The 106,682-nt window shown below is 39.9% G+C and carries 59 protein-coding genes, 1 tRNA gene and 1 pseudogene; 38 read left to right on the top strand and 23 right to left on the bottom strand.

What is annotated here, in order from left to right:
- The 7 genes from ACYQ28_RS03520 to ACYQ28_RS03490 form a co-directional block, all read left to right on the top strand.
- Positions 1 to 682, top strand: a 682-nt coding sequence (locus tag ACYQ28_RS03520; RefSeq protein ID WP_460164688.1) for an IS3 family transposase, incomplete at its 5' end; no start/stop codon positions are given.
- Between the two features lie 51 nt (positions 683 to 733).
- On the top strand, positions 734 to 1,135 hold the full coding sequence (locus ACYQ28_RS03515) for a hypothetical protein (RefSeq protein WP_460048125.1): 402 nt from the start codon (positions 734 to 736) through the stop codon (positions 1,133 to 1,135).
- Positions 1,136 to 1,472: 337 nt separating this feature from the next.
- A complete protein-coding gene (gene nhaA / locus ACYQ28_RS03510; protein WP_460048114.1) occupies positions 1,473 to 2,765 on the top strand; it encodes a Na+/H+ antiporter NhaA in 1,293 nt (430 codons plus the stop codon).
- 24 nt (positions 2,766 to 2,789) lie between these two features.
- Positions 2,790 to 3,641 (top strand): transglutaminase family protein, encoded by an 852-nt coding sequence (locus ACYQ28_RS03505; RefSeq protein WP_460048113.1) that lies wholly within the window; start codon positions 2,790 to 2,792, stop codon positions 3,639 to 3,641.
- A gap of 23 nt (positions 3,642 to 3,664) precedes the next feature.
- The gene (locus ACYQ28_RS03500) at positions 3,665 to 4,456 is read left to right on the top strand and encodes a transglutaminase-like domain-containing protein (protein WP_460048112.1); all 792 of its coding nucleotides are present in this window, start codon (positions 3,665 to 3,667) and stop codon (positions 4,454 to 4,456) included.
- Between the two features lie 438 nt (positions 4,457 to 4,894).
- Positions 4,895 to 5,365, top strand: coding sequence for a DUF3592 domain-containing protein (locus tag ACYQ28_RS03495; protein WP_460048111.1), 471 nt, complete (start codon positions 4,895 to 4,897; stop codon positions 5,363 to 5,365).
- A gap of 110 nt (positions 5,366 to 5,475) precedes the next feature.
- Entirely contained in the window at positions 5,476 to 6,219 is a 744-nt protein-coding gene (locus ACYQ28_RS03490; RefSeq protein ID WP_460048109.1) for a Crp/Fnr family transcriptional regulator, read from the top strand.
- A gap of 58 nt (positions 6,220 to 6,277) precedes the next feature.
- On the opposite strand, the gene ACYQ28_RS03485 is transcribed toward ACYQ28_RS03490, so the two are convergent.
- Entirely contained in the window at positions 6,278 to 6,472 is a 195-nt protein-coding gene (locus ACYQ28_RS03485) for a PRC-barrel domain-containing protein (RefSeq protein ID WP_460048108.1), read from the bottom strand.
- Entirely contained in the window at positions 6,439 to 6,606 is a 168-nt protein-coding gene (locus tag ACYQ28_RS03480; protein ID WP_460048106.1) for a hypothetical protein, read from the bottom strand. The genes ACYQ28_RS03485 and ACYQ28_RS03480 overlap by 34 nt, the downstream gene beginning before the upstream one ends.
- A 331-nt stretch (positions 6,607 to 6,937) precedes the next feature.
- Here ACYQ28_RS03480 and ACYQ28_RS03475 point away from each other — a divergent pair, with 331 nt between their 5' ends.
- The 6 genes from ACYQ28_RS03475 (at position 6,938) to ACYQ28_RS03450 (ending at position 16,904) form a co-directional block, all read left to right on the top strand.
- Positions 6,938 to 7,093, top strand: a complete 156-nt coding sequence (locus ACYQ28_RS03475) for a hypothetical protein (protein ID WP_460048104.1) — start codon at positions 6,938 to 6,940, stop codon at positions 7,091 to 7,093.
- 169 nt (positions 7,094 to 7,262) lie between these two features.
- Entirely contained in the window at positions 7,263 to 7,436 is a 174-nt protein-coding gene (locus tag ACYQ28_RS03470; protein ID WP_460048103.1) for a hypothetical protein, read from the top strand.
- A gap of 32 nt (positions 7,437 to 7,468) precedes the next feature.
- Positions 7,469 to 10,258 carry an aconitate hydratase AcnA gene (acnA, locus tag ACYQ28_RS03465; RefSeq protein ID WP_460048102.1) on the top strand — a complete coding sequence of 930 codons (2,790 nt, stop codon included), beginning with the start codon at positions 7,469 to 7,471 and terminating at the stop codon, positions 10,256 to 10,258.
- Positions 10,239 to 11,702 (top strand): class II fumarate hydratase, encoded by a 1,464-nt coding sequence (locus ACYQ28_RS03460; RefSeq protein WP_460048100.1) that lies wholly within the window; start codon positions 10,239 to 10,241, stop codon positions 11,700 to 11,702. The genes acnA and ACYQ28_RS03460 overlap by 20 nt, the downstream gene beginning before the upstream one ends.
- Positions 11,703 to 12,488: 786 nt before the next feature.
- Positions 12,489 to 14,285: a PepSY-associated TM helix domain-containing protein gene (locus ACYQ28_RS03455; protein ID WP_460048098.1), complete on the top strand. Its 1,797-nt coding sequence runs from the start codon at positions 12,489 to 12,491 to the stop codon at positions 14,283 to 14,285.
- Positions 14,286 to 14,660: 375 nt separating this feature from the next.
- Positions 14,661 to 16,904: a TonB-dependent siderophore receptor gene (locus ACYQ28_RS03450; RefSeq protein WP_460048096.1), complete on the top strand. Its 2,244-nt coding sequence runs from the start codon at positions 14,661 to 14,663 to the stop codon at positions 16,902 to 16,904.
- A 363-nt stretch (positions 16,905 to 17,267) separates the two neighbouring features.
- Here ACYQ28_RS03450 and ACYQ28_RS03445 read toward each other — a convergent pair whose 3' ends face one another.
- Positions 17,268 to 18,722 carry a diaminobutyrate--2-oxoglutarate transaminase family protein gene (locus ACYQ28_RS03445; RefSeq protein ID WP_460048095.1) on the bottom strand — a complete coding sequence of 485 codons (1,455 nt, stop codon included), beginning with the start codon at positions 18,720 to 18,722 and terminating at the stop codon, positions 17,268 to 17,270.
- 351 nt (positions 18,723 to 19,073) lie between these two features.
- On the opposite strand from ACYQ28_RS03445, the gene ACYQ28_RS03440 reads away from it, so the two are divergent.
- From ACYQ28_RS03440 to ACYQ28_RS03410, 7 genes are read left to right on the top strand one after another with little or no spacing between them, the layout of a single operon-like run.
- Entirely contained in the window at positions 19,074 to 20,108 is a 1,035-nt protein-coding gene (locus tag ACYQ28_RS03440) for a TauD/TfdA family dioxygenase (RefSeq protein ID WP_460048093.1), read from the top strand.
- Positions 20,109 to 20,168: 60 nt separating this feature from the next.
- Positions 20,169 to 25,031: a condensation domain-containing protein gene (locus ACYQ28_RS03435; protein ID WP_460048091.1), complete on the top strand. Its 4,863-nt coding sequence runs from the start codon at positions 20,169 to 20,171 to the stop codon at positions 25,029 to 25,031.
- 24 nt (positions 25,032 to 25,055) lie between these two features.
- Entirely contained in the window at positions 25,056 to 36,584 is an 11,529-nt protein-coding gene (locus tag ACYQ28_RS03430; RefSeq protein ID WP_460048089.1) for an amino acid adenylation domain-containing protein, read from the top strand.
- Between the two features lie 3 nt (positions 36,585 to 36,587).
- Entirely contained in the window at positions 36,588 to 46,040 is a 9,453-nt protein-coding gene (locus ACYQ28_RS03425; protein WP_460048088.1) for a non-ribosomal peptide synthetase, read from the top strand.
- 15 nt (positions 46,041 to 46,055) lie between these two features.
- Positions 46,056 to 49,298 carry an AMP-binding protein gene (locus tag ACYQ28_RS03420; RefSeq protein ID WP_460048087.1) on the top strand — a complete coding sequence of 1,081 codons (3,243 nt, stop codon included), beginning with the start codon at positions 46,056 to 46,058 and terminating at the stop codon, positions 49,296 to 49,298.
- Entirely contained in the window at positions 49,288 to 53,838 is a 4,551-nt protein-coding gene (locus ACYQ28_RS03415) for a non-ribosomal peptide synthetase (RefSeq protein WP_460048085.1), read from the top strand. Before ACYQ28_RS03420 ends, ACYQ28_RS03415 begins: the two co-directional genes overlap by 11 nt.
- A gap of 2 nt (positions 53,839 to 53,840) precedes the next feature.
- A complete protein-coding gene (locus tag ACYQ28_RS03410) occupies positions 53,841 to 55,610 on the top strand; it encodes a cyclic peptide export ABC transporter (RefSeq protein ID WP_460048084.1) in 1,770 nt (589 codons plus the stop codon).
- A gap of 819 nt (positions 55,611 to 56,429) precedes the next feature.
- On the opposite strand, the gene ACYQ28_RS03405 is transcribed toward ACYQ28_RS03410, so the two are convergent.
- Complete coding sequence (locus ACYQ28_RS03405) at positions 56,430 to 56,858, bottom strand: organic hydroperoxide resistance protein (protein WP_460048083.1); 429 nt, start codon at positions 56,856 to 56,858, stop codon at positions 56,430 to 56,432.
- 119 nt (positions 56,859 to 56,977) lie between these two features.
- Here ACYQ28_RS03405 and ACYQ28_RS03400 point away from each other — a divergent pair, with 119 nt between their 5' ends.
- Entirely contained in the window at positions 56,978 to 57,802 is an 825-nt protein-coding gene (locus ACYQ28_RS03400; protein ID WP_460048082.1) for an AraC family transcriptional regulator, read from the top strand.
- Positions 57,803 to 57,811: 9 nt separating this feature from the next.
- Here the strand turns inward: ACYQ28_RS03400 and ACYQ28_RS03395 are convergent, their stop codons facing one another.
- Together ACYQ28_RS03395 and ACYQ28_RS03390 are read right to left on the bottom strand one after the other, a co-directional pair.
- Entirely contained in the window at positions 57,812 to 59,008 is a 1,197-nt protein-coding gene (locus tag ACYQ28_RS03395; RefSeq protein WP_460048081.1) for a DUF1624 domain-containing protein, read from the bottom strand.
- Between the two features lie 155 nt (positions 59,009 to 59,163).
- Positions 59,164 to 61,164 (bottom strand): TonB-dependent receptor, encoded by a 2,001-nt coding sequence (locus tag ACYQ28_RS03390; RefSeq protein WP_460048080.1) that lies wholly within the window; start codon positions 61,162 to 61,164, stop codon positions 59,164 to 59,166.
- Between the two features lie 343 nt (positions 61,165 to 61,507).
- On the opposite strand from ACYQ28_RS03390, the gene ACYQ28_RS03385 reads away from it, so the two are divergent.
- From ACYQ28_RS03385 to ACYQ28_RS03370, 4 genes are all read left to right on the top strand, one after another.
- On the top strand, positions 61,508 to 62,467 hold the full coding sequence (locus ACYQ28_RS03385) for a GlxA family transcriptional regulator (RefSeq protein ID WP_460048079.1): 960 nt from the start codon (positions 61,508 to 61,510) through the stop codon (positions 62,465 to 62,467).
- A 267-nt stretch (positions 62,468 to 62,734) separates the two neighbouring features.
- The gene (locus ACYQ28_RS03380) at positions 62,735 to 63,451 is read left to right on the top strand and encodes a DJ-1/PfpI family protein (RefSeq protein WP_460048077.1); all 717 of its coding nucleotides are present in this window, start codon (positions 62,735 to 62,737) and stop codon (positions 63,449 to 63,451) included.
- Between the two features lie 479 nt (positions 63,452 to 63,930).
- Positions 63,931 to 65,406, top strand: a complete 1,476-nt coding sequence (locus tag ACYQ28_RS03375; RefSeq protein WP_460048076.1) for a NarK family nitrate/nitrite MFS transporter — start codon at positions 63,931 to 63,933, stop codon at positions 65,404 to 65,406.
- Positions 65,407 to 65,450: 44 nt separating this feature from the next.
- Positions 65,451 to 67,205: a protein kinase domain-containing protein gene (locus ACYQ28_RS03370; protein WP_460048075.1), complete on the top strand. Its 1,755-nt coding sequence runs from the start codon at positions 65,451 to 65,453 to the stop codon at positions 67,203 to 67,205.
- 224 nt (positions 67,206 to 67,429) lie between these two features.
- Here ACYQ28_RS03370 and ACYQ28_RS03365 read toward each other — a convergent pair whose 3' ends face one another.
- Together ACYQ28_RS03365 and ACYQ28_RS03360 are read right to left on the bottom strand one after the other, a co-directional pair.
- Positions 67,430 to 68,176 (bottom strand): DUF1963 domain-containing protein, encoded by a 747-nt coding sequence (locus ACYQ28_RS03365; RefSeq protein WP_460048074.1) that lies wholly within the window; start codon positions 68,174 to 68,176, stop codon positions 67,430 to 67,432.
- A gap of 832 nt (positions 68,177 to 69,008) precedes the next feature.
- Positions 69,009 to 70,367, bottom strand: coding sequence for a hypothetical protein (locus ACYQ28_RS03360; protein WP_460048073.1), 1,359 nt, complete (start codon positions 70,365 to 70,367; stop codon positions 69,009 to 69,011).
- 702 nt (positions 70,368 to 71,069) lie between these two features.
- Between ACYQ28_RS03360 and ACYQ28_RS03355 the strand changes: the two genes are divergently transcribed.
- The 3 genes from ACYQ28_RS03355 (at position 71,070) to ACYQ28_RS03345 (ending at position 73,219) form a co-directional block, all read left to right on the top strand.
- Positions 71,070 to 71,396 carry a hypothetical protein gene (locus ACYQ28_RS03355; protein WP_460048072.1) on the top strand — a complete coding sequence of 109 codons (327 nt, stop codon included), beginning with the start codon at positions 71,070 to 71,072 and terminating at the stop codon, positions 71,394 to 71,396.
- A gap of 154 nt (positions 71,397 to 71,550) precedes the next feature.
- Positions 71,551 to 72,312, top strand: a complete 762-nt coding sequence (locus ACYQ28_RS03350; RefSeq protein ID WP_460048070.1) for a glycosyltransferase family 2 protein — start codon at positions 71,551 to 71,553, stop codon at positions 72,310 to 72,312.
- Positions 72,313 to 72,376: 64 nt separating this feature from the next.
- Positions 72,377 to 73,219: a DUF547 domain-containing protein gene (locus tag ACYQ28_RS03345; RefSeq protein WP_460048069.1), complete on the top strand. Its 843-nt coding sequence runs from the start codon at positions 72,377 to 72,379 to the stop codon at positions 73,217 to 73,219.
- A 54-nt stretch (positions 73,220 to 73,273) separates the two neighbouring features.
- Here the strand turns inward: ACYQ28_RS03345 and ACYQ28_RS03340 are convergent, their stop codons facing one another.
- Positions 73,274 to 74,116, bottom strand: coding sequence for a CheR family methyltransferase (locus ACYQ28_RS03340; protein ID WP_460048124.1), 843 nt, complete (start codon positions 74,114 to 74,116; stop codon positions 73,274 to 73,276).
- On the opposite strand from ACYQ28_RS03340, the pseudogene ACYQ28_RS03335 reads away from it, so the two are divergent.
- A pseudogene (locus tag ACYQ28_RS03335) lies at positions 74,055 to 74,234 on the top strand (hypothetical protein); the annotation flags it as partial. The gene ACYQ28_RS03340 and the pseudogene ACYQ28_RS03335 overlap by 62 nt on opposite strands.
- A gap of 187 nt (positions 74,235 to 74,421) precedes the next feature.
- Here the strand turns inward: ACYQ28_RS03335 and ACYQ28_RS03330 are convergent.
- A complete protein-coding gene (locus ACYQ28_RS03330; RefSeq protein ID WP_460048068.1) occupies positions 74,422 to 75,381 on the bottom strand; it encodes a chemotaxis protein CheV in 960 nt (319 codons plus the stop codon).
- Positions 75,382 to 75,568: 187 nt separating this feature from the next.
- Between ACYQ28_RS03330 and flgA the strand changes: the two genes are divergently transcribed.
- The 6 genes from flgA (at position 75,569) to ACYQ28_RS03300 (ending at position 81,479) form a co-directional block, all read left to right on the top strand.
- The gene (gene flgA, locus ACYQ28_RS03325; RefSeq protein WP_460048066.1) at positions 75,569 to 76,345 is read left to right on the top strand and encodes a flagellar basal body P-ring formation chaperone FlgA; all 777 of its coding nucleotides are present in this window, start codon (positions 75,569 to 75,571) and stop codon (positions 76,343 to 76,345) included.
- A gap of 454 nt (positions 76,346 to 76,799) precedes the next feature.
- Complete coding sequence (gene flgM / locus ACYQ28_RS03320) at positions 76,800 to 77,132, top strand: flagellar biosynthesis anti-sigma factor FlgM (RefSeq protein ID WP_460048064.1); 333 nt, start codon at positions 76,800 to 76,802, stop codon at positions 77,130 to 77,132.
- A 605-nt stretch (positions 77,133 to 77,737) separates the two neighbouring features.
- On the top strand, positions 77,738 to 78,277 hold the full coding sequence (locus ACYQ28_RS03315; RefSeq protein WP_460048063.1) for a flagella synthesis protein FlgN: 540 nt from the start codon (positions 77,738 to 77,740) through the stop codon (positions 78,275 to 78,277).
- A gap of 48 nt (positions 78,278 to 78,325) precedes the next feature.
- A tRNA-Arg gene (locus tag ACYQ28_RS03310) sits at positions 78,326 to 78,401 on the top strand.
- 31 nt (positions 78,402 to 78,432) lie between these two features.
- Positions 78,433 to 79,161 carry a 16S rRNA (uracil(1498)-N(3))-methyltransferase gene (locus ACYQ28_RS03305; protein ID WP_460048061.1) on the top strand — a complete coding sequence of 243 codons (729 nt, stop codon included), beginning with the start codon at positions 78,433 to 78,435 and terminating at the stop codon, positions 79,159 to 79,161.
- Between the two features lie 65 nt (positions 79,162 to 79,226).
- Entirely contained in the window at positions 79,227 to 81,479 is a 2,253-nt protein-coding gene (locus tag ACYQ28_RS03300; RefSeq protein WP_460048060.1) for a methyl-accepting chemotaxis protein, read from the top strand.
- Between the two features lie 106 nt (positions 81,480 to 81,585).
- Here ACYQ28_RS03300 and hppD read toward each other — a convergent pair whose 3' ends face one another.
- Together hppD and ACYQ28_RS03290 are read right to left on the bottom strand one after the other, a co-directional pair.
- Positions 81,586 to 82,611 (bottom strand): 4-hydroxyphenylpyruvate dioxygenase, encoded by a 1,026-nt coding sequence (gene hppD / locus ACYQ28_RS03295; protein WP_460048059.1) that lies wholly within the window; start codon positions 82,609 to 82,611, stop codon positions 81,586 to 81,588.
- 512 nt (positions 82,612 to 83,123) lie between these two features.
- Positions 83,124 to 83,693 carry a GNAT family N-acetyltransferase gene (locus ACYQ28_RS03290; RefSeq protein WP_460048057.1) on the bottom strand — a complete coding sequence of 190 codons (570 nt, stop codon included), beginning with the start codon at positions 83,691 to 83,693 and terminating at the stop codon, positions 83,124 to 83,126.
- 155 nt (positions 83,694 to 83,848) lie between these two features.
- Between ACYQ28_RS03290 and ACYQ28_RS03285 the strand changes: the two genes are divergently transcribed.
- A complete protein-coding gene (locus ACYQ28_RS03285; RefSeq protein ID WP_460048056.1) occupies positions 83,849 to 84,331 on the top strand; it encodes an FKBP-type peptidyl-prolyl cis-trans isomerase in 483 nt (160 codons plus the stop codon).
- A 159-nt stretch (positions 84,332 to 84,490) separates the two neighbouring features.
- On the opposite strand, the gene ACYQ28_RS03280 is transcribed toward ACYQ28_RS03285, so the two are convergent.
- The 4 genes from ACYQ28_RS03280 to aceE form a co-directional block, all read right to left on the bottom strand.
- Positions 84,491 to 85,753 carry a hypothetical protein gene (locus ACYQ28_RS03280; protein ID WP_460048055.1) on the bottom strand — a complete coding sequence of 421 codons (1,263 nt, stop codon included), beginning with the start codon at positions 85,751 to 85,753 and terminating at the stop codon, positions 84,491 to 84,493.
- 251 nt (positions 85,754 to 86,004) lie between these two features.
- A complete protein-coding gene (locus ACYQ28_RS03275; RefSeq protein ID WP_460048054.1) occupies positions 86,005 to 86,454 on the bottom strand; it encodes a DUF3291 domain-containing protein in 450 nt (149 codons plus the stop codon).
- A gap of 758 nt (positions 86,455 to 87,212) precedes the next feature.
- A complete protein-coding gene (gene aceF, locus ACYQ28_RS03270) occupies positions 87,213 to 89,162 on the bottom strand; it encodes a dihydrolipoyllysine-residue acetyltransferase (protein WP_460048053.1) in 1,950 nt (649 codons plus the stop codon).
- Between the two features lie 78 nt (positions 89,163 to 89,240).
- Complete coding sequence (gene aceE, locus ACYQ28_RS03265; protein ID WP_460048052.1) at positions 89,241 to 91,892, bottom strand: pyruvate dehydrogenase (acetyl-transferring), homodimeric type; 2,652 nt, start codon at positions 91,890 to 91,892, stop codon at positions 89,241 to 89,243.
- An 854-nt stretch (positions 91,893 to 92,746) separates the two neighbouring features.
- Here aceE and ACYQ28_RS03260 point away from each other — a divergent pair.
- A complete protein-coding gene (locus ACYQ28_RS03260; protein ID WP_460048050.1) occupies positions 92,747 to 93,472 on the top strand; it encodes a HupE/UreJ family protein in 726 nt (241 codons plus the stop codon).
- 57 nt (positions 93,473 to 93,529) lie between these two features.
- Positions 93,530 to 94,108, top strand: a complete 579-nt coding sequence (locus ACYQ28_RS03255) for a hypothetical protein (RefSeq protein WP_460048048.1) — start codon at positions 93,530 to 93,532, stop codon at positions 94,106 to 94,108.
- Between the two features lie 124 nt (positions 94,109 to 94,232).
- Here the strand turns inward: ACYQ28_RS03255 and ACYQ28_RS03250 are convergent, their stop codons facing one another.
- The 7 genes from ACYQ28_RS03250 to ACYQ28_RS03220 form a co-directional block, all read right to left on the bottom strand.
- Positions 94,233 to 96,740 carry a tetratricopeptide repeat protein gene (locus tag ACYQ28_RS03250; RefSeq protein ID WP_460048122.1) on the bottom strand — a complete coding sequence of 836 codons (2,508 nt, stop codon included), beginning with the start codon at positions 96,738 to 96,740 and terminating at the stop codon, positions 94,233 to 94,235.
- Between the two features lie 92 nt (positions 96,741 to 96,832).
- The gene (locus tag ACYQ28_RS03245) at positions 96,833 to 97,246 is read right to left on the bottom strand and encodes a hypothetical protein (RefSeq protein WP_460048047.1); all 414 of its coding nucleotides are present in this window, start codon (positions 97,244 to 97,246) and stop codon (positions 96,833 to 96,835) included.
- A 292-nt stretch (positions 97,247 to 97,538) separates the two neighbouring features.
- Positions 97,539 to 100,463 carry an insulinase family protein gene (locus ACYQ28_RS03240; protein WP_460048046.1) on the bottom strand — a complete coding sequence of 975 codons (2,925 nt, stop codon included), beginning with the start codon at positions 100,461 to 100,463 and terminating at the stop codon, positions 97,539 to 97,541.
- A 115-nt stretch (positions 100,464 to 100,578) separates the two neighbouring features.
- Entirely contained in the window at positions 100,579 to 101,649 is a 1,071-nt protein-coding gene (locus ACYQ28_RS03235; RefSeq protein ID WP_460048045.1) for an AI-2E family transporter, read from the bottom strand.
- A gap of 177 nt (positions 101,650 to 101,826) precedes the next feature.
- Complete coding sequence (locus tag ACYQ28_RS03230) at positions 101,827 to 102,081, bottom strand: sulfurtransferase TusA family protein (RefSeq protein WP_460048043.1); 255 nt, start codon at positions 102,079 to 102,081, stop codon at positions 101,827 to 101,829.
- Between the two features lie 230 nt (positions 102,082 to 102,311).
- Positions 102,312 to 105,554: an efflux RND transporter permease subunit gene (locus ACYQ28_RS03225; protein ID WP_460048042.1), complete on the bottom strand. Its 3,243-nt coding sequence runs from the start codon at positions 105,552 to 105,554 to the stop codon at positions 102,312 to 102,314.
- A gap of 13 nt (positions 105,555 to 105,567) precedes the next feature.
- Positions 105,568 to 106,682 (bottom strand): efflux RND transporter periplasmic adaptor subunit (locus ACYQ28_RS03220; protein ID WP_460048041.1); only part of this gene is annotated, 1,115 nt, incomplete at its 5' end.

The raw sequence follows: 106,682 nt of genomic DNA, 5'->3' as shown, positions 1-106,682 counted from the left end.
GTCTCGTGGTAGCGCCGGTGCTCGTACGATTTGCGGCGTACTCAATCAATCGGGAGAATCCATCGGGCTTTTTAAAGTAAGGCGATTGATGTCCGAACAAAATCTTAGCAGTAAACAGCCGGGGCCTAAGAGGTTTAAAGTCGCAAATAAACCATCAAACGTTGCAGACAATACATTGAACCGAGAGTTTACCATTGAACGTCCGAATCACGTCTGGTGCGGCGATGTGACTTATCTCTGGAGCGGTACACAATGGCTGTATTTAGCGTTGGTTATTGATTTATTTTCTAGACGTATCGTTGGCTGGGCAATGTCAGACAGTCCAGATACGACACTCACAAACAAAGCATTAACAACCGCGTACTACTCACGAGGCAAACCGAAACACGTTCTCTTTCATTCGGATCAGGGCTGCCATTACACCAGTTATCAATACCAGCAATCATTAACTGATTTTAAAATGATCCAAAGCTTAAGTCGGCGAGGAAATTGTTGGGACAACGCCCCAATGGAGCGAGTTTTTCGAACATTAAAAACAGAATGGATACCGGAAGTTGGCTACGAATCAGTAAACCAAGCAACAACTGATGTATTTGCATTTATACGATACTACAATTTTATACGCGGACACAGCTACAACAACTACGCAACACCAGCTGAAGTTGAGAAAGCATTTAAATGATAAAAACCTCCTACAGGGTGGTATGAAAATAATTGACCACTACAACTTCTTATCTCAGCGGTAGAGGTAGAACCACCAGAGTTAAACCAAGGTCGCCGAATACTTAGCAAAGATATAAAATATGAAAACAATGAAGTACTTAAAGTAATAACCGACCCTCAAATTAGTTATGAAGTAAGAAGAATTGCTGTTGAGGTATTCACGAAAATAGGGGCCGAAGGTTTTGCGCGAATAGACATCAAGTCAAACAAATCTGGAAAATGTTTTTTTATGGAAATTAATTTAGTCCCTGGAATGACCATGGGAACCAGTTATTTTCCAGAAGCATTTAGAATCGATCAAGGTCATGATTATGATCAGACAATCGTTAATTTAATAGATTATTGTCTTTTTAAAACCATGCAAAAACAACCACTTATTGAACAAGTAGCTATGGAATTTTCTAGTAATTAAACCTGAATTTCAATGAGCATCATCAAGACTAAAAAACGTAGCATCACTATTTACAGTTAAAAATGTTACAGTTGAAAATGCGCTTAGTGAAAAATTTAAAGGCAACTCTGGTTATTTAGGGGAGAGCTCGTCAGGGTTCATAAAATAATGCCTCCGTTTTTAAAAAATGTCACGTATAAATATCTATACACAATGAACTCTATCTAAGTAAAAGTGAAATCTCGTACATTTAACTAACCTCATAAAGTGAAACCTCATCATAAAGAAATTAGCCGATCTTTTACTCTCAAATAATAGAGGTCGACCCTCTCAGTTGCCAGCAGTCCCCATTGATTGGTTGACACAACCTGTCAGGCGATTTATTAAAATAGAAGCCGCCGCGGGTTTATTACTCTTATTCTTTACCGTTCTAACGTTAATTGTGGCCAATTCACCATTTGGCGATTTTTTTAAAGATATTTGGAAAATTTCATTTGGTTTGACCATCAACGGCTATTCATTTGAACGAACTTTACATGATTGGATAAATGATGCCTTAATGACATTATTTTTCTTCTTAATTGCACTTGAATTAAAACGAGAGATTGTACTGGGAGACTTTAGTCAGCCACGCTTGGCGATGTTATCTATATCAGCGGCGACCGGTGGAATGATAGTACCGGCACTTATTTACCTGTTTTTTCAACATGGGGAATTAGGTCAACACGGGTGGGGGACTGTGATGGCAACTGATACCGCGTTTGTTATTGGCGGGCTCGCATTACTAGAACGGCGCATACCACGCACATTGCGTGTATTTATGCTCTCTCTCGCTGTGGTTGATGATATCGGCGCGATTATGGTTGTCGCTATTGGCTACGGTAAGCAATTAAGCTTCTCTTATATTGGATTATCGCTTATTGGTTTTGTTGTTATCCGATTAATGGCTTTAGCCGGAATTCGTAATTTAGGGCTTTTTTTTGGTGTTGGTATCATTATTTGGTTGTTTGTGGATGCATCTGGTATTCACGCTACTGCAACAGGTGTTATTCTCGGATTGATGACACCGACGACTAAGTGGGTAAGTGAAGAACGCCTTCGTAAAATTATTGATTGTGTTGTGATGCCACCGTCTAAAGAATATTTGAGTGATAACATTCACAATCGACAGCTATTAAAAACTGCTGAGGCAGCTGCGCGGGAAGCGTTGTCTCCCGTTGAGCGCTTGGAAATTATGCTTCATCCTTGGGTAAGTTTTGTTATTATGCCATTATTTGCGCTCGCCAATGCAGGTATTGATCTTGTCAATATGAAATTTTCAAGCTCAATTTCTATGGCGGTTTTTTTGGGATTTTTTATAGGCAAACCACTTGGAATATCTCTGTTTAGTTGGTTAGCTGTTCGTTTAAAAATTGCGAGTCTACCTAATGATTTAAATTGGTCTTTGGTTTTCTCCGCAAGTATTCTTGCCGGCATTGGTTTTACTATGGCGATATTCATTGCCAATATGGCGTTCACCACCGAATTAATTGCCTCAGCCAAGCTGGGCATACTCTTGGCTTCACTTGCATCAGGAATATTGGGAATAAGTTTGTTGTTTTTTCTTACCCGTAAAAACAATACGCTAAACCATAACGAAGTACGAAATTAATAATAGTAAACAAAGAGAATTAATTTGAAGCGACTTAAGATCACTCATAAAACAAGATATGATTTCACCGATCATGTAGAGCTATTACCGCATACCTTTCGTTTACGACCACGAGAGGGGCATGATTTACGAATTGAGTCCTCCAAGTTGACTATCTTTCCTTCTGCTGTTGTGCGTTGGTATCGAGATGTAGAAAGCAATTCAGTGGCTACTGCGTCATTTACAGATAAATCAAACTTTTTAACCATTGAAAGTGAAATAATAATACAAAAATACGATTTAAATCCTTTAGACTTTTTAGTTTCCGTGCATGCAGTTAATTACCCATTCACTTATCGATATGAAGATACTATTTCTTTATCACCTTATTTAACAAATCCAGACAAATTAAATCGGATTTTCACTGATTGGGTGGATGAGAATTGGAAAAACTATGAAAAAATTCAAACATTTTCGTTACTTGAACGTATAAATCGACGTATTTTTAAAACCCTAGTCTATGTAAGACGAGAAGAAGAGGGCGTTCAAAGTGCGGAGTATACCGTTGCCAGCAATTCGGGCTCTTGTCGGGATTTTGCCAGTCTTTTTATGGCTGCTGCACAACGACTGGGTTTTGCCGCACGGTTTGTTAGCGGTTATATCTATTCAGACGGTATATCGAAAGAAAATCAATCTACCCATGCATGGGCAGAAGTCTTTATTCCCGGTGCCGGTTGGAAAGGGTTCGACCCCACCTACGGAACCGTAGCTGGAGTTCACCATATCGCTACCGCGGTCGCCAGACGGCCAGAATCCGTGCCACCCATTTCTGGAAGCTTCTATGGAAGTAGTGGCGCGTCTATGAATGTGGAAGTTTTGGTGACTGAGATCAGTTAATCATTATTAAAAGGAATAATTTAATGTGGTTACGCACAAGTTGTAAATTAAGGTTCGATATTAAAACTCCCACACCGTTTATTTTGATGCTACGACCCAGAAGTGGAGACCAGCAATGGGTTGCCTCTGAGGCTTACATTCTTAGCCCACCTGTATCTGCTTTTGAATTTACAGACGATTTTGGAAACCTCTGCCAAAGGTTAGTCGCACCACCGGGCGATTTCATGGTATCGACCACCGCAATTATTAAAACCTCTGATACAGTGGACATCGGTCACGGAGGTGAATTTATTAATGTAGAGAATCTTCCTAACAGCGTGCTCAAGTATCTTCTTCCTAGCCGGTATTGTGAATCTGATTTTTTTAACGAGATGGCGACAGAAATTGTGTTAAATCACTCTCCAGGCTACGATCAGGTCGCAGCAATTGAGAGATGGCTGCGAGAGAACATCCGTTTCGAACCAGGTAGCAGTTCGTTTCCATCATCTGCCATTGAAGTAAATAAGGTTCGCGTCGGAGTATGTCGAGATCTATCGCATCTTGGTATCGCATTGTGCCGCAGTTTGTGCATTCCAACACGTATGGTTGTGGGTTATTTTCACACATTAAACCCTATGGAATTGCATGCATGGTTCGAAGCCTATGTCTCGGGACGTTGGTATACATTCGACGCAACACAAGATACTAAAAAAGGGGGTTATGTAGCAATTGGATACGGTCGTGACGCGGCTGATGTTGCAATCTACAACCAATTTGGGCCTTCTGTTTTTCCGTATGAAGAAACCGTAAGTGTTACTTTATCAAATATTACATAAATAGTACCTAGAGTTGTGTAATGCTATTAAACTCTAAGAATAAAACGCACATCGAAATGACTACAGAATAAAGCTCATTTAAAAATTTCTTCTAATCAAAAAATTACTTCTAAATAGGCCAATTTCTTCGAGTGGCCAAATGTAGAAGAATAGAAGGTTGTTGTGCAATGATTTCATCGTACCGCGCCTTCTTTCTGCCTTCAAACTGTCGCAAGTGGCGTTTCGCCTAATTATTAAAAATATCTTAACTCGATCAATACGATTTTTATCCATAAATATTTTTGAATGACTTAACTGATGAGTGATAAAATATATCACGCAATTATGCCACTTATCTGGTCATAGTTACTGTTTCTGGTCATAGTTACTGTTTCCGGTCATAGTTACTATTAAAATTTGCTTTGCGTCTGTAAAATATTGTTATAAACAGAAGTATTCATGGAAAAAGAAATCATTCATATAATCCCAGGCGCCTTTGTGTTGGTAATGGGGCTGTTTAATTTGTATCGGGCTTTAGTTAAGCGCAAATGGCCAGAAACAATAGGTAAGATTCAAAAAAACGAAATTAGACAGATAACTATTGCTATCTATCCAATAATAAAGATTGGCATGTTAAATAGCTATAATACAAACCCTGGTTCAAGTAAAAAACAAAAATTAATCCTCAATTATGTTTATGTTGTTGATGGAGGCAAATACACCGGCAATCAGCTTTATTCCGCGCCGATTATAGAAACTAGGCGAAGATTGGTAGGCTTATATGTTGGTGATAAAGTCAAAGTTTTCTACAACCCCAAAAATCCAGCCAAATCTTTTTTAGCTCATTCATTTGCGTGGCCTAGTCTTGTTGTAATCTTTATTGGCTTAGCGCTAATAGCGGGTGGTGTGTACATGCAGCTCAATCAATAACAATCAATTGCACGTTACTCAACAAAAATATGTAATCGAAAACACTCCAATTATGCTGGTATTTTTCGTCGTTAACTCAGTACGATAAGTTTATAAGGAATCGTTCAATTATGAGTCACTACAAAGAATTTCATGATCCAAGCCAAAATTTATTAATTGCGAGCCTTCCCCACACGGTTCGGCAACGCCTATTAGTAAACCTTGAGCTGATCGAACTACCTCTTGGACATGTATTGTATGAGTCCGGCGATACTCTTCGTCACGCATACTTCCCTACAGACTCTATAGTATCGTTATTATATGTAATGGAGAACGGTGATTCCGCAGAGATAGCTGTGGTTGGGAACGAAGGCATGGTGGGTACAGCGCTATTTTTAGGCGGGGAAAGCACGCCAAGTAGAGCGGTAACACAGAGCTACGGTTTCGCTTATCGGTTACCTAGGCAAAAATTTATTGAGGAATTTAGTCTCCACAAAGAGTTGCTGGTTTTACTTTTGCGGTACACACAAGCGGTTATTACTCAAATGGCTCAAACGGCTGTTTGCAACCGTCATCACTCAATAGATCAACAATTGTGCCGCTGGCTACTTTTGTCACTCGACAGAATGAGTGGCAAAAATTTGTTTATGACACAGGAATTAATTGCCAATATGCTAGGTGTACGACGTGAAGGTGTTACAGAGGCCGCCGGGAAACTTCAGAAATTGGGAGTGATCGAGTATCACAGAGGCCATATAACAGTGCTTGATCGATCAAAACTGGAGAACTTGTCATGTGAATGCTATGCGGTTGTAAAAAAGGAAACTGATCGGCTATTTCCTTTATTAAAAAAGAGTTCAATTAATAATTGTTGAATATTATTAAATTTCTTATCGTCAAAATAGGGTATTTGAACCTAATATAGCCTCAAATTCAGCAATATTGAGTTGTCAGAACTTCTTTTCCTATATTCAGCAGAAAATGTTTTCTTTCTACGTCGAATTTAAGAGCATTTACTAGTTTAGGCATGAGCTTTCTGTTTATGCTTAAAAATAAATCAGAGGAAAGTATCACGTAACTAATATATCCACGTGTTACGCTAAATACAATATCTTTAATATTCCCCATAATTTTATTTTTTTAACAATTTTATAACCAAGCATGTTGCTTACATTCACTAAAAGAGTGTCTGAATCAACCTGTACGCCAGCACTAGTATTAATATTTAATTTACTACTGCTAGTACCATTTTCTTGAATCATAAAGTACTCCGCTTTTGTTTTTAAAATTTATAGAAAACTCTTATTAGCCTAAAGTTTATATAGTCACAGGGAGGCATTGCCGACCTCAAGACCAGCAAGCGCTTGATATTATGAATAAATTGGAATCGCATCTTTCAATTTCTTTCCTCCAATTAAATCATGGATGAGTTAATCAGAGGTTCCTATAGATATTTTTTGTTTCATAGCCATCTTAAAAATAAATAAATGTCGGGTATGTTCGGTAACGTACGGACATTGCACTAAAAGAATAGCATTATGTTCGTAACGAGAAACCACAGTCTGTGGACTCGAAAATAGAAAGTGAGAAGAAATGAAAACGTCACAAGAAAATAAAGAACACCAAAACAAGCCTGAAAAACCAGCTCAAACATCACAACCAAAACCTGAGCAACAAAAACAATTTGCGCAGAAGCCAGACCAATCTAATCAAAAAAACGACCCAAAAGATTCAATTAAAAAGAACTAACTCGACTCTCTTGAAATTGATTTTTGAATTTCTCTGTATCCGTTCTGTTTTTTTGAGCGGATACAATTTCCGCCTCTAAAGGATTTATAGCAAACTTTTAATGAAATAAAGGATTTAAAGGCTCAAATATAATTTCTAACATTAGTAATATAATTAAAGAGTAAATAAAATGAATAAACAAAGTACAATTTCAAATAAACCAACACCAGCTGAGATTCAAATAACATTGATTGATTCAGGCAAGGTGCTGGCACTCAGCCGTCATACCGGTTTATCTTGGCACATCGAAAATAAGTCTACCAATTTAGGTTGCAAGCTCCCCGCTACGAGCATCGTTCAATAGCGTATGGCATCCACAGACTGGTCTTGTTTATTATGATTAACATAATTCCTACTACGAAAAAGCAATGGCGTGAACGCTATCTCACTCATCTGGGTGAAAGCGGCTGTAGAAACATGTATTGGTCTTTAAAGCAATTGGCACAAGATTTTGACTTTACGTTAGGTGATCAACCTTTAGTTATAAGACTGTTTTTAGAAAATATCATGCGCAACATTGAAAACAATGTAGATGAAGAAAATACCGCATATTTACAGGTCTTAATTAAGGCGTTGATCTCAGGTATTAATACCGCCGAATTCGAGTTTCAATTTTACCCTAGCCGCGTACTCATGCAAGACTACACTGGCGTACCCGCCATTGCTGACTTGGCAGCTATGCGCGATGCCGTATTTGCGAGTGGCGGCGATGCTGAAAAAATCAATCCTATGTGTCCCGTCGATCTTGTCATTGATCACTCCGTTATTGTAGATCAAACAGGCCATTCAAATGCATTGCAGTACAACCGCCAACGTGAAATGGAACGAAATAAAGAACGCTATCAGTTTTTAAAATGGGCTCAGGGTTCATTTGAAAATCTTACAGTGGTTCCTCCAGGAAAAGGTATTTGCCATCAGGTTAATCTCGAATATTTTGCCCAAGTGATACGTAAAAAAGAGGACGTGCTATTTCCAGATACGCTGGTGGGCACTGATAGTCATACCACCATGATCAATGGGCTCGGGGTGCTCGGCTGGGGCGTGGGCGGCATTGAAGCCGAAGCGGTTATGTTAGGGCAGCCTTTAAGTTTGAATGCGCCTCGTGTTGTGGGCGTTAGATTAGACGGTGAGTTGCCCTGTGGCGTTACCGCAACGGATCTCGTTCTAAGTATCACGGAGATTTTAAGAAATCATGGTGTGGTAGGAAAATATGTTGAATTTCATGGAGCTGGTGTCAGTAATCTTAGCGTCGCTGACCGTGCCACAATTGCCAACATGTCGCCTGAATACGGAGCAACCTGCGCATTATTTCCAATTGATGCAAGAGTTATCGAGTATTTAACCTTAACGAATAGACCGGCCTCATTAGTTGAGCGAGTCTACGATTACGCTGTTGCACAAGAACTATTTTACAGTTCTGATCATGAATCCCAAGCGCCCATTTATGGGGAAAGCTTAGTCATCAACTTAAATGACATTGTTCCGTGTATCGCAGGTCCCAAGCGTCCACAAGATCGCTTACCACTTGCCGCAATTAAGCAAAAAACCCTCGACGAATGTGCACTGGCAGGTCACGCTGGCGTTAGTGAATCAAGTGATGCTCAGTCGTCGCTGATGGATGGTGACTTGGTGATTGCTGCCATTACTTCCTGCACGAATACATCCAACCCCAGCGTCATGCTGCTTGCCGGCTTGCTTGCCAAAGCAGCTGTTAAAAAAGGTTTGTTGGTTAAGCCCCATGTTAAAACGTCACTTGCACCCGGCTCCCAAGTAGTTGCTCGTTATCTGAACCGTTCTGGATTGCAAACCTACCTAGATCAGCTGGGTTTTCAGCGAATTGGCTTTGGCTGTACAACCTGTATTGGCAATTCAGGCCCCTTAAACAATAATCTTGAATCCGTGATTGAAATGGGCAATTTACACGTCAGTGCTGTGCTTTCTGGCAATCGTAACTTTGAGGGAAGAATTCACCCCTCCGTCCGACTCAACTGGCTGGCCTCACCACCGTTGGTCGTAGCTTTTGCTTTAGTAGGGCATACGCGGATCAATTTTGATAAAGAGCCTTTAGGCTTTGATCAAGAAAATAACCCGGTTTTTTTAAGTGATATCTGGCCAGATAATTCGCAGCTCGAACACGCGATGCTGCAGGTCAGCCAAGAACTCTATGCGCTGTCTTATAAAGATATTTTGCAAGGCGATGAGTATTGGAATGACTTAGATGTCACAAGCAGTAAGTGTTTTCCCTGGAATCCAGAATCGACCTATATTCGTAAGCCTCCCTTCTTTCAGCAGCATGAAAAACCCAATCCAATTATTGCGGCAAGAATTTTAGCGATAGTGGGCGACTCCATTACCACAGATCATATCTCACCAGCAGGAAGAATTAGCCTGGATAGTCCTGCAGGAGAATATTTGCTAAAGCGCCATGTTAAACCGGACCAATTTAACAGTTATGGTGCACGTCGAGGTAATCATGAAATTATGGTACGCGGTACCTTTGCTAACAAGCGACTGAAAAATGCCATAGTGACGCCAATGGAAGGGGGGTTTACTCGCATATATGAAGACGCCGAGAATACACAAAATACAAGCCAATCAATCAACATTGAAGAAGCTGGGCCCGTGACTATTTTCGCGGCTAGCCAGTATTACACAGAGAAGAATATTCCTTTGGTCATTTTTGCAGGCAAAGAATATGGTACCGGCTCAAGCCGTGACTGGGCCGCGAAAGGATGCTTGTTGTTGAATGTTAAAGCCGTTATTGCAGAAAGTTTTGAACGTATTCATCGTAGCAACTTAGTTGGAATGGGTATTATGCCATTGCAACTATTACCAGAAACAACCATCGATGATTTGTCGTTAAACGGTGACGAGAGCATCTCCATTCTAAGGCCAACCGATACTATCAAAAATAATCAACTGCTACCCAAACAAAGGATGCTTCTGGAAATAACAAGTAGTCAACAGACATCCAGCAGTCACAAACCTCTATTGACGCGCACTATCTCGGTAGTTCTTAGAATCGACAATTATCAAGAACTCGATTATTTTTTTGCCGGTGGTGTTCTGCCGTATGTTGCTCAACAATTCATAAATAACCAACACAATGACCGATATCACGACTAAACAATCAAAACAAAGTTCGGTAAATAAGCGGTCCGAAATCCAGCAGGACACAGGTGCCGATGGTTTGTCTGCAATCCAAACAAATGAGTTATGGGGCAAACAAACTCAACTGTCGCTAAAATATTTTGATATCGGAAACCATACTTTTAATTCGGACTTTATTAACGCCCTAGTTTCCATCAAACGTGCCTGCGCAACCATTAATTACCAATTAAAACTGATAAACGTTAAACGGTTTAAAGCCATTGTTCATGCTTGTGATGAGATTCTAAACGGTAAGCACCGTGATCAATTTCCATTACGGATATGGCAAACAGGATCGGGCACGCAAACTAATATGAATGTCAACGAGGTCATTGCATCGTTGGCGAATACCTTTTTGCGCCAAAACAATCCAAGTGACAAATCAATAGATGCTGAAGAATTACACCCGAATGATCACGTTAATATGTCACAGTCGTCCAATGACGTATTTCCCAGCGCCATGCATATCGTTGTAGCACAGCAGACAATAAAAATACTGCTGCCCGCTATCGAGTTAATGGAGCGCGAATTATCCCATAAACAAACAGAATTTAAGAGCATCTATACGGTCGGGCGTACTCATTTGATGGATGCGCTACCAATTAATGCGGGCGCTCTGTTGTCGGGCTATGGCAATCAAATAACAGCAGCAAAAATTGCAATTAAAGACAGTTTGAGTGCGGTTTATCAGTTAGCTCAGGGAGGTACGGCAGTGGGCTCAGGTGCTAACGCACCGGAGTTATTCGGCCAAAAGGTGGTTGCACTGTTGGCAGAGCAATACCAGTTACCATTTGTTCAGCACCCAAACTTATACGCGGCAGTTTCTGGAGCAGATGCGTTACTATTTTACAGCAGTTCACTCAAACAGTTGGCCGCGACCTTATTTAAAATCGCCAACGATTTTCGACTGCTCGGTAGTGGGCCTCGTTGTGGACTAAATGAATGGCATTTACCGGCAAATGAACCTGGCAGCTCTATTATGCCAGGCAAGGTAAATCCAACCCAATGTGAAGCATTAAGCATGGTATGTTTACAGGTATTTGGCAATGATCTGACGGTTTCTCTTGCTGCTTCAAACGGTCAGTTGCAAATGAATACCTATCGCCCAGTAATTATTCATAATGTTTTAGAAAGCATCGATTTGCTGGCCGATGCAATAACTTCTTTTTCAGAAAACGCTATACGAGGTTTAAAAATTAATCGTACTCAAGTTGATATCAATATGCGTAACAACTTGTCCGTTATTACTCTGCTAGCACCTAAAATTGGCTATGATGTGGCGACAAAGATCGCTCAGCAAGCAGACATATGCAATAAAACTTTAGCAGAATCTGCAGAATCTCTGCATCTTTTTAGTCAGGAAGAATTTAAACGCTTGATAAACGAACAACTGGAAATCCAATTAATAGAACATGAATAATCTCAGATCGAACAGGTCGCAACGGATTTACAGGATCCTCCTAAGCTAAGATATTACTCACGGAGCAAAATTTCTTTATCGTTTTTCAATCATCGAACGTCGGATGCCTTACTTATCTCCGATATGATCTCAACAATTGATTAAGCAGAACAGGGAGGTCTTCTGACAACTGAGCTTGTTCTATCCAGCCCTTTATCGCAGTACTTGAGCAAACATCTTTTGCTTCAAATGGTAAAGCTTAATTTCTGGGAAGGGGCAGGTTAATAATCTAAATTGATTAAGTACAACCTCATTGATTAAGTACAACCTCATTGATTAAGTACAACCTCTAATGCCTATAATTGGGAACCCATACTGAAGAAAGAAATTGAACGGATGATTTCCTCGTAGGGCAAGTCTAACAACACGCCAACAACACTTCTAAATCCGTTTATAACCTCGTGTGTTACCGCAGTCACTTACTTCACAAAGCACATAATCTGTGTCCATCCATATCATCGTTAATTCCAATCAGCATAGATATTTAGACAATTGCAAGAAAGTTTGGTTGTAATTATAAATAATTATCATTAGTATTAAAAATACATTTCTGCTAAATAATGATATATCGCCCTTAACTAACAGGCCGTTTATTAGCTCAGACTGTAGAAGCCAAAAATATCACTATCAATTTTTTAACAAATGCCAATATTTATAATTCTTAAAACAGGTGGCATCACATTATGTCGCACGAAATAATGCTTAGTTTGAGCTTCCTGTAGTTTTATATGGAAGATCAACCTTGTGATGTGTATTCATATTTTTGTTCAGTGTGGTTTTGATGTGATATCAAACAAAAAACTATTTGCAGTTCACTCATGGGTTGGGCTTATTGTTGGGCCAATTTTATTCTTTATCTGTATTTCGGGTACTGTTTCGACAATTAGTTATGAATTAGATTGGTTGCTTGACCCTGAAATTCGAGTCCCAACCTCAGAAAATACAACCCCAGTAACCGCCGATGTTCTCTATCATTCATTGCAAGAGGCTTATCCCGGCTCTTTAGTGCCTGTGTTAAGTTTGTCTCCAGCTCTTCCCTATGTGCCAGCTGTAGCCTTGATGGAAGATTATGAGAGAGGGGCATTTATTGTTTATTTAAACCCTTACAGTGGCAAGATCATTGCCGAGAGAAATCGTTTAAATATAAAAAATTTCTTTCGTATTCTGCACAAACAATTTTTTATTATAAAAACAAAAATGACCCCCAACGGGGTGTTTTTTGTGGGTATTTTTGGCTTATTTTTACTTGTTTCTTTAGTCGCTGGTTTTTTATTGTTGAAAAATCGCCTAAAAAACATGTCTCGAATTCGTTCATCCAAGGGCTCACGAATATTTTGGATTGATTTACACAGATCTTTAGGGCTTTGGTTTTTGGCGTTTACATTGCTGTTTGCCGTGACCGGTGTTTGGTACTTAATAGAAAAAATTTCCGGTGAATCAGATGTAGTATTACATCAAGAAGCCAATTTAAATTATCTTGGCCAAGAGAATTATTTGCCCGAATTACGCGTTGATGAATATCTCTCTGTAGCGAGAGAGGCCATTCCTTCATTAGAAATTGCTTACTTATTTTTACCCAGAAAACCCGGCGAGTTGGTACACATTTACGGTCAGGCAGGGCCTTTATTGGTTCGAGATGCTGCAAATTATGTGGCAATTGACCCGGTTACCTTAAAGGTATACGAACATTATGTAGCCTCTGATTTATCTGCTTATGATCGTTGGGTACATACCGCTGATGTTTTACACTTTGGCACATTTGGTGGCGTTTTCACTCGTTTTATCTGGTTTTTTGCAGGTCTCGTTTTATCGTTTTCTATTTTAGCCGGATGGTATTTGTGGTTACTCAGGGTAAAAGCCGTTGGCTCAAAAGCAGTTAAATCAACTTGGTACTCTGTTGTAACCACCACGACCTGCGTGTTTTTAGTATTACTCAGCACTACGTTTTCTGTTTTAGGCTTCTTTAAAATGGAAGGAGCACCAATTCAACCTATTGTTCAGGCGGTTGATTTTACCGAGCTTGGGCCATTTAACGGCATGTTCTATCAACGTGGCTTGGCTTCTGAAGCGACTGATCCTGATCGGTCAGAAACCTTAGCGTCTGGGTATTTGATCAATCTAGGCGTAGAGTTTACGCGGCCAGTTAATTTAGATTCTCTAGAATTAATCATCAATGATCGGTCTTGGTTATTCTCTTCCGGTTGGAATATTTTTGAAACGAAAATTTTTATCGAGAAAGCCAATCTAAATCAACCGATAGAAGCAACCCTGGTCGCTAAAAATGCACAAGGCCAGATATTTAAGACAGAGATTTTATTAAATTCACCACACACCACATACACACCAGCGCAACAACATTACATCCAACAAAACCAACCTCACAGCGCTGTTGCGGTTAGAGTTTTTCTTGTTTTGTTTTCGGTAATTATGTTGCCAACGCTTTTAGGCTGGATGTTATTCAGTAACAAACTAGCGAAGAAAGCCAGCAGGGCAGTACCAACAAAACTGGCAGGCAATCAAATAGTTATGCAACCACTTAAATAACAGGAAGTTTCCATTAAAAGCGAAGAACGTTTCTGCTTTTTGTATTCTTACCTAAAGCTTTTAACTCAAGTGGTAGGGTTGTAACCTTAAACATTAATGGCGTGCGCTATGCATTTAGTGTGCGTTCTGGCAATTCAATAACTCCACTCACGAGCAGCAGTCTCACACACCGACGTATCTGATTTTTATCAAATTACCTTAAAGTAGAATAGTTAGATTTGTTATATCACTCAATTGCGATTGATAATTATTGTTATTTGTAGTAATTTCTCGTTCTAGTTCAAGGCTAGGGGCCATCTTTAGGCATTGCAATGGCTATTTGTTTTGTAAAAACAATGGGTAACGTAAAAATTATTATATATCTTGGGTCAATGTATGAATATTAAGAAATCGCAACGTTGTGGGTTGTGCGTGGCTATTTTATCGGTCAACTCTATTTCTATTGCTCAATCAAATACACAAATCGAAGAAGTGTCTGTAACGGGCCATAAGCGAGAGTACCAAACCGAAGAGGTTTCCGGTTCTATCGGTTTTAATGTATCTCCACTAGATGTGCCAATTTCGATTGACGTAATCAACCAAGATATCTTAAAAGACCAGCAGGTTAATAACGTTGATGATGCATTGCGTAATGTATCTGGCGTAACTAAATTTAAAACCGGTAATGGTGGTGAAGAACAATTCGCAATTCACGGCTTTAGTGCGTCGCAGTCGATATATAAAGATGGTGCACGCATTAATAATGCGCAAAACTCTACCAATATACCTTCTACCGAAACTGCAAATATTGAAAAGGTCGAGGTCTTAAAAGGGCCTAGCGCTATTTTATACGGCCAGGGTGAACCTGGCGGCACTATTAATTACGTTACAAAAAAACCTGAGTTTGAATCTTTTCATGAAGTCGAACTATTAACCGGAAGCGATTCATTTTCAAAAATTGAATTTGATAGCACCGGTGCTATTGGTAACTCAGACCAGTTTGCTTATCGTGTTGTTGGCTCTTACGAAGATTCAGACAGCTTCCGAGATTTTGTAGAGCGCGAACGATTTCTGTTAAATCCGTCAATTTCGTACCTTAACAATACCGGCGGAATATTAACGGCATCCGTTGAATATATTGACGACGACTTCACTACCGATCGTTCACAAATTTTAAGCGGCGACTTTATTAACGGTTACGATTACGATTCCAGTGTATTAGACACAGAACAGTTTTATGGTATTGAAGGATATAATAATCGCAGTAACGCAGAGTCAACTCGTGTATCGTTAACTTACAATCAGCCAATTAATGATTTTTACAGTATTGATCTTTTAGCATCCTATACAAAAAACGAAAAAACAAATTTCGATTCCACGCCGCTTTTTGCAACGCCAGCAACCATTGGTTTATTGGCCCAAATAGGATTTCCCGCCCCGGTTAACCTAGGGCAAGTATTGTTGCCAGATGGTACGGTTTTAATTCAACCGCGTTTTGGTGAAGGCGAAGGTGAAACAACTTATCTGCAAGCAAACAATTTATTTGAATTTTCAAGTGGATCGCTAGCGCATAAATTATTGCTTGGTATTTCTTACGAAGAATTAGAAACCGACTCATTTACCACAACCGGTTTAAATATCGCCACTTATAACATCTTCAGCAATCAACGGTCGTTCGTACCATTGGCTGCGGGAATTCCAACCGATGAGGTATTTTTAAATCCAGTTGGTACCGATATAAAAATCAAATCGGAAGAAATTTCTCTTAATGTACAAGACTTAATTGAAATTAATGAACAATTCACAGTTCTACTTGGTGGTCGATTTGTCGATTACGAAAGCAATACTAATCTTGGCGGCGATGAGGCATTCGACGATACAGATTTTACCGGTCGTTTAGGTGTGATCTATAAACCTGCCGAAAATATTTCGTTATACGCAAGTTACGCGCAAGGTTACCTACCAGCAACAGGTAGCTTAGACCTTAATGGTAACCAAATCGACTCCGAAACAAACTCTCAATTTGAAATTGGCCTAAAAGCTAATGTATTGGATGAGCGTTTATTGTTCACGGTAGCTTTATACGACGCAGAACGTAAAGATGTCGCAAGCTTTGACGCGGCGGCCACACAACAATCTAACTTTAATGTTTTTGATACGATTGGTCGGGTTGAGTCTAGAGGTTTGGACCTACAAATTATCGGTAAAATTACCGATGCTTGGCGTATTGTTGCCGGTTACGCGTATATAGACAGCGAAATAGATACAGTAACTACATCCATTTTTGGTGGCGTGTTGGATCTCGATGGCAGAGAGCAAGTCGGTATTCCAGAAAATAGCGCTAACCTTTGGAGCGTTTACGAGTTTACCAATGGCTTTGGTATTGGTGGCGGTCTTTTTTATCAAGATGATACCTTCGCCAGTGCCGAAAATAATACCGAATTTGACGGTTTTACGCAGGTTGATGCCGTTGCCTACTACAAGCACAATTTATGGAAGTTTCAATTTAATGCCATTAACCTTACTGACGAAGAATATCAGTTAGCCCAAGGTGGCGTAGTGGAAGATCTTTTTGCATCTATTCGTGTTGGCACTTCTGTACCCAGGAGTTTTGTTTTCTCAGTGTCAAAAGAGTTTTAAGGCAACAGGCTCCAAGTTAAACTTAGATAACACAAGGATGTGTCGCCAGTTTCAAGAATGGTAAGTAATCGAAATTGTGAAGAAATTGGAAATCCCATTTTCAATTTCTTCCCTCTGACTAAATCATGGATGAACTAATCAGAGGCTCCTTAAATAATACTAATAAATTTGCCTTTACCGGAAAATATCCAACATATCAAAATCAACCCAACTAATAGTTATTTAATAAGTGGCACTTAGGTTAAAAAGCATCAATTTGATTAAAAAAAATTAACTTCCAAAACAAGCGAATTCTAAAAAAAAACCGGCTTTTGCCGGTTTTTTTAGCACAAATAACTCATCCGTTAATTAGCAATCTAATTGTTATGGCTCATGAATGGTTTGTGCAACTTCGGCAACACAAGCCAGAAATATGTTAATTACAACGCTCATTTCCTGCTGTGTGATGTTCAGCGGTGGTAAAAATCTTACCGTGGCACCGGCTCGACCACCTAACTCTAAAATAAGGCCATGATGTAAACAAAGTTGTTGTATTTTTCGTGCAATATTTCCGTCTGCCATTTTTGGTTTTTGTGGGCTGTTGTTTGCCGATACAATTTCAACACCGATCATTAAACCTCGTCCGCGAACATCGCCTAAAAATTCGTAGTCTTGTTGTAAACGTTTAAGTGCCGATAAAAGTTGATCGCCACGTTTACGCACATTTTCTAAAATATTCTCACTGCGAATAAGCTGTAATGTTTTAGCACCGGCCACCATGGCTAATTGGTTACCACGAAAAGTACCTGTATGCGCTCCGGGAAGCCATTTATCCAGTTTTTCATGATATGCAATTAATGCCATAGGAAGACCACCACCAATCGCTTTAGACATGACCAAAATATCCGGCTGAATATTGGCAAATTCGAAAGCAAACATATTTCCGCTTCTGCCAACACCGCATTGAATTTCATCAAAAATTAACGGAACATCAAAGCGATCACATAAATCTCTTAACCCTTGTAGCCATTTTAGCGGAGCAGGAATAACACCGCCTTCGCCTTGAATGGCTTCAACAACAATTGCAGCAGGCAAGGGCGTACCCGAATGAGAATCTAATAGCTGATGTTCTAATAAATTTAAATTAGCGTAAATACTTGCCTCTCCAGTTAATCCAAAGGGGCAACGATACTCATAGGGATACGGCATAAACTGGACATTGGCCATTAAATCAGGAACCGGAGACTTAGTTCCTCGATTACCCATAAGTGACAAGGTGCCGTTGGTCATTCCGTGATAAGCGCCCGAAAAAGACCAAATACCGCTGCGTTTTGTTGCCGTTTTAGCAAGTTTAATTGCAGCTTCTACCGCATCGGTTCCGGCTGGACCGCAAAATTGTAACTTAGCGCAACATGCAAATTCCTTCGGTAAAATACTGAATACTTCCTTTACAAACTCTCGCTTTGCTGGCGATGTTAGATCAAGTGTTTGCCAGGGCCCGCCGGATACTAAATAGTCGTTTACTGCACGAACAACCTCAGGGTGATTGTGTCCCAACGCAAATGTGCCCGCACCGGCCAAGCAATCTATAAATAATTGCCCCTGTGTATCTTCAACGAAAATTCCCTGAGCTTTTTTTATCGCGATCGGAATATTTCTAGGATAACTGCGCGCATTTGATTCTGTTTGGTTTTGCTCTGATAAAAAAACATTGTCAGCAATCTTAAATTCTTCTTGCTGTAAAAATCTCGTTAAAGAATCAGACAAAACCGAAATAACGTTGTGTCGATCATTTTTTGCTTGTTTATTTTCATACTCGATAATTGTTTCTTGAGTCATTTCGATATCCCATATAGGTCGAGCACATTTAAATTAATAGCGTAAGAGAGTCGAGAGGTTAGCCAGTCTGTATATCCGCCGGCATTAATCTCGGCAAAGTAATAAGCGCGTAAGTTTTTATGTGTGTTAATTAACCCAAACTTTCTTAGAAAAAATAATTTCCAAGTATGCGTTAATTTATGTTGAAGAATGATGCATCAATACTTTAAACTTATCAATAACAAGAGTACGAATCATTATCATTTATATTTGTGAAGTGACCCACATTGCTGAGTTTTTCTAAGAAAAACAACAATATCTGCTTAAGTGATCGCTTTATTACTATTCTCCAAAATAGATCTGGCACAGACTATGAGCGCATTACCATACATCATTACACCCAGTACGATTGCAGGTGTAATTGATAAAAATTACTCGAATACTCAACATCTAAATCAGCAAATCGCGCAACTAAAATCGGTAATAGAACGTAGTTTTGATCACCATGGTGCTGTATTACTGCGAGGATTCTCAGTTGATAACGAAGAACAATTTTCTTCAATAATACGTATATTTGATTTTAATTTATTGAACTACGATTTTGGTTCAACGCCCAGAAGTGTGATAAAAAAAGGCGTCTATACATCTACAGAATATCCGTCTCATCAAGTTATTCCGCAGCATTGTGAGCAAGCATACTGTTTACAATGGCCGAAAAAACTATGGTTCTACAGTCATCTTGTTGCCGAAAACAACGGTGAAACGCCTATAGCTGACTGTCAAAAAATCTACGATTCAATTCCTGCCCAAATTAAAAATATTTTCGAAAAGAAAGGATTATTGTACGTAAGAAACTATGGCAACGGTTTGGATTTACCTTGGCAGCAAGCCTTTGGGACTGACTATCAAGAAGAAGTTTCTGCGTACTGCGACAAAAATAATATTGGGTTTCAATGGAAAGATGACGATGAATTACGTACTTGGCAAAAATGTCAGGTAAGTATTCAACATCCTAAAAATCACCGGTGGACATGGTTCAACCAAGCGCATCTGTTCCATATTTCTAATCTATCTGATTCAGTAAAAGAAACTTTATTGTCCGTAGTGGATAAAGAAGATTTACCCAGAAACGTATATTTCGGCGATGGCTCCGAAATCCCAGATCAAATACTCGATGAAATTCGTGCAGTAATAGAAGAACACACGGTAAGTTTCCCGTGGCAAGAAAGTGACGTAATGCTGATCGACAATCTACGTGTGAGCCATGGTAGAAATGTTTTTTCTGGCAATCGCAAAGTGTTTGTTGCAATGACGGAACCGTTCGGCGCAGTTAATTTAAAAGCAAGCTCTGTAATGCCTAAATTAAACGAGCTACAGCCGGGCCAATTTCCCAGCTCGTTATTCTAAGTTCTCTCGTAAAAATTTAACGCTATTGTTTAGACAACACTTACATTACATACAACGCTTATGACTTTACGCAAATTTCCACTTACCGAAAATCAAATGTCTTTGTGGCTTGCACAATTGTCAGACCCTAACAGTGTTGCCTACAACATGGTGCACGCTCTGGAATTGGATATTTCTTTGTACAAAGAAACGTTACAGAACAATCATGAGTCATTAATAACATGCTTTAACACGGCCTTTTTAGCAGTATTGTTAGAAAATCCGGTATTACGCTGTATTTATTGGCAAAACAGCAACACTGTAGAGCAAGTGGTTCAAAACCCCGATAATTTTGAAACTCCTTTTTATTCGTTGGAGCTCGTATCGCTCGAAACGGAATGTGTTTGGCCACATTTACAACAACAAGCAGATCACATTTTTAATTTAGAAGAAGAATTACCTTGTAAAGGAATCCTATACCACAGTAAAAACGATAACGACAGGGTGGCATTACAAATTATTCTCCACCATATTGCCGGTGACTTTTTCTCCTGCGAATTGGTTTTTAATCAATTATTAATGCATTTAGACAAGCTATGTTCGATATTTAATGACTCAACGGCCTATCATAATTATTTGGAAGAACTTTTAAATCACTCCGATGACGCTTTCAAAAAATCTTTTTTTCATTATCAAAATGACGAATCCAATTACCTTTCTAGCGAAAGCAGTAAAATTGACCGCGGTTTCTGGCGCGACTACTTAAATAATAGCGTGCCTTTAGAGCTACCACTCAATTTTATTCGCCCAAGTGTGCAAACATTTTTAGGCGATGAAATACAGACTCAATTTACAAAAGAAGAAATTATCGGAATCAAGCGTGTAGCTAAAGCATTACACACAACACCCTACATTTTTTTATTCGGTCTGTTTCAATGGTTGCTCAACCAATATAGCTGTCAACAGAACTTTCGTATTGCAACACCTGTAACTGCTAGAACTCAAAAAAATTATCGAAAATCCATTGGTTATTTTGTTAGTCCAATTGTCTTAAATTGCCATGTCGATAAATCGGCTTTGCTGATCGATTTTGTGGCCGATGTCCAGAACAATCTTAGCAAAACGTTAGAGCATCAACGTTATCCTTTAAGACGAATCATTAAAGACTGTATTGAAACCGGTGTAGTAGAGCAAACTTCAGATCGAACACCATTGTTCCAACACATGTTTACCTATTCAAGAATTCAACGTCACTCCCACAGAAATAAGGTTAAAAAACACCTTCTTTCACAACAGCGGGGTAGCGCCCATGAATTAAACCTTATGGTGGTAGAAGATCGATACGTAATCGAGCCACTATTGGAAATGCGCTGGCGTTTTAACGAAGCGCTCTATCACAGTAAATTCGTAAAAGAACTTTCAGATCAATATCGTTGTTTTATTAACACACTTATTGCGTTACCAGAGCAATCACTGTTACGTACTCGACTTGCAGATATTACGGTTCCGGAAAAATTTTTATCGATTATTAAAGCGTCTGAAATTTCGTTCAAAGGTGCACATGCGTTAAACGATTGGTTAACGATATGCTTAAACAGTCGTAACAACCTTGCAATTAAGACCGCTAACCAAGTATTTTCATACCAAGAGTTATTTTTTAATGCGCACGCCTATGCGCAAAAAATCAGCAAATTCGCTAACAAACCAACCATTGTTGGTATTTGTTTAGAACGCTCACCTGAAGCAATTTTCGCTATGCTCGGCGCATGGCTACAGGGTGTACCATACCTATGTTTTGATCGGTCACTACCCAAACAACGCCTTGAATTACTGATAAACCAAGTTAAACCCGATGTTTTATGGATTGATCAAGCTGTATCAGAACTACCAAAAATTCAGGGCGTTGACATACTTCATGTTAACGAGCTTGAAGACATATCAAATCCAGACATTAGCTTTGAACAACTGGTTACTAGTGCACAGGCTCAAGACGATTTCGCTGCCTATAAGATATTTACTTCGGGCACAACTGGCCTACCAAAGCTTATTTCCGTGTTACAGAGCAACCTATCGAATTACGTAAACAGTATCGCTCACGCCAATTTATTACCCGAAGGTAACAACAGCACACTATTATCACTAACCTCATTTGCCACCGATCTTGGTCACACGGCTTTATTCGGCGCTTTATTAACCGGTAGAACCTATGTATTGCTTAATGACGAACAATGCAAAGATCCTAATTTTCTACAGGATTATCTGTCAATAAATCCGGTTGATGCCCTAAAAATTACACCGTCGTTTTTTTCCGCGTTGAGTGACGGCGTGCCCAACATTACACCCAAACAACGCTTAATTTTTGGTGGTGAAAAGCTCACAGCTAATATCGTAAATACAGTTCTCGCAAACGAAAGCGATTCAAGCCCGCATGTGTTTAACCATTACGGTCCCAGCGAAAGCACCGTAGGTATTGTATGTGGCGAAATAACAAAAAATACTCGCTTAGATGAAATTCCTTTGGGTAGGGCGCTCAAAACCAGTAGTCTTGCCATCGTTGATGCTGAGTTAAATGCGGTACCCAAAGGCGTAGTAGGTGAGCTTTTAATTGCAGGTGCTACGCTGAGTTTAGGTTACGACGATAAAACACTCAATAAAGGCAGATTTATTGAGCACCCCTTAATCGGTCGTTGTTATCGCAGCGGCGATGTGGTCAAAATTGATCACAACGACAATTTAATATTTATAGGACGAATTGATCGCCAAATAAAAATTCGTGGTCACAGAATTGAGCTCGACGAAATTGACGCAGTCCTATTGAAATGGGATGAGATTAAGCACGTTACTTCAGCGCCCAGAGAAGGCATAAATACGACCATTGATACGTATATCAGTTTTAAAAATGCTGTCTCTTTAACCCAATTAAAAGATAAATTGCAGCGTATTGAGCGTTTCGTATCAAACGCTCTGCCCGAATACATGCTTCCCGGTTATTGGCGAATTGTCAGTGAGATTCCTCGTACTGCCAGTGGTAAATTGGATATTAACGCGGTTAAAACATTGTCATTTGTGGAAATTCCCTTTGGTCAGTGTTCTGATGATCCCAATAGCACCATAAAGTCAGATCTACACTCAGATGTTATCCCATCTAACGACCTAGTAGTAAAACACGCTGCAACAAAAAAAGAAGACACTGGTAAAAATGTATATACTCCCGATAAAAAAATTCATGAAAAAGCCGTACGCAACGTTGTTGATAAACTTCACGATATTTGGTGTGAAGTGTTACAAAAAGAATCTATAAAATATAACCAAGACTTTTTCTCGCTTGGTGGTGACTCTATTTTAAGCTTGCAGATCATCGCTAAAGCCCGTAAAAAACACCTTAAAATAACACCTAAACAATTTTTCACCGGAAAATCCATTTCAGGCATTGCAGAATTAATTACCCCTAAAACCGATATTGAAGAAGTGTATGCCACTAAAGCTACTGAGTTAAATAACGCAAAAGAACCGAAAGTCAATCAAAAACAATATCCTTTAACGGCAATCCAGTCGTGGTTCTTTCATCAATTTCCGATGGGTGAAAACTTCTGGAATCAAAGTATTTTGATCTGTGATTTACCCGTAATTAACTATGATCGTTTACGAGAATTTGTACGGTTAACGCTCGCAAAACATCCTCAACTTAGAGCGCGATTTACCTGCGAAAACAACCGTTGGTTTCAATTTTATGCACCCGTTGAAGAGTCACTTATTACTGCATCGGTACAAACATTATCAACAAAACATTGGCAAGACTCTTCTAATCAGCAATATCAAGGTTTTTTGACGGGATTTCAGGCCACAATGGATCTTACCTACGGCCCGTTGTTTAAACTGCTGCAAGTAACAGACGGCAGTGAGCAATCTAAAATTCTGTTGACTGCGCATCACCTTGTTATTGATGGCGTTTCTTGGCGAATTCTCTTAGAAGAATTTGACGAATTTTTCTTTACGGATAAATCTACATCACACATAAACGACGTGGTAGATAATACATTTAATGATTGGCTAACCGAAGTTCAAACACGGTCTACCATGCTGCAAAAACTTCCAAATCACTGGAACCCGGTTTTACACACGCTAACCAGTACACAAACGGTAATTAGATCGTTAGTTGGCGATGCTCGGGATTATCAGCAAGTATTTAGTGAAGATTTTCTACTTTCTACAAAACTTCCTGAGCGGTTAACGGTAAAACATTATTTGTTAGCCAGTATCAGTAAAGCTTTAACGCTCTGGTTTGATGACAACCCAGAATTAAAAAAATCATTCACATTCAATAATTGCACCGTTATTGAATGTGAAAATCATGGACGAGAATCAACACACAACGATATAGATTTAAGTTCTACCGTTGGTTGGTTTACCTGCCGATATCCCGTGCTGGTACCGGTTAACACAACCGATTCTAATCGGCTTATCGAGCAAGCAAAATTAAACTTACCTTCAAATAACGATGCTATTGATTATGGAATTTGGCGCTATTTCCAAGCTAATAGTACACAGTCGAATCACACACCGTTAAATCATCAAGAACCTTTTATGGTAGTTAACTACCTGGGCAAATTTATATCGCAGCCGGCTGGCCGAAATTACCAAATTATTGATCCGCTTAGTAACACATTAGAAGGTGCCGCGTTACACAACAGTCGCGCTAACACTTCGTTACGCGCACAACAACTGGATCTTAATTTGGTCTCGCGAGAAGACGGTTTACAGGTTCATTGGAGCTACAATCCAGCAATTTTTAGCGAAGTACAAATTATCGCGTTATCTCAATTATTTAAAGGTTCGTTAAATGAATTCAAGCAGTTTATTGAAAACAACCTAGACGACCAACCCCAAGCGGCTGATTTTCATCTAACCGACGACGAGTTTTCTAGTTTACTAGAAGACCTTTAAAAATCATCTAACTTAATTAATCTCATGACAGAAGCTAAAGACTCAAATAGCAAAGCTAAAAATATAGAATCAATATACCCCTTGTCGCCAATGCAAGAAGGGTTGCTGTTTCATAGCTTAATGAACCCAGGTACAGGTATCTACTTGCTACAGTACCGTCATGTTATGGAGATGGATAATCTTAATATTGAGGCTTTTATTCAAGCATGGGATTTCGTGTTCCAAAAACATGAACTGCTGCGCACGTCGTTTGTTTGGAAAAATCAAAAACAACCGCTACAAGTTGTTTATAAGACAATTAATTCTCCCGTTGAAATTTTAGACTGGCAACATCTTAATGAAACCAACCAGCGTGAAGCTCTGGATGACCTCTTAAAATCTGAACGTGAGACGGGCTTTGAATTTACAAAAGCCCCGTTGATGCGCGTAAAGCTGATTAAACTAAGCAGTAATAAATATCAATTTTTACGCAGTTATCATCATATTTTAATGGATGCTTGGTGCTTTTCATTAATTATGATGGATTTTTTATCAGCTTATCGAGACATTATTTCTGGCCGGGTTAATACACCAACAATTCATAAACCCGTACTTTACTCAAAATTTATTCAATGGTTGCAACGACAAGATAAGGACAAAGGCCTAACTTTTTGGCGCGATCGCCTTGCAGGTTTTGATCAGCCAACGTTTGTGCCCTTATTAACTTCCAACGCAAACGATAAAAGCAATGCAGTAGAAGATTTGGTGACGATCTTAGATGAACGCACCACCGATACTCTTAATCGAGCAGCTTCTAGCGCGCAGGTTACGCTCAATACCTTAATTCAAGGGGCTTGGTCGTTATTATTGAGTCGCTATTCACAAACCTCCAATATAGTGTTTGGAGTAACAGTAGCAGGGCGCCCGGCAAGTCTTCCAGACATGTCGGATGTCGTTGGCTTATTTATCAATACTATTCCACTAAGAGTGAATGTAAACTCAAATAGCGAATTAACATCATGGTTAAAAAATCTATTCGAGGATAATTTATTAATTCGTGAATACGAACAGATTCCCCTAGCAGACATTCAAAAAATCAGTGAAATTGACTCCGCAAGAGGTCTGTTTGATACCTTATTTGTTTTTGAAAACGCGCCTTTTGATGCCGGTTTAAAACAGGAGAATCTCGAATTTTTGGTTAGCGAGGCAACCAATCGCACCCACACAAATTATCCTTATACCGTTGTCGTTATTCCCGGTAAAACCGTACATTTACAACTGAGCATTCACAGTGAACGCGTCGATAAAGACATTGCTCAACGAATGCTTCAGCAATTTTCTCGTCTTGTGTGTTCTATTGCGAAACACATTTGCAGCGAGGATATAATTACTCTGGGCGAAATTCCGTTGTTAAATGCGCAAGAAATTTATGCATTAACACAAGGGTTAAACGCACATTCTGCCGATTTAATCGACAAAAAGTCTTTAGAATACGGTTATTTACAACGCGTCCAAGAACAGGTTTTAAGCAAGAGCAAAGAAACACTGCTGATTCACAACGGCAATTCGTACAGCTACGAGTATATCGACAAGCAATCCAGTAAAATCGCACACTCCATACTCGCGGCGAACTTACCGCCGGAAAGTGTTATTGCGGTACTGGGCAAGCGCAGCGCAGACTATTTAAGCACAATATTAGGAATACTAAAGGCAGGCTGTGCTTTTTTACCGCTCGATCCCGCGCATCCTAAACAGCGTCATTGCGATATATTAACCGAGGCGCAACCTGCTGCATTAATTTTGTTGGATGAGAACCGGTCATTTACAACAGCCGATTTTTCGTCATCGACTGTTACATTTAGCCAATGGCACTTCTCACATTTGCAGCAACGTAATCTGAACTCTTCGGAGCCTTTAATACTGCCGAGCCTAAAAGGCAATAATTTAGCCTATGTTATTTATACCTCGGGATCTACCGGTAAACCCAAAGGCGTTTTAATTGAGCATAAAGGTATGCTCAATAATATGCTGGGGAAATTGCCCGAATTACAACTAGATTCATCAGACGTTATCGCTCAAACAGCGTCCCAAGCCTTTGATATTTCGGTGTGGCAATTACTCATGGCACCCATTCTCGGTGCTAAGATTTGTATTGTTGATGACGAAGATGTACGCAATCCATCGGCGTTAACCGCAATTGTTGAAAAGCAAAAAATAACCATTTTAGAAATTGTACCGGCGTTAATCCAATCGTTACTCGATCAACCGAGTAACGCGTTACAATCCTTGTGCTGGGTAATGTCAACCGGCGAAGCGCTATCGCCGGAACTTGCAAAAAAATGGCTGCGTAAATACCCACAAATTCCTCTCATGAATGCTTATGGGCCTGCGGAATGCTCTGACGACGTTGCGTTTTATCCCCTTAAAACCATTAGTGATGCAGAATTTAATCCGTTACCCATCGGTCGGGCTACCGCAAATTTAGAGCTTTATGTTTTAGACAGTCATTTACAACCGGTACCAGTCGGTGCGGTGGGAGAAATTTATGTGGCCGGTATTGGTGTTGGCCGAGGTTATCACCGTCGCGCCGACTTGACCGAACAAAGTTTTTTGTTAAATCCCTTTAAAAATTCCAGCACTTATATTTATCGCACGGGTGATTTAGGTTCGTATAACGGTCAGGGAGTAATCAGTTATCACGGTCGTATCGATGGGCAGGTAAAAATTCGTGGATTTCGAATTGAAGTTGGTGAAATAGAAAACTGTATTGAGTCGCTACCAGACTGTGAACGAGCATTGGTTATTGTTGAAGGTTGTAACGATACCAAACGCTTGGTTGCCTATGTACAACATAAAAGCGCCAATGCCTCAAATCTTAAACAGTGGACGAGCGAAAAACTACCCAGCTATATGGTGCCAAGCACGTTTATTGTTCTCGATAAAATGCCATTGAACGCCAATGGTAAAATTGATAAAAAAGCTCTGCCAAAGCCCGATAATATAACGCATGAAATTATCGCTCCGAATACAGAACAAGAGCAGCTTCTCCACCAAATTTGGTGCGACGTACTTGGAATAACTCAATTTGGCGTCACCGACAATTTTTTTGAATTGGGCGGTCATTCGCTTTTAGCAACGCAAATTACCGCACGCGCTTGTAAACAGTTGCAACGCGATGTTGATCTAAAATGCATTTTCCAAAACCCAACCATACGCGGCTTCCTTGACGCGCTAGACAGTGATAACACCGGTACCGTAGATTATAAAACGTCAATTCAACCCATAAAAAATCGAACACAACTTCCGTTATCGTTTAACCAGCAACGATTGTGGTTTTTGTATCAACTCGATAAAAGCAACGCGTCGCTGGCATCCTACAATATGCCTTCTGCCATTAAATTAACGGGACACTTAGATACAAACCTATTGTTAAAAGCCGTTCGATTTATTGTTGACCGTCATGAAGTTCTCAGACTTAATTTCGCGGAAGATGATCAAGGTCATGCCTACGCTTTTGATGCAAAACATAACGTAACCGATATTCACCCTATAGAAACAACGAACAACACTGTATTAAATGAACTAAAACACTTTGCCAATACTCCGTTTAACCTAGAGCACGATGCTTTATTTGCGGTTAAGCTATATTCAATTTCAGAAGATGAATCCGTTTTGGCGGTGGTACTTCACCACATTATTGCCGATGGTTGGTCGGTACGAATTTTATTAAATGAGTTGTCTCAAGCCTACCGCGCCTTAATTGAGAACCGTGACATTAATTTAAATACCGTCATTAAACCTCTTAGCATTCAATACAGTGATTATGCACAGTGGGCCAACTCAACGTTTACCGACGATGTATTAGCGCAACAAATTCAATATTGGCAGGGAGAAATCGGCGGTGAACAACCCTTATTAAATTTACCTCTAGATAAACCACGGCCCAATAAACAAAGTTATCGTGGTCAACGTGTGCATTTTGATTTTCATAAGATAGGTGAAAAATCTTTAAGCACACTATGCTCGGACCTAAATAGTAAAGGCGCCAACGTTACCATTTTTAATCTGTTGCTATCAGCCTACCAGTGGTTATTACACGGCTTAACTGGGCAATCGGATATTCGTATTGGTATTCCCGTTGCAGAACGTCAACATTGGCAAACTCAAGATTTAATTGGCTTTTTTATTAATACGCAGGTCATTAAAAGCGAGCTAAACGATATTACCGATATTCGCAATTGGTTGCTAACAACCAACCAAAAACTTAACCAAGCTCGGCAACATCAAGATGTACCCTTTGAAAAGTTAGTTGATGCCATTAATCCAGAACGGCAACAAAGCTTCTCGCCTATATTTCAAGCCATGCTTAATGTTATGCATGGCAATGCTCTGCAAGAGTTTTCGCTACCAGGATTAGCGGTTGAAGCGGTTGATCTTTTACCAGAAACCGCGATGTTTGATATTACCCTAGATGTGCATGTACTCGAAAACTCAATGAAGGGTTCTATTGAATATGCTAGTGATCTGTTTAATCGATCAACGATAGAACAATTTATAAATGCATTTGAAAAAATATTGCATGATTTTATCCGCGATATCGACCAACCACTTTCAAGCGTCAGTTTAACCGAATTTGATGAGACCAAAGTAATTTCTTCGACCACACTCAATATCGATTTTAACCGAACATGGTTACATAGATTTAACGAACAGTTACACGCCCATGGTGATCAAACCCTGTTAATAGATTGCCAAGAACATTCTACTCATCACTACACCTACAACGAACTAAATCAACGAGCGGAATTTCTTTGCCAGGGAATTCTAGCCACACATTCCGGTGAGAATCCGCTACAAGGTTGTGTTGTTGCGCTGTTGAGTGAGCGTAACGTCGATTTTTTTGTACAGGTATTAACTTGTTTTAAATTGGGTGCAGCTTACTTACCCTTAGATCCAAAACATCCAAGTTCACGACATCTACAAATTATTAAGTCAGGTCAGTTACGTCATATACTCATACAGACTGATGAACAACACGATGCATTGTTGAACGCCTTATCGAAGGATTCGACGGTAAACGTATCTGATATTACACTCCTGCAACAACCGAAGTTGTCGATTGCGCAAGCTGGTACCAGCGATTTTTACGAATCTGTTAATTATTATAAGAATTCGGACGATTTAGCCTATGTAATTTTCACCTCGGGCTCTACCGGAGAACCCAAGGGGGCTTGTGTTACAGAAGCGGGCATGTTGAACAACATACTGTCTAAGGCTCCAGAACTCAATTTAGATGAAAGCAGCGTAATTGCTCAAACAGCTTCGCAATCGTTTGATATTTCTGTGTGGCAGCTATTAACGTCGGCAATAATTGGGGCAAAGGTTTGCATATTGGGCGATGGTGTCAGTCAAAACCCCGACCGATTTATACCCGAAATCGACAATAATCGTATATCGATTGTGGAATGGGTACCCAGTCTTATTCACGCTGTTTTAACCACAGTTGAGTCAACAACAGATTCTGCTTTTAAAGAAATTATTCGCCAAAATATTCGTTATTGTTTACCCACAGGTGAAGCGCTTTCTTTACATTTAGCTCAGCAATGGTTTAAACATTTCAGTAAAATACCGTTAATAAATGCCTACGGCCCCGCTGAATGCGCAGACGATGTGGCCACGGCAAAAATTACACCTAATACATTAACTCAATACCAACAACTCGGCCTTATGCCCATTGGCCGCGCCACCGCCAACAATCAGGTACATATTTTAGATACGTTCTTAAACCCGGTACCCAATGGCGTGATTGGTGAAATTTGTGTTTCGGGTATTGGTGTAGGTAAGGGCTATTTAAATAATAAAGAACTTACTCAAAAGAGCTTTGTTGATAATCCTTGGCCAATCGATACCTGCCTAAACCAAAGTAAATTGTATTTAACGGGTGACCTTGGCCGTATGAACGCCTTTGGAGAAATAGAATATGTAGGCCGAAAAGATTTTCAAATTAAACTCAGAGGTTATCGTATAGAGCTCGGTGAAATTGAATATCAATTAGAGCTACTCGATAAGGTAACTCAAGCCGCTGCCTGTGTTAAATCGTCAGAGGTAGGTGAAACTAATCACCAGCAACTTATTGCCTATGTTGTGTGCGATTCGATTAATTTAAGTGATTACGCAAACAACGGCGATTTATCGCTCGACAAAGATTCAAATGCGCTTTACGGCACGGTTATCGACGAGTTAACGTTTCAATGGCGCGACCATTTATTGCAATCTCTACCGGAATATATGGTACCCAACCAGTTTATTGTGTTGGCTGATTTACCGCACAATGCCAACGGCAAGGTCGATCGTAAACAATTACCAGAACCCAATTGGAAAACATCCGACAATTTGGTTCCAGCCAATAACCACATTGAAGCAACGCTTTTAAGTGCTTGGCAGCAACTTTTAAATCGCCAAGACTTTGGTATCACCGATAACTTTTTTGCGTTGGGTGGCGATTCTATTCAGTGTTTGCAATTAACGGCAAAACTAAAAGAATTGGGATTAAAAATTACACCCTCACAGGTATTCGAACACCAAACCATTTGTCGTTTAGCAAAACATGTTGAGATTATTAAAGAGGCTCAAAATAATTACGAACCCATACACGGCTCTGTAAAAATAAGTCCTATTCAATACGATTTTATTCAGCAGAAACAGCCTAACAGTCATCATTGGAACATGGCTGTTGCCCTTGAATTTACCGATAATTTTTCGATACCCGATATGCAAGATGCTTTGCACGATCTGGCAATCTATCACGATATGTTACGGGTTGTTTACGACGATAAATCTCAGCGGCAATTTGTGCGCACGGTAGAAGATTACGCAAACACTAGCGTCTTAGAAGTCTTTGCTATCGAGCCAAACACAAACGGCATTTCGGTAGATCAAGCCATCAATCATATTCTCGACCAACAACACGCCTCGTTAAACTTGTGCGAGGGCAGGGTGTTTAAATGTATTTACCTACAAACACCGGATGCATTTAATAATCAACTGATTTTTATTGCCCACCATTGGTTAGTAGATGCGATTTCCTGGCGTATTTTAATTGAAGATTTTTATCAAATTTACAGCGCACGATTGCAAGCACGCAGCAATAATACGCAATACACAATCGAGCAAACGCTTCCGGCAAAATCGGCGAGCTACCAAGAATGGGTAAACGTACTTTCTAGTAAGTCTTCTAATCTTGACTATTGGCAGAACCTTAAAAAACGCTCAGCAAACATAGGAATATCCGATAATTTCGCCGATCTTTTACCAGTACAAGTACACAACACTCAATTAAGCACAGAACAGCTTCGTAAAATGCTTACATTTACTGAGCAAAATGAGGTGGTTTATGAGTTGGACAAAAACACAACCCAGTTGCTATTGGAAAAAGGTTTAAGCGCCTACGGGTTACAAGTACAAGATATTTTGTTAACAGCACTGGCGTTAACCTTAAATAAAGACCAGCAATTGTGGATAGAATTAGAATCCCATGGTCGGCAAGACCTGTGTACCGAGCACGGCGATATTCTGGATATCAGCCGTACCGTCGGTTGGTTTACCCGCGTGTTTCCGGTAGTAATTACTCTGGGCGAGAATATCAGCACAGAAAAACATCATCTCGATCAGCTTATAAAGTCTACGAAAGAAAACCTAAGAACCGCTAATAACCAAAGCTTAGATTATTCTTTAGGATATTTACACGGACAACTTACTGATTTTCCGCGTCCCAAAGTCACGTTTAATTACTACGGCAATCTTGATTTGGATAGCAATGCAAATGCGGCAAACCAAGAACACGTAAAACCAAATGTAACCGCAACAACGGGTAAATTATTTGACGACCAAAACTACGCAAGCTCGTGGTTAGAATTAAACGGTGAAGTTAAAAATAGTATTTTGCAACTACGCTGGCGTTACAGCCAAGCCTTGTTGTCCGATAGGGATATTGAGAACGCATTATGTGTCTTTGATCGCAATTTACGTGCAATTATCGAGCATTGTTGTCACGCACTGCCTACAAAAACTCCGTCTGATTTTCCGTTGCTGCGTGCCACTCAAGCAGATTTAGATGAGCTTTCAAAAAAAGTTACGTGGCAAGATATTCAAGATATCTACCCGTTATCGTCCGTACAATCGGGTATTTATTTACACACGTTACTAGAGAAACGTGCCGCCGTTTATGTTGATCAAGTATGTGTCGATATTCAAGGTAATCTTAATCTCGATTTATTCCAACAAAGTTGGGATCTCGTGTTTAATCGTCACGATATATTACGTAGCGCCTTTATTCAGTTGCACGATGGTAAACCCGTGCATCTGGTCTATAACTCGGTTGCCTTAAATATTAAGGTCATTGATTTAGAAAATCATACAGAAGCAAGTGCGAATCACTATTTGAATACACTTAAAAATAACGACATTAATACCCAGTTCGACTTGTCAAGCGCTCCGGTAATGCGTTTACGTTTGGTTAAAACCGCTGCGCGTAGTTACAAATTAATTTGGACACATCATCACGTACAGTTAGATGGTTGGTGCGCGATGCAACTGATTACCGAAGTACTGAATACTTATCGCTGTTTATTGCAATCAAACGATAACAGTGGTTATGTTCAATTATTAAATCAACCGGCGACAAGTTTTAAAGAATACATTCGCTGGATAGACTCACGACGAAATACAGATGATCACTATTGGCGGGAGCAATTGGGAGCTATCTCTCGCTCAACGAGTTTGCCTTTAACCACTAAAAAAATAACGGTACAAGAATCTCAACCATCGGCTGATGAATTAAAACATTCAAAAAATACAGACGACTCTGCCTTTGCCTGTCATGAAACGGTGTTAACTAAACACTGGGTAAACACCATAGAGGCCTTTGCGGCGGAAAATCATCTAACCTTAAATACTCTCTATCAAAGTGCTTGGGCCTTGCTATTGGCATATTTTGATCGCCAAGAAAGTTTAAACACAGACGACGATACTCCGTGGCAGGTGGTTTTAGGTTTAACCACAGCCGGTCGACCGGCAGAACTTAGCCAAGTTGATACAATTATTGGTATGTTTATTAATACCTTACCAATGGTCTTGCAATGGCAAAGTAACGAGACCGTAGGCCAATGGTTGACATATATTCAAGATCAAAATGTGCGGCTGCGAGAGCATGAACACTCATCTTTGGCCGACATTCAAAAACTGTCTGCCGTAGCCCATGGTCAGCCGTTGTTTGAAAATTTAATGGTGTTTGAGAATTTTCCAACGTCAGCATTTAATGCTAACGACATAAATTTATCACTAGAAGTTGAAAGCAGTCGCGAATTTACGCACTATCCAATTACCTTCACGGTAGCCCCCGGCAACGCCGAAAACACCAAATTACATTGGTTATACAAAACGGATATCTACAATACTTTGGGCGTACAAAAACTCAGCGACCTGTATGTGCATCTATTACAGCAAATCGTAAGCTCGGCGCAAAAACCTCTGACTGATATAAATTTTGTTACCGATGAAGACCTCAATATATGGCAAGATTACAACAATACCTACAACCCATGGTTAGAAAAAAATCCTGCGAATAAACCGACATTGAATTTTGTCGATTTTTTTGAGGCCATGGTCTTGGCTCAACCTAGCAACATTGCCATTATCGACAATACATCAAATGCCGAGATAACAACTTACCGAACACTGTCACTGCGTTCGGCAAAATTGGCTAAATTAATTAGTGACAAAATAGGCCCGGCCGATACACAAAAAATAGTTGCCGTTTGTTTACCGCGCGAATCCGGGTTAATTTGTGCGCTATTAGCGGTGTTAAAATCCGGGCATGTTTATCTACCCATTGATCCCGATCAGCCTTTGGCAAGAAGAGCGTTAATTCTTGAATCTGCACAAGCAGACATCATAATAACCAACGAATTTTTTGCACCGTCGTTTGAAGATCAATTTGCTGAAAATATATTCTTATACGATGAAGCCTTAATAGATGCAGAAAAAATACCTACTATTAATGATTCATCAATCGTAACAGCTTGTGCACACAATACCAAAAAACCGTTAGCCTACATTCTTTATACGTCTGGCTCTACGGGTAAACCCAAAGGCGTTAGTATTAGCCATTTAGCGCTGTGTAATTTCTTGTTGGATATGGGCAAGCGCTTTAACGTTAGCAATACGACCAAATCCCTTGCAATCACCACCTTGGGTTTTGATATATCGGGCTTAGAAATATGGCTGCCACTTATGCACGGTGGTGAAGTGGTACTGGCCGATGATGCTCAACGTAAACAACCAGTTGATATTATTGCTTTAATTAAAGCTCATCAATGTAATTTAATACAAGCCACACCGGCAACTTGGTCTGCGTTATTAGCAACCGGTGAACTCTCTAATTTAGCACCGTTTACCTTGCTCTGTGGTGGCGAAGCGTTAATACCCGAATTGGGTAAAAAACTTACCCGTGCATTGCCTGCGAACAGTTCTATTTATAACGTGTACGGACCAACGGAAACGACCATCTGGTCTACGTCACAACTTTTATCTGAAAAATGGCAATACACCGGGCCAAGCGGCACAACCATTATCGGCGAGCCCATCGCTAACACACAGTGCTATCTGCTTGATGAACACTTAAAGCCCGTACCCGTGGGTTGCGTGGGTAATTTATACATTGCCGGTGATGGCGTGGGTGAAGGTTATTATTTGCGTGATGAATTAACACGCAACGCATTTGTACCTAACAATACCCAAAATTTATCGCGGCATCGCTCGAATATTATGTATAAAACCGGTGATCTTGCACGTTTGATTTCCAGCAACAATTGCACCAGCGGATACGTTCTAGACTTTATGGGCCGAGGTGATTTTCAAGTAAAAATACGAGGGCACCGCATAGAATTGGGTGAAATCGAAAACGTATTATTGATGAATGACGATGTTGAACAGGTCGCTGTAGTAGTGCAGGGTTACCAACCCTCAGAACGCTTGGTCGCTTTCTTTACCACGTTAAGTAACAATTCCCGCGGCCCGCAAGATCATAAAGATGATACGTCACTAATACGCCAATTAAGCGAATTATCAAAAACTCATTTGCCACACTATATGCAGCCAAGCGTATTTACGCGTTTAGATAAGATGCCATTAAATGCTAACGGCAAAATTGACCGCAAGGCACTACCCAAGGCCGAAATAAAACCTACATTTTTAGCTTCTAACGTTATTGCACCCAAAACAAATACCGAGTTTATTCTGTATGACTTGTGGCGAGATCTACTCTTCGCAGACATGAACGAGTTATCGATACCTGAATTTGGCACTACGGATAACTTTTTTCAGCTAGGCGGTCACTCATTAATTGCCATGCAATTACAAGCAAAAGTAAATCACACCTTCGGCGTTAAAATTGACCTTGCCGATTTATTTGAAGAACCAACCATTCAGCATCTTGCTTGTACGGTAGAAATCCTACAAACAAAACAAGCGGGTGATTTGGATATTATGGACCAATTACTTTCGGAGCTTGAATAAATCATGACTCAAAAAAGCTCACCTCAAACAAATGTATCGAATAATTTTTCAATGCAAAACACCACAGATTGGCAAAAGAAATGTTTGTTAGCACAACGCCTGCAATCGTTACCTAATGAAAAGCAACAAGTATTTCGCGCAAAACTGGCAGAGCAGGGCATTAATTCTTGGCAGCTACCAATTGTTGGTAATTCCGCCAACACACAGCTTAACATTCCCTTAAGTGCTGCACAGTCGAGCTTGTGGTTTATACAAACACTTGCCGACGAAGACGGTTCACAATTCTTAAGAACCTCATACAATTTAAATTCTAATTTATTGATTAAAGGTGATTTAAATCTTGAGATTTTTAAACGTGCTTTAGAATTGTTTTTTATTGAAAATGAAATTTTCTACACAATTTACCAGAGAGATACCGAAACCGGTAAGCCTATTCAAACACTGTTACCCAATCCCGAATCAGTTTTCAACGAGGTTTGGCACTTTCAACGCATTGATTATACCTATAAAGAAAATCAACAATATGTAAACGATATCATCAACAAACAGAAATTAATCCCTTTTGAATTATCATCCAAAGCGCCAATTGCGTTTTTTCTAAACCAATTTAATTGCTCGACCTGGATGTTCTCAATTACCGTGCATCACATTGCTTTTGACGCTTGGTCTGAAGGAATTATGATAGGGCGCTTGTGTGAAATTTACGATCAACTTTTGCAGATGCCTGCTAATACACCCGAACAAAATACTCAGGTTTTAGCCAAGAACATACCCGAGAATACAAATACGGAATTACCCACTTACAAAGATTACGCAATTTGGCAAGAACAGTGGTTGGCCGGAAGTGATGCGCAACTTCAGTTAGACTACTGGCAAAAACACCTACAAAACTGCCAATTATCCTTACCTTTACCTCGAGATTTTGCGCCATCGAATGATCTTAGCGATTCCGATATTTTTGAAGTCGACGTAACCCTATCAAAACAGTTTTTCGAGAAACTCAAGCGTATTGCTCAGCAACACAACGCCACACCCTACCATTGGTTGTTAACTGCGTTTAAATGGTTGTTATGCAAATACACCAACAGCTACGATATTAACGTGGGCACCTCGGTGGCTTTACGTGATAGGCCAGAACTGCAAAACCTTGTGGGCATGTTTGTTAACACACTGGTATTGCGTGATCAATTTACTCACGACAGTGCATTTTTAACATCCCTTAATAGCGTTAAAAACACTGTTAAAAACGCATACGATTACAAAGAATATCCGTTTTATCGTTTACTCGATGCACTCAATATCGATCGTGCTTCTACTTACCACCCATTGTTTCAAGTACTGTTTGTCTACGTTGATTTGCCGTCTTCAGAATTACCGTCTATTCATGGCGCATCACTAACACCCATACTCAGCAAAACCCAAGAAGCGCGTTTTGAATTAACGTTGCGCGTAGAAGAACTTATTAACGGAGACGTAAAATTACGTTTAGAATTTGATCCCAAACTCTATCGCGAATCGACTGTTACGCAAATGCTTGTTGATTATGAAGCGCTATTACTTCAACTCAACAATGATATAGACCTGAATTTACAGAACTGGCTACCACCGTCCGTTATTAACCAATACAAGTCATCAAACACAAGATTTAACAACGTAAAAGCAATTAGCAACAATTCTGAAATTGCCAATAACGGTATTTCATCGGCATTTAATGCTTATCATCATTGGGTTCACCAAACACCCAGCGCACCTGCATTAATTTGGCAAGATGAAGCGGAGCAAACAATATTCACTTACGCAGAGTTCGATCAACAAGCGAATTTATTGGCCGGTGTGTTACAGCAACAAGGTATTAACCAAAACGACTGCATAGCATTCGTTAGTGATCGTACTTATTGGCAAATTATTGCCGTTATTGCAGCGTGGAAGTTAGGTGCAAGTTACGTTGCGCTCGATGCCCAGTGGCCCAATCGTAGAATTAACGAGCTTTTAGCCATTATTAAACCAAAATGCGTCTTGCACAACTGTAATACAGACTGCCATTATTTTAACGATGATAATACGGGTTACGTTGCCGACATTTCTATTGCCTTAGAAAACGATATACTCGCCATTGAAAAGTTATCAAAACAGTTCAACAGTAACGCTTCAGCTAATATTTTAACATTTCCCGAAAATTCATCGGTTGCCTATTATATTTTTACCTCCGGTTCAACTGGTAAGCCTAAAGCTGTCGCCATTAGTCACAGGGCATTGTCAACCTATACTAGCGCCATTAACAACGCGTTAAATTTGCCCAATAGCAGTCAATTAACCAGTGTCTCTTCTTTAGCAACCGACCTCGGTCATACCGCCGTATTTGGTGCATTACTTAATGGGCATTGTTTGCGGTGGTTTGCCACGGATCTTATCAACGACCCAATGCTGTTGGCCAAGAAGTTACAACAAAACCCGGTAGACGTTATTAAATTAACACCATCGCACGTTAAAGCGTTTACACCGGTTCTTGATTTAATGTCGCCAAGCTACTACTGGGTATGCGGTGGTGAGTCATTATCGGCAGACACCGCCGAAACGCTGTTAAAAATAAACCCACAATGCCAATTAATTAACCATTATGGCCCCACAGAAACAACCGTTGGCGCTTTGATTAATTTTGTAACACTCAACGATATTGCTCGCTATCGATCCCAAGGCTGCATTGATATTGGTAAACCACTCAAGGGATATCGGGCGTTGATTTTAAACGAGTATAATCAGCTCACCGTACCGGGCAGTATTGGCGAATTGGCAATTGCCGGTGACGCCTTGGCAGATGGATATCACGATGACGCTACAGCAACCGATCACAGTTTTATCGAAGTTGACATTTTGGGTGAGCACCTTCGCGTGTATAAAACCTCTGATCAAGTACGCATAAATAAGCTGGGTAACATTGAATATATTGGCCGCAACGATAATCAGGTGAAAATACGCGGTAATCGTGTAGAACTGAATGAAATCGAACAGAAGCTAGAAGCTTTTGAAGGAATATCAAACGCCGTAGCATTATTCATCGGTAACGTTGATTATCAACCAGTCAATCGCTTGGTTGCGTTTATCACCGGGGAAATCTCTCAAAAACAAAATACTGAAAAATACATCGAACAGATTGCACAATCGTTAGAGCAACAACTACCAAATTATGCGGTGCCTGACACATTACGAATTTTAGAGCAATTTCCGCTCTTAGCTAGCGGTAAAATTGATCGTAAAAAACTTATCAACGATTATCTTGAATCTTCTCAAAAATTAAACAATGTTCAGCAAGACATTCTCGATAACAACAGCAAACAAAACACTATTGTGACTGCTGTTGTGGCTACTGAAGACCAACAGCAACTTTTATCGATTTGGCGTAAAGTTCTGCAACGTGACGATCTAACTATTCACGATGATTTTTTCCGCGTTGGCGGTGATTCTATTTTAAGCCTACAGGTTATTGCTCTGGCGAGAAAATCGGGAATAAAGCTAACGCCGAAAGAATTTTTTAAGAAAAAATCGATTTCAAAACTGCTGTCCAGTAATTCAATCAATGATGTTAATGGCAAGGATTTAACGGTAAGTGAAGGTGTTTCCAATAAGAACAGTTTTGCTAAAATTGATTCTGAAAAAACAGCTACTGACATAAGTATTGTCGAAAAAGATTTAAATTCATTTCCGTTATCACTCTCACAAGAGAGAATCGCCTGGTTAGAAGATTTTAACGGCGGTGACAACAGCTATCACCTTAATGTGGCTTTATGCTTTGCACAAAAAATTAATCAGCAAGCAATTGAGCGCACACTTAAACACCTTATCTTTGAGCACGAATCCTTTCGCATGGGATTTAAACAATCGGCCGGACAATATCGCGCCTTCGCTATTGATGGTTTTACCGCAGTCAATCATTTTTCGATCGAAATATTGCCCTCAACAAACTCGGCAAAAGTCTGGACTGAACACAGTTTTTGTCTTGACCAACCACCCTTATTAAGAGCGGCAATTATTGAACAACAAGACGAGTCAATTTTGTTGCTCAAGCTTCATCACATTATTACCGACGGTTGGTCTATGCGTTTGTTTACCGAACAAGCCATTGCGCTTTACACACATTACTGTGAAGATAAGAATACACAAAACAATGAATGGATTAGCGAATTATCAGCAGACAATGTAAAAGCAGCTCGTGTTCAGTATTCCGACTACGCAATCTGGCAAAGGCAGCAATCGTTTAGTGACGACATCCATTTTTGGCAATCTTTTTTAGCAACAACGCCTTCTTATTTAAATTTACCCAATGACACATCGGTAACCGGCACACCCAATCTTAGTGATGCAAGACATCATAGTGGTTTATTTACCGCGCAACTTTCTAACGATTTGTGTCGCCAGCTCGATGAGTATTTATTGACTCAAACTCAAGGCTTAACGGCGTCTAATTTATTGTTATCGAGTTTTGCGCTTGCCCTGTATCGTGTTTGTCAGCAGTCTCAATTTCGAATTGGTCTACCTGTAAGTGGTCGGGTTCATCCTGATTTAAACGATATTATTGGATTGTTTATCAACACATTGGTAATTCCTTTTGATTTAAAACCCGAACAATCGGCAAGCAAATTTATTACCACTAGTCAAGAAAATGTTCAGGCAGCATTAAATCATCAAAACGTACCTTTTGAGTGTTTGGTAAAAGAATTAGAACAACACAGAGACACCACTAAAACACCGTTATTTAACGTGTTGTTTAACTTTCAGCACAGTAATTTTAATAAAACTGAGTCCATAGATAATGAATCGGTAACCATTGATCGCAATCTTTTCGGGCAGTCTATTGCTAAATTTGAATTAACATTAGATGTGACTGAAACTCGTGAGCCACAACAAAGAACCTATCAGCTTGAATGGGAATATAAAGTAGAGTGTTTTAGCGAAGCGACTATCAAAAATCTACAGGATTATTTTAGTCTATCGTTACAGTGGTTGTTGAATGAATCAAAAGAGTCTTTACACGCAACAGCTAAAAAATTAGCAGAATTTGATGACATCACCGAAAACAATCAACAACTTCTAAACGCTGCCAATACAACGCACGGTGAAGTATCTATAAATGCTGTTCGAGACATTATCACTCAAGGTATTAAGCAAAAACATAAAACGGCAATTATTGATCAGTTTGGTAGTCTTAGCTACCAAGATTTATTACTAGGTGCTTGGTCATTATCGGCCGAAATAAATTCCCGGCTCGAACAATCCGATATTCAGCCAGAAAACAACGCGGTTATTATTTGTTTAGAATGTGACCGCAATCTACCCATCAGCTTATTGGCTTGTTGGTTGGCAGGAAAAGCCTATGTTCCAATAGACCCTAACCACCCTAAAGATAGAAATCAATTAATTATTGAATCTTGTCGCGCCTCTGTTTGTATAGTAGGCAATACAAACAACATGGCTGATTTCAGCGGGCTAACAGTTAATGTCGATAAGGTTCTTAAAAACACCGTTACTACACCTGAAGAACTCGACTACCTAACGCAGCAAGCGCTTCCCGGTCAAAATCCGCTCGCCTACAGTTTGTATACATCGGGATCAACGGGTAAACCCAAAGGCGTACTGATTGAGTTTGATCCGCTTAATAATTTCTTGCAGGCAATGCAGAATATTTTCCAGCTAAATGATACCGATGTGTGTTTGGCATCTACCACCATTACTTTCGATATTGCCGGTTTAGAACTGTGGTTACCCTTGGTACATGGTGCAACGGTGGTGCTTGCCAGCGAAGCGCAGCGTGTCTCCGAATTAAGTGACTTAATCGCTAAATACGGCGTTAATTTAGTACAGGCTACACCATCCGGTTGGAAGTTATTACTTGAGCAAATAACGGCGGCAAAAAATCCAACATTCTTATCTCAGGTTACCGCAATTTGCGGTGGCGAAGCCTTAAGTGAATCGCTTGCTCGGCGTATTCAAAATCACACTAAAACTGTGTTTAACGTTTATGGACCAACGGAAACCACAATTTGGTCTACCTGTTATCAAGTGTCCAATCATTTTTCGCATTACAGTGGCAATGTTGCCATAGGCAAACCCATTTTAAATACTCAGTGCTTGGTTTTAGATTCAAACCATAATCAGGTGCCGGTAGGTGCGGTGGGTGAACTCTTTATTGGTGGTCACGGGTTAGCAAAAGGATATGCAGGACAAGAACAGCTAACACGCGAGAAATTCGTTCACTTAGAAAAATACAAACACCTAGCCACTCGGTTTTATCAAACCGGCGATCGTGTTCGATACAACAATAACGGTGATTTACAGTTTGTTAGTCGCACCGATTTGCAAATTAAATTACGTGGTTATCGTATAGAACTGGGCGAAATTGAAAACGCGCTGGAGTCTATTTCAGGTATACAACAAGCAGCTGTGATACTGAAAGACACCGATGAACATGCCTATTTAGCGGCCTTTATACAACTAGCAGAAGATACACAACGCACAGATTTCGCGAAAAAAGATCTAATCGTTGCACAACTGAAAGCGCTAATTCCAACTTATATGGTACCTCAATGTTTTACCGTGCTGGAGAATCTACCTTTAAATACCAACGGTAAAATTGATCGGTTAGCCCTTGCTGGAATAGACATTAATGACACCATTGAAGAAACGCCGCAAAATATCAACGCCGACTGCTCACAAACACAAAGAATAGTTTTGAATACCTGGAAAGAATTACTGTTTCCAAACTATACCGATGTTGAATTAAGAAACACCGATAACTTTTTTGAGTTGGGCGGTCATTCATTATTGGCATCACAAGCACTTGCCAGAATTAACGCCCATTTTAATTTTGAAAACCCAATTAATTTAAGGCAATTTTTTGATAATGCCACCATAGGCCAATTATCAGAATTGTGTGATGCTAAATTAACTACAGCAGAATTGACAAACACATCTACCTCTGGTTTAGCCAAAATACAAGCGTCTTTCGCTAAACGTGCGCCAGTATCAACTCAACAGTATCGCTTATGGTTGGCCGAGCAGTTTACGCCCGCTGCATACAATATGAGCTTAGCGGTTAAGCTGAAAGGTGCCGTTAACCTTGAAGCCGTTAATCTTGCCATTAAATCTATTTTTGATCGTCATGAAAGTTTAAGAACACGCTTTGAACTTATCGGCGAGCATTTAGAGCAAGTAATTGATGACACAGCGGCACTACCGTTTACCACACAAAAAATAACTGGTTGTACAGATACAGACGTTGAAAATTTACGTAATGAACTGCTAAAACAAAGATTTGATTTGCAAACACAACTGCCATTCAATGTGTATTTAATTGAATCTTCACCAAGTCAATATTATTTAATTTTTATTATTCACCATATTATTACCGATGAGTGGTCGATGAATAACCTGGTGGCGGAATTTACCAAAATCTACAGCAGCCACACGAAAAACTCTAATCAGGAACCGCTTGTACTGCCGAATTTAACGATACAATATAAAGACTATAGCATTTGGCAACACAAACAGTTCACAAAAAGCTACGGCGAACAATTAGATGAATTTTGGCTACAGCAACTCGAAAATTATAAAAACTTTCAATGGCCACAAAATTCATCAGGTCAGGTGAGAAAAAATGGGTTGGCAAAACGCCTTAACGTGCTGCTATCCCAAGAGCAAACGGCGGTCATTAAATCTTTTGCTAGAGCTCAAAATACCAGTGAGTTTATAGTGCTGTCTGCAATATTTAGAGTATGGTTAGCAAGGCTCGTTAGCGCAAATGATGTAGTCATAGGAACAGATTTCGCCAACAGACCTTCGCCAGATCTAGAACCTTTGGTCGGTTTTTTCATTAACTTATTACCTTTGCGATTATCGGTTGATGAACACTCCACATTCGCAGAAATAGTATCGCATGAAAAAGAACATTTCCTTGAAGTAAACGAATTTCAGCAGCAACCCTATGAAAAAGTCATTGAGCACTACCGAGCGAATAACAGCAGCGACAGAAGTGCGTTAATAAAATTCTTATTGGTAATGCAAAACACGCCAGCGGCAGATATTCATTTGCCAGATTTATCAGTATCGGTTTTGCCAAACAGCAATCAAACAGCTCGTTTTGATTTATCAGTATTTATTAATCTCGATAAACAATGCGAACTTCAATGGGTTTATGACTGCTCAATATTCGACGACATTACCATTAACCATTACGCCACACAGTTGAGTGAGATTTTGAATACCTTAACCTGTAATCCCAATCAAAAAATTGCGTCACTGAGTGACCTAAATCCTACAAAAATTGAGCGTGTCGATTCTAAGAAAAATAAATTAAGTAAATTAAAATCTCTAAAATCGAAAAAAGACAACTCGGCAATAGATAGCAATTTTATTACAAAACAGTGCGATACTCATGAAAAAAGCCTTGTCGACGACAAAAACCGGGTAACGTTTGGGCGCTGGGTACGTTCATCCAGTGGTAGTGATGGTTTACCTTACGTCTTTCTTTGTAATAATTCAGACATTAATTCAACCGCTTGGGTAAAGGAATACATTGACACTATTCATGAAAAATTGCTGAGTCATGGCGCGGTATTATTTAGAAATTTTGGTTTACATACGCCGGCAGATTTCGAGCAATTTGTAGAGTCTATGCATCCTCAATTATTTGGTAAATATGGCGATTTACCTAAGAAAGAGGGCGGCAGGAATATTTATCGTTCGACGCCATACCCTGATGATCGAATGATTTTATTCCATAACGAAAGTTCACACATGAGCCGCTGGCCGCGTAAACAATGGTTTTTCTCAGAAATTGTCGCCACCGAAGGTGGTGCCACACCCATAGTTGATTGCCGTCTTGTGTATCAACAATTACCTGAGAATATCAAATATAAACTGCTCAATAACGGCTTACTGTATGCACGCACCTTTTTACCCGGCGTAGACGTAAGCTGGCAGGACTTCTTTAAAACCGATTCAAAACAACAGGTAGAAACCATTTGTGAGACATCAAAAATTCAGTGGCAATGGTTGCAGAACAATAAAGGCTTACAAATAAGTCAACGTTCCCCCGGAATTATTAAACATCCAATAACTCAAGAATTTAGTTTTTTCAATCAAGTTCAATTACACCATCCCGCGTGTTTAGAGCCTGAGGTACGACAAGATCTTGTGGCTTTAGTCGACCAAGACCAACTACCGAGAAATGTCTATTACGGTGATGGTTCGGTTATTTCTGACGAAGAAATGGCGGTAATTGGCGAATTATACGAAGTCAACGCAATTCGACCGTCGTGGCAGGCTGGAGACGTTCTAATGGTTGACAATATGCTAATTGCCCATGCCAGAGACCCTTTTAAAGGACCTCGCAAAATCGCGGTAGCTATGGCCGATATGTATGAACAATCCGACGTTTGGTCACCGCCGACAGTTGGTCTTTAACTAGGAATTTTTGCTATGATTTTTTCTTTGAATACCATTCAAAAACAACTGACTTTGAGCAGTGACAGCCGAATTGTTACTGTTGTAATTAATGGCCTTGTAGACGTTGATCTTTTAAAACAAGCACTCGAAAAGATCATTAAATTTAATGACATTCTGCGAGCACAGTTAGTTGACGATGTTGATTTAACATTACCAGTGGTTGAATACTTAGCAGAATCCAACGTAGTGCTCAAAGATTATTGTGAAAGCGATGAGTTATTGCCTAAACATTGGTATCTGCAAAAGCGCTCTGAAGACCAACATTCTTTAATGTTTAAAGTGTTAAATATTTTATTCGACGAAACCAGTGAATCTCTTTTTTGCCATCAACTACAGGTAATTTACAACAGCTTAGTTAGTGACGATTTAAGCAAAAATCATGATGAAAACGATTTTTTTGAATATTTATTGCGTGAATCTACCATTCAGTATTCGGAGTTCACACAATGGCTTAATGATTTAGAAAACGATGAAGATAATTTTGAAGCGAAACAATATTGGGCAAAATATGCAGACGCTGCGCCGATAAGTTTATCTCATCTCGAAACATTAGATGAAACATTAAACAGCATAAAAAGTTGTCACCAGTACTCTGCAACGGTGACACTGCCCGATGGAATAAATCTTACCAATGATAAACTCACCGTTGTTTGTAAGCTTTTATGGTCGAAACTGCTTTGTGACCATAGCGGCAACGATAGCATTACTATGGTTGAATATTACGATGCTCGCCATGAATATGACGAGATGTCTACTTCTATGGGTTGCTTTGCTAGATTAGCGCCTTTTCATTTTGTATTAACTGCCGAACAATCTTTTCAAGATTATATCGATAAAGCATTGCACGAGTATGAATTAAGTTCCGAATATATTGAAGCACTGCCAAACAGCTGCTTACAATTTGCCAATGTTGCCTACGAATTTAAAAATTCTTGTAATATTATTGCTGATAGTAATTCAAGTGAAAATGCTCAATCTAAAAAAAATACATCAAGAATTAGTTTTAAACCTACGCCGTCAACTTTGGAACTACCCGAGCAGATTGCGCTTAAATTAACCGTGTCAGCGTCGGTTTCTGGCGAGTTGTCAATTACTGTTACCATTAATAACAGAATTAACGAATTAGCTGCGACGCTGTTGGCGGATCAATTTAAATCAATCTTGCAGCAATACTTATTTACCTCTAAAGATAAACAATTTAGCTTAAATAATGTCAATTACATGTCTGCTCTTGACCAGTCATTGAATGATATTTGGATTAACCGACAAACTTCGTACAAAGGCGACGTTTTAGAGGCAATATTATCAGCGGCAATAAGTAACAGTAATCACATCGCTATTATCGAAGGTCACAAGCAGTGGACTTACGGTGAGGTTGTTCATCAAGCACACACTCTTGCAAACCAGCTAAACAACACGACTTTAAATGCTAATTCGCAACAATCAGCACCGGTTGCCATTTTATTAGGCCAAAAAGCAGAAACCTTAATTTGCCAACTCGCCAGCTGGATGGCAAATCGCGCTTTTATTGTGGTAGATATCAAACAGCCAGAAAGTAATATTTTATCTATTTTACAAGAAACGAACGCGAGCATTATTGCTAATTCTTTTGCGGATATAGAATATTTACGATTAAAAGCGCAGGAGCAGGGCATCGGTGATTTTAATCATCAGATGATCAGCTATGAAAATCTGAATTTTGCGAGTGATTCCAGTTCTGTACGAGATGACTACGATTTTCATCGACCTACAAACAATATTCCCGCTTATATTTTGTATACATCAGGAACGACGGGTAAACCCAAAGGCGTTATCATCGGTCGTCAGCAGATTTCTAATTACGCCTTCGCCATTGTTGAGCAGTTAGGTTTTAAACAAGGTGTTCATTGTGCGGTAGCATCATCGTTGAGTACTGATCTCGCGTATACCTGTATTTTTTCGGCGTGGTTACAGGCCGGTTGCGTAAATTTAATACCCGATCAAACACGCACCAATGCAATTGCTTTCTCGAATTATATTGAATCGTTTAAGCATCAGGGTAATGCAATAGAATTTCTCAAAATCGTGCCGGGGCATTTTCAGGCATTAATAGGCGATACCAACACAATACCTAAATACCTACCCAGCAGCGGTTTAATCTTTGGTGGCGAAAAAGCCAGTGCAACGCTAATTGATGCTATTCACCAGTGTGATGCTGCGATTTCTATTTACAACCATTATGGTCCAACAGAAACCACTGTTGGCGTAGCCATTGGCCGTTACAACAAAGATAACCCGCAATTTTTATTGCAACAGCCGTTATCGGGCAACACACTTGTACTCGTAAACAACAACCTAGAACCCGTTTCAACCGGCTCAATCGGTGAGTTGGCTATTTCTGGTCAACAAGTGGCCTTGGGTTATTGGAATTTGCCGTCTGAAACTGCTCGACGCTTTAAATCGTTAATGATTAATGGCAAAGACGACTTAGTTTATCTAACGGGTGATATTGCGCGCTTTACAATTAATGGTCAGCTAGAAATTCTAGCTCGTAAAGATCAACAGGTGAAGGTACGAGGTTTTCGCGTTGAGTTGGATGCGATCTGTTCCGTCATTGAAGCACAACAACACGTAAAAAAAGCGCTGGTTAAAATTGATGACCAATCGAGCCAAGTTTTAATTGCCTACGTACAAACAACTTCGAGCACGGTTGATCTTCAACTGCTTGAACAAAGTCTAAAACAGTCACTGGCATCGGTATTACCGGATTATATGTGTCCTAGTCAGTATCGTTTTATTACCGGTATTCCATTATTGGCGTCGGGAAAGATAGATTTAACCAAGATTGATACCTGTGTCATTCAGACTAATAACACGGAATTTGTAGAACCTCAAAGCGCGCTAGAAACACTCGTCTGTGAAATTTGGCAAGACAAATTAACCCGTAAACCAATTGGCATTAATGATGATTTTTTTGCTTTGGGTGGACATTCGTTAATTGCGATTAAAATCGCAGCGACTTTAAGCCAACAAGTCAACATTGCATTACCGCCAGGCATTGTGTTTGAAAATCCAACGCCTTCTGATTTATCGCAATTTTTACTGGCTAATAGTGACAACAAAGCCAAACTAGAAGCAATTGCTAAGGCGCGTTTGAAGCTACGAAATATGTCTGACGAAGAAAAAGCTGTATTACTTGCGCAACGTCACTCACAGGAGCCCGCCGGTGCAGTTTGATGATGAATTACTACTTTCATTGCTGCTAGACGATAAGCTGCTAGACGATAATAGCAATGAAGTAATCGACGCTTGCGAGCGGACAAAAGCTCATGGGGCGACACCTGCCGTTGGTACGCAGATTAATAAGCACGCAACAACCGGCGTGTTTCCGTTGTCTTCCAGTCAGCAGCGTATTTGGTTGACGCAAACCATCGAAAATGATGCCAGTTACCATATCCCTAGGCATTTTATCTTGGATAAAAGCGTTGACCTGCGAGCAATAGATCCAGCACTTCAATGTTTAATTGCTCATCATCCGTCGTTACGTACGCGTTTTTATTTAAATGAAAATACCGCGAATCCCGAACAGGAAGTTCTGGCATTTGACCAAATCAGTTTTAAATTAGAAACTGATCACACTAACGCTGAAGCGCTAACCGATTTTTGCTCACAGTGGTTTAACACGCTGTTTACGCTGAATAAACCGCCGTTGATACGCGCTTGTTTGCTCAAAGTTACCTCACAAGATAATAATCTTAGCGATTGTCATAAAGTACAACCACATACTCAGCAGCATTTATTAATTTGTATTCATCATATTGTTTCTGATGCACGTTCTAGCGAAATACTCAGCGATGATTTTTTGCATAATTATTGGCATTTTGCCGCGCAACTAAAAAATGGCGTTACGGTTGACGATTTAACCGCGCCCAAACAACCCCCTATCGATTTGCAATACAGCGATTATGCTTTGTGGCAAAATGACTGGTTTAACTCTGAACAATATCAGAACCAAAAAGATTATTGGCAAAGTAAATTTAAAGGTATGGTCGGGTCAGGTCATGATTTATCGAATATTGATTCGCAAGTATTGATTAAAGATCGCTCGTCTACACTAATTCAAAAAAGTGATGCCATTAAACGTGAATTTTTTCTGGAATCTTCACTGAAAAATGCCGTCGAGCAAAAAGCTAGGCGATTGAAGATTTCGGAAAATTCATTACTGCTTGCGGCTTATCATCGGTTATTATTTCGCGTCAGTGGTAATCGTCTAACCAGTGTAGGATACGCTCTAACCAATCGTGAATCCGATCAACTCAACGAAATAGTAGGTTGTTTTATCAACACGCAGGTATCTTTTGCTGAATTTACAGATTCTCACGAAAATCTGGATCTGTTCATTGGCGATATACATCAGCAACAAATAGGGGCGTTAAACAACGCCAGTTTTCCCTACGAGCACTTACTTGCCTTGTTTAATAATGTTACCGCTCAACAGGTTGGATCGCTATTTAATGCTTTTTTCAATTTTAAACAGGCTGATAAAAATACCAAAGGTGTTGGCAACTTGGGTTTTAACGATCAAATAATAGCGGGTTTATCCGCTAAATTTGATGTAAGCCTTGAGATTACTCGTAATCAAGAGACATTTTATGGTGTTTTTGAATGTGCCGCTAAACATTATAAACCAGAGACCGTCGAATATTTAACAGCCCTGTACCAAGAATGTGTAATGGAGCTTTGTAATGTTAATCATGCTTCTAGCTCAAGTTACGCTACAAAAAATAAAGCACTCTTGTCATCTAATCAGCATTGCTTTTTTGAAGAATATTTAAATAACGGCTTATCTAAATCAAAAAACAATAAACAATCGCTCTTTACTTATTACAACGACAACAACGAGTGTGAAGTTTATTTTGATCAATTATTTTTATGCGCACGCAAACTAGCGGACAAACTTAATGAGCTTATCGACGTTGATACTCGGTTGCAAAAACAACCTTTAATAGCAATCAGTTTACCGCGCTCAATAAGTTTGCTGGTTTCATACCTTGCGGTTCGTTTTATTGGTGCGGGTTATGTTGCTATTGATCCAGATTTACCCGAAGAAAGAATTACATACATATTGAATCAATCAAAACCCATCGTATTTCTAACCGATGTTCACACCAATCTATCCGACAAGGTATTTTCACCAGAAAATTCTGCAACTATAAGCGACGACGATACCGCGAACACGTCTGCTTTTAAGCAGTTAATTTGTTACGATCCAACGGTTTATATCAGTAGTTTATTAACCCATAAACTACCCATAAACGATGCGCCATTACAGCGATCTCTTGATCGCAAGATTGGTTTTTCTACGCTTAACAATAATATCGCGTACATTCTTTTTACGTCGGGCTCTACGGGAAAACCCAAGGGCGTTCAGATTGGTAATCGAGCATTAGATAATTTTTTAGCCGCTTTTCAAGATATTCTTAAACTCAATAAAACTCATAGCTTCCTTGCTTTAACCACCATCTCTTTTGATATTTCAGGTCTAGAAATATGGTTGCCGCTGTGTACCGGCGCGAATTTGGTGTTGGCTAAAAAAGAGCATCAGCGCGATCCAGAAGCGCTTTTTGAGCTGATTTTGCAAAAGAATATTACTCATTTACAGGCAACGCCTACAACCTGGGCAATGTTGATGACGCTTGAGGTTGAATTTCCACCCGGTTTTGTAGGTATCTGTGGAGGCGAAGCGTTATCGGACAGTCTTGCGGCCAAAATTTGCGCTCGCGGCATACAATTACTGCACGTGTATGGGCCGACCGAAACAACCATATGGTCCACGGCCAAGTGGATTAACCGCGCTGATAAAACCGATCTCGGTGAATACAGTTTCGGAGCAAACAATATTAATAATTATCGCGATAACCACTGCGACGGTAATAGCACCGGAAATACTACCTTAGGTAGACCCATTGCCAATACCGACATTTATATTTTGGATGAACACAACCGATTACTTGATAAAACCCGAGTAGGGGAGTTGTGTATCGGCGGTGCTGGCTTAGCCGAAGGTTATTACAACCGCGACGATCTTACCCAAGCAAGTTTTATACATTGGAAAGATGTAAATGGTTATAGTCGTCGAATTTATAAAACCGGCGATTTAGCCAGAATTAATGCCTGCGATGAATTGGAGTTTTTTGGACGTAAAGATAACCAAGTTAAAATTCGCGGTCATAGAATTGAGCTTGGCGAAATTGAAAGCGAAATGTCATCGTATGAATATATTAAGCATTCGTGCGCTTTGGTAATTGATGAGCAGATCATAGTTTGTGCGGTATTAAATAACGGTGAATCGAATATGTCATCACCAGATCAGGTGGTCGACCAAGACTCAATTAAAGCAGTATTGGCTCAACATCTACCGTATTACATGGTGCCAAATCAGATTATGTTCTATAACGAATTTCCGCTTAATTCGAGCGGTAAAACCGATAGAAATGCCTTAACGCTGATGGTTAAACAATCCTTACAAGAGAATCAATTTAACAGAAACACCCACTCTAAAGCCAATGACCAGAGCCTTAACCAAACCCAACAATGGGTAGTAGAGACGCTGTCTCAGGTGTTGAACAAGACAGTCTCTTTACAAGACGATTTTTTTGCCAACGGTGGTAATTCGTTATTAGCGGTACAGTCAACAATTGCATTAAATAAACGCCTAAACCAAAACCAACAAACAGAATTATGCTTGCCTATGACGGCGTTATTTGAATATCCCACGGCCAAAGAACTCGCAGACTTTATCGATCACAAAAGTGACCAACAATTAAGACATGTTATCCAACGACGCTTATTAAACGTTGTAGACAAGCCAGTGACTAAGTTGGTGTGCTTTCATCCAGCCGGAGGCGGGGTAGAGGCTTATGCAAATCTGGCGTCTTTTTTGAGCAATGCATCAATTCAAGTTTATGGAATTGAAAGTAGACAAAAAATAGCTTTAAACAATCACACAAAAAATCAAATCTCAACAGACACATTATTAGATCAGTACTGTGAGCAGGTTTTAGCCTCGGTTAACGATAATGACCCAATAAACCTACTTGGCTGGTGCTTAGGCGGTCATTTAGCCTTAGCCGTAGCCGATCGCTTAGTTGCTCATCACAAGCGCGTGGTCGCTTGGGTTGGCGTTATTGATTACGACGCGGCCAATCTCATCAATTTAGAAGGTGCAGAAGATAATCATCAACATAACACCGATTATTTACAATCAAGCACAGAGCTTTGGAAGGACTTTTTAGATTTTAAGAATTTTTACAACGTCGCCATCCCTGAAACCGATATAAGAAGAATAAAAGACGAATACGAAGAGTATCTCAAGACTGAACGCATCGATAATAAAACATCACTTTACCAACAAGGTTTAGGGTTTTTACTTAAAAAATCCAAACAATTAGGTTTGTTAGATAAGATTGTCGCGTTGGTATTAGATGATAATCAATCTCTACCCAATGAAGAATTATTAGAGTTGCTAGAATTAAGATTTATGACCGAAAAAAGCATAAATATGACCGCCAAGCGGCTTGTTGTTAAGCCTAAAAATCATTGTGTTGATGTATGGCTTTGTGAGAATCGTGTTCGTAACAATGAACAAATTATTTCAGACTGGCAGAATTTCAGTAATAAAGTGGATTTGAACGTAAAACGTATCGAAGATGATCACTTTGGCATTGTTAGCAATGATAAGTTTAAACAGCAATTATTAAAATCATTGGGTTTTTAACCGTGCAGCTACTAAAAAATTTAATGTATGAATCAAAACGCGAGCTAATATTTGCCTTGATTATGAGTGCAATTAGCGCGGCCATAGGTATTTTACTCATTAATTATCTAAACCAACAAATTGAAGGACAGAACCTAATCAGCGGTAATCTTAAACCTAATATCGTATGGTATTTTCTGTGCTTATGGTTGTTGCTAATTGTAAGCGGGGCAGTGGCGCAAGTTAAGCTCATGCGATTTGGTCAAGATATTGTTTATAAATTGCGCGTTAATGTGTTTAGTCGAATGCTCAACACTGAATTTATTATTAAAGAAAAGGCGGGGGCACACCGCTTGCACGCCGTTCTTGCTAAAGACATTCAAACTATCGCGCAGGCATTTAATCGCGCACCCATGGCTTTTTATAACGCTTTTTTAATAGCTGCATCTATTGCGTATCTGGGTTATTTGTCTTTGATTTTTTTGGCATTAACGCTGGTTGTAGTAGCGCTCGGATTAGTCGTTGACCGTTTTATTACCAAAAAAATGGTGAAATATTTAAAACAAGTTCGAGATTATGAAGATGATTTGTTTGCTTGTTATAACGAAGTTATTTACGGCGCAAAAGAGCTTGAGCTAGATGCCCTTAGAAAACAGTCTTTATTGGATGTTGATTTAAAATCTGCGGCGAACAATTGCAAAAGTGCGCAAAAAAAGTCGGATCTATTTTGGTCGTTAAATCTAAATTGGACGGTTGCTTTGGTTTTTTTACTGTTGGGTGCCGTGGTGTTATTCGGTGGTATTGTCTATCAAACGCTTGGTTTAAACCTGAGTTTAGCTACGGTAAGCAGCTTTGTAGTAACCATACTCTTTATGCGTTCACCGTTAACAGGACTTGTTGAAATGATTCCGGCGATTACCAACGGAGTTATTGCTGCGCGTAAAATCAATCAGCTTGAACTCGCACCAACATCGGTAGAAAACAAGGTCGTTAATGGTGTGAAATCATCTATTATTGATCAATCTTATACCGTAAAACTGCCGTTTAAGAGTATTACCTTCAGTGAAATTACCTTCAATTATGGCGTATTCAACAATACAGTAAACAGTAACCATTTAAACGATCGCAATTTAAACCATCATCACACGAACAATCACCATTTAAACAATGACTATCAATTTCAGCTAGGGCCAATTGACTTATCTCTGCACCAGGGTGGCTGCTATTTTATTGTCGGCGGTAATGGCAGCGGTAAATCTACTTTCTCAAAAATCATCACCGGAATATATCCCACAAACTCTGGTTCTGTCGCAATTGACGGTAATTTTATTTCGGCAGAATTATTGAAAGAGATGTTTATTACCGTGTACGCAGATTTCTACTTGTTTAAAAAAATTAAAGATTACGAACGTAAAAAACCCGCCATTGATTACTGGTTGCAAGAATTAAAGCTGGATCACAAGGTATCTGTTGTTGATGGACGCTTTAGCACGACTGACTTGTCTACCGGACAGAAAAAACGATTAGCGTTATTACACGTGTGCGTATCAGACCGACCATTAGTCTTACTGGACGAATGGGCCGCCGACCAAGACCCAGAGTTTAAACACCATTTTTACACAGAAATTTTGCCTCAGTTACAAGCTCAAGGGAAAACCATCATCGCAATTACCCATGATGACCATTACTTTTATTGTGCCGATCAAGTAATTACATTACATAACGGCATTATCGAAAGCGCCACAAGCAATGTTAAAAGGGCTTTGATAAATTCTGTGCAAACGGAAACCTGAAATAAATTTTCATGACTAGATACCATTGATTTACTCGTCGATAACGTAATCAACGGACTGATAACTAACCGGGAATGGTTGTTGATCTCCGAATCTTCACAGGCTCAAGGATGAGCCCAATCAAGACAAAGCTTTCCAGTAACGCCAAAACTACAGATCTGGCGATGGAGAAAACGAAAAATCTCTAATAATAAAGGAACGCTAAGTCAGCAGAGGAACACGTCAGAAGAACACTAAACGGGCCGAATTAAGCGCAATAAACGTAAGGGTACTGAACAGTTTGGTAAAAAGGCACCAAAGGGTCAATCGGTCACATTATTAGTTCATATACTGTTTAGTATTCGACATAGTAATTTTAGCGAGATATAACGGTTTTACACGGTGTTTTGTTCTTCTTTCTACAAAACCTTGATCAATCTAGATTTCAGTAATCCCATTGCTTGGTAAACCTACTGTTTTTAGCAATCCCAGAGTTAATCAAAAGCTCCTGTTGAAGTTAGACAACCGGAGTTTCTGGCTCCGGTTATCTTGTCTATGCTGATTCAACTTGCAGTAAATCCAGTAAGTCACAACTCAATTGGTCTGTATGCTTATTGAATTAGCTGTCGGCTTCGTGAGTTGCTCACCAACGTAAGCAACTCATTTGGTGTGAATTCGGTTGATACCAGCTCAGCTAGTATCAGATCAAAACCGCAGAGGCATTGATCAAATCATCTGGCTTGTTTTCCGACAAAATTCATCATCCCAACTAATAACGCGCTGGTATTTATATTTAGCCGGGCTCAAGCCTAACCAGTAATTAGCCAGCCTTGCTGTGCATTAGTCTTCAATAATTAATTGCACGTCGATGTTGTTTTGCGTTGCGTTTGAATACGGGCAAACTACATGTGCTTTATCAACCAACTCTTTAGCGATATCTTTTTCAAGACCATTAAGTTGAATAAATAACGTAACTTGCAGGCCAAAACCGGTTTCATTCGGACCGATAGCTACCTCGGCGGTTACCGATGAATCTGTTGATAATTTGATCTTTTGTTGCTGGGCAACATAGTTCAGTGCACTTAAAAAGCAGGCCGCGTAACCACCGGCGAACATCTGCTCGGGGTTAGTACCAGGACCACCGGAACCACCCAAGGCTTGTGGTGTTGAAAGCTTAACCGACAGTGCTTTATCTTCTGATACCGAGGCGCCCTCTCTTCCGCCGGTTGACGTAACTTTTGTGCTGTACAAAATCTTTTCTAATTTCACAATAATCTCCGAATTTTTTCATGTTTGTGGGTGAGTCATTGTTTGACGGTAGAGATTATATTGGTCAATTCAATACTTTTTGCTACTGTTAATATCATATTCATTGCAGATCGTATTTTATGGTTGATCGATTAGCGGCGCTGTTCGAACATTTTCATGTAAAAGCCCACACATTTCAGACTGGCCATATTTGTGGCAGTAATGTCGTTAATCCGCAAAGCGGGTGTGGGCAACTGCATTTAATAAGAACGGGCAAGGTAGTTGTTTGGCATGGTAAGAAAAAAGCCTATACCGTCACCCAACCCAGTCTTTTGTTTTATCCGCGGCCATTAGTACGACATTTCGTTGTTGAAAACGATCAACAAGCACTGTTGTTATGTGCCCATGTTGCTTTTGTGGGTAACGAAGCCAATCCCATCGCGAACGCGCTACCCGAAAGCCTGTGTTTGCCGCTAAGCTCACTTGTACATTGTGAAAAAATCTTAACTATCTTATTTGAAGAAGCTGAAGCGGCCTATTGCGGCAGGCAAGTTGTATTAGATCGTCTTTTTGAGGTGTTGTTAGTGCAATTACTCAGAGGGCTTATGGAAAGTGGTAGAACCCAGGTCGGAATGCTCGCCGGACTTGCCGACTTCAATTTGAGAAAAGCTTTAGTCGCGATGCATGACAATCCTCAAGAAGACTGGACTGTAGAACGCCTTGCAACAAAAGCCGGTATGTCACGCAGTGTTTTTTCAAATTTATTTCGCGAAACGCTCGGCACCACGCCCATGAAATATCTTCAAAATTGGCGAATTGGTCTGGTGCAAAAATGGCTCAAAAACGGACAATCAATTAAATTAATTGCTGAAGAAGCCGGTTATCAGAGTGAATCTGCCTTATCGCGAGCATTTAAGGCCCAGGTTGGCTTATCTCCACGAGAGTGGTTGGCACGAGAAACCTAATAAGTAAATTTACAAATATTTCGTCCAACTATTTTTATGCATTTTTTTATACTGCGAAAACCTTTTCGTAGGAAAGTATAAAATCACCATTAAACCGAGCGCTATGATCCAAACCCAGGTTATATTACTGACGCTAATATAATCACCGTAATTTGGCTCCATAAATAGTCCAACCAATTTATACATTAATAATAAAACGTATAAATGCAGCAAATAAAAAAACATAGGTGCCGATCCAAAATTCACCAAAACTGCCTGCAGTTTGGTGCCCAAATTCGACATCCACAATTTGCATTCAAAAAGTCTTAATACTAAGAAAGTTCCCGTTAACGTTAGTAATAAAAAATTCAGTGAAGGAGGATATTTGGTTAGATTAACCATTGCCTTTAAGCTTTCTAAAGCGGTTTCACCTGTGTGCCACACATAATCTTCGCCGTAGAGGTTAAAACCTCTAAGAATGAGAAACGAAAGCAATGTTAAACCGGCCATGGCTAACAAGTATTTTTGGCGAGATTGCGGTTTGGTATTTTTGCCGTACAAAGCTCCACAGCCGTATCCAATAAAGATTAAACCAATCCATGGTAATGACGGATAACTTACTTTTATGTTAATAAATCCGTCTTTAAGTAGATATCCTCGATCATGCAAAATAGTCCATATCGAATAAAGCGACTGGTTTTCGTTAAAACTAATAAACGATAAAGCATTGTGCGTACAAACGATTATCAAACCAATAACAAGTACAGGCACCCTACCCAACGGATGCATAACGGCCAGCGCAATCATCGATAAACCTATTGCCCAGATAACCTGCAAATAGATTGTGTGATAGCCGCCAAACCAAGAAAAGGTCACCAAGGTAATTTCAAGTACGATTAAAAATAGACCTCGCGTAAATAAAAATTTCTGCAAAGGGCGCGTTGTGTTACCAGAATTCTGATACAACCAAGCCGACAAACCCGTTAAAAATACAAATGTGGGCGCGCAAAAATGTGCAGCGATACGACTCCAAAACAATCCGTCACCCGTTTCCTGAATATTCATAGGATCAGTAACTTGTTGGTGGAGGAAAAAACGTTCACGCACATGATCGACAAGCATGATGAGCATGACTAGGCCACGTAGCGCATCAATACTGTTAATACGACTTTTAAGGGATGTCGCTAATTCAGAGTGTTGGTACTTAAGATCTGTTGCAGAATTCATTTAAGGTTCGTTACGCTATCAAGACCGTGCCATTACCGACTAGGGCTCAATAATTAGAAATCAATGGGTTTAATAAAATTAAAGGAAACTCTAATGAACCTAGAGTTTCCTGCGATTAACTCATGGATCAGTTAATCACAGGCTCCAAAAGTTTGTTATAGCTCGAATTTGATCGAAATATTCGCGTTTACACCGTTGCCGGGAGAATGAATGGTATCAACGCCGCTATTACCTAAATCAAACACATACTCTATGTCTTCATCGGTAAGATTATTGAGCTGCAATTTAATATTAGCGTAATTAAGTTGATAATCTGCGCTTATATTTAACGTTTCATAACCACCGAATTTACCACCAATATTGGCTTCGTTCACGTAATAATCACCTTGAGCGTCAACATGAATGCGAGTTATTAGTTTGGAATTCACTTGGTAATTAACACCGATTGATGCCGTATATTCAGGAATACTTCTAAGTTCATTACCGGTGAAATTTGTGTCGGAATCTGAACTTTTAAGAATTTCGGTATCGATAAACGCAATATTACTCCAATAATTTAGCGTTTGTGTAAGCTCGCCATTAAACGACACATCAATGCCCTGCCGTTTAGTTTCGCCAACGTTTTGCGCTATACCATCTACCAACACAAATTCATCGGTAGCTTTTTGCTGCCAGTAGGAAATACGAGTTTGTAAATAGGTGCTTAAATTCCATTGAAAACCCAATTCGGCACCATCGTTGTAAGAAACGTCTCTGGCATTACGATCGCCAGAGGTAAACGCAGCAGAACCAAACGGATGCTGAAAACTTCGACCAAGATTAGCGAAAACATCCACATCGTCAGTAATCGCGTAGATCACATTAAATTTGGGCTGAATAATGGTACCAAACTTATAAATATCGCTTTGCGCTGCGGTATTTTTATTAGTAAAGTCGCCGTCAAGTCGATCGGCTCTAAGCGCCAGATTCCAACGCAGCGTATCACCAATATCTTGTTGAATTTTTATAAAACCGCCGTAATTTTCAAATGTATAATCAAAATTACGAAGAACATTTGCGGTATCGCGAGTTCGTGTTTGTCCAACAGTACCAAAACGTTGTTCGATAATATCTTGTTGCTCGTAATCAGCGCCCCAAGTTAATAACCATTGCGGCGTTAAAAACCATTCAAATTCGGACCGAAACCCAAATTGATCTTGATCGTCAAAACGATTTTGCAAGCTACTGCTCTCACTAAATCGCACCCAACGCTCACGCTCAAAGTGTTGATAATAGGTTTTTAGGTTGTAATTAAACGTATCGGATATTGCAGAACTAAAATGAAAACTAAGATGTTCGGTGTCTTTTTCACCACCATCTTGATTGGCGTAGGGTTCTGATCGCGTAGGATTACTCTCGGCAACGGATTGCGATAAGTAACCGGGAGCATCGGCGTCATAACTACTTTTACGAGCAATTATTTTAAACTCACTGTTGGACAACAACTGCCAAGCCCATTGGCCGGTAAGGGAATATTTTTCAAGATTGGTGTGGTCCCGATAGCCGTCAGATTCCCGGTACCCTAAAGAGTAACTTTGTTTCAACAACCCAGAATCGAAACCAAAATAACCGCTTAATTCTTTTGCGTCGTAGCTGCCGCCAGAAATTTCGATTTCTTTTGCAGCATCATTGCGAGTGTTTATTTCGTAGTTACCGGCAATATTGTACAAGCCATAACTTGCATCACTAGTGCCTTTAAACACCTGTAACGAATCTATCGCCAGTGGAAAAAGTTGATCGAGCTCGCCGTAACCGTTGTGCAAATTACTGGGAATACCATCAATGATCAGTTTTGCATGGGGCGTGCTGCCATCACCGGCAAATCCACGAATGGCCACATCGGTATTAATAATGCCTTGGTTGTATCTCGCCAAATACGCACCCGGAACCTTGTTAAATAATTCTAAGGTGTCATTAACGTGTTCATAGTTAAGCTCGTCCTTGCCAATAATATCCACAGAACCTGCCAAGCCAGTATTTAGTGATTGTGTTGCTTGACCAACCACTACCACCGTTTCTAATGCTGGTTTTTCATTTGATATTTGGGTTTGTGCATTGATACTGGTCGAACTCAATATAAGCGCATAAGCAATAACGCTTTTAGAAGAATAAGTCACTGCAAAAATCCCTAGATCAAGTTAAGCATACAAAGATGAGAATGATATACATTTCGGTAATTTTTTGGAAGTGACACTTTGCCGCACCTAACTATTAACCAAGCTCTTCACCATCAACCAAAATCCTTGCGAGTGACCCAGTTTTTGTATTGAACAATCAAGCTAAGTTTGTCCGTTTTTGCAGCTATTACGTCTTTGAAGACAGAAACGACACTTGCTAGACTTTAGGAAATACTGATTCGGCCCACCATGATTTGATCGATAGCTCCCCTGGTGGGATTGGAACTAAAAAAATAAAAAGCCAAGAATAAAGAGCTAGAAAATAAAAAAGGCATAAATTGATATGCAGACAATAAATATTGGCATCATAATTTTTCCTTGTGCGCAATCTTTGGATATCACAGGCCCCCACGAGGTTTTTTCGTCTGCACAAATTTTTCAGGCAAAGGGCCAGTCATCGCTGCAATACCGCGTTTTTCTCATTGCCAAAGATCTAAATCCCGTAAAAATGTCTTCGGGGCTAACCCTTGTCCCCGACTACACGTTTGCAAACTGTCCAAGTTCATTGGACACATTAATTGTGCCGGGCTCTGAAACGGTTCACGAGGCGTTGGCTGATCTTGATATTTTAAATTTTATAAAATCTAAACATAAAAATGTACGAAGATTAGTGTCGATTTGTACGGGCGCTTTTTTTCTGGCGAAGCTTGGATTATTGGACGGCAAAAATGTAACTACACACTGGGCGTATTGCTCAGAGATGAAATCTACTTTCCCACAATTATGTATTGATCCAGACTCGCTATACATTAAACAAGATCATATCTATACCTCCGCCGGTGTCACTTCAGGCATGGATCTTTCTCTGGCGTTGGTCGAAGAAGACTCTGGGAAAAACATCGCCATGAGCGTGGCAAGAAAGCTTGTTATTTTTTACAAAAGGCCCGGCGGACAAAAACAATTCAGTGAATTCATCTTATCGCAATCACACAGTAATTTTTGCGAATTAATAGATTGGATTTTAGATAATTTATCTACCGACATTTCCGTTGAAACATTGGCGCAGCACGAAAACATGAGCGCCAGAAACTTTTCTCGAAAATTTAAGCAAGAATTCAATAAAACACCGGCAAAATTTATTGAAAACTTACGCCTGCAACAGGCCAGAGTATTATTAGAAAACGAAGCTTTGGCGTTAAAGTCAATTGCAAGAGCGTGTGGATTTAAAAGCGAAGAAAAAATGCGTCGCGCATTTCAAAGAGAACTGAATATCACACCCAATGATTATCGCACACATTTTTAGCCCATAATTAAAAGCAAAAAATCAATAACATATAAATTACACAGCCCAAATATTAGCGTAAATGTTTGGACAGTCTCTTACTGTTTTAAAAACACTAGACACATTTTTTGAAAGAGTCAGTAATCCATTATTCACGATTAAATCAGGCATTAATAATAAATCTGTAAAAAGCGTCAATCGGCTTTAATAAACCAAATTTCGCCAACATTCTTAATTTGAATCTTCACGTAAAGCACTAATCATTAAATCACACAGGATACAATATTCATGCAATTATCAGAAATCGCTGGCCTCAGACCCGACAAACTCGATAGAAAAGTGGTTAAACCTGCCATTACCAAAACTGTGGGCGTATTAATTTTTCCCGGTTTTGAATTATTAGATGTCTATGGCCCCATGGACATGTGGTCCAATATCAACCTAGTTCCAGCCCAGCTCTGGGGAGATGACAAAAATATTGTTGGCGTTGAATTAATTACTGTTGCGGCAAAAAATGAGCAAATACCTGCGCACGGCGGCATTAAAACTGTTGCTGATTACAGCTACGAGACTGCTCCCCATATTGATTATCTGATAGTACCTGGCGGTTGGGGCGCAGTGCCTTTGGTGGAAGATCAAGCTACCTTAGATTGGATACGCGCGCAGGCACAAAGCGCCGAGATTGTTATGTCTGTTTGTAACGGAGCATCATTACTGGCCGCAGCCGGTGTTTTAGATGGCTTACAGGCCACTACCAATAAACTGCTTTGGCGCGAAGCTACAGCTCCCGGACCCAAGGTAGATTGGGTTAAAAAAGCACGCTGGATTGATTTGGGTAAGATTATTACCTCATCTGGCATTGCTGCCGGTTTAGATATGACTCATGCGGTAATTTCGCGGCTTTATGGCGAAGACGTAGGAACATGGCTAGAGCTGTGGACTGAATATAAACCCAATCAAGATTGCAAATGGGACCCTTACGCAGAAAAGGCGGGCATATTGTAGCAGGCCAAACTGAATTCTCTTGCAACCACAATAGTATGAATAACTAACTCTATCTCTACGACTAGGGGTCTTCATCAGAGTTATTCCTCGATTGACCCTGAATCTGCCCCAGCAAGAGCAGTATTCAGCGACACAGGGAGGTGTCATGGATTTCATCAGACGCACCATAATAGATCGTAAAATTTGATAAATTTAAATTTTTTGCGGTACATCTGTCTAAATAACGCATCAAAATAAATCATTTAGATGAAAAATTTAAAAATAAATCGATGGAAAAATTATTTTACTAGTTATTATTTGGCGCCAATAATTATCACTAAACTTATAAACGCCCACTTTAAGGTCATAATAACAGCATAAACTTAACTCCATTTTGGTGCAAAATATATTAAATCATTAAATATCAATAAGTTATAAAAATAGGCTCAATTTTTGATTGTACAATATCAATTGTAATTCAAAATTATTGGGTAGCTAACATGAGCCAATCATCAGGACTGAATCTCTTTTCCTTCTCCGGGAAGATGAAAATTCTCCACCTCAGCTGGATCGCTTTCTTCATTACCTTTGCAGTTTGGTTTAACTTTGCTCCGTTGCTTCAAGCCGTTAAAGCATCTTTAGGTTTAACAACAGAAGAAGTTAAAACCTTATTGATATTAAACGTAGCATTTACGATTCCGGCGCGAATTGTGATTGGTATGCTCACTGATAAATACGGCCCACGTATCACCTACACCGCACTGCTTGTGGTCTGTTCTATTCCCTGCTTTATGTTCGCCGTTGCCGACAACTTTGTACAAGCAGCAATTGCTCGTTTTGCCTTAGGTTTAATCGGCGCAGGTTTCGTTATCGGCATTCGCTTAGTGTCTGAATGGTTCCCACACAACGAATTAGGTACCGCAGAAGGCATTTACGGCGGCTGGGGTAACTTTGGCTCGGCGGCGGCGGCATTCACATTACCAACCGTTGCGGTAATGTTCGGCGGCGATGACGGCTGGCGTTACGCGATGGGCATTACCGGTTTCATCAGTTTATTTTATGCCTTTATTTTCTGGGCAAATATTTCTGATACACCTAAAGGCTCAACTTATTTCCGCCCTAAAAACTTAGGCGCTATGGAAGTCACGTCAAAAGGCGACTTTTTCTTTTTAATTATCATGAAGCTACCCATGTACTTTGCGCTAGCGGTACTTACTTGGAAGCTTTCGCCAACGGGCGTAAAACTCTTGTCTCAAAATGTGGTTACTGCCATTTATGTTGGCCTTGCCATTTTGTATGTGTATGAATTAATTCAGGTATGGAAAGTTAACGGCCATATCTTCAAAGAACCCGTACCAGAAATTCATCGCTACAGCTTCAAGCAGGTTGCTGTATTGAATATCTTATACTTTGCTACCTTTGGCTCTGAATTAGCCGTAGTTTCTATGTTGCCGCTGTTCTTCTCAGAAACCTTCGAGCTAGACCCTGTAAAAGCGGGCTTGGTTGCCTCGGCGTATGCCTTCATGAACTTAATGTCGCGCCCAGGTGGTGGTTGGTTATCCGATAAATTTGGCCGCAAACCAACGCTTTTAATTCTTACCGCCGGTTTAGCCGTTGGTTACTTCTTGATGGGTAGCGTTGATAGCACCTGGCCACTTTGGTTAGCGGTTGTTGCAGCAATGACCTGTTCTTTCTTTGTACAGTCTGGCGAAGGCGCTGTGTTTGCGGTGGTTCCTTTAATTAAACGCAGACTTACTGGCCAAATTGCCGGTATGACTGGCGCTTACGGCAACGTGGGTGCTGTTATTTACTTAACCGTGTTAACCCTTGTAGATTACAGCCAATTTTTCTACGTAATTGCTGCTACAGCGGTATTAGGTTTTGTTGCCTTATTGTTCCTAGACGAACCTAAAGGACAAATTACCGAAGTTGCAGAAGACGGTAGCATCACCATGATTGATGTTGCTAAAAGTTAATTCGGCATGGCCAGCACCTTTATGGGTGCTGGCAATAATTCTTTATGGCACTGTTCTCAGAATCACTTCAACTAAAACAACTCAAAGTTGAATACGCAGGCGTTACCAAAGCCGGTATTAAACCCCACAACCAAGATGCTTTTGCGGCATTTACACCCAGTTATAACGATCAAACTGTAAAAGGTACCGTGCTTTGCATTGCCGACGGCGTAAGCGCCAGTAAACGCGCTAGAGAGGCCGCAAACGTTAGCGTTAACGGATTTATTAACGATTATTACAGCACCCCACCTTCTTGGTCGGTTAAAAAAAGTGCCGCTCAAGTATTACTTTCGTTAAATGCTTGGCTCAATCATCAAGGACGTAACTGTTCCCCCGATGAAAGCAGTTTAGTTACAACCTTCAGCTCAATTATTCTAAAATCAACCACTGCGTATATTTTTCACATTGGTGACAGCCGTGTGTATCGCATCCGCAACCAAGAAATTGAGCAACTAACGCGCGACCATACGCATCGATATCAGAGCCGAAAGCATGTTCTTTACCGAGCAATGGGCATGGACCCCATGCTTGAGGTGGATTATTTAACGACCGATATTAAAGCAAATGATTATTTTTTGTTGACCACTGACGGTGTAAGTGGATTTTTAGACGATCAACAAATTCTAAATTTAATAAATACTCAGCATCTATCGCTGAATGCTTGTGTAGCCAACATTATTGCGCAGGCTTTAGAACAAGGCAGCGACGATAATTGCACCTGCTTATTGGTGAAGGTGAACGAAGTTCCCACCGAAACCCAAGAAGAACTGCAAAAAAAGCTGTCGGCTCTGGTAATTCCACCCGCCATGCACAAGGGCAATAAAATTGATCAATATTACATTGAAGAGATTTTGCATTCCGGCAGCAGAAGTCATGTTTATTGGGCACGGGATTTAGAAACTAAGCGACAGGTTGTGCTAAAAGCACCGTCACAGAATTTTACTGAAGATACTCTTTATCTTCAGGGATTTATGTTGGAGCGATGGATTGGCCAAAAGGTTAACCACTCTTCTGTGATGAAAATTCATAATCCGTCGCAAGAGAGTCGATTTTTATATCACGTTTGCGAGGCAATTCACGGCATCACATTACGCCAATGGATGCGAGAAAATCCCAATCCAAGTTTAGCGAAAATACGTCCAATTATTATTGAATTAGTGGAAAGTATTCGCGCCCTGCAACGGTTGAACATTATTCATCGCGATCTAAAACCCGAAAACATCATGATTGATGAGAATTATAAAGTTAAATTAATTGATTTTGGAGCGGCAAAAGTCGATAGCATTTCCGAATTAAATCAAGATATAGCCGAAGACGTTCCCGTCGGCACCGTGGGTTATGTTGCACCCGAATCATTACTGCATAACGTTAGCAACCATCAATCGGATATTTTTTCGCTGGGCGTAATTATCTATGAGTTATTAACCGGAAAATTACCTTACCAAGGCAACGAATATCAGCTAAAAGCTCGCACACGATATTCAGACTGGGAGTACATTCCATTAATTAAATGGATTCCCGATTCACCCAAATGGTTAGATTTAACCTTGCAAAAGGCATGTAATGCCAATCCAGCCAATCGCTACTGTGCAATGTCGGAAATAATTCGTGACCTTAAAAACCCCAATCAAGAATTTATCGTCCAACACCAACAACAACCATTACTGGAGAGAAATCCAATACTTTTCTGGCAAATATGCAGCGCTCTTTTTGCGATACTTGCGCTTGCAGAATGGGTTTGGATTACACAAAACACCTAGTAGTACATGCATATAAAGAAAGAATACGCTGATTAAACTCGACCCACAAATACGGTAAAAACTAATCCGCCTAGAAAATGTAAATGTGTTACGCCAACGAAAAACAGCTTGGGTGTTTCCAAGCTGTTTTTAGCAAAAACTCGAACGACATTAATACCAAGCAGACATTAATGTCGAACAAAATTAATATCGACTACACTCAATAACAATCGTAAACCGCAAGTTTAAACAACCACAATCTCAGACTTGTGTTTATCGCATTGAATTACGTGCATACATTGGCCACCCGGTAATTCAATATTCAAGTTATCTTGCGGCGCAATTTGAATCACAAGCTTCATTGCGCTGCCACACTGGCTGCATTTTGGATACTTAATACCCTGCACCCAATTTGGCCACCCCATTAACTTGTCTTGAACCTTTGGAAAACCTTTTTCGGTTAGCAACGCTGCCTGATCGACTTTTAAGTCGCAACCTAAACTCTTTAATTTGGCGGTATTTGGATAATCAACGCTCTCTTCCCAGCCGTCAATAGGCTTTTCCGGAGTAGAAAAGGTTTTTGGTAAAGACTCTACACCGGTTAAATCTTGAGTTTTCGGATCAAGCACGCGCACCAAACTGATCTCAGGGAGTTCTTTAATGTCTTCTAAACTTTTAGAACATTGATCACAACAGAATAATTGCAAAATGCCCTCGCCAAATGGTGATTTCATCTCAGCAGGAAATTGTTTTGCATTTAGCTGTACCAACAACTGCATAGGTGATTTACAGCGTTTACAGGCAGGCCAAGTTTCTTTAGCAACCAAAGCGGCTTTACCCGAAAACTTAGAAAAGAGATAACTCACCTCACTATTGCCAACTTTCGGCGCCCACATTGGTTTCTCGTAAGGCTTTAACAACATTTCGGTTTCTTGCCAAAGCTCAGATGGATCTTTGGTTTTTTTTCTAAAAATATTAAAAATATTGACCATGATAAAAAATTCCTAAATACAACTTAATGTACCCAACAGCTTCATCACAATGCTGTAAAAAACGGTTGAATATCAACAAATAAACCTGACCGTTTTCTGTAGCAACTTTTAGACAAACATACACAATGCCGCCAACACTAGGTTTATTACAGCTCTAATTGGGATAGCTCAGAAAGATTTACCTGATCCATCTTACAGCTGATAATAAAGTTATTAGCTATCAAAAAACACTTTTAAATAAATTTTAAATATTCTACTACGAAACTGTATTTATCTAAAAGGCTCACAGATTGGCAGTATGTCGCACAAAGAATTACACAAAGCCAGAAATGGCGCGGCTTGTAGAGAACCCCAGAAAGGCTTATAAAAACTATAGTGAAATTAAATCAGGCTCTGAACCATATCAGATAGCATTCTTGCACAATTTGCCAAGAAATTAATTCAATTGTGACTAATTTTTCAAACACATTTTATTTGATTATTTCAAGCATTAAGACAGGAAATAAAATCCTGCTCCACAGAATTTTTTATATTGCTCAAAAAAATAGATTTTTATAATGTAAAAATAAAAATAATTAGAAATTATGAAAGTTTAATTATATCAATTGTAATTAAGTTTCTAGTACAGCTATCTGAAGCGTAACAGTTATTTGAAGCGTAAGAGTAACGGTTAGGAACCTCTGACTAAATCCGCCATGGTTTGATCAGAGGACAAAATTGACAATACAATGCTCAATTTCTTCACCATTTCAACTACTTACCATATCTCGCCATTGCCTACACATCCTTGTGCCGCAGAAACTCTACGTTAATCAGAGTTTTCGTTAAAAACTTACAAGCTGGGAGCTTTTTTCTGCGCTCGTAATTCACTTGATGTTCGAATTACAATCACTTCAATTACCCAAACCGCGATAACACTCCCATACTCCAGCCACCGGGCCCAATGAGGTTGTTCGTATAACTCAAGAGTTCCATCCAGAATATTGAAGCCATTAACGTATGACAGTAAGATCATGAACGATGCAAACCAAGCCCATAGCGAAGGATATATTGCGGCAAAAAACAGCAACCAGACGAGATACCAAGCATTTACAACAGGCGCTAATAAAAAGAATACCGCAAAAACCCAATCACCACGAATGTCGGCTTTTTTGCCAAGCACAAAGTAAAACCAATACACAGCATACAAACAACAAAATAATAATGCGGTTATGATTTTCGTTGTGTGAATATCGAATATTTGATTAAGCAAAACAACAATCGAACCATTAAATTGCCAATTTTGCGCAAACGCAAATAAACCATACAGATCTGCGTTATTTAGATAATAAAAAGGCGCGTAAATGGCGCCAACTACGACGACAAATATAGGCCACGTAAACCACCGGCAACGAATAGCGAATAACGGTACCAGCAAAATTGCAAAGACTTTCGTACACACAGCAATCGCTAAAAATACCATGCACGCAACTTGATAATTTTTCTTTAAACATAAAAAACTGACACCCAAAAAAAACACCGCGTAAATATCGGGATGCGCTGTTAAAGAAAATTCTTTGATAATTAATGGGCTCCAGGCATAAAGAACAGCTCCCCACCTAGGTGCGACTCGCCATAACACACCAATAACGCCTAAATCGAACAATGCAGATAACAACTGCAAGCCAAAAATATCGGCGGGGAATAACCAATAACTTAAGAGAAAAATAAGTTCGGTAACTGGCCCATAAATTGTCGGAATATCGGGATAATTAATACCACCCAAAATATCTTCCATACTACTAGGTACAGAGTTATTGCCAAAAAACTCGCTGGGTGCAACACCGTAAGGCGTAGCATATTCAAAAAATACGTACCCATCCCATAAAAAACGGTAATGATCATCTTCAAAAACAGGATAAAACTGAACAGCTATTAACCGAAATATGACAGGCCAAGTAAAAACCGCAGAAACTATCAATAATGATGACGACCTTAGGATTATTTCATTGCTTTGGATAGATATCGCCGCAATAACTGAACAACTAAAGACCAATGCCATAACTGAGTAAAAAAGAGGCAAGCTGGGAAATCCTTCCGAGCCTGCGGCACTAAACAATAGATACAAGCAAACGCTGACAACAATTCCGCACACATGAATGAGATATTTTTCGGTATTTAATAGCGGATGGTGTCGAGATAAACTGAACATAGACGGTTATCAAACTTAGGCAAACGTTGATTTTATCATTACTTGACTTGTGAATTGGTACTTTCAGACTTTTTAAGCAGAATATTCGGAAGGATTTAATCCCCAAAAACACTACGTCTTGATATTCGAAATTCGTTATTTATAAAAAGCGAATAAAACTCAGATTCATCCCTCGCGGCCAGAGAATTAACCTTAAATACCCCATGATTTACGCAAAGCAACACATGTGAACTTTCATATAAGCATCACAAAGGTATACCCTGTACTGTTAAACTCAAGTGACCTGACAAAACATCCCAGCAACAGAACTAGGCTGATTTTTTAACAATTTCAATTAATTACAAAAAATCTACGGCAATATTGTATTCATACATCTACGGCTAATGAATCATTAGGCAACTCTTTGGTCTTTCTCACAGTCTTAGGCTTCTATGACATTTTGATGACTCCGAGTTTGCCCAAAATGATCAAATTCGGAATATGTTAGTGAATTGTGATAGTCAGACGATCGATGGCCTAGAAACAACACAAACTTATCGATTAGAATCTTAACCATTATTAACGCATCGAGACTTTCCAACATTTTGGGTGTGACTTGCTGTAACACATAAAGTAAGCGTTTCTGCTTTATAGCAGTGGTTTCACGGTCTCTTTGCCTAAAACAACATTCAACTAATTATAAAATCCAGATTGGAGTTCAATATGATACTAACTGTTGCCCGCAAATTTACCATGGCATTCACCGTTATAGCTGCTATGTTATTTGGTGCAGAAGCCTTCGCATCCGGATCATTTTCGTCAGCGCCTACCCCAACTGTAGATAGCCCTTACGATAAAGGTAAGCGTAATTTCAACCGTAAAGTTGCCTGTAAAAAATGTCCTCTTCCCGGTAAAAAGCTGGATCAAGAGCAAGCCAAAGCCGTTATTGAAGCTCTTTACACCAATGAAGAATTGTTAGCGAAATTGGACGAGCAACAACGCAAAGATGTTGTTTTCTACTTGGCCAAGCGTTACAAATTAGACAAGTAAGCAGTTTTTATCAGAGATCCGTACGTATAACTTCGTACAGATACAAAAAAGCCCTGAATTTCAGGGCTTTTTATTTATAGCTTCTTATTAGCTTCAATTACAGACTCTGTACAGACTCTGCTTGTACAAAGAGTGTCCACAGATTACCCATGTAATGTACAAATCCCATTTCATCTCCGTCATCATTCCCGTTCTTGATGAAGAATCCGCCATAGGCTTAGTGGTTGAAGAGCTTCTAGCCCTTAAAAATCCCGACGATTCTCTGCTCATAGACGAAATTATCGTTTGCGATAACGGCTCTGTTGATAATTCAACGCAGGTTGCTATCAATGCCGGAGCTTTTGTGGTTCACCAGCCTGAAAAAGGTTATGGCGCAGCCTGCCTAAAAGCCATGGAATACCTGAATGCGGAATCATCTATTGTATTGTTCATCGACGGCGACCATTCTTGTGTAAGCGCTCAAAGTGTTCCTCTAATCACCACGCTCATTGATCATGAGCAAGATTTGGTGATTGGCACTCGCGTTAAAGGGAAAATATCGAAAGGTGCTTTAACGCCGCCTCAGCTGTTTGGTAATCAACTGGCGACGTTTCTAATTAGACTACTCTGGAAAGCCAATATTACCGATTTAGGGCCATTTCGAGCTATTCGTAAACAATCGCTCAATACGCTAAAAATGCGCGATCGTAGTTTTGGTTGGACCGTAGAAATGCAAGTTAAGGCTATTCAGATGGGCTTTAGCATTGAAGAAATACCCGTAGATTCACTAAAACGTATTGGTAAATCTAAAATTAGCGGGACTTTATCGGGGGTTATTGGTGCGGGTAAAGGTATTCTTGGAATGATTTTTAATCTGTGGTGGGCCGAAAATATAACAAAAGATGAAATTTACATGAAACGATCGGAAAAAAGTTAACTTTTAAGATTTTTACAGGTCACACGGACAAGCAATTTTTGAACTGAAGTTATAGGAAAACATCATGCTAAATTGGCAAAAAAATAACCTAACCGTGGTATTTTCTGCATTTTTACTCGTATTAAGCAGTTTAATTCTGTCGGTGAATGTGCACGCAGCACCCACCTCAGAATTAATCGATTTTTGGGACGAGAGTGACGAAGAAAACACAAACACCATTGACCACAGCAAATGGCAAACCGTCTTAGACGCATACCTAGTGTCAAACCATCCAAGTGGTATTAATCGTTTTAATTACAAGGCAGTTTCTAAGGCCGACAAAAGCGCCTTGGAATCCTACATCAACGATCTTAAAAAGACCGACCCACGTGAATATAGCCTAGCCGAACAAAAAGCCTATTGGATTAATCTCTACAATGCGTTAACCGTTAATCTAATTTTGGACAACTATCCGGTAAAATCCATTACAAAATTAGGCGGGTTTTTCAGTTTTGGCCCTTGGGACAAAGAAATAATCACCATTGAAGGCGAAACTCTAACGCTCAACAACATCGAACACGGAATTTTGCGCCCAATTTGGAAAGATAACCGAATCCATTACGCGGTAAACTGTGCGAGCATGGGCTGCCCTAACCTATCGGCCACTGCATTTACCGCCGAAAATACCGAAGCACTTTTAGATCAATCGGCTAAAGATTACGTCAATCATACACGCGGCGTTAAAATTGAAGGCGACAAGATGCAAGTTTCAAGCATTTACGAATGGTATAAAGTAGATTTTGGTGGCACCGATGCATCTTTAATTGAACACTTAAAACTCTATGCTGAGCCACAATTACAAGAAAAGCTAAACTCTTTCTCTGGAAAAATTACTGACTCCTACGATTGGTCTTTAAACCAACCCTAATCGCTGTAATAGACAGTAAATTGTAATAAAAAAAGAAGGCTGCGGCCTTCTTTTTTAATGAATAGCTTGGTAAACAATACCAGGATTACAATTAATCATATTGTAAAGCTTATCAGCTTGAGACAATCCCTCAGACGCGCCCAAAAACAACAGCCCATTACTTGATAATTGTCGATTCAAGCGTGTCAAAATATCTTGTTTTAATTCACCCTTAAAATAAATTAAAACATTTCGACAGTAGATGATGTCGAATTTGCCCAAACTCGTAAATGAATCACTTAGATTTAAAACTTTAAACGTAACACGCTTACGAACCTTCTCAGCCAACTGCCATATCTTATCGTCTACCGGTTCAAAGTAACGCTTTAATCGCTGATTGCACAGACCGCGCTCGACTTCACTGCGATCATATTGAGCAAGTTTGCACTGTTCCAAGACTTTATTCGAAATATCCGTCGCAACGATTTCGATCTGACGTTGTGCCCACTGCGGATTTCGTGACAATACTTCTTCTGTGAGCATTGCCAGTGAATAAGGCTCTTGTCCTGTGGAGCACGCTGCCGACCAAATACGAATCTTTCCAGTCGTGTTAGCAAGACGCTCTGGCAAAAATTTGTTCTCAAAAAAATCAAATGGATAAGAGTCACGAAACCAGAATGTCTCGTTGGTGGTCATAGCGTCAATAACTTCACGCTTGAGTTTGCTGTCTGCACCGTACTCAAGCTTCTTAATTAAATCTCGGGTAGAGTTTAATTTATACTCTTCAAGTATTTTTCGAAGTCTAATACCAATTAAATAATGTTTGTTTTCTTTTAAATGAATACCGCAAATTTTCTCCAAGAACTCGCAGAAATTCGCAAGTTCTGCAGGAGAATCAAAAAGCGTATCACTGGATATGGTTTTACTATCAACGCTTTTCGATCCACTTCCGTCTTGGCCAGATAATATATTCAAATTGAGGCCCCACATACAAAGGTGGAAAACAAATTGTAGGTATTGGAAATTCGTTTTCTAAAAATTATAAGAAACTCCAAATTATTCAGAGTTTTCATCGACTCAAAATACGTCGTTAATACAAGAAATACTGAGTCATTGAAATGGTATAGAAGCTGGAAATAATATTGTCAATTTCTAACCTCTGATTAAATCATAAAAGAGATAATCAGAGGTTGTCATGGTATTTTCCAGCAAAATACTTTCAGTTATTCCTCGTCTTCAATATTAACCAGACTTTCACCGGTCATTTCCAGAACTCGACTATTAACATGTCTGGCGAGATCATCGGGGTTGAATTTTGCCAAAAAGCTGTCCGCACCGACCTTTTTCACCATTGCTTGGTTAAACACACCGCTGAGTGATGTATGTAAAACGATATGCAATTTCGAAAGTGCCGGATTAGCACGCACCTCTGCGGTAAACGTGTAACCGTCCATTTCTGGCATTTCGATATCTGAAATGACAAGAATGAGTTCCTGCTCGACATTTTTACCGGCTTCCACCAGACCTTCTAAATATTCCAGAGCCTCTCGACCATCTTTTTTGAGTGTTGTTTTGATACCCATTTGTTCAATAACACGTTGAATTTGCTTACGTGCAATGGTTGAATCATCAACAATCAAAACATGTTTCTGAACAACTCGCTCTGCAATACCGTCTTCAATAACATCGCTACTGATTTCTTCAGATAATGGATTAACTTCTGCCAAAATCTTTTCAACATCGATAATCTCGACTAACTGATTTTCGATTTCGGTGACCGCAGTAAGATAGTTTTCTCGCCCCGCACCGCGTGGTGGCGGATGGATAGACTCCCAATTGATATTAACAATGCGTTCCACCGCCGCAACCAAGAATCCTTGTGTCGAACGATTGTATTCGGTGATGATTACGAAACAATTGGTAATATCATCTAATTCCGTTCGACCAATTGCGAGATTCATATCCATAATGGAAATTGTTCCACCACGTATATGAGCCACACCTCTTACAATATGGTTACGATTAGGTATTTCGTTTAATGGCGGACACTGCAACACTTCTTTAACTTTAAAAACGTTAATTCCGTAAATTTGCTTGCCCTTTAAACGAAACAGCAGTAACTCCAGCCTGTTTTGGCCCACAAGTTGGGTTCGCTGGTTAACCGTGTCTAAAACACCTGCCATGAGAGTCCTCTCAGGTATACCAAATCTTAAATGGTTTGCCTAATTTGTTGTAAATCGTACGGCATAGAGATTGCTCGTAAGAACAAAAACTAAATTACCTATGATTTGTTGACATTTTATCGACACAAGTAGCTAAAACTTTAAATCTCAAAATGAAAAACAAACTCATAATGAGAATAGGATAAAAATGACAAAGCGTCTTGAGATGAAAGAAAAAACTTTTTTTAATGGCCTTAAAGAAAGATCTTTATTCATAAAGCCCAGAACTATTATAGCGTTGGTGTTTTTTATTGCTTTTTTACAGGCTAAACATTCATTGGCAAATGAGGAATATCAGAATTTACAAATATTAAGTCAAATAGCCTACAAGGAAATTGTGGAAAAGATTTCCAACCAACAGGATTTTGACAAAATCGTTGTTAACGTTAATGCGCCAGATAATCGACTTAAATTATCACCTTGTTCGTCAAATTTAGATGCCAAATTTCCGACGGATTTTGTCTCCAAACGTCTTACCGTACAATTAAGCTGTTCTTCGCCACAATCATGGTCAATTTATTTAATTGCCGAAATCGCGTTATATAAGAAAATTGTTGTATTTAGTGATCATCTCTCCAAAGGAAAATTAATTCAAGAAAGCGATTTAAAAATAGATTTGGTTGACATCAGTGATATCAGAGAAAGCTATTACAAAGAGATTACCCCTGTGATAGGTAAAGAATTAAAGAGAAACATCAAAAGTGGTGACATTGTTAGAGATGCCCTATTGGATATGCCGCAAGTTATCAAACGCGGACAAATTGTTAATCTGATGGCTACATCATCTGTAATCTCTGTTGAAACAACAGGTACGGCCTTATCGGATGGGCGTATTGGGGAGATTATTCGTGTAAAAAATAACCGAAGTGATCGTATTGTCTCGGGTACAGTGCAATCAAATGGCGATGTGTATATCAACCTTTAAGACTTAAAAACAATGATTAGTCTTAAAGAATCACAAAAAAAATCGTTAAGAATCATAAAGATAGACCCTATTACACAGCGAGACTCAATCAGCCAAACATAGAAACCCCAAAAATCGAGCTCGTTTAAACAAAATAGCCGCTATAACAGAAAGTTATCCAGAATAAAACTCAAGGAAACTCAGATTAACCCAGAGTTTCCCGCACACAAGGATGTGTTGCCAATTTAAAGAGCTGTAAGTGATTGAAATTGTGAAGAAATTGGAGATCACAGTTTCAATTTCTGTCATCTGACTAATTCACGGATGAGTTAGTCACATGCCCCTAAAGACCAACACTAAAAGAAAAAATTTAAAAAACCATTAAAGGTTATCAAGACTTGGCCGAAACCAAGTACATGATCAAATTATCTGGGTTAACCTCAGTAACTCATACATAAACAACGAGCAAACGATAATGGCCATTAACTCTATTGGTAACAATGCCAATCTAAACTCAAACAGCAATAACGTGCAGAGAAACAGTTCTGAGAATACTCGCTTAGAAACAAATTCTAGAGCTGAAACTGTTCAACAAGGTCGAGCGAATACCACCACAGGCCCTACTTCAGACGTTACGCTCAGCCCACAGGCTAACAGACTCTCGCAGATTGAAAACTCAATTGCTGCTACTAGCGACGTGAATCAAGAGCGTGTCGATCAAATACGGGCGGCTATTAATGAAGGTTCTTTTAATATAGATGCAGAATCCATCGCTAATCGATTATTAGAGCAAGACGACCTGTTTTAACATTTACTGAGTCACTCTTTATAGAAATATTGAGCTACTCTTGAAGCAGAAAGCAAATTATCGAAATATACCGTTACTCAGTAAATCCAATTAAGTTCGATGTATTAATCGACTAAAATCCAGACCGCGTTATAGATGGTATTTAACTTTGTATACGCAGTCTTTAACGTCATTAGTCTATTGCTCTCTGGGTTAACAAATACACAATAGATATCGCTAATAACGTTCGTTACTTAAGCGCCGTATTTAAATTGTATTCTGTTTTTGAATATCGATTATTTGCGCAATATTTATGATACCTATTGCCGTATGTATCTAAATAACTTCCTAAATCTACCGTGTAAACTATTCAAAATATTCCAAAAAATTTTCATTTCAATAATGAATATCCCATCTACTTCGAATAATTGTACTTTGTTTGAACGATTTTCGTTAAAAATTTAATTTTGTACGTTGGTTAGTTATATTTCTCGCGATTTTCTATTTCTAATTAGCCTTGGCAACCTATTTGCAAAGTAACGTTTTAAACACGAAAACGGCAAATTTTCGACTATTCTTTTGTTATTGTAAGTCAACGTTACAGCGTTTATTTAACGGAGCTCAGTATGAATCTGGTTGGCACTTTAGAAATTAACTATGAACAATTAAAACAACATATCTTAGAAGAGTTAAACAGTGCCTTAAATTTGGCGAGATTATTAGACGCTGAAAATCAATTGTTGACCGATAGAGATCAAAAAATTATAGAAGAGCTCAACACCGTTGTAGAGCAAAAACAAATATTCATCAATCAACTCGAAAACAACGCCAAAATACGCGACCAATGGATTCTAGAAAATAGAGATAAAATACCGTCTCAATCTGCACATCATGATCAGACACTAAGCCGAGCCAAAAGTGAGAAAATCTGGGATAGTATTTTGGCAGAACACGCCGATTTAACTAGCCTCTGGCAGAAGGTGGAGCAACATATTCTTGTCTGTAGACGACTTAATTTAATTAATGGACGATTAATTGGTTATAGAAAACAGCGTGCTCGTCGCGTTGAAGAAATGTTGTTTGGAAAATCATCGACCCCTACCGCCTACACCGCCCAGGGAAAATCAGTTCACAACCACACATCGCAAAACCTAATAAGAGCGTAAATCAGTATTTATTAATAGAAGTACTTGAGGTTATAATCCAGCGAACGTCTCCCCATAGTTCAACAGGACAGAACGAGGGCCTCCTAAGCCCTAGATCCAGGTTCGAGCCCTGGTGGGGAGGCCAGTTTACCCTACATTTGAATTATTTCGCGCCAATGAACCTCCTACTCCTTCACCCCGCTGATTACATCTCTGAAGATTGCGTTGAAATTTACGATTATCGCTTTCAGCATTTAATGACTATTCACAAGGTGACTAAAAATCAGACGATAAAAGTAGGTCTAATTAATCAAAAAGTGGGCACTGGTGAAGTTTGTGAGATTTATAACGACAAAATTCGGTTAAAAATTACCTTAATAGAAAATAGTCCCAACGAAACACCTTTGAATTTAGTATTGGCGCTCCCTAGGCCCAAAATGCTCAACCGAATTTTACAAACCGTTGCGACTGTGGGTATAAAAAATTTAGTATTGGTCAACTCCTACAAAGTGGAAAAAAGCTATTGGCAAAGCCCACACTTATCGGATGAAAATATTCAGCAACAGTTGGTTTTGGGGCTAGAGCAAGGTAAAGATACTATCTTGCCAAAAGTTTATCTTAAAAAAAGATTTAAACCTTTTATAGAAGATGAATTTAATACAATGAATGAAGGTAGACAAACCTTTGTTGCACACCCAAATACACAAAAAGCTTGTCCACAGAACGTAACAGAACCAATTACTCTTGTTGTTGGCCCCGAGGGCGGATTTATTGATTACGAGATACAACTACTTAACAAAATGGGTTGTCAATCTATTAATTTGGGCACCCGCATTTTAAAAGTAGAACAAGCCATTCCTGCATTGGTTTATCGAATATTTAGTAACTCCACGCTGGGAATTTAATAAAAACAGCGTATTCGTGGCAAACAATAAAAAGCCGTGAATAATCTGATAAATGAGTAATTTTTATGTCATTTAAAATGGCATCTTGTATTTTCATTTCAATTATTATTAGTATTTCAGCAATTGCTTACGGCCAAACTTTAGAACAATCTAATACCCAAAACTCACCTATTAGCAACCACCATAGTTCACCCAAAGAACTATCATTGGTGTATCAAACGCTTCCAATTTTACTTCAAGAATCCTCTATAACCACCAACTTTCAAGGTTTAAATAATAGCGACATTACGCGGTTTATCTTCGACACCAAAAACGTTGCAGACTCAGTAAGCATTCATAATTCTTCCGATTTATTTTATCGATTTGGCTTAGAACAAGCAAAAGACAACAAGAATACTCTGTTAACCTTAATGCAGCGTTACAAAAATAAATACAGCATAAACTCTCAAAGCCTTGAAGAACTTAACCACTTTTTGCCAAATTACGCATCTCTTGCTGCTATTGAGTTAGAAAACTTAAATCAACAAAGAACGGTTTTTTACGGATCTATCAGCACCCTACTTCAGCTCCAGTCCGAAAATGGCACTGAATTTAAAGACGAAAAAACGTTTAATAATATAAATGTGCTAAACGCTGCATATTACAAAAGCATTCAACTATTACTACAGCATTTAAAAAGCAATGCTATTAAAAATCCAACCACTCACACTGCCGAACTCTATTCTTCATTAGAGCAGATGGAAATTATCAATCAAAAGCTGTTATTAAATTCAATTTTAAGTGAAGCTTTTTTGTTAAGAAAACTCACCGTTTTTGATCAATTCCGAATCCATCAAATTCAGGAACATATTACGCATCTAAAAAATGGTATTGCTCAACTAAATACTATCGATGATTCTTTGTCGCTCAAATCGGTAAATCGACTAGATCAAGACTCGCTAGCATCCTATACAGAAGTCACTCGGTTATACGATGCAGTTATGAGTCAAATATTATCAAAAGAGCCTGTCTCATATGGCTCTAACTACCCTTCATTCACAGAGTGGATTGTTATTACTCAGAATATAATTCAGACGGAAACGCAACTGTTGTCGCTGTCACCAGAAAATTATTGGATACCAGAAGTAGATGTAAAAACAACAAGTAATGATTTAGACACTTCAATTACTTCAGAAAAATCCACACCTTTAGACGCGCAACCCACCGACATCAACACTGCAACGACACTAATTGATGTTAACGAACGCCAGCCAAATATTAATAACCACTCAGTGTTGGTTGAAAATATTTCAACAGACGTTTCTAACAATGCTCCATCAAGAATTTGGTTTATTATTCTTGCGGTAACATCTTTTGTTTTTGTAAGCTTATTCGCTTTTATTTTTATAAAATTAATTAAAACACGTTCAAAAATAGATACTATCGACAAGTACATAAAAGACCTGTTTACCAACCTTACCTCGTCTGATAATTATAATACTTTGCGTAAACCCTTAAATTACACTGACGTCTTTGAATCTATTAACAACACCTTGGCGTTAAATAATGAGAAAACCCATCAACAATTTAACGAGTTTCGTCAAAATCTATCATCAAATGAGAACAAAATAACAGATCTTGAACCGATACTAGACTCGGCGATTAAACAACTTAATTCCACTGAAGTTTTGTTAAAAGGTCTTAAAGAACAAACTCATAAAAATCCATTCGAGCTCCTAGAGCAATTGCCCGATCAGTTATTAACGATGGCAAACACAACAAAAGAACAAATATTTACCTCTTTGAGCTCATTGCAAGAAAAGTTACACGACTCTGACGACACGAAAAATACAGACCATCAATCCATGTTCGAAGGTATTTACGAATTAACCGAACAAATTAATTTAGTTGCCTTAAACGCCGCAATTGAAGCTGCCAGGGCTGGTGATGAAGGTCGTGGTTTTGCGGTAGTCGCTGACGAGGTCAGATCTTTAGCAAATAAAAGCCGAGAAACTGTTGAAGAAATCGACGCAACACTTGAGAACTTAATTAATCAAAGATCAACAGAAACCCATGGAGTTGCAGAAATCCATGTCAATGACGTAACAAAAAACATTGAGCTAATTGCCAATGAATTCACCGAAAATTTAGCTCACAAACTGAATGTGTATTTGGAATCCATTCTCAACGCTGACCATACTGTTATAAATAGCACCGACTTCTCTTCCGTCGAGGCGACCATAAACCGTTGTAATTCAATGCTCAATTTAATTAACAATGAACTAAAGAGCATTAAGCACGATTTAGTTCATTATTTAACTGTTTTAGAAAACAACTAATCTCTATCAACACAACTTAATTTGCATAATTTACACGTAAAAAAACCCGGATATACCGGGTTTTAAAGACAACGGTTAAAATCAAAAAAGCTCTAAAGCAGAGAAATTAAATAACACCTCTGCGTTCTTGATCCAATTCTATGGAATCAAACAAGGCTTGGAAATTACCCTCGCCAAAGCCTTTATTTCCTTTACGTTCAATAAACTCAAAGAATATTGGTCCAATGCTGTTTTTGGTGAAAATTTGCAGTAACAAACCACCGCCTTGTGATTCACCACCATCAATTAATATTTTTTCTTTATGCAATGCGGCAACGTCTTCACCGTGACCTGGTAAACGTTCATCGATTTGTTCGTAATATGTATCTAATGTATCTTGAAATGGAATTCCGTTAAATTTAAGTGTTGTAACGGTGTCGAAAATATCATCCGTTAATAGTGCTATATGTTGAATGCCTTCACCATTGTACTCGTCTAAATATTCTGCAATTTGCGACTTGTCGTCCTTTGATTCATTCAGAGGAATAACCACTCGACCATTAGGACTGGAAACCACTTCGCTGATAAGACCGGTCTTTTTACCGTTAATATCGAATTTACGGATTCGACTAAAACCAAAAATGGTCTCGTAAAAATGGATCATTCTAGCCACGCCACCAATGTGTAAATTGTGTGTTAGATGATCAACGCGGCTTAAACTGCAATTTGAAAATTGATCTCGACTTTTTACATATCCGTATTGAGCAAATAATTTTGCTTCATGTTCATCATCAACAAGGTAAATAAGCGCAGCGCCCACACCTTTGATGGCAGGAATGCCCAAGTCTGCGTTTTCGACCGGTTCTGCACCTAACGAAACCGCTAGCTCAAACGCTTGCTGAGAATTTGCAACTTTAAATCCCATTGCGCTTGCGCCACGCACATGTTTTGCGCGAAAGACTGCTGCGCTACCGCCGCTTGTAGGATTAGAAATGAAATTAATATCAGAAATGTTGTAAAAAGTTTGATCAGCGCTCTGATGAGCACTAAAACCCATTTGCTTAAACAGGTCATCGAGTAATTTTGGATTAGGGCCAGAAAATTCTATGAATGAAATATCTGTTACTTCAACGTACTTACTCTGCTGATTCATTAACTATAATCCTTTATAAATAACTCGATTGAATGTTTATTAAGATCAGTCATTAAAAGACTAGATAACTTATTTGAGCAAATTTTACTTGTTTGGTAGTTATTACGCCTGACCATACTCAGATTTGTAACGGCCGTAAAAACTGTCGGCTGTGTGTTCTGGTCATGCTTAAAAACCATAATTTTGAATGCTTTTATAAACAAAATTGTGTTATTTGAGCTTATGTATATTCTTATAGAATAACTTGCTCATTCTGGTTTTAATATAGATCTAAGCTATGTCACAAATCATTGTAAAAAAATGTGATCTGTTTAACGCTTTATAAGGAATCCATTAAACACATTTTTGTATTCAATAGCGAGTGATATTCAAACAAAAACCATTCAGACAAGTTAAGTATTGTTAAGGGCGATGAACTGAAGAGTCAGCACAGCAATCCATTAACCAACGTCTCTACTCCGCGGGCAAAAAAGGGTCTAGGCGCCGAAAAACGCAGCAATTATTTTAAAAGCCTATTTGAAAACTGTCGATTTTATTGCTTGCCATTCATCTTTAAGTAAAGTGTACACAACTAGATCGTGATAACGACCGTTTAAAAACTCACCGTCTCTGTTAATTCCATCATTAACCATCATCAATTTGGTGGGAATTCTGCGACTTGCGACATTTTTAATCGCCGCAGAAATACACACCTTATTGACCTGCAAAGTCTCAAAGGCAAAATTCACCATGGTTTTGGTGCATTCCGTGGCTATGCCTTTGCCACAGGCAGATTTAGCCAACCAATAACCTAGAGTAATGGAGTGGTTAAGATTGTCGTACGGATGAAAGCCACAAACTCCGCACAGCTCATTGTCAAAGAAGACACCACAAATTGGCCCTAGTCCACGCTCCATTTGTAGCTGTGCGATGCGAATAAACTCTAAAGAATGCTCAATGTGCGTGTTGCCATCGACCCATGGTAACCAAACTCTAAGGTGCTCCCGGTTATGATCAACCAATGCAAACAAAGACTCTGCGTCACATTCGTGCAAGTTTTTGAGATAGAGTCGCTTATTAATCGCTATATGAAGATTTCGCATTCGTACTCACGTTATTTTGCTGTAACATCCCGATTTTGCCGCGTATCGCAGCAATGAATATTAGCGTTTGTTTAGATAGTGTAGACCATCAATTAGAACAAATGCACAAAACGTAAATACAAACAGACAAAAAAGAACAAGTAAGAGAAGTAATAATGAACATCACCAACAACAAAGTTGTGCAATTTAACTACAAGGTTTTTGAGGGCGAAACCGAACTAGAATCTACCCATTCTGGTGAGCCAGTTTTGTATCTTCATGGCCATAGCAACATGCTAGAAGCGCTAGAAAAAGAGTTAGAAGGCAAGACAACCGGCGATAACTTCAAAGTAACCCTAGACCCTAAAGATGCCTACGGCGAAATTACCGAAACCGAACCACGTCGAGTACCGCGTAAACACATCATTACCAAAGGCAAACTAACTCCTGGAATGATTGTTGACGTTAACACCACCGACGGCCCGGTTGCCGCCCGCGTAGTTAAAGTTGGCCTTAAAAACGTAGACTTAGACACCAACCACCCCTACGCTGGTAAAACCCTAACGTTTGAAGTTGACGTAGTAGACGTTCGCGATGCGACCGAAGATGAAATCAGCCACGGTCATGCTCACGGGGTTGGCGGGCATCATCACCACTAAGAATAGTCACGGGCAATGGCGGATATTGGTTTGCAGTTGCCTACAAAAAACTCTGGTTAAGCCAGAGTTTTTTTATTCTTCGTAAGAAATTTTAATCCTGTATAAACATCACTGGATCTATCTAACATCACTAGACATTAGGTAACAACTTGTTTGTCGTTAATAAAGTGCTGTCATAAAACACTTCTGATCTTTTTTATAGACTTTACAAACCTCTATTAAATCGCCTTCTTTTTTCCCTGCAAGAATTTGAGTTAAACCGGTTTCAGACAGTTCTTTTGCCGACTGTTTGTTGATAGAAAGAATTTTATCACCCACTTTCAGATTCTTTTCAAATGAAGTATCAACACCCGACACCAATATTTCAGAGAAATTATCACCAATGAACATAACCGTGAACGGTAGAAACGCATTACTTATGGATGACTCAAATGAGGTTTCATCAGGAATAAGGTATAAAACGTTATTAGCTAAGTCATATATGTTACGGAATTTTGCTAAAAATGCAGCGCCAAAAATTCCATACTCACGTAATTGATTGGAATTATCTTTAATATATTCGTCTTTGAATTTAAAAAAAGATGCATTTACGTTATCGATCGAGGAGTCATCAAAGCTTATTTTATTTACTGTACGGTAAATTATAGATTGAATTTTGCTACTTTCACTACGGTTATAAACTTTATGTGTTTCTTTTTCTACGGAGAGATTATCAAACGTTGCTGGTAGAATTAATCCGGCAGAATCACTTGAATCAATTTTAAATAAATAAGGTTGCGGTGTATCACCTTCATTTAATTGCAGTTGCAATTTGGTAAACATTACGCCGTTATCTATTATCAAAGGTACAGTAATTACATTATCGTGCTGCTTCAACAATGGTGTTAAATCAGTATTTTTTGGATGCAATGTAAAAACATTATTTTTTCTGTCAACATCAATAATAAAGCCCGACAGTAGAATATTACCTATAAACCCATCAATTGGATAATCCTTAACCACTTCTTTTTTAATAAATTCATTAACATGCACTCTAAATAGATTAACATTGGCAAAAGAAACTCCACCAATATTTAACGTTTTGCCTTTTGTGATCACGAATTTTAAAAACTTATCGACTCTAGGAATTAAACCGATCGCACTTATATAGTTAATAGATTGCCAACTGATATTCTTGGTTCTTTTATTGGCCACCAATATAGTTTCATATCCAGACGTTGAAAATAAAAATCTTAGGTTTTTATTGTCGTCAATTTCGATGGGAATTATGGCAAGATTTTTCTCAATAGGTAAAATTGGCAATGTAGTTTCTTGTATATTTGAAACTTCAACTACCCAAGGCTCCGGGATTTTATTTGCGGCACATACAAATGATAAACAACTAAAGAGACCGAATACTAGAACAGCCTTTTTCGAAAACATAAAAATCCTACACCTATTCACACTAAATAATTACTTGGACTAAAACATCACGTAAAATAGACATAATTCACGTTTATATGTCGTAACATACCTAACATTAAAGTAATTATTTGTATAAGTGAAAGATAATCTAAATCTTTACAAAAGAACTGAACAATAAATCAGCAAATTAATGCTTTAGTTTACCTTCGAATAAATCGCTATTCATCAAATTCATAGAGAAAGCCTCTTATCATTAAAACCCTGCAAATTTAGTTACTGGGTTTTGGAAATGGCTTTTTAAATGAAAATGCTGAATATGTTGGACCACAACTCTGTAATAAAGCTAATCGAAGTTTGGCTTCGTCTAAAGATGGTTTTCGTCCTGCTTCAATCCACCAGAGCACCATGTAAAATTCAATTTTCTCAAACCATTCTTTACGTCGACGCATCATTGCAACATGGTCTGAATTTTTGTACGTAAAAGCGAACAATGATTCCACATCTGACCAAACTGACATATTAATAGCAATATTTGGATCGTCAAATACCTGAACATCTAAAGCATCATTGCCCTCGCCTTTAAACCGCCAGATAAATCCCGGTTGCGACTCCGCAATTGCATTAACATGATCTAAATTGTTTACAAAATCTGAATTGACAGGATGATTTTGCGGTAATCGAAACTTGGCGATATTTACTTGAGCTAATTCGTAATCCATATTTAATTTTAAACCGTGATATTAAAGTTTAGAGATACAATAATACTGAAACAGATTACGAAATCATCTAATTAAATGAAACTTTTGCTGATAGTTTTTGAATTCAGATAAAAAATAATGAGATATTTAAGGATATATAAATACTTACCGAATACTGCTCAGCGTTAGAATCAAGGTCATCACCAGCTAAATGTTAAGAATTATTTTTAACGGCAAAATAATAACTCAGTTAGTTAACAACAAAGATGCTCATTACTACCTAATTGTCTACATTCAGCAAATAGAGAATAAAAAATTCTAATACCGACAACTTGCAACCCTACGGAATTGCTGCGGGTGGTGGATTTAGCACCGAAAGCATAGGTATGGTTAAAGTAATAATACCTGCCAGTACTGAACTGCGGAAATGCACCTCTGAATTTCACTCAATCGACTATTCTGCTTTTTATTTTTGATGACTTTATTAATAGCAAGCACGAGCGGAACACCAAACGCTAGTAATACTAATCACAACATAATCTCACCTTGAACTGTTTAGAGCTTATTCTATAAGACTATCAAATCTAAAATATTTGGTTCACATTCTTCGCGAACAGTATTATCGAATCTAAAATTGATTGGTTATTTGAAAAGTTGGCAGCGTTATTTTATTACGAATTACCGCAAGCTGCTCTTTACGTTAATACTTAGATTAAGCAAAAAAGCCGCGATTTTCATCGCGGCTTTTAGGTTAATTATTTAACGTTAACTTTAAATAATTAGAGCAACAAACGTCTTACGTCTGACATTACACTGACTAGGTAAGTAAAGAATCGACCACAGTCGGCACCGTTAATTACTCGGTGATCGTAACTTAAGCACAGTGGCAGCATGTTACGTGGGACAAATTCTTTGCCGTTCCAGATGGGTTTCATTTGTGCTTTTGAAACGCCTAAGATGGCAACCTCTGGCGCATTAACGATTGGTGTAAAGCCGTTGCCGCCCATGGCACCAAGGCTAGAGATGGTAAAACAACCACCTTGCATGTCGCTTGGCGAGAGTTTGCCGTCACGAGCTTTTTTGATCAACGCGTTGGCTTCGTCGGCCAGTTCCCAAAGACCTTTTTTATCAACGTCTTTAATTACCGGTACCAAAAGACCAACTGGGGTATCAGCGGCAATACCAATGTTTACGTATTTTTTGTAAACAACCGATTCGCCATCGTTACCCAAAGAGCAGTTGAATTTTTTCTCTTCTTTTAGCGCTGCCGCACAAGCTTTTAACAAAAACGGTAAAGGCGTTAATTTAACACCGCGTTTTTCTGCTTCTGCCTTAAGATCTTTACGGAAGGCTTCCAGGTCGGTGATATCCGCATCGTCAAACTGAGTAACCGCAGGAATATGCAACCAGTTGCGGTGCATGTTCATGGCCGTAAGTTTTTGGATTTTGGTCATCGCCACGGTTTCAACTTCACCAAATTTGCTGAAGTCGTGTTGTGGCATTGGCGGAATACCGGCACCGTCGGTAACCTTAGCTGCCGAAGTACTACCACCGGCTTTCGCGGTTTTAATCACGTTTTTAACGTAATTATCGACGTCTTCTTTAAGAATACGTCCGCGTGGACCACTGGCTTTTACTTCACTTAAATCAACGCCTAAATCACGGGCGAGAGTACGTACCGCTGGGCCTGCGTAAACTTCGGTAGATTTGCTGAAGAGTTCGTTTTTAACACCCGCGTGTTCTGGCGCCGGATCTACTTTTTTCGCCGCAGGTACAGCTGGTGCCGCTTCTGCTTTGGGTGCACTTACTGGTGCTGGAGCCGCAGCCGGTGCAGTGCCTTCCAGTTCAACAACAACATCGCCAGAGCTGATTTTGTCGCCAACTTTAATTTTAACGGCTGTCACTTTACCGCTGGCATTGGCCGGTACTTCAACAGTAGCTTTGTCGGTTTCTAAAACCGCCAGATCATCACCCTCTTTAATGACATCACCAACTGCCACTAAAATTTCGATAACTTCTGCATCTTCGGCGCCATCTGGCACGGTAGAATTTAACGCAACAGGCTCACCACTTGGAGCAGGTGCTGCTTCTGGTGCTGGGTTTGCCGCTGGAGCAACAGGTGCTGGTGCAGATTCCGTAGCTGCAGGCGCGGCACCACCGCTCACTTCTAACTCAGCAACAACCGCGTCAGAAGAAATCTTATCGCCAACACTGATAACTACTTTGGTTACTTTACCAGCGCTGGTTGCAGGTACATCAACGGTGGCTTTATCGGTTTCTAACACGGCAACGGTATCGCCTTCGGCAATAACATCGCCTACAGCAATAGAAACCTCGATAACTTCAGCGTCTTCAACACCTTCTGGTACAACGGTGGTTCCGGCTTGAGTAGCTGCAGCAGCCACCGGCGCAAACGCTGCTTCTGCTTTAGGCGCCGCAGGAGCGGGTTCTTCTGCCTTTGCTTCAGCAACAGGAGCGGCAGCGGTTTCGGCACCAGTTTCTAAAGTGCCAATTTCATCGCCTTCGCTAACTTTATCGCCAACTTTTAATTTCAGTTCTGTAATTTTACCAGCCGCAGGACATGGCACTTCGACGGTTGCTTTATCGGTTTCGATTACAATCAGAGACTGCTCTTCTTCTACGGTGTCACCGACAGCAACGCAAATCTCAATGACTTCTACACCCTCTGCGCCGCCAATATCTGGAACAGTGATTTTTTGAGTAGACACTGTATCTCCTTAAATTTTGTCGCTAATTTTTGGTCGTTACGCCCCGTTCACTTGTGGTTTACGGGGCAGTCTTGGCGTTTAGCACGTCATTGGGTTTTGTTTTTCTGGATCGATACCAAAGTCTTTAATCGCTTTAGTTACGTCCTCTGGTTTTACTTTGCCTTCTTTAGCAAGTGCGCTTAGTGCGGCTACAACCACAAAACCACGGTCTACTTCAAAGAAGCGACGCAACTTAGTGCGGGTATCACTGCGACCAAAACCGTCGGTGCCCAATACGGTGTATTCACGCGGAATATAAGGACGAAGCTGTTCGGCGTAGGCTTTGATGTAATCGGTTGCGGCGATAACAGGGCCCTTGGTACCGGCAAGTTTTTCGGTAACGTAGGCAATTTTCTTGTCGTCTTCTGGGTGCAACAGATTCCAACGATTGATCGCCTGACCTTCACGAGCAAGCTCGTTAACGCTGGTTAAGCTCCAAACATCGGCATCAACATCGTAGTCATTGCGAAGAATTTCAGCGGCTGCTTCAACTTCACGCAAAATTGTACCGCCACCTAATAGCTGCACCTTTTTGCTGGACTTTTTCTTACCTTCTTTAAGCAGATACATACCTTTAATAATGTCTGCTTCAACGCCCGGTGGCATTTCGGGATGAACGTAGTTTTCGTTCATGGCGGTCACGTAGTAGAAGCAGTTTTCTTGGTCTTCGTACATACGCTTGATACCGTCTTGAATGATCACAGCCAATTCAAACGCATAACAAGGATCGTAGCTCTTACAGTTAGGAATGGTGTTCGCCAAGATTAAGCTGTGACCATCTTCGTGCTGCAAACCTTCACCGTTTAGTGTGGTTCGACCAGCAGTAGCACCAATTAAGAAACCGCGCGCCTGAATATCACCGGCCAACCAAGCCAGGTCACCAATACGCTGGAAACCAAACATCGAGTAAAAGATGTAAAACGGAATCATTGGGAAGGCGTTGTTGGTGTAAGACGTTGCCAAAGCAATCCAAGCGGACATTGCACCGGCTTCGTTAATACCTTCTTCTAAAATTTGGCCTTTTTTATCTTCTTTGTAGTACATGATTTGGCCGGAATCGTGCGGCGTATACTTTTGACCGGCAGAAGAATAAATACCGAGCTGACGGAACATACCTTCCATACCAAAGGTACGTGCCTCGTCTGGAACAATTGGCACCACTCGGCCACCAATGTTTTTGTCTTTAACCAAGGTAGAAAGCACACGAACAAAGGCCATGGTTGAAGACACTTCACGCTCACCGGTACCGGCAAGTTGCGCTTTAAAGTCATCTAACTTTGGAGCAGTCAGTACTGGGAACTCAACACGACGCGATGGAATTGGCCCTTTAAGCTCCTTGCGGCGCTTATTCATGTATTGCATTTCTGGGCTGTCTGGAGACGGACGGTAATACGGAACAGTCTCTAGTTGCTCATCGGTTAATGGAATTCCAAAGCGATCGCGGAAGCGTTTAAGATCGTCTTTACCCAGTTTTTTAACCGAGTGAGTTTCGTTGATTGCTTCACCCGAAGCACCCATACCATAACCTTTAACGGTTTGCGCAAGAATGACGGTAGGTTGGCCCTTATGAGCAACAGCTTCAGCATAAGCCGCATAAACTTTGAACGGATCGTGACCACCACGGTTTAAATACATAATGTCTTCATCAGAAAGGTCTTTAACCATTTCGAGAAGCTCAGGGTATTTGCCGAAGAAATGCTCACGGGTATAAGCGCCACCGTTAGCCTTGCAGTTTTGCAACTCGCCATCGACGACCTCGTCCATACGTTTTTGCAGTAAGCCTTTTTCGTCTTTCTCTAACAATGGGTCCCACAAACGGCCCCAAAGCACTTTAATAACGTTCCAGCCAGCACCGCGGAAAACGCCTTCTAACTCTTGAATAATTTTACCGTTACCACGAACTGGGCCATCCAACCGTTGCAGGTTACAGTTCACCACAAAAATTAGGTTTTCTAGACCTTCTCGACCAGCCAAAGAAATGGCACCTAGAGTTTCTGGCTCATCACACTCGCCATCACCCAAAAAAGCCCACACTTTACGGTCTGCACGTTTAACTTGTTCACGGGCCGAAAGATAGCGCATCACATGCGCTTGATAGATAGCATTGATTGGACCTAAGCCCATCGAGACCGTTGGGAACTGCCAGTAATCTGGCATCAACCAAGGATGCGGATAAGACGAAAGACCCTTACCGTCTACTTCGCGGCGGAAATTATCAAGGTGCTCTTCATCAAAACGGCCTTCCAAATACGAACGCGCGTACATGCCCGGTGCCGCGTGCCCTTGGAAGTAAATGAGATCACCCAAGTGATCACCGTCGTTACCGCGGAAGAAGTAGTTAAAACCTACATCGTATAAGGTCGCGGCCGATTGGAAGGTCGCAATATGGCCACCCAAACCTTCGTTGTTATCGTTTGCACGCATCACCATTGCCATAGCGTTCCAACGGATTAACGAACGAATACGGCGCTCCATAAACATGTCGCCGGGCATACGTCGTTCTTTGTGAGTTGGAATGGTATTGCGGTATGGAGTGGTGATTGCGGGAGGTAAATCTACACCGGCAGCGCTAGCGCGTTTTTCTAACTCTCGCAGCAACTCAGCGGCGCGCTCTGGACCAGCATGGCGAATTACCGAGTGAAGTGCATCGACCCATTCGCGGGTTTCCAGAGAATCGATATCCTCTTGCATCTATTATCTCCTTGATTATTAGCCTACCTGCGTTAACAGATAAGTTCTTTTATTAACGGAATTTACTTGGCCTTGTTGGAGTATTTGCCATTGTGTGCGCTGTATTTACGACCCATGAGCGCTTGTGTTGGGTCGTTTTTTATTCGAGCAGCCATTGACAACAGCAAACCGGCTACTCACTACGAACGAAACTTCTTTAATTACGGCCCTAGAACCCTTAACAAGTTCAGCTTTTGTCAGAGAAAATCAAAGCTTGAGCCCACAGAATACAACAATTGTTTTATTTTGTAGTAATACTACATAAAGATAAAGATTTTGCGATGAAACAGCAAGTTTTTATAAACTTAGTTTTAATACTTTTTGACGTTATACCGACTTTGGCGGCATTCAACTGACACAAAACCGTCATATATAGAGACGCCTTCAGTAATTTAGCGCCAAAAACCTCATAAATAATAAGATGTAATAAAGCGTTGTAGATTTACTACATATCTTAAATAACGCCACTCAATTAGGTTTTTTGTAGTTAAGAACCAAGAAAACCAACGTTTCTTGTAGTTTTACTACAAGAAATTGTGAATAAAACCACCCAAAACGCTCAAAACCGAACATTTAATGTACAAATACAGTGAATTTAAGCCATGCGTTGTAGCCGATCAGTTTTTAGGCGGTTTATAGATCACTCTTTTCTTAATAAAAGCCCCTACTAATCCATAGACACAAAGTGACACTTTTACCAGTACAAATCGGTAATTAGGATTAAATTTTGGTTCTTTTGACGAATTGACCGGACTCAGCTGTTTGTTAAAGTGTGGCAACACGATGAGTCATGTATTAACCATGGTAATTACAAAATGGATTGCTCAATCAACCTTATACGGCCGCTTATAAACCGCCCTCTTACATTGCTGACAATCGCAACCGGCTTAATTTTTTTAATGGTTTCTATGTTTGCCAGCGCCCATGGCGTAGACGACTCGACTCGACGCTTTTTAACCGAAAATACCGGTGTGCAATTTGTACCTTTTTTATACATAGGTGCAAAACACATGTTTACCGGCTACGACCATCTCTTATTTTTGGTGGGTTTGATTTTTTTCTTATACAACAACAAAGATGTATTGATTTACGTAACCACCTTTACCTTGGGCCACAGTCTTACCCTATTGGCCGGAGTTGCATTTGATTTAAGCGTAAACGCCTATTTAATTGATGCCATTATTGGTTTATCGGTATTTTATAAAGGTTTTGATAACCTTGGCGGTTTTAAAAAATTATTGGGCTTTCAACCCAACACCAAAATTGCCGTTTTTATTTTTGGTTTATTTCACGGTTTTGGTTTGGCCACCAAATTACAAGAATTTCAATTACCCGCAGACAGCCTGCTACCCAATTTAATTGCCTTTAATATTGGCGTAGAACTTGGTCAATTTAGCGCGTTAATCTTTATTGTATTACTGCTGAATTTTTTACGAAGAATGCCCGCCTACCAAGGTGTAACCGTAACCACAAACAGCGCTTTAATGTCTGCAGGGCTTATTTTAATGGCCTACCAAATGACCGGATTTTTTGTTGCTTAGCAACAATTTCAAACCGCGCTGAATACCCAATAAACCGCCAAATTTAATGTATTGATTATGACCAACAATAACAACCTACAAACGCCCGAATTAGTTTCAAGCACTGCATTAATAAAATCTGTAATTGGCGCTGCTCTGTTTGCCGCCGTAATTACAACTCTTGTGGTATTGCCCGCCGAATACAATATCGACCCAACGGGTGTTGGCCATAAACTGGGTTTAACGGTTTTATCAAGCGACGGCAGTCAATCAGAGGTTGCTGACAAATTAAATGCCGATGAATTAAATGCCGAAGAAAAAGAGACAAATACACCCGGAAAAAAACTGGTTGAAATAGTCGTGCCAGCCAAAAGCGGTATTGAGTACAAATTTAAAATGACTCAATTTGAAAAACTCAACTACCAATGGCAAACCAACGGCCTACCCCTGTATTTTGACCTGCACGGCGAACCTGAAGGCAACACCACCGGCTATTTTGAAAGCTACACCATCGCCACAGCAGACACCATGAAAGGCAGCTTTACCGCACCCTTTACCGGCTCTCACGGCTGGTATTGGAAAAACGAAAGTACCCAACCAATTTCAATACAACTGCTGGTGCAAGGGCAATTTAAAGTTATGGGGTTGAATCCGTAAAAGCTTGGAAAATTACTTGAATCAACAAAAAAGCCCAGCTTGAATAGTTGGGCTTTTGAATAGTTTATTATTAATCTATAAAAACTTTTCTTTATTGGCTTTTCATTTTGATTAATCAAGACTACTAAATTAATTTAGTCTTGATCTCTTCACACCAGAGACAGGCATTTTCTATGTATGCATGGTCTTCAGGGTAAGTATTTTCAAAAACCTTTTTAGCTTTTTTAATTAACAAATAAGCTCTCTGGTAGCTTTCCAGCTCGTATAGCAATACCGCTAAGTTGTAATAACAAATTCCTGTTTTGAGATGATTTTCACCTAAGTTTTGCAAATCTAATGAGAGAGCTTTTTCATAAAGCTCCTTCGCCTTACTTAAATAACCCAAACTTTTAAACGCCAACCCTAAATTAGAATAATAAATAGCTATTGCTGGGTAGTCTTCACCGAAATTTTTCTTGATAGAAATCAGCGCCTTTTCAAATAAAGCTTTCGCCCCTTCAAAATCACCTAGGTCCTGCAATACAGTTCCTAAATTAGAATAACAAATAGAATTTATTGGGTGACCATCACCATAAACTTTTTCAGCTAAAACCATTGAACTTCTAAGTAAAGTTTTCGCCCCTTGTAAATCACCAAGATCTTTAAGCACCAGCCCTAAATTAGAACTACGAACGATAGTTACGGGATGCTGATCTTCAAAGATTTTTCTAGCTGAAGACATCGCTTTTTCGAGTAATACTTTCGCCCTTTCTAAATCTCCAACCTCTTGAAGCAATACTCCTAGATTAGAATAACCAATGGCAGTTTTAGGGTGATTTTCACCAAAAACTTTTTCGTAAAAATCGATGAACTTCTCAAGTAAATCTTTCGCACCTTTTATATCACCATGATTATGCAGTACTATCGCTAAATTAGAGTAATTGCTAGCAGTTATTGGGTGAGCCTTGCCAAAAATTTTTTCATCCAAAAATACCGCTTTTTCGAGTAAAGCTCTAGCTGCTTCTATGTCACCCAGCTCATCAAGCACCAATGCCAAATTAGAATAGTAGATCGTGGTATTGAGATGATTGTTAATGAAGTTTTCACCCTGAGAGTCTAATGCTTTTCCCTGCAAAACTTTCGCATTTTTTAAATCACCAAGCTCTTGAAGCAGCAACCCCAAATTAGAATAACCTATTGCTGTTATTGGGGAGTCTTCGCCAAAATATTCCACATATATCCGTACGGCTTTTTCGAGTAAAACTTTCGCTCCTTGAAAATCACCAAGGTCTTTAAGCACTAATGCTAAATCAGAACAAATAGCGGCTATTTTTGGTTCAACCTCCTCTGAAAGAACTTCAGCTAAAAGCATCGCTTTTTCATGTAAATTTTTCGCGCCATGCAAATCTCCTAAACCATGAAGCATGGCCCCCAAATCAGAATAACACTTAGCTGTTTCCAGACTTTTCTCGCCAAAAAAATTCATATTAAAAGCTAATTTTTTTTCGAGTAAATCTTTCGCCTCTCCGTAATCCCCAACCCATTTTAACCCGTCGATTAAATTTTTTTGTAGAGAAAAATCCCGCACGTCAATTAAATCAATAAATAGACGATAAACTGTTTTACCAAAAGGAATCCAAGGAAACTTTTCAATAGGGTTATCTTTGGTTTGGTCTAGGCTTAGTTTGTTAATTATATTTTCGACCAATGAAGTCACATCATCAAGTTGCACATTTAATTGTGTGAATAATGCCAGCTGTATAATTTGATGCATTTTGTAGCTGTCGTTTTTACTATCCGCAATTAACCAGCCGCTCTCTTTAAGGCTTTCGAGTATTTCAGAAAGCGTAAAGTCAAAATCTTCTTTTAAAGTCAGAAGATCTTCTAAGATTTCGTAGGTGTGGAACTCTGTTGGTAAGCAAGTTAGTTGTTTTAATAGGTGTATTTCCTGCTTAGAAAGTTTATCTACCTTAAAAATAGAGCACAAATACGAATGAATACGCTCTACTTTATCACCACCTTGTGTGTGGTTGATGCTCACATTCGCAGTAATGTCATCTTTTATAGCGGTTAATAATTCATCTAACGTTGCTCTTTTACGTTGCGCTATCTTGGCTAATAACTCGATGGTTAGTGTGTGGTAATCAATGGCTTTAACAATTGCGGCGATATCTGTATTTTGAAGTTTAGTTAGGGTGTAATGGCGTTTAAATAAATCGATAGCGGCGGTTTCAGATAAAAACCCCAACTCTTTTACTTCAAAGCCTACGATTGCTTCTCTTGAGGTAATTAAAATATGCCAGTCAGGCTGTTTGGGTAATTGGTCTTTAATTTTAGTGAGTGACGCAAACGCATTATCAATAACCAATAAATTAGGCTGATTTTCTAAGGCCCGCAGTTGATGAATTACTCTTGGAAATAGCTCATCGACGGTGCCAGTAGCATCGATATTTAAGCTGTGCAATAAACCTTCGGCGGAGATTAAATCTTGCCGAAAATCGTCACTGATTTGTTGTACCCAAGCGACGTGTGCGTAGTTTTCACAATAAAAAGTTGCGTAGGTTTGCGCCAAGGCGGTTTTACCAATGCCGCCCATACCATTGACCAACAACACTTGTTGTTGGTTACTTAAGTGTTCTCGTAAGTCTTTCAGTTCTTGCTCGCGACCAATCAGGGCTTTGGGATCAAATTCCGGTACTAATGTTGTTAATTGTTTAGGAATTATTGCTTTGTCTGATTGTTTGATTACGACTTTTTTACAACAAAGTCTCCCGAAGTTGTGACTGTATTGTTGTCGCCTTGCACGCCAATATTGGTTTCATCTTGGTTTAAAAACTTCGCCAGTTGTTCTTTGCCGGATTGGGTTTGTTGCAGCGCTGAAATTAGCCCGTTGATCAATGTTTGTACTGGAACCAAATCAGCAACATTGTGCTTGTCAAATTCTTCCACTAATACCGCTTTATAAGCATGGGATTCGGGGTTTTCTGCCAAGTCTTCCAGCGCTTTACTGGGTTTGCTGTTGATACCAAAAAGGTCGCTGATTTTGGTTTTAACGGCCGTAAAAGCGCTTTTCACCGTGCTTTCGGTAAGTTCGGTAGCGCCACAAGCAATAGCGGCGCGCAGGGTTTCGACGATCTCAGCTACGGGTAGGATGTCCATGTTTATTCCACTAATAAAATTCATTACGCCTAGAAAATTCATTCAAAGTATCATTAAGCAATAGGCACTTTTGGTCAAGAGGTGAACATAAACAGACATCATCTAAGCGGTGGTTTGTTGACGTTTAATTTGACTATTCGGAATGACTGTCTTTGAAAAAGGTAGATGCTGAGAGAAATAGTTGTCGTGAGGGTTTTATTGAGAGGTAATTTGAGAGACCTCTGATTAATTCTTTCACGATTTAATCAGAGGTTTGTTTAGATATTTAGAAAAATAAGATGTTTAACAACAATTACTGATATTGGTATTTATCAGCTTTGTTTTTAAATGCTTGAATATCGTCAATAAATTTAATTTCTTCGGGTTTTTCTTCGGTTGTGGCCGCTGCAAACCATAGCCATTGGCCGTTTTTAACGACGCTCGCGGTGAAATCAACGAATTCTTCCACGGTCATTTTATCGATTAAATTAGCTAATTGTTGGTCGCGGTCAAAAGTTTTTTGTTCAAAGGCGATGTTGTCCCAGTAGATTTCCGATTGTTCAAACAGGTTTTTAGGCGCTTCTAAAAGCCTAGCTTTTATGGCCTCTTTGTTTTGTTCAAAGTTTTCGGCGGCATTAAAGGTTTTTAAATATTCCAACATGGCAGCTTTAATGGTGGTAATGGGTACCGTTGGTGATTGAACAATAAATAAGGTTGCAGGTACGTTTTTAATTTGCATTGACGTGGTTGCAACTATGTAACCTAATTGTTGATCGGTTCGTAAACGGTTGTAGAAACCCGCATCAACGGCTTGTTCTAACAACATCATTTTAGCTTGATCTTCAAGACTGTCGCCCTGCCCTTGTAAATAACCCACTAAGGCGTTATCTGGGTGTTCAACATCAAGCCAGCTCCAAGTATCGCCGATGGGTAATTTAACAACGGTAGCCTTGGGCAGCTCTAGGTTATTTTTAGCGCCTTTTAACAGGTTAGCGTCAATTAAGGCCGCAATATTGGTTGCATCGTTTTTGGTGAAGTTACCAAATACCAATACTTCGGTGTCGGCACCGGCAAATAAACTGGTGGTAAAAGGTTTTAAATCGTCCAAATTAATGGTTTTTAATACCGCTAATTTTTCTTCGATCGTCCACTTTGGTGAAAACACGGTAGCGGCGGCATCAGCAAATATCTGTGAGTACGGAGTTTGTCGGCTGTTGTTGGTCCAAGCGCGCTCCAATTGGTTTTTAACCACATCATAATGCGACGCTAGGTTATCAAAATCTTGCAACTGCTCGATAATACGCTTAATTAGCTCGTCTTGTTTATCGGAATAGCCGCCAATACGTAAATCAAAACCACGGCTGTTGCTGCCTAGACCAAAATTTAAGCCCGCAAGACTGGCTGGATAACTGTACGACTGCAAGCTTTCTTCAACCATGTTCTCAAACAAATCAAGCATTACCGCGCCTTTAATGTCTTTAGCGACATTCGGTAATAAGAAACGAATATTCACAACACCGCGAGGCACCTCGTAAGAGGTATCGGTTTTAAACCACACGTCTAGGCTATTTTTTCCGATTAATTCAGGAATTTCGGAATCTTGAGTATCTTTAACCAAGGCTAAATCGGTAGCAATAAACGGATTTTTCTTTGGCAGAGCAAGTTGCGCTACCAAGTCTTTATCCACCGGCCATTCTTTGCCTTTTAACGATTCCACACTGTATGGCGTGTAGTAGTAATCGGATTTTTTATCGGCTTCTACGGTTTTTGAAGACAAATGCAAAAATAAATTTTCGGGTTTTATTTCTGCCAAATAAGACTTGATGAGTTTTTTGTCGAATTTCTCATAAAGGCTACCACCGTTTAAAATATTTTCTGGCGGTAATTCTTGTAAAACACCGGCGAGAAAACTCACGGTACCTGATGGCGATTGTTTTTCACTAAAACGAAAATCAATATCGGCAATTTTTGCTTGTTCGTTAAAGCGCCATTTATTTAAGCCAGATTTTTTAATGTTTTCAATTTCGGCAAAAAACAACCCTACTACTTCGTCTTTATGGGCAAGACCTTCGTCGGTTAGTTGAATCGACACCAAAAAGCTGCCATTAAAGCGATCACTTAAACCGTCGCCAGCGCTTAGGTTTTCGGCCCAGCCTTGTTTTTTAAGCACATCTAGCAAAGAACCTTCACCTTCGTGACCGACTAGATTACCAATGTAGCTGAGTGGTTTTTTACGGAAATATTCCAGTGTTGGCGGTACTGAGAACATCATGGTTAGTCTGTGGCCGTCTTTTTCGGGAACCGTCGATAACATTAACGGCAGTTTACCTTCTTCAAATAAAGGCACACCTTCGCGAATAACTTCTGCACGATTCTTTTTCACATCGCTGAATAAGTTGGTCACAAGGGTTTGTAGTTCATCCAGGCTTTCTTTGCCTAAAACTACTAAAGTCATTTGATCAGCTGAATAATATTTGCGATAAAATGCAATTAAATCTTCTCTGACGGGATCGTCAACACGATTGGCCAGTGTTGCGAGGCTACCAACGCTGAATTTAGACAATGGGTGTTCAGGATTTACCACTTCGCGGTAAGCGTCTAAATTGCGACGAAAATCGTCTTTAATATTAGCGCTGTATTCTGAGTTTACGGCCTTACGTTCGCGGTCAACATAGGCTTGCGTAAACAAGGGCGCAATAAAGAATTGAGCAAATCGATCTAGAGTTTCGGGTAATGCGCTGGCTTTTACCTCAAAGAAATAATTGGTGTGCTCAGAGCTGGTAAAGGCGTTGTGGTTACCGCCGTTTTTACTGACAAAATCTTGGTAGGCGTCGGGCTCTGGGTATTTTTTGGTACCCAAAAACAGCATGTGTTCTAAGAAGTGCGCCAAGCCTAAGCGATCGTCTGGGTTATCGTTACTGCCAACAAACACGTCTAACGCAGCGGCTGCTTTATCGGCGGTTTCGTCGTGAATAACAACCGCTTTTAAGCCATTTTCAAGCTCAAAATAACGATACTCACGGTCATCAATATCGCCTTTTTGAATAGTTACTGCAAAGCTTTGCCAACTGATAGTAGAAGCAACGGCCATGACGACCAGCACTTTTAATTTAGGGAGTTTTTGAGGTGATGTTGAAACTGTTTGAGCGGCTGTGGACTGTGGATTTGAACGGCTGATAAATCGTTTAAATAAGGTGTGTTGCAGATTGAATACAGATTTTTTTAAACGGTTTTGCATGTATAAATAACCCCTAAATTATGTACCGGCCTGTTTAGCCTTCGATCCCTAAAATATTGTTATCTGACTTTGATGCTTTGGGTTGGTTCACACCAAAGTCAGGCAATTCGCTCAGTTACTGTTGAGCCTCTAGCTCTTTATGGGCTAACGGCCAAGCACTTACCACGGCTTTGAACAAGGTCGCCAATGGAATGGCGAAAAATACGCCCCAAAAACCCCACAAGCCGCCAAACACTAGCACCGCAAGAATGATCGCAATTGGGTGTAAATTAACCGCTTCCGAAAATAACAGCGGTACTAATACGTTGCCATCTAAGGCTTGAATAACAAAATACGCCAACATTAAATAATAGAATTCGTTGGTAAACCCCCATTGGAAAAATCCAATTAATGCCACAGGAATGGTGACTACGGTTGCGCCAATGTAAGGAACAATGACCGACAAGCCCACGGCAATGCCGAGCAATAACGCGTAATTCACCCCCAACAGCACAAAGCAAACATAGGTAACGGTACCGACAATAAAAATTTCGATAACCTTGCCGCGTACGTAATTGGCCGCCTGAAGGTTCATTTCAGTCCAGATTTTACGCATAACTGGGCGTTTATGAGGAAGAAAAGAAGAAAGCCAAGCAAGAATTTGGTTGCTGTCTTTTAAGAAAAAGAACACCAAAATAGGTACTAATACCAAATACACTAACACCGCAATTAATACAGGCAAGCTGGCTAGGGATACGGTTAGCAGAGTTTGGCCAAATTGCGCAATTTTGCCGCGCGCCAGCTCAATAATTTCTTGCACCTGCTGCTGATTGATAAATGTTGGGTATTTTTCGGGCAGCAATAATAAGACTTTTTGCACTTCTGAAATCATGGTGGGCAATTCAGAAATGAGATTGCGCGATTGATCCCATAAAATCGGTAAGATCACTAATAAACTAACGACTAAAAATCCGATTAATAAAATAAAGGTAATGGTTACGGCAAAGGTATGGGGTATTCCGGCTTTTCTGAGTTTGCCAACAACACCTTGTAACAAGAACGCAATAATCACACTGGCAAACATAGGCGCTAAAGTGGCACCAAGTGTTAACAAAATAACCAGTGCGGCTACCAAAAAGACAAGGAGTAAAACGGCCTCTTCATCTGAAAAGTAACGGTTAATCCACGAACCGAAAATATTGAGCATAGTTTTTTGAGACCTTAAACAAAACGAACCTGGTTAAAAATAAAGCATTCTAAAAACAAAACTAAAAAAATACTGATTACGAAAAGCGCTTCTATCTTGTAAGTATATAAACCTTAAAAGGCATCTTAATCTTAAAAGGTTACCGTCTTTCTTCAAACGATACTGAGTGACAGGCTATCAAGGTTTATTGACTCGCTTCACCCAAAATAAAATACGTTCTCCAGACTCCTGGGTTTTTAGCAACGGATTACCCGACAGCTCGCAATACACGGGAATGTCTTTTTTTGAGCCTGCATCGGTTGCAATAACGCATATGGTTTGACCAACGGCTAATTCCCGCAAACCCAACTTTAATTTGAGCAGTGGCAGCGGACATGCCAAGCCACTTGCGTCTATGGTGTGATCGGCTTGGATGGGATATTCGTCAGTCATAGTATGCAAGTTCTAAACAAAGGCAGCACTTTAGTATAAACCGAGCCGTATACCAAAACGTAGCTTTCTCAAGGCTTCATAAACGAATCATAGAATCACAACCGCAAGTGATCAGTATTTGATCTAGAGACTCTTTCAGATTGGAGATTGAAGGACACGTGAAGGAAACCCCAAAAGGAATTTCCTTCAGTCAAAAGACTTCAGTAAAAAGATAAGACAGGTAGATCGATTCACCGAAGCTTAAGTAGCCTGTTTTTGCGCTCTTGAATTTTCTGCTGAGAAAATACCGCATACAAACATGGCAAAATAACCAAGGTTAAAGCGGTTGAGGTAACTAACCCTCCTACAATCACCGTGGCCAACGGCTTTTGTATCTCAGACCCAATTCCGTTAGATAGCAGAATGGGAATTAAACCCAGTGCCGAAGTAATAGCGGTCATTAGTACGGGTCTTAAACGCGAAACGGCGCCATCAATGATTGCTTCTTCGATGCTATTAGAAACAAACAATCGGCGATTGATGCTTTCTACCAAAACCACTGCATTCAGTACCGAAACACCAAACAAGGTAATAAAGCCAACCGAACTGGGCACCGATAAATATTGGCCGCTAACCCAAAGAGCAACTATTCCGCCAATAACGGCTAAGGGTACGTTTACCAAAATCAGCAACGCTTGCGACACCGAACCAAAAGCGAGATACAACAATACGGCAATCAGCAAAATAGATAAGGGGACAACCAAACTTAACCGAGCTTCAGCACGTTGTTGGCTTTCGAACTGTCCGCCATAGCTGACCGAATATCCTGACGGTAACTCGATTTGCTCAGCCAAAGCGTTTTGAATATCCGCAACCACACTGCCCATATCACGACCTTGGACATTGGCTTGAATCACCACGCGACGCTGAACTTCTTCACGACGAATTTGCGGTGGACCAGATTCAATATCAACCGAGGCAACGTCAATTAATCGCACCCAAGCACCACTGGGCGTTTGCAGACGCAACTCTTCAATGGCGGATTTTCGGTTGCGATGGCTTTCGTCTAAACGCACGTAAATATCGTAGCGCTCATTGCCGTTAATAACCTGCCCCGCAGCTTGACCACCCAAACCGGCATTAACTAATGACGTAATATCGGCGACGGATAATCCGTAACGCGACAGTCGTCTGCGATCTGGGCGAATCACCAATTGCGCTTCACCGGCGATTTGCTCCAACGCAACATCCGCCGCACCGGGAATCTCTCGAACCAAGGCTTCAATCTCTTGGCCTTTTGATTCTAAAACCGACAGGTCTGGGCCAAACAACTTAATGGCAAGCTGGGCTTTTACACCCGATAACAGTTCATCAACCCGAGTGGCGATGGGTTGCGAGAAGTTCAGCAATAATCCCGGATACACCGAGAGCTTTTCTTCCATTAAATGCTGTAAATCAGCACGATTGCTGGCGCTGGTCCAAGTATTTACCGGCGTTAGGCCAATGTAGATCTCGATGTTATTGACCGGCTCTGGATCACCACCGATTTCTGGCCGACCCACACGCGATAACGCGTAGCGAACTTCAGGAAATTCCAGCAATAAGGCTTCTAACTTTGGTGCCACACTAAGCGCTGTTTGCAAGCTACTCGAAGGCGCCAAAGTTACTCGCAGGTTTATGGTGCCCTCTTCTAACTCTGGAACAAACTCGGTACCGAGCCGCGGAATTAACAATAAAGACAGCAACAATAAAACGCCGGCGCATCCGGCAATTAAAAACTTTTTGCGAATCGCAAAATGCAAAGCGCGCTTATAGGCATTTAACCCAGCACCTAATTGGCGTTGCCAAAAACCCGACGGGGGTTTATCAACATTACTGTTTGGAGTTTTTTCGCTGAGTTTTTTCGCGGAATCACTGAATAAAGAAGAACCGCTGAAAAAAGAAGAATGACTGAAAAAATAAGTCGCCAGTGCCGGTGCAACAATTAAGGCAACCAACAATGCGGATATCATGGCAAAAATAATGGTTTCTGCCATAGGTTCGAATAATTTCGCTTCAACACCTTCAAAACTAAACAGTGGTAAAAACACCACCAAAATAATTAGGGTCGCGAAAAAAACCGAGCGCGCAACCTCACTGGTGGCGTTAAACACCGTTACCGAACTCTCTTCGACTTGCTGAGTTTCTTCGTTGACTTGCCGATGTTTGACCACATTTTCGACCACCACCACAGAGCCATCCACCAACATACCAATGGCAACCGCCAAACCACCCAGCGACATTAAGTTAGCGGATAAATCCAGCTCGATCATCACTAAAAGTGCTAATCCCACCGCAATAGGAATGGAAATAAGCACCAATAAGGTTGCACGTAAATTCAGTAAAAATAACGCTAATACGATAGAGATAAATACAAAGGCAGCGATTAGTGCCTGCACAACCGTATTGACGGCACTATTCACCAAGCTCGACTGGTCGTAAATAACTTGCAGGCTTACACCTTTTGGCAATGCTTGATTAACCAAGGTAACTCGGTTTTCGATATTTTCGATGGTTTGTTGGGTATTAGCACCGGTTTGCTTGAGAATAATGCCGGTAACGACTTCACCCAGCGAATGAACTTCACCGCTGTCATCACGCTGACTCATGGTAACAGCACCTTGACGAATTTCATCACCGAATTCCACCGTTGCCACGTCAGATACAACCACGCTGACACCATCGATGGATTGCAACGGAATCTGGCCAATTTGTTCTATGCCTGCTTGGTTTGGTTCAATCCAACCGGCTGCACGAATCACTAATTGTTCTTGGCCTCGACTTAAATACCAACCACCAGCATTGGCGTTATTTTGGTTAATTGCCGCAATAACGTCGTCGATACTCAGGTTGTAAGATAATAATCGCGCGGGATTAATATTGACCTGATACTGTTTAACCTCGCCACCAAACGATAAAACATCGGTAACCCCTTCTGCCGGTATCAGCAGTAATTTAACGACCCAATCGTTTAGGCTTCTTAAATCGGTCACCGAGTATTGATAACCCTCTTCTACTTTTAATAAGTATTGGTAAATTTGCCCTAACCCCGTGGTATTTGGCCCCATTTCTGGCAGACCAACGCCGTCGGGAATTAATTCACGAGCGGCTTGCAGTCGCTCAAAGACCAATTGGCGAGCAAAGTAAATATCGGTACCTTCTTTAAACACCACGGTAACGCCCGATAAACCGGTCTTAGAAATGGAACGCACCTCCTCCACCGTTGGTAAGGCGTACATGACCGCCTCAATGGGAAAGGTAATTAATTGTTCGACTTCCTGGGCGGCAAGGCCCGGCGCTTCGGTGTTTATGGATACCTGAACATTGGTAACATCGGGAAAGGCATCTAATTTTAGACTGGGTAATCGCAATAAAATGGCGACACAAGTGGCCAAAAGTGCGATAACCACTAAAAACCGATTATTAATGGCCCATAGAATGATTCGATCAAACATAACCACCTCTTAATTAATGGTTATGCGGATCGAAACCCGCCTTAGCTTGTTGCGATGCGATAAAAAACGCACCGGAGACAACCACCGAATCGCCGTTTTTTAGCCCTTTAATCTCGTGTAAATCACCGAGCTGACGACCTAAAGTGACAGACTTTTCGGCAAACTCACCTTCTTCATTTTGTACGTAGGCAATCCACTGACCGTCAGGCTTACGAATTAACGCTTCTTCCGGTAAAGCAATGATCGGCGTTTCGGTTTTTAAGAGAAAAAAGACATCGGCAAATAATCCGGGATGCAATTGATGACGCTTGTTTTGCACCGTTAAACGCAGCTTGCGAGTACGAGTCACGTGATCGATGGTGTGTGCTTGTTGTGCAACCTGAGCAAATAAGCTTTTATCACCAACTTTGATAATGGCCGAGTCATTCAACTCTACCTCTGGATTGTCGTCGGGTGGTAAAAACGCCTCTACCCAAAGTGTGTTTTCGTCAGCAACCGACAACAAAGCCCGCCCAGCTTCGACTCGCTCACCTTGAGCAAAACTATCAGCCAAAATAACGCCGTCAGTGCTTGCCGTTAATGTGTAGTAACCAAACTCGCTGGCTTTTAATTGCGGAATTTTTGCTATGTCGGCTTCGCTGATACCGTAGTTAATTAGCGTTGCGCGCGACTGAATAAAATGAGTTTTCGCATTTAAGTATCGTTCTTGGCCAACCGCCTTTTCACCGAGTTCTTGTACACGGCTCCATTGGGAAGACGCGGTTAAATAATCGTTTTGCGACTCGGCAACCTCGGCACTGAACAACGTGACCAGGTCTCGTCCTTCTGAAACGTGATCCCCCAAAGCCACATGACGTTGCACAACGACCGACGGCACTCGTGGCGAAACCACATAACTGGTATAACCATTAGAGAGGACTTCGCCCGGTGCATATACGGTGTATTCCACTATATCTGCCTGCACAGTACGAACCGCGATATCGGCAATACTTTGCTGAGAAGCTGACAGTGCCACACCTTCTTTATGGGCATGGTCATGCCCGTGTTCTTCGTGTTCTTCGTGTTCTTCGTGTTCTTCGTGTTCTTCGTGTTCTTCGTGTTCTTCGTGTTCTTCGTGTTCTTCGTGTT

The sequence above is a fragment of the Sessilibacter sp. MAH1 genome (assembly GCF_054658315.1).
Note: the sequence above shows the minus strand (reverse complement) of the source record. Positions and strands in the feature narration are given on the sequence as shown.

Bases quoted from the DNA above. Each gene is read 5' to 3' on its own strand.
- ACYQ28_RS03445 (WP_460048095.1), bottom strand. From the start codon at position 18,722: ATGACTCAAGAAACAATTATCGAGTATGAAAATAAACAAGCAAAAAAT.
- ACYQ28_RS03400 (WP_460048082.1), top strand. From the start codon at position 56,978: ATGGTTGATCGATTAGCGGCGCTGTTCGAACATTTTCATGTAAAAGCC.
- ACYQ28_RS03470 (WP_460048103.1), top strand. From the start codon at position 7,263: ATGAATAAACAAAGTACAATTTCAAATAAACCAACACCAGCTGAGATT.
- ACYQ28_RS03240 (WP_460048046.1), bottom strand. From the start codon at position 100,463: ATGCAAAACCGTTTAAAAAAATCTGTATTCAATCTGCAACACACCTTA.
- ACYQ28_RS03375 (WP_460048076.1), top strand. From the start codon at position 63,931: ATGAGCCAATCATCAGGACTGAATCTCTTTTCCTTCTCCGGGAAGATG.
- ACYQ28_RS03355 (WP_460048072.1), top strand. From the start codon at position 71,070: ATGATACTAACTGTTGCCCGCAAATTTACCATGGCATTCACCGTTATA.
- ACYQ28_RS03395 (WP_460048081.1), bottom strand. From the start codon at position 59,008: ATGAATTCTGCAACAGATCTTAAGTACCAACACTCTGAATTAGCGACA.
- ACYQ28_RS03260 (WP_460048050.1), top strand. From the start codon at position 92,747: ATGGATTGCTCAATCAACCTTATACGGCCGCTTATAAACCGCCCTCTT.
- ACYQ28_RS03365 (WP_460048074.1), bottom strand. From the start codon at position 68,176: ATGGTCAATATTTTTAATATTTTTAGAAAAAAAACCAAAGATCCATCT.
- ACYQ28_RS03440 (WP_460048093.1), top strand. From the start codon at position 19,074: ATGAGCGCATTACCATACATCATTACACCCAGTACGATTGCAGGTGTA.
- ACYQ28_RS03370 (WP_460048075.1), top strand. From the start codon at position 65,451: ATGGCACTGTTCTCAGAATCACTTCAACTAAAACAACTCAAAGTTGAA.
- ACYQ28_RS03460 (WP_460048100.1), top strand. From the start codon at position 10,239: ATGACCGATATCACGACTAAACAATCAAAACAAAGTTCGGTAAATAAG.
- aceE (WP_460048052.1), bottom strand. From the start codon at position 91,892: ATGCAAGAGGATATCGATTCTCTGGAAACCCGCGAATGGGTCGATGCA.
- ACYQ28_RS03280 (WP_460048055.1), bottom strand. From the start codon at position 85,753: ATGTTTTCGAAAAAGGCTGTTCTAGTATTCGGTCTCTTTAGTTGTTTA.
- ACYQ28_RS03450 (WP_460048096.1), top strand. From the start codon at position 14,661: ATGAATATTAAGAAATCGCAACGTTGTGGGTTGTGCGTGGCTATTTTA.
- ACYQ28_RS03500 (WP_460048112.1), top strand. From the start codon at position 3,665: ATGTGGTTACGCACAAGTTGTAAATTAAGGTTCGATATTAAAACTCCC.
- ACYQ28_RS03385 (WP_460048079.1), top strand. From the start codon at position 61,508: ATGCAGACAATAAATATTGGCATCATAATTTTTCCTTGTGCGCAATCT.
- ACYQ28_RS03300 (WP_460048060.1), top strand. From the start codon at position 79,227: ATGTCATTTAAAATGGCATCTTGTATTTTCATTTCAATTATTATTAGT.
- ACYQ28_RS03290 (WP_460048057.1), bottom strand. From the start codon at position 83,693: ATGCGAAATCTTCATATAGCGATTAATAAGCGACTCTATCTCAAAAAC.
- ACYQ28_RS03235 (WP_460048045.1), bottom strand. From the start codon at position 101,649: ATGCTCAATATTTTCGGTTCGTGGATTAACCGTTACTTTTCAGATGAA.
- ACYQ28_RS03275 (WP_460048054.1), bottom strand. From the start codon at position 86,454: ATGGATTACGAATTAGCTCAAGTAAATATCGCCAAGTTTCGATTACCG.
- ACYQ28_RS03360 (WP_460048073.1), bottom strand. From the start codon at position 70,367: ATGTTCAGTTTATCTCGACACCATCCGCTATTAAATACCGAAAAATAT.
- ACYQ28_RS03420 (WP_460048087.1), top strand. From the start codon at position 46,056: ATGATTTTTTCTTTGAATACCATTCAAAAACAACTGACTTTGAGCAGT.
- flgM (WP_460048064.1), top strand. From the start codon at position 76,800: ATGGCCATTAACTCTATTGGTAACAATGCCAATCTAAACTCAAACAGC.
- ACYQ28_RS03435 (WP_460048091.1), top strand. From the start codon at position 20,169: ATGACTTTACGCAAATTTCCACTTACCGAAAATCAAATGTCTTTGTGG.
- ACYQ28_RS03345 (WP_460048069.1), top strand. From the start codon at position 72,377: ATGCTAAATTGGCAAAAAAATAACCTAACCGTGGTATTTTCTGCATTT.
- hppD (WP_460048059.1), bottom strand. From the start codon at position 82,611: ATGAATCAGCAGAGTAAGTACGTTGAAGTAACAGATATTTCATTCATA.
- ACYQ28_RS03475 (WP_460048104.1), top strand. From the start codon at position 6,938: ATGAAAACGTCACAAGAAAATAAAGAACACCAAAACAAGCCTGAAAAA.
- ACYQ28_RS03485 (WP_460048108.1), bottom strand. From the start codon at position 6,472: ATGGGGAATATTAAAGATATTGTATTTAGCGTAACACGTGGATATATT.
- ACYQ28_RS03245 (WP_460048047.1), bottom strand. From the start codon at position 97,246: ATGGACATCCTACCCGTAGCTGAGATCGTCGAAACCCTGCGCGCCGCT.
- acnA (WP_460048102.1), top strand. From the start codon at position 7,469: ATGATTAACATAATTCCTACTACGAAAAAGCAATGGCGTGAACGCTAT.
- ACYQ28_RS03230 (WP_460048043.1), bottom strand. From the start codon at position 102,081: ATGACTGACGAATATCCCATCCAAGCCGATCACACCATAGACGCAAGT.
- ACYQ28_RS03495 (WP_460048111.1), top strand. From the start codon at position 4,895: ATGGAAAAAGAAATCATTCATATAATCCCAGGCGCCTTTGTGTTGGTA.
- ACYQ28_RS03430 (WP_460048089.1), top strand. From the start codon at position 25,056: ATGACAGAAGCTAAAGACTCAAATAGCAAAGCTAAAAATATAGAATCA.
- ACYQ28_RS03425 (WP_460048088.1), top strand. From the start codon at position 36,588: ATGACTCAAAAAAGCTCACCTCAAACAAATGTATCGAATAATTTTTCA.
- ACYQ28_RS03305 (WP_460048061.1), top strand. From the start codon at position 78,433: ATGAACCTCCTACTCCTTCACCCCGCTGATTACATCTCTGAAGATTGC.
- ACYQ28_RS03480 (WP_460048106.1), bottom strand. From the start codon at position 6,606: ATGATTCAAGAAAATGGTACTAGCAGTAGTAAATTAAATATTAATACT.
- ACYQ28_RS03330 (WP_460048068.1), bottom strand. From the start codon at position 75,381: ATGGCAGGTGTTTTAGACACGGTTAACCAGCGAACCCAACTTGTGGGC.
- ACYQ28_RS03285 (WP_460048056.1), top strand. From the start codon at position 83,849: ATGAACATCACCAACAACAAAGTTGTGCAATTTAACTACAAGGTTTTT.
- flgA (WP_460048066.1), top strand. From the start codon at position 75,569: ATGACAAAGCGTCTTGAGATGAAAGAAAAAACTTTTTTTAATGGCCTT.
- ACYQ28_RS03455 (WP_460048098.1), top strand. From the start codon at position 12,489: ATGTGTATTCATATTTTTGTTCAGTGTGGTTTTGATGTGATATCAAAC.
- ACYQ28_RS03380 (WP_460048077.1), top strand. From the start codon at position 62,735: ATGCAATTATCAGAAATCGCTGGCCTCAGACCCGACAAACTCGATAGA.
- ACYQ28_RS03350 (WP_460048070.1), top strand. From the start codon at position 71,551: ATGTACAAATCCCATTTCATCTCCGTCATCATTCCCGTTCTTGATGAA.
- ACYQ28_RS03255 (WP_460048048.1), top strand. From the start codon at position 93,530: ATGACCAACAATAACAACCTACAAACGCCCGAATTAGTTTCAAGCACT.
- ACYQ28_RS03225 (WP_460048042.1), bottom strand. From the start codon at position 105,554: ATGTTTGATCGAATCATTCTATGGGCCATTAATAATCGGTTTTTAGTG.
- ACYQ28_RS03315 (WP_460048063.1), top strand. From the start codon at position 77,738: ATGAATCTGGTTGGCACTTTAGAAATTAACTATGAACAATTAAAACAA.
- ACYQ28_RS03490 (WP_460048109.1), top strand. From the start codon at position 5,476: ATGAGTCACTACAAAGAATTTCATGATCCAAGCCAAAATTTATTAATT.